This window comes from Pseudoxanthomonas sp. SGNA-20 (assembly GCF_003931635.1).
In the GTDB taxonomy this organism is placed as follows: Bacteria; Pseudomonadota; Gammaproteobacteria; order Xanthomonadales; family Xanthomonadaceae; genus Pseudoxanthomonas.
Map to the genome: position 1 here is coordinate 107,906 of NZ_RRYK01000004.1, position 109,747 is coordinate 217,652.

Below are 109,747 nucleotides of genomic sequence, written 5' to 3' on the forward strand. Positions count from 1 at the left end.
GGCAAGGTCGGCGGCCTGTGCCGGGACATCGCCCTGCGCCACGGCCTGATCCTGCGCGCCACCCACGACTCCATGCTGCTGTCGCCGCCCCTGGTCCTGGACCGCGGGCAGGTCGACGAGCTGTTCGACAAGGCCTGGAAGGCCCTGGACGAGACCGCCGAGGCGATCGGCCGCTGAAAAGGGATGGGCAAAGCCCCCCGCCAGCGCTAACCTGAACCACCTGAACTCCCCTTCCTCCGAGGAACCTGCGATGAAGCTCCGCCTGCTCTCCCTGGGCATTGCCGCCACCCTGCTTGCCGCCTGTGGCGGCAAGGACGATGCCGCGCAGGGGCCGGGCGATGGCGGCGAGGAGAAGGTCCTCAACGTCTACAACTACTCCGACTACATCGCCGAGGAGACCATCCCCGGCTTCCAGGAGCAGACCGGCATCCGCGTCACCTACGACGTCTACGACAGCGACGAGGTGCTGGAGACCAAGCTGCTGGCCGGTTCCAGCGGCTACGACGTGGTGGTCCCGACCCTGAACTTCTTCGGCCGCCAGATCCAGGCCGGCGTGTTCATGAAGCTCGACAAGGGCAAGATCCCGAACCTGGCCAACATCGACCCGAAGATCCTGGAGCGCATCGCCGGCCAGGATCCGGGCAACGAGTACGGCGTGCCCTACATGATGGGCACCACCGGCATCGGCTACAACGTGGACAAGATCACCGAGATCTTCGGTTCCACCGAGGTCGCCAACAGCTGGGACATCGTGTTCAAGCCGGAGAACATCAGCAAGCTGAAGGACTGCGGCGTGACCCTGCTGGATACCCCGGCGGACATGCTCCCGATCGCGCTGCACTACCTGGGCGAGGACCCGCACAGCGGCGACCCGGAGAAGCTGCAGAAGGCGGCCGACCTGATCAAGTCGATCCGCCCGTACGTGCAGAACTTCCATTCCAGCCAGTACGTCAGCGCCCTGGCCAACGGCAGCATCTGCCTGGCGGTGGGCTGGTCGGGCGACATCATCCAGGCCCGCGACCGCGCCGAGGAGGCCGAGAACGGCGTCAACGTCGCCTACTCGATCCCGAAGGAAGGCGCCCCGCAGTGGTTCGACATGCTGGCCATCCCGGCCGATGCGAAGCACCCGCAGAACGCGCACGCGTTCATCAACTACCTGCTCGACCCGCAGGTGGCCGCCAACAACACCAATTACATCCATTACGCCAACCCGGTGAGCGCCGCGACCCCGCTGGTGGACGAGGAGATCCGCAACGATCCCACGATCTACCCGCCGGAGGAGGTGGCCGCGAAGATGTTCACCTACGCGATCAACTCGCCGGAGACGGACAGGCTGTACACGCGGCTCTGGACGGAGATCAAGCAGGGCAAGTAAGCCCTGCGGCCGGCGCCGCCCGCGGGGTGGCGCCCGGCCCGCGCATCCGTCGGAGGCCGCGGCCCTGGCCGGGCGGCAGCCGGAGCAATCCGGCCGCCGTCCGCCGCCATGGAGTCGGGGATCACCACAGGCCCTGCGGGGCAAAGGGGATGCGATGGGTACGTGCAAGTCTGGATTGCTGGGCTGTCTGGTAGTGGTGCTCGGGCTGGCCGGATGCGGCGGGTCCGGGGAGGAAGCCGGCGGGGACGGGGCCAGGCCCGCCGCGGCCGGGGTGGTGCACGTCTACAACTGGTCCGACTACATCGCCGAGGACACCATCCCCGGCTTCGAGCGCGAGACCGGGATCAAGGTCACCTACGGGATGTTCGACAGCAACGAGCTGCTGGAGGCCAAGCTGCTGGCCGGCGGCTCGGGCTTCGACGTGGTCGTGCCCTCGCTGCAGTTCCTCGGCCGGCAGATCCAGGCCGGGGTGTTCCAGCCGCTGGACAAGTCGCGGCTGGAGAACTACTCCGGGCTGGACCCGGCGCTGATGGAGCGCATCGCGATCCAGGACCCCGGCAACCAGTACGCCGTGCCCTACCTGTGGGGCACCACCGGCATCGGCTACAACGTCGACAAGGTGGTGGAGGCCTTCGGCAGCGCCGAGGTGGCCGACAGCTGGAGCCTGCTGTTCGACCCGGACAAGGTCTCGAAGCTGGCGCACTGCGGGGTGATGCTGCTGGACACGCCGAGCGAGGCGATCCCGGCGGCGCTGGCCTACCTGGGCGAGGACCCGAACAGCCACGACCCGGAGGTGATCCGCAAGGGCGCGGCGCTGCTGGCGAAGATCCGGCCCTACATCCGCACCTTCCACTCCAGCCAGTACATCGACGCCCTGGCCAACGGCAGCGCCTGCCTGGTGATGGGCTGGTCCGGCGACGTGCTGCAGGCCCGCGACCGCGCCGAGGAGGCCGGCAACGGGGTCAAGGTGGCCTACGCGATCCCGAAGGAGGGCGCGCCGCTGTTCTTCGACATGCTGGCCATCCCCAGGGACGCGAAGAACATCGACCAGGCCTACGCCTTCATCGACTACCTGCTGCGCCCGGACGTGGCCGCCAGCAACACCAACTACGTCAGCTTTCCCAACCCGGTGCCGGCCTCGCTGGAGCAGGTGGACGAGGAAATCCGCAACGACCCGACCATCTACCCGCCGCCGGAAGTGGCCGGGAAGCTGTTCATGCTGGCGGTGGTGCCGCCGGAAGTGGACCGCCTGTACACCCGGATCTGGACCGAACTGAAGAGCGGCCGCTAGGCTGCACGCAACCGCAGGTGCGGGCCGCCGCGGCGGCCCGCCCCCATGCCTGCCAATGGAGTAAACATGGCGTCAAGCCCCGAACGCGCTAACCCGACTCCCGCCCCCGGTGGCGACCCGGCCGGGTACCTGCGCATCGAGAACGTGCGCAAGGAATTCGACGGCTTCGTCGCCGTGGACGACGTCAGCCTGGAGATCCGCAAGGGCGAGATCTTCGCCCTGCTGGGCGGCTCGGGCAGCGGCAAGTCCACCCTGCTGCGCTGCCTGGCCGGGTTCGAGCGGCCGACCCGCGGCCGCATCGTGCTGGACGGGGAGGTCATGAACGACCTGCCGCCGTACGAGCGGCCGATCAACATGATGTTCCAGTCCTACGCCCTGTTCCCGCACATGACCGTGGAGCAGAACATCGCCTTCGGCCTCAAGCAGGACGGCCTGTCGCGCGACGCCATCCGCAAGCGGGTGGGGGAGATGCTGGAGCTGGTGCAGCTGGGCAAGCTGGCCAAGCGCAAGCCGCACCAGCTGTCCGGCGGCCAGCAGCAGCGCGTGGCCCTGGCCCGCTCGCTGGCCAAGGGGCCGAAGCTGCTGCTGCTGGACGAGCCGATGGGCGCGCTGGACAAGAAGCTGCGCTCGCGCATGCAGCTGGAGCTGGTCAACATCATCGAGTCCTCCGGGGTGACCTGCGTGATGGTCACCCACGACCAGGAGGAGGCGATGACCATGGCCAGCCGCATCGCGCTGATGGACCAGGGCTGGATCCAGCAGGTCGGCAAGCCGGACGAGATCTACGAGCAGCCGGCCAACCGCTTCGCCGCCGAATTCATCGGCTCGGTCAACCTGGTGGACGCGGTGATCGACGACGACCAGCCGGACTACGTCACCCTGCGCACCCCGGCGTTCGATGCCCCGATCTACATCGGCCACGGCATCACCGGCTTCGAGGGCCAGCCGGTGTCGTTCGCGCTGCGCCCGGAGAAGCTGGGCATCGGCAAGTCCGAGCCGGACCAGCAGTACAACAAGGCCCGCGGCATCATCGAGGACATCGCCTACTTCGGCAGCCACTCGGTGTTCCACGTGCGCCTGCCCAGCGGCTCCAAGCTGCTGGTCAACTTCGCCAACCAGCAGCGCTGGGCCAGCGACGACCTGACCTGGAACGACGAGGTCTGGGTGTGGTGGCGCGACAGCGACGGCGTGGTGCTGCTGTCATGAACATGCGCGCGCTGGCCAGGTACCTGCCCTCGGGGCGGTGGGCGGTGATCGCCATCCCCTTCCTGTGGCTGCTGTTCTTCTTCGCGATCCCGTTCCTGATCGTGCTGAAGATCTCCTTCTCGCGGCTGGCCATCGCCATGCCGCCGTACACGCCCATCGTGGAGGTGGTGGACAAGGCGCTGCACCTGCGCCTGAACCTGGGCAACTACGCGGCGCTGTTCACCGACCCGCAGTACGGCCTGGCCTACCTCAGCTCGATCAGGATTGCGGTGGTCTCCACCGTGCTGTGCCTGCTGATCGGCTACCCGATGGCCTACTTCATCGCGCGGATGAAGCCGGCCACCCGCAACATCGCGCTGATGGCGGTGGTGCTGCCGTCGTGGACCTCGTTCCTGATCCGGGTCTACGCCTGGATCGGCATCCTCGACGCCAACGGCATCCTCAACCGCTTCCTGCTGTGGACCGGGCTGGTCGACGCGCCGCTGCGCATCCTCTACACCCCGCTGGCGGCCTACATCGGCATCGTCTACTGCTACCTGCCGTTCATGATCCTGCCGCTGTACGCCAACCTGGTGAAGCTCGACCACCGCCTGCTGGAGGCCGCCTACGACCTCGGTGCGCGGCCGTGGAAGGCGTTCGTGCGCATCACCCTGCCGCTGTCGCGCTCGGGCATCATCGCCGGCTGCATGCTGGTGATGATCCCGACCGTGGGCGAGTTCGTGATCCCGGAGATGCTCGGCGGCCCGGACACGCTGATGATCGGCCGGGTGCTGTGGGGCGAGTTCTTCAACAACCGCGACTGGCCGGCGGCCTCGGCGGTGGCGATCGTGATGCTGCTCCTGCTGCTGGTGCCGATCCTGGTCTTCAACCGCTCCCAGCAGCGCACCCTGGAGGGCCGGCTGGCATGAACGACTCCCTGGGCCTGCGCATGCTGCGCTGGGCGGTGCTCGTGCTGGGCTTCGCCTTCCTGTACCTGCCGATCGTGCTGCTGGTGGTGTACTCCTTCAATTCCTCGCGCCTGGCCACGGTCTGGGCCGGGTTCTCGGTGAAGTGGTACGGCGAGCTGATGCGCGACCGGCAGATGCTGGACGCGGCCTGGGTCAGCCTGCGCATCGCGTTCTGGACCGCGACCGCGGCCACCGTGATCGGCACCCTCGGCGCGATGGTGATGACCCGGTTCCGCCGCTTCCCCGGCAAGACCCTGTTCGGCGCCCTGGTCACCGCGCCGCTGGTGATGCCGGAGGTGATCATCGGCCTGTCGATCCTGCTGATGCTGGTCTCGGTGGGCGGTGCGCTGGGCCTGCCGTCCAAGGGCATGGTCGCGATCTGGATCGCGCACGTGACCCTGACCGTGTCCTTCGTGACCGTGGTGGTGTCCTCGCGCCTGCAGGAGCTGGACCGCTCGCTGGAGGAGGCGGCCATGGACCTGGGCGCCAACCGGCTGAAGGTGTTCTTCCTGATCACCCTGCCGATCATCGCCCCGGCCCTGGTCTCCGGCTGGCTGCTGGCCTTCACCCTGTCGCTGGACGACGTGGTGATCGCCAGCTTCGTCTCCGGCCCGGAATCGACCACCCTGCCGATCAAGATCTTCTCCTCGGTGCGGCTGGGCGTGAGTCCCAAGATCAACGCCCTGGCCACCCTGCTGATGATGGCCGTGTCGCTGGCGGCGGTGGTCGGCTGGTGGCTGATGTACCGCGAGGACAAGCGGCGCCAGCGCGACATGCAGCTGGCGCTGCAGGACAATGGCTGAAACGACGGCGGGTCTTTTTCTGTAATCGTTCCACTTTCGCAACGGTTCTTCGCCGCAGGCCCGGTTTCGGGCCGCGGCCGCGGGCCCCATGCTCCCGTGCAATCCAACCCGGAGAACACCATGAGCATCCATCCGCAGGTCGAATCCGTCCGCGTGCTGCGCAAGGTCCGTGGCCTGCCTACTTCCGACGGTGCCGGCGTGCGCCTGACCCGCGTCATCGGCGGCCCGGAGCTGCCGGACCTGGACCCGTTCCTGCTGCTGGACGAGTTCGGCACCGACCGGGCCGAGGACTACATCGCCGGCTTCCCGGACCATCCGCACCGCGGCTTCGAGACCGTCACCTACATGCTTGACGGGCGCATGCGCCACCGTGACAACCACGGCAACCAAGGCCTGCTGACCTCCGGCGGCGTGCAGTGGATGACCGCCGGCCGCGGCCTGGTGCATTCGGAGATGCCCGAGCAGGAGTCCGGGCGCATGCGCGGCTTCCAGCTGTGGGTGAACCTGCCGGCGCGCGAGAAGATGACCGATCCGCGCTACCAGGAATTCGGCGCCGAGCGCATTCCGGTGGCGCATCCGGCCGCGGGCGTGGAGGTCAGGGTGATCGCCGGCCGGGCCGGCGGCGTCGAAGGCCCGATCCGGCAGCCGGCCACCGATCCCCTGTACCTGGACATCATCCTGGCTGCCGGCAGCGCGTGGGAATGCGAACTGGCCGCGGGCCATAACGCCTTCGCCTACGTGTTCGAAGGACAGGCCACGGTGGGCGAGGGCGGGGACGCACGCCTGCTGGAAACCAGCGAGCTGGGCGTGCTCGGCGGCGGCACCCGCCTGGTGCTGCGCGCCGGCGCGACGCCGGCGCGGCTGATCCTGGTCGCCGGCCGCCCGCTGCGCGAACCGGTGGCCCGCTACGGCCCGTTCGTGATGAACACCCGCCAGGAGCTGATGCAGGCCTTCGTCGACTTCCAGGAAGGGCGCTTCTAGCCGCGGGTGCAGGCCTGGCGCCGGCCGCGGCCGGCGCCAGGGACGGCTCAGTGCAGGTAAAGCTGCTGCGCCAGGTTCATCGCCCGCCGCAGCTGGTCCGGGTCGTTGGCGTCCAGCCAGATCTGGGCGTAGCGGTCCTCATCCAGCTCGACCACGGTGATCCGCTTCTCGGCCGCGCCGGCCTCGGCGATCTCGGGGCGGTACCACACCACCACGTGCTGGCCGACCCAGCCTTCCTCGACCCGGTTGCGGCGGCGCAGCTTCAGCGGCTCGCTGTCGGTGAACATCACCCCCAGCAGCTGGGTGCCGTCCTGGTCGATGGCGCGGCAGACCTTGTAGCTCTTCCCCGCGGTTTCCTCCCACTGCACGCCGGCGCCTTGCGGCAGCGTCGGGCAATCGGCTGCGACGGCGTTGGAGGCGAAGGCCAGGCCCAGCAGCAGGCCGGGCAGAATCAACGTCTTTTGCATTGAAAGCGTCCCCAAGGTGGCCGCAGGCGCGGCCCATGATCCCCAACCGGCCGCACGGGCACGCCGGACGGCGGCCCGCTGGCGCGAAGGCGCCATGCGGCCAGCAACTTGTTCCCCCCCTTGTCGCCGCGGGCGGATGCCGCGCCGACGCTCCCGCTGCCGACCTTAACGTGCAGCAGCGAGGCGATGCAAACGCACTAGAAGTTGCGCTGGAAATCGAAACGGTGGCGCCGCCCGCCGGCCAGTACCTCGACGTCGACGCGGACCACGTCGTGTGCGGCGATGTCGACCAGGCCGATGTGGTCGACGTAGCCGCCGCTGCGCAGTTCGCGCATCGCCACCTGCTGCACGCGGCCGGACAGGTCGCGCGCCTGCGCGCGCACCTGGCCGGCGGCCGGGCGTTCGTCGCCGTCGCCATCGTCGTGGCGCAGGGCCACCAGCAGCAGCGCCTTGCCCGGCGTGCGTTCGATGCCGTAGCCGCGCGCCATGGCCGGGTCCAGCGCCAGGGTTGGCAGCAGGGTGTAGCGGGCCAGCAGCGGTCCATCCAGCTCCGCCACCGCCGGCGCCGGCGGCACGAACTGCGCCGGCTGCGGCGCCTCGCCGCCGCAGCCGGCCAGCAGCGGCAGCAGGGCGGCGAGCAGCCAGCTCTTCCTCGCGCGTGCGTGCATCTCAGCCTCCCGCCAGTTCCGCGCCGCGCACCCGCGCCGCATGGATCGCGCGCGCGACCAGGGCCTCGAAGCCGTCGGCCTGGAAGCGTTCGATCGCCGCCTGGGTGGTGCCGCCGGGCGAGGTCACGCGCCGGCGCAGTTCATCGGCAGGCTCGCCGGTCTCGGCCAGCATGCGCGCCGCGCCGAGCAGGGTGTGCACGACCAGGGTGCGCGCCTGCTCCGGGTCCAGGCCCTCGCCGCGCGCCGCCGCCTGCATCGCCTCGGCCAGCAGGAACACGTAGGCCGGGCCGCTGCCGGACACCGCGGTCACCGCGTCCATCAGCGTTTCCTCGCCGATCCACACCGTGGCGCCGGCGGCGGCCAGCACCGCCTCGGCCTGCGCGCGCCGGCGCGCGTCCACGCCGGGGCCGGCGTACAGGCCGGTGACACCGGCGCCAAGCAGGGCAGGGGTGTTGGGCATGCAGCGCACGACCGCGGCATCGCCGCCGAGCCATTCGCGCAGCCGGTCCACGGTGATGCCCGCGGCGATGGAGACCACCAGCGGGCTGGCCGCGGCCGCGGTCGCGGCCAGCGGTGCGCATGCCGCGCGCATGACCTGCGGCTTGACCGCCAGCAGCCACAGCCCGGCGCCTTGCACCGCCGCGGACGCCTCGGCGAACGCCTGCACCCCGAAGTCCGCGGCCAGCGCCTCGCGCAGGGCCGGCACCGGCTCGGCCACGCGGATCCGCGCCGGATCGGCGCCGCGCGCGACCAGGCCGCCGATCAGGCTGCGGGCCATGTTGCCGCCGCCGATGAAGGCGATGGTGGGAAGCTCGGTCGGATCGGGGATGGAGGACATCGACGCCACCTGCGATGGGAAAAGCCGCAGTCTAGCGCCAGCGCGCGGCGCCTCAGCGCGGCGGGCGCGGCCCGAACAGGGCGGTGCCGATGCGCACCAGGGTGGCGCCCTCGGCGATGGCCACGGCGAAGTCGTCGCTCATGCCCATCGACAGCGTGTCCACGGCCGGGTGGCGCGCGGCCAGCTCGTCGAACAGCTGCTTCATCGCGCGGAAGGCGGGGCGGCGGTCCTCAGGGTCCGGGTGCGGCACCGGGATCGCCATCAGTCCGCGCAGTGCCAGGCGCGGCTGCGCGGCCACCGCCGCGGCCAGCGCCGCCACCTCGTCCGGGCGGCAGCCGGCCTTGCCGGCCTCGCCTTCGACGTTGACCTGCAGCAGCACGTTCAGCGGCGGCGCGTCCGGGTTGCGCCTGGCGGCCAGGGCGTCGACCACGCTGCGGCGGTCGATGCTGTGCACCCAGTGGAAGGTGCGCGCGGCCAGCGCCGCCTTGTTCGACTGCAGGTGCCCGATCAGGTGCCACTCCAGGGGGGCGTCCAGCGCCGGATCCAGGGCCTGGCGCTTGGCCGCGCCCTCCTGCACGTAGTTCTCGCCGAACGCCAGCTGCCCGGCAGCGGCCAGGGCGGCGACCGCCTCGGCCGGTTGCAGCTTGGACACCGCCAGCAGGCGCGGCCGCGGGCGGCCGGCGGCCCGGGCCGCGGCGTCGATGCGCGCGAGGACCTGCTGCAGGCGTTCGGAAGGGGCGGGCTGGGACACGGTCGGCAACGGGATTGGCAGGGGGGAATGGGGCGCTATACTGCCGCCAAGGGGACATCGCACGCCAGCCCGCCAAGGGGCCGGGCGGCCGGGGAATTCTGGGGAAAACTCACGCAATGGATATCGCCGAACTGCTGGCCTTCTCGGTCAAGAACAAGGCTTCGGACCTGCACCTGTCCGCCGGCCTGCCGCCGATGATCCGCGTGGATGGCGACGTCCGCCGGATCAACATTCCCGCCCTGGACCACAAGCAGGTCCACGCGCTGGTGTACGACATCATGTCGGACAAGCAGCGCCGGGACTACGAGGAGTTCCTCGAGGTCGACTTCTCGTTCGAGATCCCGTCGCTGGCCCGCTTCCGCGTCAACGCGTTCAACCAGAACCGCGGCGCCGGCGCGGTGTTCCGCACCATTCCCTCCGAGGTCCTGACCCTGGAGGACCTGGGCTGCCCGCCGGTGTTCCGCCAGCTGATCAACCAGCCGCAGGGCCTGATCCTGGTCACCGGCCCGACCGGCTCGGGCAAGTCGACCACGCTGGCGGCGATGATCGACCACATCAACAAGAACGAGTACGGGCACATCCTCACCGTCGAGGATCCGATCGAGTTCGTCCACACCTCGCAGAAGTGCCTGATCAACCAGCGCGAGGTGCACCGCGACACCCACGGCTTCAACGAGGCCCTGCGCTCGGCGCTGCGCGAGGACCCGGACTACATCCTGGTCGGCGAAATGCGCGACCTGGAGACCATCCGCCTGGCGCTGACCGCCGCGGAGACCGGCCACCTGGTGTTCGGCACCCTGCACACCAGCTCGGCGGCCAAGACCATCGACCGCATCATCGACGTGTTCCCCGCCGGCGAGAAGCCGATGGTGCGTTCGATGCTGTCCGAGTCGCTGCGCGCGGTGATCTCGCAGGCGCTGCTGAAGAAGGTCGGCGGCGGCCGCACCGCGGCCTGGGAGATCATGGTCGGCACCCCGGCCATCCGCAACCTGATCCGCGAGGACAAGGTCGCGCAGATGTACTCGGCGATCCAGACCGGCCAGCAGTACGGAATGATGACCCTCGACCAGCACCTGCAGGACCTGGTCAAGCGGGGCCTGGTCACCCGCCAGCAGGCGCGCGAGTACGCCAAGGACAAGCGGCTGTTCGAGTGACCGGAAAGGCGCGCGATTGGCGATTTGTAATTCGTGATTCGACAAGGCCGGGGGTCGTGACGCGGGATCGGTGAGTTGGGGCGCAGCCGCGCTTTTTCGAACCACCAATCACCAATCACGAATCCCGGCTCCGCAGGAGCCATCGATGAGCACCATGGATTTCACCTCGTTCCTCAAGCTGATGGCGCACCAGAAGGCGTCGGACCTGTTCATCACCGCGGGCATGCCGCCGGCGATGAAGGTGCACGGCAAGATCACGCCGATCACGCAGACGCCGCTGACCCCGCAGCAGAGCCGCGACATGGTCCTCAACGTGATGACCCCGGCGCAGCGCGAGGAGTTCGAGAAGACCCACGAGTGCAACTTCGCCATCGGCGTGGCCGGCGTCGGCCGCTTCCGCGTCTCCTGCTTCTACCAGCGCAACCAGGTGGGCATGGTGCTGCGCCGGATCGAGACCCGGATCCCGACGGTGGAGGAGCTGAACCTGCCGCCGATCATCAAGACCTTGGCGATGACCAAGCGCGGCATCATCATCTTCGTCGGCGCCACCGGCACCGGCAAGTCGACCTCGCTGGCGGCGATGATCGGCTACCGCAACCAGAACTCGACCGGGCACATCATCACCATCGAGGACCCGATCGAGTTCGTGCACAAGCACGAGGGCTGCATCGTCACCCAGCGCGAGGTCGGCATCGACACCGACAGCTGGGAGGCCGCGCTGAAGAACACCCTGCGCCAGGCGCCGGACGTGATCATGATCGGCGAGGTGCGCACCCGCGAGGGCATGGACCACGCCATCGCCTTCGCCGAGACCGGCCACCTGGTGCTGTGCACGCTGCACGCGAACAACGCCAACCAGGCGATGGACCGCATCATCAACTTCTTCCCCGAGGACCGGCGCAACCAGCTGCTGATGGACCTGTCGCTGAACCTCAAGGCGGTGGTCGCGCAGCAGCTGATCCCGACCCCGGACGGCAAGGGCCGCCGGGTGGCGATGGAGATCCTGCTGGGCACGCCGCTGGTCCAGGACTACATCCGCGAAGGCGAGATCCACAAGCTCAAGGAGGTCATGAAGGAATCGACCAACCTGGGCATGAAGACCTTCGACCAGAGCCTGTTCGAGCTGTACCAGGCCGGCGAGATCTCCTACGAGGACGCCCTGCGCTACGCCGACTCGCAGAACGAGGTGCGCCTGCGCATCAAGCTCTCCCAGGGCGGCGACGCCCGCACCCTGTCCCAGGGCCTGGACGGCGTGGAGATCGCCGAGGTGCGCTGAGGCGGGCGCTTCCGGCGGCCGCGGGCGGCCGGCCGGCATGGGCCCGGCGCGGGCTGCTGCTGTAGTGAAGCCAGCCCCCCGGCCCGGCCCCACGCCCGGCCGGGCATCAGGTTTCAGATGAAACCTGCGCGGCCCTGGTGTCTAATACGCGCCCCCCACGCGGCGCTCTTCCCGTGAGCTTCCCCGATTCCGACCTCCGGCCCGGCCAGGACGCGCTGCCCGACGACGGGGCGGTGGTCACCGCCGGCCCGCTGACCCCGCCGCCCGACTCGGCGGGCACCCCCGCCGACGACAAGGCCTTCCACCACAGCGTGGCCGAGGACGTGCAGGGCATGGTCCTGGCCAGCCTGGTGGCGGCGCTGGGCATGTCATTGTTCGCGCAGGGCGGGGTGATGATCGGCGGCATGGCCGGGGTCTCCCTGCTGCTGCACTACGCGCTGGGCTGGAACTTCGGCCTGGTGTTCGTGCTCTCCAACCTGCCGTTCTACTGGATCGCGGTGCGGCGCATGGGCTGGGAGTTCACCCTCAAGACCTTCGTCGCGGTCGGCGCCACCGGCCTGCTGACCGACCTGCTGCCGCGCTGGATCCGCTACGCCCACGTGGATACCTGGTTCTCGGCGCTGGTTGGCGGGGCGCTGTGCGGGCTCGGCATCCTGTTCTTCATCCGCCACCGCGCCAGCCTCGGCGGCCTCGGCATCCTGGCCGTGTACCTGCAGCGCGAGCGCGGCTGGAGCGCGGGCAAGGTGCAGCTGGCGTTCGACGCGGTGCTGATGGCGGTGGCGCTGGCGGTACTGTCTCCGGCCAAGGTCGCGTACTCGGCGCTGGGTGCGGTGGTGCTGAGCCTGGTGCTGACGTTCAACCACCGGCCCAACCGCTACATGGGCGTGTAGGCCTCAGCGCGCCAGGCGCGCGTACAGCGCCTGGGCGTCGAACGGGGCATGGACCTTGGCATCGTTGTCGAAGTAGCAGTACACGTCGCGCCGCTTCGCCGCCGGCGCGGGCGCGTCCAGGAAGCGGCGCGCGTCCCGTGGCTCGCCGCCGTCGGCCCAGCGCCGGAGGCGCGCGGCCCAGCGATCCAGCGCCGCGTCGCCGTAGCCGCTGCGGTACAGCTCGGTGTCGCCGTGCAGGCGCAGGTACATGAAGCCGGCGGTGACGTCCTCCGCGTAGGGAAAGCGGCCGGGCGTGTCCGAGACCACCAGCGCGACCCGGTGGCGCCGCAGCAGGCGCACGAAGCCCGGGTCGTCGAAGCTGTCGTGGCGGATCTCCAGGGCATGGCGCAGGCGCCGGTTCGGGCCGGCCGGGAGGGCAGTGCGGCCGCGCATACGCGCCGGTTCGTGGCGGCGGGCCAGGGCCAAAGCGGCCCTGGTATCGCGTGGCAGCAGGCCGAGGAAGGCATCCAGCACCTGGCGGTCGTAGGCCATGGACGGCGGCAGCTGCCACAGCAATGGCCCGAGGTGGCGGCCCAGCTGCAGCACCCCGGAGGCGAAGAAGTTCGCCAATGCCGTCTCCGCCCCGCGCAGGCGCAGCATGTGGGTCACGTAGCGCGGGCCCTTCACCGCGAACACGAAGTCGCGCGGTACCTGCTCGGCCCACGCCGCCCAGCTTTCCGGCGATTGCAGCGAATAGAACGAGCCGTTGAGCTCGACGCTGGCGAAGCTGCGCGCGGCGTATTCCAGTTCCCGCCGCTGCGGCAGTCCGGCCGGGTAGAACACGCCACGCCAGGGCTTGTAGCGCCAGCCGGAAATGCCGATGCGGATGGCCATGGGCCGATCATCGCCCGCGCCGTCGGCACGGCCGGGTGAAGGCTCAGCCGGCGGCCGCCATCCAGGGCGGGACCTGGGTCGCCAGCAGGCGCTGGTGTGCGGGGCAGTCCGGGCGGTGGGCGCCGGGCAGGTAGCCCAGCGAGACCAGGAACGAACCGGTGATCTCGCCGCCGGTGAAGCGGAAGGTGCGCTTGAACAGCTTCACCCAGCCGGCCTTGTCCAGCGGATGGTGGGCGTCCAGCCAGGCGGCGAAGCCACCGTGGCTGTCGCGCATGCGCAGGATCACCCCGGCGTTGTGGATCGCCGCCCCGATCTTGAGCCGGTTGCGCACGATGCCCGGATCGGCCAGCAGGCGGGCCCGGTCGGCCGCGCCGTAGGCGGCGACCTTTTCCACGTCGAAGCCGTCGTAGGCGCGGCGGAAGCCCTCGCGCTTGCGCAGCATGGTCTCCCAGCTCAGTCCGGCCTGGTTGATCTCCAGCAGCAGGCGCTCGAACAGCACCGCCTCCGCGCGTTGCGGCACGCCGTACTCGTGGTCGTGGTAGGGGCCGTGCAGGGGATGGCCGCGGGCGAAGTCGCAGTAGCCGGACATGGGCGGGGAACCTCCTGTCGATGCCGCCGATTGTGGCAGGGAAGCGCCGGCGGATGCGCGCCGGCGGCTAGAATGGGCGCATGTCCGCCCCCCAAGACAACCTGGCCAACCACCTGCTGGTCGCGCTGCCCGCGCTGGCCGACCCGAACTTCTCCCGCACCGTCGCGCTGGTCTGCCAGCACGACGACGACGGGGCCATGGGCGTGGTGGTCAACCGGCCCTCCGAGTACACCCTGGGCCAGGTCCTGGCGCAGATGGGCATCGACAGCGCCGACGCCGCGCTGTGTGCCCGCCCGGTGCTGCACGGCGGGCCGGTGCACCAGGAGCGCGGGTTCGTGATCCACGACGGCGACCGCGGCTGGGACTCCAGCCTCAAGGTCGGCGAAGGCCTGTACCTGACCACCTCGCGCGACGTGCTGGAGGCGATGGCCGCCGGCGAAGGCCCGGCCAACGCCGTGCTCGCCCTCGGCTGCGCCGGCTGGGGCGCCGGCCAGCTGGAGCACGAGCTGGCCGAGAACACCTGGCTGACCGTGCCGGCGGACAAGGAACTGCTGTTCGGCCTCCCACTGGACAGCCGCTGGCAGACCGCCGCCCACCGCATCGGCGTGGACCTGTTCCGGCTGGCCGGCTACAGCGGGCATGCCTGAGGCGAGCGTGCCCGCGTTGCCACCGCCCGACGCCATCGTGCTCGGGTTCGACGTCGGTTCGCGCCGGATCGGCGTGGCCGTGGGCAGCGCCTTCGGCGGCGCGCGCGCGGTGGCGGTGGTCGACGTGCACGCCTCCGGCCCGGACTGGGCCGCGCTGGACCGGCTGCGCCGCCAGTGGGGACCGGGCGGCCTGGTCGTCGGCGATCCGCTGACCCTGGACGGCCAGGACCAGCCGGCGCGGCGCCGCGCCCGTGCCTTTGCCCATGCCCTGCGCCAGCGTTGGGGGCTGCCGGTGGCGATGGTCGACGAGCGCTCCAGTTCGGTCGAGGCTGCGCACCGCTTCGCCCGGGCCCGCGCCGCCGGCGCCCGCCGCCGGCGCGACGCCGAGGCCCTGGACGCCGAGGCCGCCGCGGTGATCGTCGAACGCTGGCTGGCCGCCCCCGGGGAAGCCTCCCCGCCGTAGCCGCACCCTTTCCCATGTCGCACGCCGCCGGCGCAGCCGGCCCCACAGGACCACGACCGATGACGCCCCAACTCGATTCCGAAGGACGCCTGCGCCACCTGCTGACCCTGGAAGGACTGCCGCGCTCGACCCTGCTGCAGCTGCTGGACCGCGCCGGCCAGATCCGCGACGCGGCCGTGGGCCGGGTCGGCAAGCGCGCGGTGCTGGCCGGCACCGCGGTGTGCACCCTGTTCTTCGAGCCCTCGACCCGCACCCGCAGCTCGTTCCAGCTGGCGGCGCAGCGGCTGGGCGCGGACGTGCTCAACTTCGACGCATCCACCTCGTCCACCCGCAAGGGCGAGACCGCGCGCGACACCCTGCGCAACCTGGAGGCGATGGGCGTGCGCGGCTTCGTCGTGCGCCACCCCGACGACGGCGCGGTGCAGGCCCTGGCCGACGCCGCCGGCGAGGGCACCGCGGTGGTCAACGCCGGCGACGGCCGCAACGCCCACCCGACCCAGGGCCTGCTGGACATGCTGACCCTGCGCCAGGCCAAGGGCAGCGACTTCTCCAGGCTGAAGGTGCTGATCGTCGGCGACGTGAAGCATTCGCGCGTGGCCCGCTCGGACCTGCACGCGCTGCGCACCCTGGGCGCGGGCGAGATCCGCGTCTGCGGCCCGGCGGCGCTGCTGCCGGAAGCCGAGGTCACCTCCGGCTGCATCGTGGGCGAGGACTTCGACGCGATGCTCGAGGGTGTCGACGCGGTGATGATGTTGCGCCTGCAGCGCGAGCGCATGGAGGAAGGCCTGGTGCCCTCGCTGGACCAGTACCGCGCCCGGTACGGCCTGACCGCGCAGCGCCTGCGCCGCGCCGCGCCGGACGCGGCGGTGCTGCACCCGGGCCCGATCAACCGCGGCGTGGAGATCACCGACGAGGTGGCCGACGGCCCGCAGTCCTGGGTGCTGCGCCAGGTCGGCAACGGCGTGGCCGTGCGCATGGCGGTACTGGAGCACCTGCTGGGCTGACGGGTATTCCTCCCGATGGGAGGGTGACGGGCCCGCGTTCGCCGGATAGCCAAGCGCATCCGGAACGGGACACCGTGCCGCTGGATCCTGCGTGCTTGCATGGCCGGCGGCTTCCCGGACGCGGCCTGCGGGCCTTGCCCGGGCGGCGCGTCGGGCCCCTCTCCGGCGGGAGAGGGGCGTGCCGGCGCTTTATTCCGCGGAGCCGCCGTTGCCGGTTTGCGGCGTGGTGACGTCGCGCGCCACATCGACCAGGCGCAGGAACTCGTGGCGCAGGCCGAAGCGGTCCTCGCCCAGCGCGCCGCGCGCGGTGGCGGCGATGTCGTCCCAGGTCCACTGGTCCACGTAGCGGCCGCCGCGCAGCAGGTCGGCATAGCCGGCCACCGCGGCGGCGAAGCGCAGGGACTCGCTCGCCTGCGCCCGCAGCGCCGAGCGCAGCACTGGGGTCTCGAGCAGCCGGCTCTCGTCCTGCCCGGGCAGCTTGTAGCGCAGGCGCAGGTGGGCCAGTTCGGCGGAGGCGGCGGCCGCGGCCGGGACCGGATCGGCGTAGCGCAGCGGCGGCAGCCGCTCGGCGCCGGAACCGACCAGGGTCAGCTCGTACATCGCGGTCACCTCGTGGCCGGCGCCGATGTCGCCGGCGTCCACCCGGTCGTTGGCGAAGTCCTCCTCGCGCAACAGCCGGTTCTCGTAGCCCACCAGGCGGTACTCGGCGACCACCGCCGGGTTGAACTCGACCTGCACCTTCACGTCCCTGGCGATGGTCAGCAGGGTGGCCTGCATCTGCTGCACCAGCACCCGCCGGGCTTCCTCCAGGGTGTCGATGTAGGCGTGCTGGCCGTCGCCTGCATCGGCCAGGCGCTCGGCCATGGCGTCGTTGTAGTTGCCCATGCCGAAGCCGAGCGTGGACAGGGCGATGCCGGCGCGGCGCTGGTCGGCGACCAGGGTCAGCAGCGCGCCGCGGTCGGTGATGCCGGCGTTGAAGTCGCCGTCGGTGGCCAGCAGGATCCGGTTCACCCCGCCCTCGATGTAGGCCTGGCGCGCCATCGCGTAGGCCATGCGCAGGCCTTCGTCGCCGTTGGTGCTGCCGTAGGCGCGCAGCCCTTCCAGCGCGGCCAGGATCTCGCCGTGGCGGTCGCCGGGCGTGGGCGGCAGGACCAGGCCGGCGGTGCCGGCGTAGGCCACGATCGAGACCCGGTCCTGCGCGCGCAGCTGCGGCACCAGCTGGGCGAAGGCGCGCTTGAGCAGCGGCAGCCTGTCCGGGTAGTCCATCGAGCCGGAGGTGTCGACCAGCAGCACCAGGTTGGCCGGCGGCAGCTCGCGCTTGTCCACGTCGTAGCCCTTGATCCCGACCATCAGCAGCTGCCGCCGCGGGTTCCACGGCGCCGGCGCCAGCTCGGTGGTCACCCGGAACGGCACCTCGCGCGAGGCCGGGGCGGGGTGGCCGTAGTCGAAGTAGTTGAGCATTTCCTCCACCCGCACCGCGTCGGCCGGCGGGCGGTAGCCATCGCGCAGCATGCGGCGGACGTTGGCATAGCTGCCGGTGTCCACGTCGATCGAGAAGGTGGACACCGGGGCTTCGCGGGTGCGGCGCACCGGGTTGTCCTCGCGGGTGTCGTAATGCTCGGTGTTTTCCGCCGGCCGCGGCAGCGGGCGCTGCGGCATCGGCATGGGCATGGGCGCATGGGCCAGCGACGCTACCGGTGCAGGGGCGAAGGGCGGGGCCGGGTGCCTGGTCGCGGCCTCCCTGGCGCGCGACCGTTCGGCCGCGGCCCGCGCGGCCTGCATGGCCTGGGTGCGTGCCTCCGCCTCGGCGGCCGCAGGCGGGGATTTGGACGGAGTGGTGCAGGCTGCGAGCAGGACGGCCAGGAGGGCTGCGCAGGCGGAGGTCTTGCGGATCGCGGATGGTGCGGGCATGGGCGGATCTCGGGTGGGTCCGGACATGCAAACGGACGGCGCGCCCCCGATGGGGTTGTACGGGTTCCCGGCGGGTGCCGGGCCGCCGCGCCGGCGTTCAGGCCAGCGCGTGCTCGAACTCGATGCCCAGGCCCGCCATGCCCTTCTTCTCGTCGGCCAGGTCGGCACGCAGCAGCGCCCGGTCCTCGACCCAGGCCTGGGGCAGGACGAGGCGCAGCGACGCCGGGCCCGCCTCCAGCTGCAGCGGTGGCAGTTCGTCGCTCTCGTGGGAGCGGTGCAGCAGCACCGCCAGGCGCAGCAGTGCCGCCTTGCGCCGCGCAGACAGCAGCAGGCGGTCGGGCAGGGCGTCGAAGGCCGACTTCGGGACGCCGCGGCGGTGGGTGCGCACCAGCGCCGCCAGCACCTGCTGCTCCTGGCGGGAGAAGCCGGAGATGTCCGAATGCTCGAGGATGTACGCGCCGTGCAGGTGGTACTGGGTGTGTGCGATCGCCATGCCCAGTTCGTGCACGCTGGCGGCCCAGCCGAGCATGCGCGCGTCGTCCTCGTCCAGGGCCCAGGCCTCGGCCACCAGGCCGAACAGCTGCAGGGCCGTGTCCCGCACGCGCCCGGCCTGTTCCTGGTCGATGCCGTAGCGCTGGATCAGCGCCTGCACCGAGATGTCGCGCGGATCGTTCTCGCCGCCGCGGCCGAGCATGTCGTAGAGGATGCCCTCGCGCATGGCGGCCTTGCTGACCAGCAGCTTTTCCAGGCCCAGCGACTGGAAGGCCGCCTCCAGCACCAGGATGCCGCCGGCGATGATCGGCCGGCGCTCGGACGACAGGCCGGGCAGGTCGATCTCGTCGATGCTGCGCGCCTGCAGCAGGCGTTCGCGCACCTGGGGCAAGGCCTGCGCGGTAATTGCGCCCTTGGTCAGGCCCATCGCCACGCAGATCTCGCTGATCGACTTGTGCGTGCCGGACGACCCCAGCGCCTCGTCCCAGCCGCGCGCGCGGTAAAGGCTGGCGAACTGGCGGAACTCGCCGGTGATGACCGCCAGTGCTTCCTTCCAGCGCTTCTTCGACAGCTTGCCGCCGGGAAAGAAACGGCGGGTCGATGCGATGCAGCCTGCCTGCCGGCTTTCGCGCTCGATCGGCTCGAAGCCGCGGCCGATGATGAACTCGGTCGAGCCGCCGCCGATGTCGATCACTAGCCGCTGCTGGCCGGGCTTGGGCGGCTGGGCGTGGGCCACGCCCAGGTAGATCAGGCGCGCCTCCTCGCGGCCGGACACCACTTCCACCGGGAAGCCCAGGGTGGCCTCTGCCTCGGCCAGGAACGGCTGCGGATCGCGCAGCCGGCGCACGGTGTTGGTGGCCAGCGCGCGCACGTGCAGCCGCTCCACCCCGCGCAGGCGCTGGCCGAAGCGGGCCAGGCAGTCCAGCGCGCGCGCGCGCGACTGCGGTGCCAGGCCGCCGTCGGCGTCCAGGCCGTCGGCCATGCGCACGGTCTCGCGCAGGCGGTCGATCACCCGCAGCTCGCCCAGCGAATAGCGGGCGAGCACCATGTGGAAACTGTTGGAACCAAGATCGATCGCGGCCAGCGCATCGCCATCCTGGACCTGCGGGCGGGATTGGGAGGAATGGGGCATCGGCGAATCTTAGCGGATGCCGTCCCGCGGCCCGTAACCGGGGAGGCTAGAGCGCGTCCAGCAGCGCCTGCTGCGCCGAGTGCGGCGCCTCGCCCTCGGCGGGCACGCATTTGCGGTACGTGCCGTCCGGGCCCAGCTCCCAAGCATTGAGGTTGTCGGCCAGGCAGTTCTGCAGCACCTCGCGCTCGATCCGCTCGGCCAGCGCCGGGTCCAGGATCGGGAAGCAGATCTCCACCCGCCGCAGCAGGTTGCGCTCCAGCCAGTCGGCGCTGGCGCAGTACATCTCCGGGCGGCCGTCGTTGCCGAACCAGTACACCCGGCTGTGCTCGAGGAAGCGGCCGACGATCGAGCGCACGCGGATGTTGTCGGACACGCCCGGCACGCCCGGGCGCAGGGTGCAGGCGCCGCGCACGATCAGGTCGATCTGCACCCCGGCCTGCGAGGCCTGGTACAGCGCGCGCACCACCTGCGGCTCGTTGAGCGCGTTCATCTTGGCCACGATCCGCCCGGGGCGCCCGGAGGCGGCCAGCTGCGCCTCGCGCGCGATCCGGCTCAGCAGCCCCTGGTGCAGGGTGAACGGCGATTGCAACAGGCGCCGCAGGCGGATCGACGGCGCCAGCCCGGACAGCTGCTGGAACAGCAGGTGCACGTCGTTGCCGATCTCCGGGTCGGCGGTGATCAGGCCCAGGTCGGTGTAGCTGCGCGCGGTGCCGCTGTGGTAGTTGCCGGTGCCCAGGTGCACGTAGCGGCGCAGGCGCCGGCCCTCGCGGCGCACGATCAGCAGCATCTTGGCGTGGGTCTTGTAGCCGACCACGCCGTACACCACCTGCACGCCAGCTTCCTGCAGGCGGTCGGCCACGCCGAGGTTGGCGTCCTCGTCGAAGCGCGCGCGCAGCTCCACCACGACGGTGACGTCCTTGCCGTTGCGCGCGGCCTGTACCAGCGCGTCGACGATCGCCGAGTCCTTGCCGGTACGGTACAGGGTCTGCTTGATCGCCAGCACGTCCGGATCGACCGCGGCCTGCTTGAGCAGCTCCAGCACGGCGCTGAAGGAGTCGAACGGGTGGTGCAGCAGCACGTCGCCGCGCGCCACCGCCTCGAACACGCTGCCTTCCTCGAAGCGGTTGCGCGGGGTGAACGCGGGGTACTTCAGTTCGGGGCGCTGGACCAGCTCGTGGACCTGGATGACGCGGTTGAGGTTGACCGGGCCGTCGATGTAGTAGACCGCGTTCTCCGGCAGCTCGAAGTTCTGCAGCAGGGAGCGCACGATCGGGCGCGGGCAGTCGTGGGCGATCTCCAGCCGCACCGCCGGGCGGTAGCCTCGGCCGGCCAGTTCGGTGCGCAGGGCCGAGGCGAGGTTGTCGACCTCGTCCTCGTCGACCACCAGCTCCGAGTTGCGGGTGACGCGGAACTGGTATGCGCCCTTGACCGTCATGCCGGGGAACAGCTCGTCGACGAAGGCGGCGAGCATCGAGGACAGCAGCACGAAGGCCTGCTCGTCTCTGCCGCGCAGCTGGCGCGGCAGCTCGACGATGCGGTTGAGCGAGCGCGGCGCGCGCACGATCGCCAGGTGTCCCGGTCGCCCGAACGCATCCATGCCCTCGAGCATCACGACGACGTTGAGCGACTTGTTGAGGATGCGCGGGAACGGGTGCGACGGATCCAGCCCCAGCGGCGACAGCACCGGCATGACCTTGTTGCGGAAGTAGGCGCGCAGCCAGCGGCGCTGGCGCGGGCTCCAGGCCTGGCGCGGCAGGATGCGCACGCCGGCCTCGGCCAGCGCCGGGCGCAGCACCTGGTTCCAGCAGCGGTACTGGGCCTCGACCAGCTCGGTGGCGCGCGCATGGATCGATTCCAGCAGCTGCGCCGGGGCCATCCCGTCGGACGCCGGCGGCAGGCCGAGCTGTGCGGCGTGGCGCACGGTGGCGGTGCGGATCTCGAAGAACTCGTCGAGGTTGGTGCAGGAGATGCAGAGGAAGCGCAGCCGTTCCAGCAGCGGCACCTGCGGGTCCAGGGCCTGGGCCAGCACCCGGAAGTTGAAGTCCAGCTGGGAAAGCTCGCGGTTGAGGTACAGCGCCGGGTCGCGCAGCGGGTCGGCCGGCTCGTGGCCGGTGGGCAGGGGCACCAGCTGCGGTGCCTCGGTGCCTGTGCGCGTGTCGGTGGTCGGACGGTTCATGGCAGCACCCCCTGCAGCTGCTGATCATGCCTCGGACGGACGCGTTCGGGGCCGAAGTGGCAGGCGAAGGTGCTGCCCTGGCCCACGTTGCTGTCGATCGACAGCCGGGCCTGGTGCAGGCCCAGCACGTGCTTGACGATGGAAAGGCCCAGCCCGGTGCCGCCGCTCTCGCGCGAGCGGCTGCTGGACACGCGGTAGAAGCGTTCGGTCAGCCGCGGGATGTGCTCGGCGGGGATGCCGTAGCCGGTGTCGTGTACCGCCAGCACCACGCCGCCGTCGGCGCTGCGGGAGAACTCGATGGTGATGGTCCCGCCGCTGGGCGTATAGCGCACCGCGTTGGTGACCAGGTTGGAGAAGGCGCTGTGCAGCTCGCGGGTGGAGCCCAGCAGGTCGCAGCCGGCGAGGTCGCGGACCTCGATCACGTGGCGGCCCTGGCTGAAGGCCTCGGCCTCGCGCCTGAGGGTCGCCAGCACCGGCGCCATCGCCACCGTTTCTTCCGGCAGGCTCTCGCGCGACTCCAGGCGGGAGAGGGTCAGCAGGTCCTCCACCAGCTGGGTCATGCGCTGCGACTGCTTTTGCATCTCCGCCAACATCGGTGCCCACTCGGGCATTTCCTCGCCGTCGAGCATGTCCAGGTACCCGTGGACCACGGTCAGCGGCGTGCGCAGCTCGTGCGAGACGTTGGCGACGAAGTCCCGCCGCATCTGCTCTAGGTGCAGCAGCTTGCTGACGTCGCGCGCCACCAGCAGCCAGTAGTCCTCCGAATAGGGGATCAGGCGCAGGGTCAGGCGCAGGCGCTCGTCGGCCGGGGCGGGGGCGTCGAGGATCGGCTCGGCGTTGCGGCCCGATGCCATCCACTGCGCCATCGGCAGCGGCTGCAGGCGTTCGGCCACCGGGGCGCCCACGTCGCGCGGATGCTGCAGGCCCAGCAGGTCGGTGGCGGCGCGGTTGAACCAGAGGATGCGCTGGGTGTTGCGGTCCACCACCACCACTGCGTCCGGGAGCGCGGCGGCCGCGGCGCGGTAGGCGCGCAGCATGTCCAGCAGGCGGCGCTTGCGCGTCCGCATCTCCGACTGGCTGCGGTGCAGCAGGCGGTCAAGCGCGTTCCAGGCGCCGTGGCCGCGGGCCGGTTCCCAGCGGCGCCGGGCGGTCAGGCCCAGCAGCACCCGGCGCAGGCGCCAGTAGTGCCAGGCCAGCACGCCGATGGCGGCCGCGGCCAGCACCGCACCGACCTGGTCGATGGCGATGCCCACCAGGGTGGCCGCCGCCAGCAGCAGGAACAGCGCCGAGAGCGTGCGCCACCAGGCCGAGCGCAGGTGCGGCGGCATGCGCACGGGCACCGGCCGCTCGTCGCGGTCGGGGGTGCGCGGGGGACGGGGACGGGACTCCATTCCTTTCTTCGGGCGGCCGCCCCGGCCTCAGGCCGCGGCCGAGAAGCGGTAGCCGGCGCCGCGCACCGTCTGCACCATGCCATCGACCCCGAACGGCTCCAGGGTCCGCCGCAGGCGGCGGATATGCACGTCGATCGTGCGTTCCTCCACGTACACGCTGCCGCCCCAGACGTGGTCCAGCAGCTGGGCACGGCTGTACACCCGGTCCGGGTGGGTCATGAAGAAGTGCAGCAGGCGGTACTCGGTGGGGCCGATCGGCACCGGGGCTTCGCCGGCGAACACGCGGTGGGCCGCGCCGTCGATGCGCAGGACGCCGGCCGAGACGCTGCCGTCCTCGTCGTCCTCGCGCGCGCGCCGCAGCACCGCCCGCACCCGCGCCAGCAGCTCGCGCGAGGAGAACGGCTTGACCACGTAGTCGTCCACCCCGGCCTCCAGGCCGCCGACCCGGTCGTTCTCCTCGCCGCGGGCGGTGAGCATGATGATCGGGACCTCGCGGGTCAGCGCCTCGCGGCGCCAGCGCCGGGCCAGTTCCAGGCCGCTGGTGCCGGGCAGCATCCAGTCCAGCAGGATCATGTCGGGAACGCGGTCGGCGATCGCGGCCTGGGCCTCGCGCGCGTCGCCCGCATGCACCGGCACGTATTCGCCCTTGCGCAGGGCGAACGCCACCATGTCGCGGATTGCGGGTTCGTCGTCGACGATGAGGATCTGCTTCTGCACGCCGGCTCCTCCGGTATCGCCAGTCATTAGACTACCGTTGCATGACAGTTCCATGACAACGGCCGGCGGCGGCGTTCAACGCCGCTGCATGTCCGGATCGCGCACGCCCTGGCGGCGCAGTTCCAGCACCGTGGGGGTGATCGCGGCGATCCGCGCGTCGATCCGCGCGCGCGCCACGTAGTCCAGGTCGCCGCGCTTCTTCAGCGTCTCCAGCTGGATCAGCGCCTGCTCCGGCCGCCCGTTGAGGAAGGCGGCCTCGGCATAAGCCTCGCCGGCGCGCGCGCTGTCGCCGGCCAGCTCGCAGGCACGGGCGAAGGTGCGCTGGAACACCGGGTCGTTGCCGGAGCGCGCCAGCAGTGGCCGCAGCACTTCCTGGGCACGCTTGCCGGCGGCTTCGTTGCCCTGGGCGACCAGCACCCTGGCATAGGTCAGCACCACCGCGCGGTGGCCAGGGTGGCGCTGCAGCAGCTGGTCCAGGCGGGCATTGGCTTCGGCCGTGCGCCCGGCCTGCGCCTCGGCCTCGGCCAGGGCCAGGGCCACCCACAGGTTCTGCGGGTCCTCCTCCAACAGCTGGCGCAGCTCGCCCGCCACCGCCGCCGGTTCGCTGGACAGGCGCACCACGGCCAGGCCATAGCGCTGCGCCGGGCTCAGCCCGGAGGGGCTGGCGCGGCGCAGGGCCTCGTACTCGCGCACCGCCGCGTCGGTGGTGGTGGCGCTGAGCGCGCGCAGGCGCTCGCGCGCCCACTCGAAGTGGCCGGTGGCCCCGGAGGGCCGCGCGCTGCCGCCCAGCGAGGCCAGTTCCAGCCCGGCCGGGAGCAGGGGATTGCCGCGCCCGGCCAGCAGCGGCGGCAACTGCGGCTGCGCCGGGGGCTCGGCGACCACCCGCTCCACCCGCGAGACGGTTTCCCCGTCCACCTCGCCCACGGTGGTGGTGGCGGTGACGCTGCGCCCGCGCATCTGGTCGGCGCGCTGCTTGGCCTCGGCGATGCGGGTGGTGTTGACCGGGTGGGTGCGCAGGTACTCGGGCACGCTGTAGCCGCCGGAGTTGCCGCGGGTGGCGAACGACATGCGCGCGAAGAAGTCGGCCATCGCGTCCACGTCGTAGCCGCTGCGGGCCAGGGCGCGGATGCCGAGGCGGTCGGCCTCGTGCTCGTTGGCGCGGGTGTAGTTGATCTGGTTCTGCTGCATCAGGCCCATGGCGCTGATGATGGCCGCCTGCGAGGCGTCGCCGGAGGACGAGCCGCCGGCGGCCTGGGCCGCGACCACCGCCGCCAGCATGCCCAGCAGGATCGGGATCTGGTCGCGCTGGGCGCGCTCGACCCCGCGCAGCACGTGCTGCTGGGTGACGTGGGCCATCTCGTGCGCCAGCACCGCCGCCACCTCGTCCTCGCGCTCGGCGGTCAGTACCAGGCCGGCATTGACACCGATGTAGCCGCCGAGGGTAGCGAAGGCGTTGATCTGGCGGTCGCGCAGCATGAACAGCGTGTAGCGCTGTTCGGGCCGGTCGCTGTAGGCGCCCAGGCGGTCGCCCAGCGCCTGCAGCCAGTCGTCGATCAGCGGGTCGTCCAGCAGGTAGCCGTAGTTGCGCAGCTCGCGCAGCATCATCCCGCCGTACTCCTCCTGCCTGGCGGGGGTGAGCAGTTCGCCGGCCGAGGACCCGATGTCCGGCAGGCGCAGGCTGTCCTGCGCCGGAGCCGGCCCGGCCGGGGCCAGCATCAGCGTCAGCAGCAGGGCGGCGGCGAGGGGGCGGGGAGCGGGCAAGCGCGTTACTCCGTGGTTCGGCCCAGCATTGCGCGCGCGCCGGGCCGACGGGTGAATCCAAAGTTAATCCGGTGGCGGGACGGAGCGTTACGCGCGCGATCTCCGCAGCCCGATACCATAGCCGCTTCGACCCCGTAATACCGCTGGAGTTTCCCGTGTCCGAAGCGACCCCCGCCATCCGCATCTATTCCACCGCCATCTGCCCGTACTGCGTGGCGGCCAAGAACTTCCTCAAGAGCCAGGGCCGGGAGTGGACCGAAATCCGGGTCGACCTGGACCCGGCCGAGCGCGAGAAGATGGTCAACCTGACCCGCCGCACCAGCGTCCCGCAGATCTTCATCGGCGAGGTCCACGTCGGTGGCTACGACGACATGATGGCCCTGCACCGGGCCGGCAAGCTGCTGCCGCTGCTGGAAGGCCAGGCGCCGGAGGGTTCGGCATGAGCGGCGGCGACCGCGTCCGCGAGTTCACCGAGTTCCGCCAGCGCATGAACCAGCGGATCCTGGCCGAGCCCAACCAGGTCGTGCGCCGGTTCTTCGCCCTGGACACCCAGGCCTACCAGGCCGGCGCCCTGGACGTGAAGACCAAGGAGCTGCTGGGCCTGGTGGCCTCGCTGGTGCTGCGCTGCGACGACTGCATCAGCTACCACGTGGCCCAGTGCCGGCAGGCCGGGGTCAGCCGCGAGGAGTTCTTCGAGGCGTTCTCGGTCGGCCTGGTGGTGGGCGGCTCGATCGTCATCCCCCACCTGCGCCGGGCCGTGGACTTCCTCGACAGCCTGGAGGCGGGGGAGGCCGGCCAGCCCCCGGTCCACGAGCACGGTTGAGCCCGGGCCCGGCGAGGGCGGCCGGGCATGCTCCCATGGTCGGAACCTGTATTCAGCCGGGATGGGGCATAATTTCAGCACCAACTTTCCCCTCCCTGCGCAGCCGGACCCGCTCCCGGGACCTGCCGCGCCTGTCCGGAACTATTCCTCATGACCCAGAAGATCACGGTCATCCGCGGCGACGGCATCGGCCCGGAGATCATGGATGCAACCCTGCACGTCCTCGACCAGCTTGGCGCGGGCCTGGAGTACGAGTTCGCCGACGCCGGCGTCGTGGCGCTGGAGAAGCACGGCGACCTGATGCCGAAGGAGACCCTGGCCTCGATCGAGCGCAACAAGGTCGCCCTGAAGAGCCCGCTGACCACCCCGGTGGGCGGCGGCTTCACCTCGATCAACGTCAGCCTGCGCCGCCACTTCGACCTGTACGCCAACGTACGCCCGGCGATCTCGTTCCCGAACACCAAGTCGCGGTACGAGAACATCGACATGATCACGGTGCGCGAGAACACCGAGGGCGCCTACCTGTCCGAGGGCCAGGAAGTCTCCCCGGACGGCGAGGTCGCCGTCTCCAGCACCCGCGTCACCCGCAAGGGCTCCGAGCGCATCGTCCGCTACGCCTTCGAGCTGGCCCGCAGCACCGGCCGCAAGAAGGTCACCGCGGTGCACAAGGCCAACATCATCAAGTCGACCTCGGGCCTGTTCCTGAACGTCGCCCGCGAGGTGGCCGCGCAGTACCCGGACATCGAGTTCCAGGAAATGATCGTGGACAACGCCTGCATGCAGCTGGTGATGCGCCCCGAGCAGTTCGACATCCTGGTCACCACCAACCTGTTCGGCGACATCATCTCCGACCTGTGCGCCGGCCTGGTCGGCGGCCTGGGCCTGGCCCCGGGCGCCAACATCGGCGAGAAGGCGGCGATCTTCGAGGCCGTCCACGGCACCGCCCCGGACATCGCCGGCAAGGGCATCGCCAACCCCTGCGCGCTGCTGCTGGCGGCGGCGCAGATGCTGGACCACATCGGCCAGGGCGCCAACGCCGAGCGCCTGCGCAAGGCGATCGTCGCCACCCTGGAGGCCAAGGACGCGCTGACCGGCGACCTGGGCGGCACCGGCACCACCATGGGCTTCGCCAAGGCCATCGCCAGCCGCCTCTGAGCGGCCGCGCGGCAGCCACGCAGTACATGGACGGGGCGCTTCGGCGCCCCGTTCTTTTTTGCGCCGGTGGCAGCGGCGGGGAGCGCGCAAACGCAAACGGGCGCCCGAAGGCGCCCGTCCGCGGGTCCCGCCGGGGCGGGAGGTCAGTCGCGCGACTGCAGCTTGGACAGCAGGCGCAGGATTTCCAGGTACAGCCACACCAGGGTGACCATCAGGCCGAAGGCGCCGTACCACTCCATGTACCTGGGCGCACCCTGCTCGACGCCGGTCTCGATGAAGTCGAAGTCCAGCACCAGGTTCAGCGCCGCGATCACCACCACGAACAGGCTGAAGCCGATGCCGATGATCCCGGACTCGTGGATGAAGGGGATCCGGATGTCGAAGAAGCCCAGCACGATCGAGGCCAGGTACACCAGGGCGATGCCGCCGGTGGCCGCGACCACGCCCAGCTTGAAGTTCTCGGTGGCCCGGATCAGGCCGCTGCGGTAGGCGAACAGCAGGGCGAACAGGGTGCCGAAGGTCAGCATCACCGCCTGCATCACGATGCCCGGGAAGCGGGCCTCGAACACCGAGGAGATGGCGCCCAGGAACAGGCCTTCGGCCAGCGCGTACAGCGGCGCGGTGACCGGCGACCACTCCTTCTTGAAGATGGTGGCCAGGGCCAGGACGAAGCCCGCGATCATGCCGCCCCAGACATAGCCCATGCCGGTCACGCCGTATTCGGTGACCTGCACCTGCGACCAGGCGAAGGCGCCGGTCAGCACGGCCAGCAGCAACAGCAGGCCGGTCTTGTTGACGGTGCCGTTGAGGGTCATTGCCCCGGCATCGCGCGACACGACGGTGCCGCTGCCGAGGTCGAGGAAGGTGGATTCCCTGAGGGCGGGATTTCCGCTGCGCATGGTTCGCTCCGTCGAATCAGGATGGACTGGCCGGAAGCATACAGGCAGCCACCGGAGCGGGGCATGACCGGCCGACCGGCGGCGGCCTGCGGACGACTGCAGGGACGATGCGCGTTTGCCGGCGGTTCCGCCGGGAATGGTGCGAAAGGCGGGACTCGAACCCGCACGGGGGTTACCCGCTGGAACCTAAATCCAGTGCGTCTACCAGTTCCGCCACTTTCGCGCGTGCCGGCGCATTCTAGCGCGCCGCAAATCCGGGTTGCCCAACGAAAAACGCCCGGCATTGCCGGGCGCTTCCTACAGGGTGGTGGGCCGTCAAGGATTCGAACCTTGGACCTACTGATTAAGAGTCAGCTGCTCTACCAACTGAGCTAACGGCCCCTGAAACCTGAGCCGCTCAGTGTAATGACACCTCGCGACTTGTGCAAGCCCCCTTTGCAGGAAATTTGCACCGAAGGGTGGGGTGGCTGATGGGATTCGAACCCACGACCACTGGAATCACAATCCAGTACTCTAACCAACTGAGCTACAGCCACCACATTTGAAGCAACTTCCGGCCAGTGCCCGTAATGGCGCGCCTGGCAGGAATCGAACCTGCAACCGCCGGCTTAGAAGGCCGGTGCTCTATCCGGTTGAGCTACAGGCGCACAACACGGTTTCGCATCGCCCTGCTGCCGACAGCAGGATGGTCGGGGTAGAGGGATTCGAACCCCCGACATCCTGCTCCCAAAGCAGGCGCGCTACCAGACTGCGCTATACCCCGGCGTTCTGGCTCCGGCTCCGGCAGGCCGGAAACCGGCTCCCGGAGCGTCCGCGCTCCGTAAGGTCGGCTATTGTCGTGAATGCGCCGAGCGCCTGTCAATGGCATCGTGACAAATACTGGCGCGGCCGCCGGGGATCGGCCAAACTAGCGCGTTTCCCGCGCACGCCGGCAGGATGTCGGCGCTGTCCGTCCACCCAAACCGATCGACCCGCGGCCAGCCGCCGCGGCGCAGGAGCCAAGACCACATGCAAGTTTCCGTCGAATCCACGGGCAACCTCGAGCGCCGCCTGAACTTCAGCCTGCCGGCGGAGCAGCTGGAAGCCGGCGTCAGCGGCCGCCTGCGCGAGATCGCCCGCACCGCCCGCATCAAGGGCTTCCGCCCGGGCAAGGTTCCGGCCAAGGTGATCGAGCAGCGCTTCGGCGACCAGGTCCGCGCCGAGGTCCTGGGCGCGCTGGTGCGCCAGACCTTCGACGCCGCGGTGCGCGAGCACGAGCTGCGCCTGGCCGGCGCCCCGCGCATCGACCGCGCCGCCGAGGACAGCCTGGACTTCGTCGCCACCTTCGAGGTGGTGCCGGACTTCGGCGAGATCGACGTGACCAAGCTCCAGGTGATCCGCCACACCGCCGAGGTAACCGAGGCCGACATCGACCAGATGATCGAGAACCTGCGCCTGCAGCGCCGCACCTGGAGCAAGGTCGAGCGCGCCGCGGCCAAGGGCGACCTGGTGGTCGGCACCCTGTGGACCGAGGCCGGCGACTTCCGCCAGCCGGCCGAGGGCGAGGAGCGCTTCTCCACCATCATCGGCTCGGCCCAGCTGCTGCCGGCGCTGGAAGACGCCCTGGCCGGCCTGGAGCAGGGCACCGAGCACGTGCTCGACGTGGCCTTCCCGGAGGCCTGGCGCCAGGCCGAACTGGCCGGCAAGACCGCCCAGGTCCACGTGGTCCTGCAGCAGGTCTCCGAGCCGGTGCTGCCGGAGGTCGATGCCGCGTTCATCAAGAGCTTCGGCGTCAAGAGCGGACAGATGGACAAGTTCCGCGAGGACATCCGCACCAACCTGGAGCGCGAGCTCAAGGGCGCGCTGATGAACCGCCTGCGCCGCGAGGTCGGCGAGCAGCTGGTCGCCGCCTACGCCCACGTCGAGCTGCCGCCGCGCACGGTCGAGAACGAAGCCCGCGGCATGCTGTTCCAGCAGCTGGAGCAGGTCCGCCGCAGTGGCCGCGACCCGGGCCAGGTCCCGGCCGACGCCTGGCAGCAGTTCCTGGAGCCGGCGCGCAAGCGCGTCCTGGCCGGCCTGCTGGTGGGCGAGATCGCCCGTCGCAACGACCTGCGCCTGGATCCCAAGCGCCTGAACGAAACCCTGCGTCTCATCGCCTCGACCTACGAGGAGCCGGAGCAGGTCATTGAGATGTACCGCAACGACCCCCAGCTGATGCAGGGACTGCAGGCCCGGGTGATGGAAGAGCAGGTGATCGACTGGATCGCCGAGCGCGCCCAGCACACCGAGCAGGCGCTGTCGTTCCAGGAAGCGATCCGGGCATGATGGCGCCGTGGCGGCGGGCCGAACCGCCCGCCGCCGCAGCCGGCCGGTCCGTCCGGCCAAGCACCCCCGACTACCCGCAAGAGGCGCCCGCAGCATGAGCATGATTCCGACCAAAGCCCTGAACCTGGTCCCGATGGTGGTCGAGCAGACCAGCCGCGGTGAGCGCGCCTACGATATCTACTCGCGCCTGCTGAAGGAACGGGTGATCTTCCTGGTCGGCCCGGTCGAGGACCACGTGGCCAACGTGATCATCGCCCAGATGCTGTTCCTGGAGGCCGAGAACCCCGAGAAGGACATCAGCCTGTACATCAACTCGCCCGGCGGCCTGGTGACCGCGGGCATGGCGATCTACGACACCATGCAGTACATCAAGCCGGACGTGAGCACCATCTGCGTCGGCCAGGCCGCCTCCATGGGCGCGGTGCTGCTGGCGGCCGGCGCCCCGGGCAAGCGCTACGCGCTGCCCAACTCGCGGGTGATGATCCACCAGCCCCTGGGCGGCTTCCAGGGCCAGGCCACGGACATCGACATCCACGCGCGCGAGATCCTGAGCATGCGCGCCAGGCTGAACGAGATCCTCGCCCACCACACCGGCCAGAGCATCGAGACCATCGCCCGCGACACCGAGCGCGACAACTTCAAGGGCGCCGCCGAGGCCAAGGCCTACGGCCTGGTCGACGAGGTCCTGGAGCGCCGCCCCGAGGACTCCATCCAGGCCGGCTGACCGGCCCCGGGCCCCGGGCGCGTCCCCCGACGCCCCCGGGCTCCCCCCGAGACCCCAGGTCCGGCGCGCTTCTGGCGCGGTTCCGGCCCTGTGCTATTCTCGCCCCCAACCCGCCCCGGCGGGACGCAATACTGGAAAAGCACAAGCATGAGCGAAGACCGGCAAGGCCGTACCGGCGATGGCAACAAGATCCTCTACTGCTCTTTCTGCGGGAAGAGCCAGCACGAGGTGCGCAAGCTGATCGCCGGCCCCAGCGTGTTCATCTGCGATGAATGCGTGGAGCTCTGCAACGACATCATCCGCGAGGAACTCGAGGAGAAGGCGCAGTCGGCGCGCAGCTCGCTGCCCAAGCCGCGCGAGATCCTCGAGGTGCTGGACCAGTACGTGATCGGCCAGCATCGGGCGAAGAAGACCCTCGCGGTGGCCGTCTACAACCACTACAAGCGCATCGAGAGCCGCCAGCGCAACGAGGACGTCGAGCTGGCCAAGTCGAACATCCTGCTGGTCGGCCCGACCGGTTCGGGCAAGACCCTGCTGGCCGAGACCCTGGCGCGGCTGCTCAACGTGCCGTTCACGATCGCCGACGCGACCACGCTCACCGAGGCCGGCTACGTCGGCGAGGACGTGGAGAACATCATCCAGAAGCTGCTGCAGAAGTGCGACTACGACGTCGAGAAGGCGCAGCAGGGCATCGTCTACATCGACGAGATCGACAAGATCTCGCGCAAGAGCGAGAACCCGTCGATCACCCGCGACGTGTCCGGCGAAGGCGTGCAGCAGGCGCTGCTGAAGCTGATCGAGGGCACCGTGGCCTCGGTCCCGCCGCAGGGCGGGCGCAAGCACCCGCAGCAGGAATTCCTGCAGGTCGATACCAAGAACATCCTGTTCATCGTCGGCGGCGCGTTCGCCGGCCTGGACAAGATCATCCAGCAGCGCAGCAGCGAGGCTGGCGGCATCGGCTTCGGCGCCAAGGTCAAGAGCACCAAGGTCAAGGCCGACACCGGCAAGCTGCTGGCCGAGGTCGAGCCGGAGGACCTGATCAAGTTCGGCCTGATCCCCGAGTTCGTCGGCCGCCTGCCGGTGGTGGCGACCCTGGAGGAGCTGGACGAGGCCGCCCTGGTCAAGATCCTGACCGAGCCGAAGAACGCCATCACCAAGCAGTTCAAGAAGCTGTTCGAGATGGAAGGCGTGGAGCTGGAGTTCCGCCCGGACGCCCTGACCGCGATCGCGCGCAAGGCGCTCAAGCGCAAGACCGGCGCCCGTGGCCTGCGCACCATCGTCGAGTCGGTGCTGCTGGACACCATGTACGAGCTGCCGTCCATGGAGAACGTCAGCAAGGTGGTGGTGGACGAGTCGGTGATCGAGCACAAGACCGAGCCGTACCTGATCTACCAGACCCCGCCGGCGGCCTCGCCGAAGGTGGCCTCGGCCGACTGACGGCCGGCCTCCAGCGCCCGCGGCAACCCGGCCCCCGCCACCCCGTGGCGGGGGCTTTGTTTTCCCAAGTGCTTGATCCGGAAGGCGATCTTGCGTGCATCTTGCATCGCTTCCGGCCTGCCCCCATAACGGGGGCAGGCGGCCCGCCGGCCGCCGCCAATGTTTCCCGGAGCTTCCATGTCCCGCACCCGATCCGACGCCCTCGAACTGCCCGTCCTGCCGCTGCGCGACGTGGTGGTGTTCCCGCACATGGTCATCCCGCTGTTCGTGGGCCGGGACAAGTCCATGCGCGCCCTTGAGCAGGCGATGGAAGGCGACAAGCAGATCCTGCTGGTCGCGCAGAAGTCGGCCGAGACCGACGACCCGCAGGCGGCCGACCTCTACACCGTCGGCACCCTGGCCACCGTGCTGCAGCTGCTGAAGCTTCCCGACGGCACCATCAAGGTCCTGGTCGAGGGCACCGCGCGCGTGCAGGTGGGCGACATCGCCGAGCGCGACGGCGCCCTGCACGGGCGCGGCACCGTGGTCGAGCCGGGCACCAGCCGCGACCCGCGCGAGATCGAGGCGGTGGCGCGCACCCTGACCAGCCTGTTCGAGCAGTACGTCAAGACCAACCGCAAGCTGCCGCCGGAGCTGCTGCAGACCCTGTCCGGGATCGAGGAGCCCGGCCGCCTGGCCGACACCATCTCGGCCCACATCGGCGTGCGCCTGGCCGACAAGCAGCGCCTGCTGGAGACCTTCGACACCGGCGACCGCCTGGAGCTGCTGGTCGGCCTGGTCGAGGGCGAGATCGACGTGCAGCAGATGGAGAAGCGCATCCGCGGCCGGGTGAAGTCGCAGATGGAGCGCAGCCAGCGCGAGTACTACCTCAACGAGCAGATGAAGGCGATCCAGAAGGAGCTGGGCGACCTGGACGACTCGCCGGGGGAGATGGAGGAGCTGGCGCGCAAGATCGCCGAGGCCGGCATGCCCAAGGCCATCGAGGCCAAGGCCAAGAGCGAGCTGAACAAGCTCAAGCAGATGTCGCCGATGTCGGCCGAGGCCGCGGTGGTGCGCAACTACCTCGACTGGCTGCTGGGCGTGCCGTGGAAGAAGCGCAGCAAGGTGCGCAAGGACCTCAAGGCCGCGCAGGACACCCTGGACGCCGACCACTACGGTCTGGAGAAGGTCAAGGAGCGGATCCTGGAGTACCTGGCGGTGCAGTCGCGGGTCAAGCAGATGAAGGGCCCGATCCTGTGCCTGGTCGGCCCGCCGGGCGTGGGCAAGACCTCGCTGGGCCAGTCCATCGCCAAGGCCACCAACCGCAAGTTCGTGCGCATGAGCCTGGGCGGCGTGCGCGACGAGGCCGAGATCCGCGGCCACCGCCGCACCTACGTCGGTTCGATGCCGGGCCGCATCGTGCAGAACCTCAACAAGGTCGGCACCAAGAATCCGCTGTTCGTGCTCGACGAGATCGACAAGATGTCGATGGACTTCCGCGGCGACCCGTCGTCGGCGCTGCTGGAGGTGCTGGACCCGGAGCAGAACCACAGCTTCAACGACCACTACCTGGAGGTCGACCTGGACCTGTCCGAGGTGATGTTCGTGGCGACCTCCAATTCGCTGAACATCCCCGGCCCGCTGCTCGACCGCATGGAGGTCATCCGCATCCCGGGCTACACCGAGGACGAGAAGCTGAGCATCGCCACCCGCTACCTGGTGCCGAAGCAGCAGAAGGCCAACGGCCTCAAGCCCGAGGAGCTGTCGATCGCCGAGGACGCGATCCGCGACATCGTGCGCTACTACACGCGCGAGTCCGGCGTGCGCAACCTGGAGCGCGAGATCGCCAAGATCTGCCGCAAGGTGGTCAAGGAGATCGCGCTCAAGGGCCCGGAGCCGGCGAAGAAGAAGCCCGCGCGCAAGGCCGCCGGCAAGCGCAAGGGCGCGCTGGTGCAGGTCACCGCGGCCAACCTGGACAAGTACCTGGGCGTGCGCCGCTTCGACTTCGGCCGCGCCGAGGAGCAGAACGAGATCGGCCTGGTCACCGGCCTGGCCTGGACCGAGGTCGGCGGCGACCTGCTGCAGATCGAGGCCACCCTGGTCCCGGGCAAGGGCCAGCTGATCCTCACCGGCCAGCTGGGCGACGTCATGAAGGAATCCGCCTCGGCGGCCCTGTCGGTGGTGCGCGCGCGCGCCGAGCGGCTGGGCATCGAGGTCGACTTCCTGCAGAAGCACGACGTGCACCTGCACGTGCCCGACGGCGCCACCCCGAAGGACGGCCCCAGCGCCGGCATCGCCATGGTCACCGCGCTGGTATCGACCCTGACCAAGGTGCCGGTGCGCGCGGACATCGCCATGACCGGCGAGATCACCCTGCGCGGCAAGGTCACCGCGATCGGCGGCCTGAAGGAGAAGCTGCTGGCCGCGCTGCGCGGCGGCATCCGCACGGTGATCATCCCCGAGGAGAACCGCAAGGACCTGGCCGACATCCCGGCCAACGTCACCGAGGGGCTGAAGATCGTGCCGGTGAAGTGGATCGACGAGGTCCTGGACCTGGCCCTGGAGCGGCCGCTGGCCCCGGCCGGCGCGAAGGTGGCCGTGCGCGGCGGCGGCCGCAGCGGTGGCCGCCGGCAGCGCCCGGTGGCCGACCGGACCGACGTAAAGCACTGAAAAGTCCGCGGCCGCGCGCCGCGCGAATCCGACAGGCGGGCATGAAAAGCCCGCCAGTGCTGCATTTCCGGCTTGCGGCCCTTGGGGGCGCCCTGTATAACGGGCGCACCCGCACTGGCCACGCCCAGTCCGCGGAACCAGACCTGCCGGCACGCTCCACGGACGCGACCCGGTCACACATCTCGCGGCAAGACCGCACAGGGAGTAAATACGAATGAACAAAACCGATCTGATCGACGCCGTCGCCAGCGAAGCCGAAATCACCAAGGCCGAGGCCGCGCGCGCGGTCGACGCGGTGATCAACTCGGTCACCAAGGCGCTGAAGAAGGGCGACGCCGTCACCCTGGTCGGCTTCGGCACCTTCCAGGTGCGCAAGCGCGCTGCCCGCACCGGTCGCAACCCGAAGACCGGCGAGACCATCAAGATCAAGGCCTCGAAGAATCCGGCGTTCAAGGCTGGCAAGGCGCTGAAGGACGCTGTAAACTAACCGGCCCGCTTCCGAAGCGGGCTTGCCTGACCCGGGTGCTTAGCTCAGCGGTAGAGCGTCGCCCTTACAAGGCGAGGGTCGGGGGTTCGAAACCCTCAGCACCCACCAGCTTCGGAATGCAAAAAAATTTGTAAGACGGTCTTCTCAAACCTGAAAACTTGTCTTAGAATGACTGTCTCAGCGCGGAGTGGTAGTTCAGTCGGTTAGAATGCTGGCCTGTCACGCCGGAGGTCGCGGGTTCGAGTCCCGTCCACTCCGCCACTTATCTGGAAAGCCCCCGGGAAACCGGGGGCTTTCTTTTTGTCCGCGCCTCGCGCGGCAAATGCGCATGCGTAGCGGCCTTGCCTGCTCCACGGCAGGCTTCCCGCGCAGGCGCCGGACCGGGCGTGCGCCACACGGCCATGCCCGGAAACGCGCCGGCCGGGGAGCGCAAAAAGCCTGGTTGCGGGGGAGCCGGCGGGCAGTCCGCGCGGCGCCGGCCCGGGTTACACTGCACGGCTTACATTCGCCGCTTACCTACACCGGGCTAACAATGCTGCAGAAACTCCGCGATCGGTCATCGGGCTGGGTTGCCACGGTCATCATCGCCCTGCTGATGATTCCGTTCCTCTTCGTCGTCGACCAGAGCTACCTCGGTGGCATGGGCGCCAACAACGTGGCCCAGGTCAAGGCGCCGCCGTCGTGGTGGAAGGGCGCGCCCGGCTTCTGGCCGGTCTCGCTGCTGTGGGAGCACCAGGAGGTCAGCGGCGAGGAGTTCCGCCAGCGCTTCGAGCAGGCCCGGATGCTGGCCCGCCAGCAACAGGGCGAGGCGTTCGACCCGCGCCAGTTCGAGAGCATCGAGAACAAGCGCCGCGTGCTGGACGAGCTGATCGACGAGAAGGCGCTGCTGCTGGCCGCCAGCCGCGAGGGCGTGGTCGTCTCCGACGCCGCGGTGCGCGAATACATCGCCTCGATCCCGGCATTCCAGGTGGACGGCAAGTTCAACATGGACGCCTACCGCATGGCGCTGTCCTCGCAGTACCCGCCGCGCACCCCGAGCCAGTTCGACGAGCTGGTACGGCAGTCGCTGCGGCAGTCGCTGGTGCCGATGGCGGTGGGCAACTCGGCCTTCGTCACCGACGCCGAGCTGGACCGCCTGCTGCGCCTGTCCGGCGAGACCCGCGACGTCGAACTGGTGGTGCTGCCGTCGGCGCCGGAGGACACCGCAGCGGTGACCGACGACGACGCCAAGGCCTGGTACGAGGCGCACACCGCCGACTTCATGCGCCCGGAACGGGTGGGCATCGAGTACGTGGAAGTGACCGCGCAGCAGGTGCCGGAGCCGGCGCCGGCCGACGAGGCCACCCTGCGCCAGCGCTACGAGGAAGAGAAGCTGCGCTTCGGCGAGCCGGAGCGCCGCCTGGCCTCGCACATCCTGGTGCGCGTGCCGGAGGGTGGCGACGCCGCCGCGGCCGAGCGCAAGGCCGCCGAGCTGGCCAGGCAGGCCGCCGCGCCAGGTGCCGATTTCGCCGCGCTGGCGCGCGAGCATTCCGAGGACCCGGGTTCGCGCGATGCCGGCGGCGACCTGGGCTGGGTCGAGCGCGGCACCATGGTGGCGCCGTTCGAGGAAGCGCTGTTCGCGATGCAGGCTGGCGAGGTGCGCGGCCCGGTGAAGACCGACTTCGGCTGGCACGTGCTGCAGCTGCGCGAGGTCAAGGAAGGCGCCGCGCGCCCGTTCGAGGAAGTGCGCGACGAGCTGGCGCGCGAGCTGGCGCAGGCCGAGCGCGAGCGCGCCTTCAGCGAACTGGTTGGCCGCCTGACCGACCTGGCCTACGAGAACCCGTCCTCGCTGGAACCGGCCGCGCGCGAGCTGAAGCTGGAAGTGCGCAAGCTCGGTCCGTTCAGCCGCGACGACACGGTCGGCATTGCCGCGGCGCCCGAGGTCAAGCGTGCCGCGTTCTCCGAGGCCCTGATCGAGGACGGCACCGCCAGCGACCCGATCCAGATCGGTCCGCAGCACAGCGTCCTGATCCGGGTGGTGGAGCACGAGCCGGCCGAGGCCATGCCGCTGGCCGAGGTGCGTGGGCAGGTCGAGGCCGCGGTGCGTGCCGACCGCCGCAACAAGGCCGCGGTGGCCGCCGCCGAGGCCGCGCTGGAGCGCCTGCGCAAGGGCGAGGCGCTGGCCGCGCTGGCCACTGCCGAGGACGGCGTCATGCCGCTGCCGGGCCTGCCGCGTGGCGCGCCGGTGCCTTCGCGCGAGGCCAACCGCGCCATCTTCGCCGTGGCCGCGCCGGAAGAGGGCAAGGCCGCGTTCGGCCGCTTCGCCCTGCCGGATGGCCGCCAGGCGGTGTTCGCGGTCAATGCCGTGCATCCGGGCAAGCCGGAGGAACTGCAGCAGGAGCAGCGCGCCCTGCTGCGCCAGCAGTTCGCCCAGATCGACGGCGCCGCCGCGGCCGAGGACTACATCCGCCGCATCCGCAGCCAGTTCAAGGTCCGCATCGACGAAACCCAGCTTTGACGGGAGCGGCGATTGGGGCCAAAAGAACGGGGGCGCCTCCTGGCGCCCCCTTTTTTTTGCTTGTTTGATGGGTGGCCCGGCCCACTCACTCCACGCGCAACTGCATCCCCGGCCGCAGCACGCTGTTGGCGTTGAGGTTGTTGAGTTCCAGCAGCTGGCGCACGGCCACGCCATAGCGCCTGGCGATCACCCAGGCCGACTCGCCGCGGCGCACGGTGTGCACCCGGGTGGTCGCCACCGCGGGTGCTTCCTCCACCTCCGCGGTGGCACGCACCGGCGCCAGCGCCACCGGCGCCGGCGGTGCGATGGCCTGCACCAGGGCCAGCGGCGGGCTGGTCCAGCGCTGGCCCAGGGCAGGGTTGAGGCGGCGCAGCACCGTTGGATCCTGGCCGTTGCCCAGGGCCCAGGCCTCCAGTCCGCCGGCGCCTTCCAGCGGGCGCGCCTCCAGGTGCAGCACCGGACGGTCCAGCCGCGCCATCCATTCCGCTTCCTCGCCGGCGCGGGTCAGCACGCAGGCCAGGGCGTGGAGCTTGTCGACATAGGCATAGGTGACGCCGGACAGGCCCTGCAGCGAGCCTGGCGTGGCCTCCAGCGCCTGCTCGCCGCTATGGCGCAGCGCCCGCAGCACGCGCGACTCGCCGGCGTTGTAGGCCATCGCGGTCAGGCGCCAGTTGCCGCCGAGCATGCCGTTGAGCTTGCGCAGGTACTGCACCGCTGCGCGGGTGGACTCGGCCGGCGACAGGCGGCCGTCGTAATGCTTGGTGACCGGCACCCCGTGGTGGCGCGCGGTATGGGTGACGAACTGCCACAGCCCCGCCGGGCCGCCGCCGTTGCGCGCGCCGGGGGCGTAACCGCTTTCCACGAACGGAATCAGGGCGTATTCGGTCGGCAGGTGCGCCGCGCGCAGGGCGTCGACCACGTGGCCGAACAGGGGCAGGGCGTCGCTGTCCGGATCGGCCAGGCGCGCCGGCGCATGGCGGAAGTGTTGCTCGTAGCGGGTCGCGCCCGCGTCGCAGCCAGGCTCGGCCAGGCCATCCAGGAACGCCTGGTAGATCTCGCGCCCGCTGCGCATGCCCTCCGGCAGCTCGGGGGAGGCGTCAGCGGCCGGCGCGTCCGCATCCGGCGCCGCCGGCTCGCTGGCCGGCGCGGGTGGCTCGGTGGCCGCCGGGTCGGGGCGGGGCTCCTGGGCGAAGGCCGCACAGGAGCACACCACCAGCACGGCGGGCCAGGCGCGCCTCATGCGCCGAACCCGTCCTTCCAGGCGCGCAGGGCGCCGAAACACTCCGCGTCGCTGCGCGGGGCATGGCCCAGGCGGTGCGCAGCCGCCTCGCGCACGGCCGGTTCGGCGCAGCGCAGGAACGGGTTGGTGTCGCGCTCGGTGGCCAGGGTGACCGGCACGGTGGGCTGGCCGGCCTCGCGCTGGGCGCGGGCCTCGGCGTGGCGCCGGACCAGGGCCGGATTGCCCGGCTCAACCGCCAGGGCGAAGGCGGCATTGGCCAGGGTGTATTCATGCCCGCAGCACACCAGGGTCTGGTCGGGCAGGGCGGCCAGGCGCTGCAGGGAGTCATGCATCTGCTCGGCATCGCCCTCGAACAGGCGCCCACAGCCCAGGCTGAACAGGGTATCGCCGCAGAACAGCACGCCTTCGACCAGATAGGCCACATGGCTGCGGGTATGCCCCGGCACGGCGATCACCCGGATCTCGCGCCCGGCCAGCTGCAGCCGCGCGCCGTCGGTGGCGCGCTCGGTGGCGTGCGGGATGCGCGGGTCCTCCGGCGCGACCACCGGCAATCCCGGCCAGCGCTCGAGCAGCTCCGGCACCCCGGCGCAGTGGTCGGCGTGGTGGTGGGTCAGCAGGATCGCGGCGGGCACCATCCCGCGCCCGGCGGCGGCCAGCACCGGCTCGGCGGACCCGGGGTCCACCACCAGCGCCCTGCCTGCACCCATGGCCCAGACATAGTTGTCCTGCAATGCCGGCAGCGGGGTCGGTCGCATAGAATCGGGACCATGCCTGCGCCCGCCACCCGCCGTCAACCCGGTGCCCCGGCCTGGTTCAGCGCCCCGCAGGGCCGGATCCTGCTGGCGGCGGAGCGCCAATGGGTGCTGCGGCGCCTGACTGAACGGCCGGTGCAGCCGTGGCTGTGGCTGTGCCCGGAGGCCCCGGAGGACTGGGTCCCGCCGCCCGCACGGGGCCTGCTGCTGCACCATGGCGGCGGCGCCGGCGGCTACCAGGGCAGCGTGCGCTGCGACCTGCCCCTGCCGGTGGCCAGCGGCTGCATCGCCCACGTGGTGGTGCAGCACGCCCCGTCGCGGGGACTGCAGACCCTGCTGGAGGAGTGCGAGCGGGTGCTGCTGGACGGCGGCCGGCTGTGGCTTTGCACCTTCAACCCGTACAGCCCGTACCGCCTGCGTGCCGGCCTGGCCGGGGTCGCGGCGCGCCCGCTGGGCGCCTGGATCCAGCGCCTGCACGCCCTCGGCCTGGTGGCGGTGGCGCCGCCGCGCTGCGTCGGGCCGCGCTGGCGTCCGCGCGAAAGTGCTGGCAATCCCGGCGGGGGCGCGGCATCGTTGCGCGCCGGGTGCGTGCTGGAGTTCGAAAAGCGCGCGCTCGCGCCGGTGGGACCGGTGCCGGCAGGCTGGCGGCGACCCGGGGCCGCGCCGGCGGCCTGAACACGGAAACCTGATGAAGAAGATCGAGATCCACACCGATGGCGCCTGCTCCGGCAACCCCGGGCCGGGCGGCTGGGGCGCGCTGCTGCGCTACAAGGCCCACGAACGCGAGCTGTCCGGCGGCGAGCCGGTCACCACCAACAACCGCATGGAGCTGATGGCTGCCATCAGCGCCCTGGAGGCGCTGACCGAGCCCTGCGAGGTGGTACTGTTCACCGACTCGCAGTACGTGCGCCAGGGCATCACCGAATGGATGCCCGGCTGGGTGCGCCGCGGCTGGAAGACCGCCGGCGGCGACCCGGTCAAGAACCGCGACCTGTGGGAGCGCCTGCACGCGGCCTGCCAGCGCCACAGCATCGAGTGGCGCTGGGTCAAGGGCCACAACGGCGACCCGGACAACGAGCGCGTGGACGCGATCGCCCGCGCTGCGTCCCAGCAGGCCCGGGCCGCGGCGCGGTAAACTTGCGCCGATGCGCCAGATCATCCTCGATACCGAAACCACCGGCCTGGAGTGGAAGAAGGGCAACCGCGTGGTCGAGATCGGCTGCGTGGAGCTGCTGGAGCGGCGCCCGAGCGGGCGCAACTTCCACCGCTACCTCAAGCCCGACTGCGAGTTCGAGGCCGGCGCCCAGGAAGTCACCGGCCTGACCCTGGAGTTCCTGGCCGACAAGCCGTCGTTCGAGGAGATCGTCGACGAATTCCTCGAATACATCGACGGCGCCGAGCTGATCATCCACAACGCCGCGTTCGACCTCGGCTTCCTCGACTACGAGCTGTCGCGTTGCGGCGAGCACTACGGCCGCATCGCCGACCGCTGCACCGTGGTCGACACCCTGCTGCTGGCGCGCGAGCGCTTCCCCGGCCAGCGCAATTCGCTGGACGCGCTGTGCAAGCGCCTGGGCGTGGACAACTCGCACCGCCAGCTGCACGGCGCGCTGCTGGACGCGCAGATCCTGGCCGACGTCTACATCGCCCTGACCTCCGGCCAGGAGGAGATCGGCTTCGCCGAGGTCGAGGCGCCGTCCACCGGCCCGGCGGTGGCCACGGTCAGCTTCGCCCCGGTGGCCGGCGAGCGCCCGCGCATCGCGGCCGCGCCGGAGGAGCTGGAAGCGCATGCGCGCCGCCTGGCACACCTGCGCAAGAAGGCCGGGCGCGCGCTTTGGGACCAGTACGAGCCGCTGCCGGAACCGGAAGCCGAGCTGCAACCGGCCTGAGCCGGTGCCTCAGTGGCAGCGCACCAGCACCGCGGTGACGTTGTCCGAACCGCCGCCGTCCAGCGCCGCCGCGACCAGGATGTCCACGCATTCCTGCGCGCTGCAGTCCTGCCAGGACAGCACCTCGGCGATACGCGCGTCGTCCACTTCCTCGGTCAGCCCGTCGCTGCACAGCAGCAGCTGCATGCCCGGGCGCAGTTCGCCGGACATGGTCGCCACCTTCAGGTGCGCCGGATCGGTCACGCCCAGGGCCTGGGTGACCGCGCTGCGCTGCGGGTGGGTGCGCGCCTCCTCGGGCGTGAGGCTGCCTTGGGCGATCAGTTCCTGCACGTAGCTGTGGTCCTGGCTGAGCTGGGCCAGGCGGCCGTCGCGCCACAGGTAGGCGCGGCTGTCGCCGATCCAGGCCACCTCGAAGCGCTCGCCCTGGACCCGCAGGACCACGGCCGTGGTGCCCATGGGCAGGGCGTCGTTGCGGCGGCGCGAGGCACGGATGATCTCCTCGTCGGCCACCCGCAGCGCCTGTGCCAGCGGCGTGCCCTGGCGCACCTCGCGCACGATCGCCTCGCGCGCCAGCGCGCTGGCGACCTCGCCGCAGGCGTGCCCGCCCATGCCATCGGCCACCAGCCACAGCCCCAGCTCGCTGTCGCCGTAGTACGTGTCCTCGTTCAGCGCCCGGCGCAGGCCGGGGTGGGTGAGGTGTCCGAATTCGATCATGAAGGCCCGGGGCGAGGCTGCGCTGGAGTAGCGTGCAATCATCCGGGCCGGCCGTGCCGCGGGCAAGGTTTGCTTGCGGGGGCGGCCCGCCGGCACGCTTGGCTTGTCCGCGCGCGCCGCGCCACGTATCATTCCCGCCCCGGCTGCGGCCGGGCCACCGGAGAGGTGGCAGAGTGGTTGAATGTACCTGACTCGAAATCAGGCAGGCGTTTATAGCGCCTCGGGGGTTCGAATCCCCCCCTCTCCGCCAGATGCAAATAAAAAGGCCCCCTCGCGGGGCCTTTTTATTTGCATCCGGTGAGGGGGGGCCTGGTTCGAACCCCTTGGTTCGACCACCCGCGAAGCGGGTGGCGCGAGGCGCGCAGCGCCTCGTCACAAACCGCGCAGCGGTTTGCACGGCGAAGCCGCCCGAAGGGCGGGCCCGCAGGCCGAGTGAATCCCCGGGCTCAGCGTGGCATGCCCGGCGAAGCCCCCGCAGGCCCCCGACGGACTCCGCTCCACGCCCGGGAGGGGCGCTGCCGGCCCGCCGGAGAAGGCTGCGGGGGAATGCCTTTCAGCCTCGGTCTCGCCGCAGGCGCTAGACTTGCGCCTTTCCAATCCCCTGGCTGTTCCCCATGTCCGAAATCCTCGTCCCCGTGTCCTTTGGCGAACTGCTGGACAAGATCGCGATCCTGCAGATCAAGTCCGAGCGCATGACTGACGAGGCCAAGCTGGCCAACGTGCGCAAGGAGCTGTCGGCGCTGGAGCAGACCTGGATGGCGCATCCGGCGGCCAACCGCGACATCGCCCAGCTGCGTGCCCGCCTGAAGGCGGTCAACGAGCGGCTGTGGGACATCGAGGACGAGATCCGGCTCAAGGAACGTGCGCAGGAGTTCGACGAGGAGTTCGTGCGCCTGGCCCGCAGCGTGTACTTCGAGAACGACGAGCGCGCGCGGGTGAAGAAGGAGATCAACCTCGCGCTGGGCTCCGCCTACGTCGAGGAGAAGTCCTACCAGGACTACCGCACCGGCGCTACGCCCTGAGCCGCGTCGCCGGCCGCTGTCCCGGCCGCGGCCAGCTCCAGGCCGCGTACCCGGACCAGGTGCCGGACCATGCGCAGGCGCTCGCCATGGGGCAGGGCCACGCCGTAGCCCCGGTGCAGGCGCTCGACCTCCTCCGCGCGGCCTGAACCCAGCGCGCCCAGTTGGGCCAGCACCAGCGCTTGTTCCTGCAGTTCCAGCGGATAGGCCTCCGGCCGCTGCAGCAGCGCCTCGCCGGTGCGCAGCATGGCTTCGGCATCGCGCGCGGCCGCGGTGGCGTACAGGTCCAGCACCGCGCGCACGGCCGCCGGCTGGACGTCGCGCTGGATCCACGCCGGCGCGATCCAGACCCGTTCCAGGTCCTGCGGCGGCAGGTGGCCCAGGGTGGCCGCCGCCACCGCGGCCGCGGCGCGGGTCCAGGTGGCCAGGTCGGCGACCGGACCCTGCGACAGCCCCAGCAGCGCCTGCAGCTCGTGTTCGGCCTCGGCCAGTTCGTGCTGGCGTGCCGGCAGGGGCGTGGCGCGCGGCTGCCCGGACAGCGCCGCGGCCAGCGCGATCGCGCGCTGCCGCGCCTGCAGCACGCTGTGCCCGGGCAGGGCGGCGACGGCCTCGCTGGCCGGCGGCAGGATCCGTCCCTCCATCAGGTCCAGCACCGGCAGGCCGTTGTCGGCAAGGCGCTGCAGGGTGTCGGCACGGTCGGCGCGGAAGCGCGTCCGCGGGCCCTGCAGCGAGACCTGCGGATGGAAATCGCTGTGCGGGGCGGCGCCCAGGGCGCGGACGTAGGTTTGCAGCAGGGCGCGGCCGCCCAGTTCGCGCACGGCCAGGGCGGCATCGCCATCCAGCCCGACCCGCGCGGTCTCCCGGGCCAGTTCGCCGGTGACCCGCAGGCGCGCCGCGTCGGCCGCCGGGCAGGTGCTGCGGCAGGCGACCACCACCAGGTCGTTGTCCTGGGCCAGGTACAGGCGCGCGTCGGCGAAGTTCTCCAGCAGCGCGGCCAGGATCGAAGCCAGCAGCGCATCGTCGATTTCGTAGCTCTGCAGCCACTGCACCAGCAACCCGTCCTCGGCCAGGTGGCCGTGCAGGAAGCGGTAGAACTCGGTGGTGAAAAGGCCGGCCACGCCGCTGACCCAGGGGTTTGAGGGCTCGGACACGATCACGTCGTAGCGGCGCCGGCCGCTGGCGTAGAACCGGCGTGCGTCGTCGAAATGCACCTGCGAACGCGGATCCTGCAGCGCCCGCGCGATCCGCCGCGCGAACAGCTGCGCGCCGGCGCGGTGCACCAGTGGCTCGATCTCCACCGTCTCCACCCGCTGCACCCGGTCGCTGCCCAGCAGGGTATGCGTGGACAGGCCCAGGCCCCAGCCGATCACCCCGACCTGGCGCGGCTGCGGATGCAGCGCCAGCGGCAGCGCGCCCAGGCTCACCATGGTCAGCTCGTCGCCGCCGGGCGGGCGCTCCAGGTCCTGTGCCATGGCACCGTCGGACTTGCCATTGGTCAGCAGCGAGAGGGTCCCGTACGTGCCGGAGCGGACCACGCCGATGGTGGCGGTCTTGCCGTCGCGCAGGAACGGCACCTCCAGCGAAGCGTCCAGCCGCGCGTGGCCGGTGCGGAACGCGCCGGAGAGCTGGGTGCGTGGATCCGCCCGGCCCCACACCAGGGCCAGCAGCAGCGCCGCCACGGCGCTTCCCGACAGCGCGGCCAGCCGCGCCGGCTGCAGTTCGCCGCGCGCATGCGCCAGCAGCCAGAAACCGATGGCGATGTCGCCCACCGCGGCCAGCACCAGGCCCAGGCGCACGCCCAGCAATGGCACCAGCACGTGGGTCATCAGCAGCACGCCGGCAATCGCGCCGACGGTATTGGCCGCGTACAACCGTCCGATCGATGCCTCGCCACCGCCGGCGCGCAGCAGGCCCAGGGTGAACAGCGGCAGGGTGGTGCCGGCGAAGAACGCGGCCGGCAGCATCACCGCCATCGCCACCCCGGCGCTGCCGAGCAGGAACAGGCGGTAGCCGCCGTCGGTGCGCGATAGCGATTGCACCAGCGCCGCGGCCCAGTCGAAGGACTGCGCGAACGCCAGCAACGACAGCAACGCCGCCACGCCCATCGCGACCTGGGCGATCGCCGCGGTGCGCAGCGGATCGTCCAGGCGGCCGCCGCGACGGTGGACCCAGGCGCCACCGCCGGCCAGGCCCAGCAGGAACGCGGCCAGCATCAGCTCGAAGCTGTGCACGGTGGTGCCCAGGGCCTGGTTGAGCAGGCGGATCCAGCCGATCTCGTAGACGAACGAGCAGGCACCCGACAGCAGCCCGGCCCACAGCACCGCGCGCAGCAGCGGGCTGTGCCGCGCGGACGCGCCATCGGGCGCTGAGGCCGCCGTTGCCCGCGTTGCAGCCACGCCGTCGCCGCGTGCCAGCCACGCCGCCACCGCCGCGACCAGCAGGTTGGCAAGGCCGGCCGCCGCCAGCGCCCCGGGCATGCCCAGCCGTGGCAGCAGCAGGAAGGTCGCGGCCAGCGCACCGGCGGCCGCGCCCAGGCTGTTGGCGAAGTACAGCCCGCCCAGCACGCGCGCGTCCTGGCCCTGGCGGGCGCGGATCCAGCCGGCGCTCAGCAGCGGGAAGGTCGCCCCCAGCAGGATGCAGGCCGGCAGGATCAACAGGGCCGCGCTAAGCCACGGATACAGCTGTGCGGCCAGGCCGTCGCCCAGGGCGGCGAGCACGCCCTCCGACAGCCGGGTATAGCCAACGAACACCGGGTGGAAGGCCAGCCCCAGCACGCCGATCGCGGCCTCGGCCGCCGCATAGGCCAGCACCAGCCGGCGCCAGCGCAGGCCCAGCCGCGCCGCGCCCCAGGCGCCCAGGGCCATGCCGCCCATGAAGATCGCCAGCACCAGGCTTTGCGCGTACGCCGCATGTCCCAGCACCAGGCCCAGGTAATGCGACCACAGCGACTGGTAGACCAGCCCGGCGAAGCCGGAAACCACGAACAGGCCCAGCACCGCGGCGGCGGGCAGGACGGGGGCCGGCAACCTTGCGTCGTCGGCCCGGCGCATCAGGTCCGGATCTGGGCGTCAGCGGCCATGGTCGGCACGGTAGCGCTCGAAGGCCTCGATGGCATCCTGCACGGTGACCAGTTCCATCACGCCTTCGTGCTCGATCTTGGTGCCCCATTTGAGGGCCGCGGCGGGCTTGCCGAGGTACTTGCGCGCCGCGTCGTCGTAACGGTCCACGCAGTAGCGGCGGTCCGAGTAGGGGCCACTGCGCGCCGGGTTGCTGGCCGCATGCAGGCCCAGCACCTTCGTGCCCATGGCGTTGGCGATGTGCATCGGCCCGGAGTCCGGTGTGACCAGCAGGTCGGCGCGCGCCAGCAGGGCCGGCAGCTGCTTGAGGGTGTCCTTGCCGACCAGGTCCAGCACCGGGGCGCGCATGGCCGCGACGATGGCATCGGCGGTGCTGCGCTCCAGCCCGCTGCGGCCGCCGCACAGCACCACCCGCCAGCCGCGCGCGGCGGCGTGGTCGGCCAGGGCGGCGTAGCGGTCCGGGTACCAGTTGCGGCGCTGGTGGCTGGAGCAGGGCGAGATCATCAGCACCGGGGCGCCATCGTCCGGCCATTGCGCCGCGGCCCATTCATGCGCCTCGGCCGGCACCGGCAGGTTCCACTCGACCTTGTCCTGGACCAGGCCCAGCGGCTCGCAGAAGCTGCCGATGGCGTCCAGCACGTGGATGCCCGGGCGGTCCGGGATGCGCTCGTTGATGAACAGGCCGTGCAGGTCCTTGGAGCGGGAACGGTCGTAGCCGACCCGGCGCCGCGCCGGCACGAAGGCCGACAGCACGTTGGCGCGCGCCGCCACCTGCAGCTGCAGCAACACGTCGAACCGCTCCGCCGGCAGCTGCCGGCGCAAGGCGCGCATCCCGGCCAGGCCGCTGCGCTTGTCGTAGACGTGGAAGGTGACGTCCTCCAGCCCTTCCAGCAGGCGCCGGCCGCCCGGATCGATGATCCAGTGCAGGTGGAGGCCCGGCCAGGCGCGCTGCAGCGTCCGTACCAGCGGGACCACGTGGGTGACGTCGCCCAGGGCGGACAGGCGCAGCAGGCAGATCGAGGGGCGCATCGGTCTCGGGGTGTTGTTAGACTCGCGAGGATGGTCGCGTTCGACGCAAACGAAGCCTTGTCGCCCTACCGCGCCGGCAGCGGTTACGGCGCCATTCTGTTCGACCGCGAACGGCTGCGGCAAGCCGGGCCGGAACTGTTCTCGCCCGCGGCCTGGGGCGAACGCGCGCGTCCGGTGGGTTCCGGCGGCCGCGGCGGCGCCTGGTTCGTGGACGCGCCGTTCGGCCCGTCGGTGCTGCGCCACTACCTGCGCGGCGGCCTGGCCGCCGCGGTCAGCCGCGACCGCTACGTGTGGCGCGGCGCCGCCCGTACCCGCAGCTTCGCCGAGTTCCGGTTGATGCGCGAACTGCTCAAGCGCGGCCTGCCGGTGCCGCGCCCGCTGGCCGCCTCGTACCTGCGCCAGGGGGCGTTCTACCGCGCCGCGATCCTGCTGGAGCGGCTGGAGGGCGTGCGCTCGCTGGCCGACCGCGCCCAGGTGGCCGGCAGCGGCGCGCCGTGGGAGGAGACCGGGCGCCTGATCGCGCGCTTCCACCGCGAGGGCCTGGAGCACGCCGACCTCAACGCGCACAACATCCTTTTCGACGGCAACGGCCGCGGCTGGTTGATCGACTTCGACCGCGGGCGCATGCGCATCCCCGCCACCGGCTGGCGCGAGGCCAACCTGCGCCGGCTGCTGCGCTCGCTGCTGAAGCTGCGCGGCCAGCGCAGCGTGGAGGAGGTGGAGAAGGACTTCTCGCGCCTGCGCCGCGCCTACGAGCTGTCCTGGAACCGGGGCTGCTGAGATGGCCGCCTGGGCGCTGCGGCTGCACGGCGTGGGCAATGCCTCGGCGGTGGCGCTGGGCTCGCCCATGGCCACGCTCGAGCGCGACGGCCGTCCCTGGCTGACCATCGATTGCGGCGCCGAGGGCCTGACCGCGTTCGAGCAGCACTACGGCGGCCATCCGGACGCGTTGTTCGTCACCCACGTCCACCTGGACCACGTGGCCGGCTTCGAGCGCCTGTTCGTTTCCGCCTATTTCGATCCGGCGCGGCGCGGCCGCATCCGCGTGTACGTGCCGGCGCCGGTGGTGCCGCTGCTGCACCGGCGCATCGGCGACTACCCCAACGTCCTGGCCGAGGGCGGCGCCAACTTCTGGGATGCGTTCCAGCTGGTGCCGGTGGGCGATGCCTTCTGGCACGAGGGCGTGCGCCTGGAGGTGTTCCCGGTGCGCCACCACTGGCCCGAGACCGCCTTCGGCCTGCGCCTGCGCGGCAGCCTGGTGTGGAGCGGCGATACCCGTCCGATCCCGGAGACGCTGGCGCGCTACGCCGATGCCGGCGAGCTGGTGGCCCATGACTGCGGCCTGGTCGGCAATCCCTCGCACACCGGGATCGAGGACCTGGAACGCGAGTATCCGGCCGAGCTGCGCCAGCGCATGGTGCTTTACCACTACGCCAGCCCCGCCGACGGCGAGGCGCTGGCCGCCCGCGGCTATGCCGTGGGCCGCCCCGGCCAGGTGCTGGCCCTGGCCGAGCCCACCGCGCCGGTGGCGGAGGCCTCATGAGCGCGGTGCAGGCCCGCGCGCCGCTGCCCCGGGACCGGCTCGGGCGGCCGTTGCGCGACCTGCGCCTGTCGGTGATCGACGCCTGCAACTTCCGCTGCGGCTACTGCATGCCGGCCGAGCGCGTGCCCGACGACCACGGCACCCATGCCGCCGACCGGCTGTCCTTCGACCAGATCGAGACCCTGGTGCGCGGCTTCGTCCAGGTGGGCGTGCGCAAGCTGCGCCTGACCGGGGGCGAGCCGCTGCTGCGCCGGAACCTGCCCGGGCTGGTCGCGCGCCTGGCGCGCATCCCCGGGATCGAGGACCTGGCCCTGACCACCAATGGCGCGCTGCTGGCGGCGCAGGCGCGCGCGCTGCGCGAGGCGGGCCTGCGCCGGCTGACGGTGAGCCTGGATGCGCTGGATCCGGACGTGTTCCGGGCCATGTCCGGGCAACGCGGCGAGGTCGGCGCGGTGCTGGAAGGCATCGCCGCCGCCGAAGCGGCCGGGTTCGACCGGATCAAGCTCAACTGCGTGGTCCTGCGCGGGGTCAACGAGGACCAGGTGCTGCCGCTGCTGGAGCGCTTCCGCGGCAGCGGCCACGTGGTGCGCTTCATCGAGTACATGGACGTGGGCACCTGCAACGGCTGGGACCCGGCCCAGGTGGTGCGCGCCGAGGAACTGCGCGCGCGCATCGCCGCGCGCTGGCCGCTGCGCCCGCTGGCCGCCAGCTACGCCGGCGAGGTGGCGCAGCGCTACGCCTTCGCCGACGGTGGTGGCGAGGTCGGCTTCATCAGCTCGGTCAGCGCGCCGTTCTGCGGCGACTGCCACCGCGCCCGCGTTTCCGCCGATGGCCACCTCTACACCTGCCTGTTCGCAGACCGCGGCCACGACCTCAGGCCGGCGCTGGCCGGCGGCGGGCAGGGCGTGGCCGAAGCGGTGGCGCGGCTGTGGTCGGCGCGCGAGGACCGCTACAGCGAAATCCGCGGCCAGGCGCCGGCGCGCCGGCCCATCGAGATGTACCTGATCGGAGGTTGAGTGGCCACACGCACGTCTTCCCGCCGCGCGCCCGCCGCGCTGACCCATGTCGATGCCGAAGGCCGACCGGCCATGGTCGACGTATCCGCCAAGGACGTGACCGCGCGCAGCGCCACCGCGCAGTGCAGGGTCGCGTTCCCGGCGACGGTGGCGGCGCAGCTGCGCGCCAGCGGCATGCGCTCCAGCAAGGGCGGGATCGTCGACACCGCGGTGATCGCCGGCACCATGGCCGCCAAGCGCACCCACGAGCTGATCCCGTTCTGCCATGCACTGCCGCTGGAAGGCGTGCGCATCGCCATCGACTGGCACGGCGAACGCGAGCTGCGGATCGAGTGCACCGCGCGCACGACCGCGCGCACCGGGGTGGAGATGGAGGCGCTGACCGGCGCCACCGTGGCCGCGCTGACGGTCTACGACATGACCAAGGCGTTGTCGCATGCCATCGTGCTGGGCCCGGCGAAGCTGCTGGGCAAGCGCGGCGGCAAGCGCGACTTCGGGCAGGTGGGATGATGGCGAGGGTGGCGCTGCTGTACTTCGCCTCGCTGCGCGACGCGGCTGGCTGCGAGCGCGAGGAAGTCGAGACCGCCGCGGCGGACCTGGCGGCGCTGTACGCCGAGGTCGCGGCCCGCCACGGCCTGCGCTGGCCGCGCGAACGCCTGCGGGTGGCGATGGACGGCTCGTTCGCCGCCTGGTCCGATCCGCCGCGCGAGGGCAGCGAGGTGGTGTTCATCCCGCCGGTATCGGGAGGCTGAGATGGGCGATCCGCGTACCCCGCTGGCCCGCTTCGAACTGGCCGATGCCCCGTTCGACATCGCCCCGCTGCGCGAGGGCCTGCTGCGCGACGAGGCCGGCGCCTATGCCAGCTTCGAGGGCTGGATCCGCAACCACAACGACGGCCGCCCGGTCGGCGGCCTGTACTACGAGGCCTACGCCGCGCTGGCGCTGGAGGAGGGGCGGCGCATCGTCGAGGAGGCCGTGGCGCGCTTCGCCGTCGCCGGCGTGCACTGCGTGCACCGGGTCGGCGAGCTGCCGGTGGGCGGGCTGGCGGTGTGGGTGGGGGCCAGCGCCGCGCACCGCGACGCCGCCTTCGATGCCTGCCGCTACGTCATCGACCAGGTCAAGGCGCGGGTGCCGATCTGGAAACACGAGCGCTATACCGACGGCCCGGCACAATGGCTGCACCCGGACGGACCCGGCAGCCCGCCGCAGCCGTCCTGACGGGCAACCGGAGACCTTCCCATGGCGATCGCATTCCCCCTGCGCCTGGCCGCCCCCCTGTTCGCCATCGCCGCCGTCGCCGGCAGCGCCGCCGCCGGCACCCCGGAACTGCCGGCGCCGCCTGGCACCCTGCTGGTCGGCAACAAGGCCGCCAACACCCTGTGGCGGCTGTCGCTGGCCGACGGCCAGCGCCTGGGCGAGGCCCCGACCGCGCCGGCGCCGCACGAGATCGTGGTCAGCCGCGACGGCCGCATCGCCGTGGTCAGCGAGTACGGCCACCGCGAGCCTGGCCATACCCTGGGCGTGTACGACGCCCACGCCGGCCAGCTGCTGCGCCGGATCGACCTGGGGGCCAACACCCGCCCGCACGGGATGCGCTTCACCCACGACGGCGGGCACCTGCTGGTCACCACCGAGGGCAGCGACGCACTGCTGCAGGTCCGCCTGGACGGCCGCATCGAGCGCGTGTTCGACATCGGCCCCGGCAAGGGACACATGCTGGCGCTGTCGCCGGACGGCCGCCACGCCTATGTCGCCAAGGTCGAGGCCGGGACCGTGGCCCGGGTCGAGCTGGCCACCGGCGAAGTGCTGGAGAAGCCGGCCGGCGATGGCGCCGAAGGCATCGCCGTGGCCCGCGACGGTTCGGTGTGGGTGAGCAACCGCGAGGCCGATACCGTCACCGTGCACGATCCGGAAACGCTGGACGTGATCGCCACCCTGGACAGCCCCGGCTTCCCGATCCGGGTCGGCTTCAGCGCCGACGGCCAGCATGCGCTGGTGACCAACGCCCGCGCCGCGACCCTGGGCGTGTTCTCGGTGTTGCAGCGCCGGCCGCTGGCGGTGGTGGCGCTGGCCGAGCCGGGCGCCGAGTACCGCCAGACCATGCTTGGCCGCGCGGCCCTGCCGATTGGCGCCGTCGCCGACCCGGATGGCCGCCGCGTCTACGTCGCCATCAGCGGCGGCAACCAGGTCGCGGTGGTCGATACCGCGCGCTGGAAGGTGGTGGAGCGCTGGTCCACCGGCGACGAGCCGGATGCCTTGGCCATCGTGCCGCCGGCGCCGGCCGCCGCACCCGCGCACGCGGCGCCCTGAGCCGCGCCCCGCGCCAGGCCCTTGCGTTCGCGCGGCGTCCCCCGCGAACGCCGGGACCATGGCCCGCGCGTTCCTGAACCGCCATTGGCGCCGCGCCGCGACGATGGGCTAGAATGCGCGCCTCACCGGGCCGCGCGCTGCGCGGCCCGCGTCTATGGTGGCCCCGTCGGCCCCTCGCGACGCTAGGTCGAAAACCCCGCCAGGGCCGGAAGGCAGCAACGGTATCGATCGACGCGGGCGCCGAGGCAAGCCGGCGGGGCCGCCACCCTTCCGGGGCCCTGGAAAGCTGCGAAACGGCCCCTGGCATCGCGCGCGGTGGCGAGCGTCCTGGCCGCCTCGGCCACGGGATCGCACCGGGGCGCGCGCCTCAGTGCTCCACCACCCGGCACTGCCCGTAGGCGTTGAACTCCAGCCGCGCGCCGCCTTCGAGCACGAAGGTGTCGTCGGTGATGCGGCGGTGGTAGGCGCCGGTACGCGGATCCAGGGTCTCCACGCGGCGGTAGACGCCATGGCTCTGGCGGTCGACCGAGGCGTACTCGAGCGTCCACGCATGCGGCTGCCATCGGCAGCTCCAGGCCACGCGCTGGCGGCGGTCGCCGGCGCGACGCCCGCACAGCGGCGGCGAGAATGCGGTGCCATCCCACTCCTGCCAGACCCCGTCGCCGACGCGCATGCGCTCCGGCGGCTCGCCTTCGACCACGCATTCGAGCACCTGCGCCGCTGTGGCTGCCGGCACCTGCACCGCGGGCACCAGGGCGATGCCGGCGGCCATTGCGCGGCAGGCCTGGCGGGCAAGCCGGGCCATGCGCCCGCGGGTGCCTCGCGTTCCCTGGCGGCTGGTGGTCATTCCGGGCTCCGTGGCGGTCGCGGGAAGGCCACAGCATAGGGCCGCAGCGGTGGCGGAAGAGGGCGGCCAGCCAATGGCGGGGCGGCCGGTTGGAACCGGGGGGCGCTGGGTGACGCGCTACTCCGCCACCTTCACCACCAGCTTGCCGAGGTTGCGTCCCTGCAGCAGGCCCGCCAGCGCCGCCGGGGCTTGCTCCAGGCCGTCGACCACGTCCTCCACCAGCACGATGCGGCCCTCGCCGACCCACGGCTCCATGTCGCGCCGGAACGCGGCGAAGCGGCTGGCGTAGTGGTCGAGGATGATGAAACCCTGCATGCGCACGCGCTTGGACAGCAGGGTGGCCAGCAGGGCGGGGCGCCGGTCGCGTCCGGCCGCAGGGCCATCCTGGTTGTAGTGGGCGATGAAGCCGCAAAGCGGGATGCGCGCATGCGGGTTCAGCAGCGGCAGCACCGCATCCAGCACGGCGCCGCCGACGTTCTCGAAGTACACGTCGATGCCGTCCGCGCAGGCGGCCGCCAGGCGGGTGCGGAAGTCCGGTGCGCGATGGTCGATGCACGCGTCGAAGCCGAGCACCTCCACCGCATGCCGGCACTTGTCCGCGCCGCCGGCGATGCCGACCACGCGCGCGCCATGCAGGCGCGCCAGCTGCCCGGCCACCGCGCCGACCGCACCGGTGGCCGCGGCCACGACCACGGTTTCGCCGGCCTGCGGCTGGCCGATGTCGAGCAGCCCCACGTAGGCGGTGAATCCCGGCATGCCCAGGCCGCCCAGCGCCAGCGAAGGGGCGCGCCAGACCATCCACCGGGACCAGGTCGCTGCCGTCGGACAGCGCGTAGTCCTGCCAGCCGGCGTTGGCCTGCACCAGCGCACCGGACTGGAAACCCGGGTGGCGCGAGGCCACCACCCGGCTGATCGTGCCGCCGGGCATGGTGCCGCCCAGCGGCACCGGTGGCGCATAGCCGGGGCCCGCCTGGTCCATCAGGTTGCGCATGTAGGGATCGATCGACAGGAACAGCGTGCGCAGCAGCACCTGGCCCTCGCCGGGTCCGGGAACGGGCGCGGTTTCCAGGCGGAAGTCGTCCTCGGTTGGCAGGCCGCGCGGATGGGCGGCCAGGACGAGGCGGCGATTGCGGAGGGGAGCTTCCACGGTTGGCCTCCTCAGTGTCCGGGCGCGACCGCGACCGGCGAACCGCCGCGCGGCCCGAACTTCAGCGTGAGCGCCGCGCCCAGCGACATCGCCACCAGCGCGAACAGCGGCCCGCCCAGCGCGCCGATGCTGTCGACCAGGACGCCGCCACCGATGGCGCCGCTGGCGATGGCGACCTGGAACGCGGCCACCACCAGGCCGTTGGCGGCCTCGGCCTGGTCCGGCGCGGCACGCATGATCCAGACCTGGAACGCGACCGGGAACGCGGCGAACGCGAAGCCCCACAGGACGATCGCCACCGAAGTCAGCGCGGCCCAGTGTCCGGCCACCAGCATCGCCGCCGCCAGCACCGCGATCGAGGCGCTGCCCAGGACCACCGCCATGCGCTCGCTGCGCCCGGCCACGTGGCCGCCGGCGAGGGTGCCGAAGAAGCCCGCGATGCCGTAACCCAGCAGCACCGCGCGCACCGGCGGGCGCCCGAGCAGCCGGACCAGGGTGTGCAGGTCGGCGGTACCGCGCGCCGGCAGCTCCGGCAGGGTGAGCCACTGCGGGGCCAGGGTCACCAGGCCGAGCACGCCGGCGGCGATGAACGCGCTGCGCCAGCCCCAGGTATCGCCCATCCACGCGCCAACCGGCGCGGCGCACACGGTGGCCAGCGACACGCCCGACAGCACCAGCGCCATCGCCCGCGCGAACCACGCCTCCGGGACCAGGCGCATGGCCGGTGGCCCGGCCATCGACCAGAAGCCGCCGAGGGCCACGCCCAGGACCACCCGCGCCGCCAGCAGGGTCCACAGGTCGCTGGCCCACACCGCCATGGCATTGGAGAGCACCAGCAGTACGGTCAGCCCCAGCATCACCAGGCGCCGGTCGATCCGCCCGGTCAGCACCGACAGCGAAGGGCCGGCGATCGCCGCCACCACCGCGGTGGCGGTGACGGTCTGCCCGGCGGCGCCTTCGCTGACGCCGAGGTCGGCGGCCATCGCGGTCAGCAGGCTGGGCGGCAGGAACTCGGCGGTGACCAGGCCGAACACGCCAAGGGTCAGGGAGAACACCGCCGGCCAGCGCGCCGCCGGCCCGGCATTGGCCACCAGGGTGGTGGCATCGCAAACGGAACACTCGGTTCGGGACATGACAGCCAGCCAAGTGGGGGAGGGCGGCCACGTTAGGCGTGGGCTGTGGGCGTTTGAATGATGGAAAGTCCCTTATGCTTGACGATTCCTCCCGCCTGCATCGGCCGCTCGAACCGCACGCCGGCGATCTGCTGACCCGCGTCCTGCTCGACATGCGCCTGGAAGGGGTGGAATACGGCCGCTGCGAGATGCGCGAGCCGTGGGCGCTGGCGTTCCCCGCCCAGCGCGATGCGCGCTTCCACTTCGTCGCCCGCGGCGAGGCCTGGCTGTGGACGCCGCACATGGAATGGAAGCACCTGCGGGCCGGGGACGCGGTGCTGCTGCCGCGCGGAAGCATGCACGTGCTGGCCAGCGCGCCGGACGTCCCGGCCATCGATATCCATGCGCTGGCGCGCCAGCCGGTCGCCGACAACCTCTACCTGCTGGGCAACGGCAGCGCCGCGGCGGCCGTGTCGGGCGCCGGCGCGCAGGCCGCGCCGGAGTGCGTGATGTTCTGCGGTGCGATGCGCTTCAACCTCGACCCGCTGCATCCGCTGCTGGCGATGATGCCGGAGGTGATGCATGCCGGCGCCCTGGTCAGCCGCGATCCGGCCGTGCCGGTGCTGCTGGAGGCCATGGAGCGCGAGGCCGAGGCGGACCGCATCGGCAGCTGCGGCATCCTTGCACGCCTGGCCGACGTGCTGGCCGCCAGCATCATCCGTGCCTGGGTCGAATGCGGCTGCAGTGACTCCACCGGCTGGATCGCCGCGGTACGGTGCCCGAAGCTGGGCAAGGTCATCGCCGCCATCCACGCCGATCCCGGGCGCAACTGGGACGTGCCCTCGCTGGCGGCAATCATGGGGGCCTCGCGCTCGCGTTTCGCCGGGTCCTTCACCCGCATCGTCGGCGAGACCCCGGCACGCTACGTGGCCAAGGTGAAGATGTTCCAGGCCCGCCGCTGGATCCAGCGTGAAGGCATGCGCGTGGCGGTCGCGGCCGAGCGCCTGGGCTACGACTCAGAGGCGTCCTTCAGCCGCGCGTTCAAGCGGATCATGGGCGTGCCGCCGAGCGCGCTGCGGGCCGGGAACGCCTGAGCGCCGCAGGCCCGGCGGGTGCGGCTGGCCTGCCGGAACCGCAGGCGCGCACCGCCGCGGCAGGCCGCACGCAGCCTAGGCGTGGCAGGAGGAACGTTCGGCGGCTTCGGCCCGGACGACGGCCGGCGCGGGCTGGCGGTTGGCCAGCCAGACTCCGGCCACCGCCAGCAGGCCGCCGACGGCCATCGACCAGTGCAGGTGGTCGCCCAGCGCCAGCACGCCCACCAGCACCGCCACCACCGGCACGAAGTTGGTGAACACCGAGGCACGCGTCGGGCCCACCGCGCGCACGCCGTCGGCAAACCAGATGAAGGCCAGCGCGGTCGCCAGCCAGGCCATGTGCAGTACCGACAGCCACACCCCGGCCGGGTAGTGCAGCACGCGCTGGGGATTGCCGCCCAGCGCCAGTGGCACCGCCAGCAGCGCCGCACCCGCCAGCACCGACCAGGCGGTGGCCACCAGCGCGCTCAGGCCCACCGTGGCGATCCGCCGGCTCATGAACACATGCGCCGACCAGGCCAGCATGCAGCCCAGCGCGAACAGCTCGCCGCGGCCGACGGTGGTGGCCACGTCCTGCAGGTTGCCGCGGGTGAGGACCACCGCCGTGCCCAGCAGCGCAGCACGATCCCGGTCCAGCGCGAGGCGCTGGCGGCGGTGCCGAGCAGCACGATCGACGCCAGTTCCACCATCACCGGGCTGCCGGCGGTGATCAGCGCCGCGCGGGTGCCGGAAATGCTCTGCACGCTGGCCAGGAAGAACAGGGTGTAGGCGACCACGCCGGGGATGGCCAAGGCCAGGACCAGCGGCAGCTGCGCCCGGGTGATCCGCAGCGACTGCCCGCGCAGCACCGCGATCCCGGCCAGGGTCAGGCCGGCGAACAGGAAGCGCAGGAAGGCCACGCCCAGCGGATCGGCGTGCTGGGCGGTGTAGTGGCCGACATGGAAGGTCACCGCCCAGATCGCGGTGGCGCCCAGCATGCGCAGGTAGGTGCCGGCCAGGCTCCGGCCCGGCGGCGGGGTGGGCAGCGCGTTCATGCCGCCTTCCCTCCCGCGGCCCGGGTGATGTCCTGGGCCACGACCACCGGGACGACGTGGCCGTGCGCGGCGTCCATGGCGGCGATGATGTTGGCCAGGCTGCGGCGGCGGTCGGGAAACCCGATGGGCAGCTGGCCGTCGAAATACGCGTTCTGCACGTCGATCACGGGCAGGGCGCGGCGGATGGAATGCATGGCGGACCTCGCAGGGGGAAGCAGGGGAGGCATCTTCCTGTCCGCCCGGGAAGCCCGACATTGGCCTTTGCGACAGCGGGCAATGGAATCGGGCCAATCTCCGCAAGCCGGCGGTATGGCGTGCCGGCGGGCTGCGCCCGGCGCGGCCCGCGCACGATGGCAGCGATGTGCCGCGTCAGGCCGCGCGCCCGGCCGATTGCCGGAATGCCCGCCGGTACGCCGAGGGCGACATGCCCACGTCCTCGGCAAAGCGCTGGCGCAGCGACAGCGAGGTGCCGAAGCCGGCGGCCTCGGCGACCTGGTCGATGGCCAGGTCGGTGGTTTCCAGCAGGCGCTGCGCCAGGCGCAGGCGTTCGGTCGCGATCCAGCGCTGGGCCGAAGTACCCACCGCCTCGCGGAAGCGGCGGGTGAAGTTGCGCCGGCTCATCAGCGCCATGCCGGCAAGGGTGTCGATCGACAGCGGCTGGTCCAGGTGGCCGCGCGCCCATTCGACCACCGTGGCGAGGCGGTCGTCGGACACGCGCTCGGGCACCGGCTGCTCGATGTACTGCGCCTGCCCGCCGTCGCGGTGCGGCGGCGTGACCAGCCGGCGCGCCACCCGGTTGGCTACCTCCGCGCCGTAGCGCCGGCGCACCAGGTGCAGGCAGCAGTCGATCGCGGCGACGGTGCCGGCCGAGGTGACGACGCGGCCGGTATCCACGTACAGCACGTCGGGCCGGAAGCAGGAGGTGGGGAAGCGCTGGCCGCAGCGCTCGCGCCAGGCCCAGTGGGTGGTGGCCGGCAGCCCGTCCAGCAGGCCCGCATCACCCAGCACGAACGCGCCCACGCAGAAACCGACGATGGTCGCCCCGCGCGCATGCGCGGCCGCCAGCGCCGAGGTGACCGCCTCCGGCGCCGGGACCTCAGGCGTGCCCCAGGAGGGGACGATGACGATGTCGGCGGTTTCCAGCGCCTCCAGCCCGTGCGCCACCTCGACGGGCAGGCCATCGGCCGTGGCCACCGGACCGGGCTGTTGCGCGCAGACCACCACCTCGTGGCGCGGCAGGCCGGCATCGCGGCGGTCGCGCCCGAACACCAGGCTGGGCACGGACAGGTGGAAGAGGCTGATGCCTTCGGAGGCAAGGACGGCGATGCGCGGCATGGGGAGGCGGCCTGGTTGGCCCGATCGATGCTGTGGCCGGGCATCCGGGCCAACAAGCGCCGGCCGGGCCACGCGGCGCTGGAAACGGGCCAGGACCGTGCCGCCCGGCCGCATCATCGCCGGCACCGCCGCCGGTCGATATCCGGTCCGCTGGCTCGTCGTGCGGGCAGTCCCATGGAGGCAACGCGATGAAATACCTTGGCCTGGCCTATTACTCCCCCGAAGCCTTCGCCGCGATGGCGCCGGAGGCCGTCGCCGCACTCGTCGGCCAATGCCCGGAGCTGGACCGGAAGATGCAGGCCACCGGCAGGATGCGCCTTTCGGCCTCGCTGGCCGAGCCGCCGGCGCGCAAGACCCTGCGCCCGCGCGGCGGCAGGACGAGCATCAGCGACGGCCCGTACGCCGAGTCCAAGGAAGTGGTGGGCGGCCTGTTCGTGATCGAGGCCGACAGCGAGGAGGAGGCGCTGCGGATCGCCGCGATGCACCCGGCCGCGGTGCTGGGCGAAGAAGCCGGGTGGGCGGTGGAGCTGGTGCCGCTGGAGTTCTGCCAGGCCAGCTGAGCAGGAGAAGCTCGCATCGCCGTGGGCAAGGCGCTGGCGCGTAGCCCGGCTGAGCGAAGCGCACCCGGGGAGCAGGCGCGTTGGCGGCACCCCGTACTTGTCGCCGTGGCGCGACCCAGGTCATGCCACTACCGGCGTGGGCGACGGAAGTGTTCCGAAGGCGTTCTCGCCGCGTCTGCGCAGTTCGCTCCATGCCTGGGAGGCTTCGGTGACGGGGAATGGGGGCAATCGGCCTGTGCGGCCTCGCCGCCTGGTGATGGCTTCGCCGGTGCTCCATCCGTGCGAGCAGGAGCCTGCCGATCCTTCAGGTTTTCCGGTGTCCCGGTGCCTCGGGTGGTTCGAGTCAGGATCCCTCTCTCCGCCAGCGCGAGGAGGGATTGCGAGCCGCTGCGCGCCTCGCGCCACCTGCTACGCGGGTGGTCGAACCGTGAGGGGTTTGAACCAGCCCCTCTCTCCGCCAGACACGAAAAAGGCCCCCTTGCGGGGGCCTTCGCTTTTCGTATCTGGCGGAGAGAGGGGGATTCGAACCCCCGAGGCGGTGTTTAGCCGCCTACACACTTTCCAGGCGTGCTCCTTCAACCACTCGGACACCTCTCCGGAACCTGCCGGGCCGTCGCAACGGCCAGCAGGGCCGGGGATTCTAGCGCCCGCGCGGCCTTGCCACAAGCGCGGGGCGGCCGGCGCGGCGGGCATGGCACAATGCCGGTCCTGCCGGAAACCCGGCCGAACGTGGTCTGCCGATGTCCTACCTGGTCCTCGCCCGCAAGTGGCGCCCGAAGCGGTTCTCCGAGCTGGTCGGGCAGGAACACGTCGTCCGCGCCCTGGGCAACGCCCTGGACAGCGGGCGGGTGCACCATGCCTTCCTGTTCACCGGCACCCGCGGCGTGGGCAAGACCACCATCGCCCGCATCTTCGCCAAGTCGCTCAACTGCGAGAAGGGCACCAGCGCCGAGCCCTGCGGCCAGTGCGCCGCCTGCCAGGACATCGACGCCGGGCGCTACATCGACCTGCTGGAGATCGACGCGGCCTCCAACACCGGCGTGGACGACGTCCGCGAGGTGATCGAGAACGCGCAGTACATGCCCTCGCGCGGGCAGTACAAGGTGTACCTGATCGACGAGGTGCACATGCTCTCCAAGGCGGCGTTCAACGCGCTGCTGAAGACCCTGGAGGAGCCGCCGGGGCACGTGAAGTTCCTGCTGGCCACCACCGACCCGCAGAAGCTGCCGGTCACGGTGCTGTCGCGTTGCCTGCAGTTCAACCTCAAGCGGCTGGACGAGGGCCAGATCGAAGGCCAGATGACGAAGATCCTGGCCGCCGAGGGCATCGAGGCCGACGCCGGGGCGATCCGCCAGCTGGCGCGCGCGGCCGACGGCAGCCTGCGCGACGGCCTGTCGCTGCTGGACCAGGCCATCGCCTACGCCGGCGGCGCGCTGCGCGAGGATGCAGTGCGGGCCATGCTCGGCAGCGTCGACCGCACCCAGGTGGCGGCGCTGCTGGATGCGCTGGCCGACGGCAACGGAGAGGCCCTGCTGGCCACGGTCGAGCGCCTGGCCGGGTTCGCCCCTGACTGGGGCAACGTGCTGGAGGCGCTGGCCGAGGCGCTGCACCGGATCCAGGTGCGGCAGCTGGTGCCGGGCGCGCGGCGCGAGGACGAGGGCATCGACGTGGACGCCTACGCCGGCCGGGTGCGGCCGGAGGTGGTGCAGATCTGGTACCAGATGGCGATCAACGGCCGCCGCGACCTGGACCTGGCCCCGGCGCCGCGGGTCGGCTTCGAGATGAGCGTGCTGCGCATGCTGGCGTTCCGGCCCGAGGCCGATGCCGGGGCGCCGCCGCCGGGCGCCGGCGCGGACAGCGGGGCCGCCGCTTCCGGTGGCGGCCAGCGCGTGCCGGCGGCGGGTGCCGCCGCGGCGGCTCCGGCCGCGCCGGCGCCGGAAGCGGCCACGGCCGTGGCCGCGTCGCCGGTGCGGGCCGCGCCACGGGCCGAGCCCGTGTCAGCGCCGTCCGCGGATCCTTCCGACACGCCGCCGTGGGAGGTGCCCGCGGCGGCCGCGCCGCCGCGTCCGCAGCCGCCGGCGCGCGAAGTGCCGCCGATGGCGCCGCCATCCTGGCCCGCCGCGCAGGACGAAGCCCCGGCCATGCCGGCGCGCGCGCCCACCGGCAGTGCGCCTCCGGCCGCGGCCGAAGCGCTGCAGCCGGGCATCGTGATGAAGCCGGGTGCGCCGGTGCCGCAGCGCGAGCCGACGCCGGAGCCGGTCGTGCCCGCTGCTCCCGCCACCGCGGCCACGGCGCCCGCCGCTACCGATGGCGCGGTGATCGCCGATGCCGAGGACTGGCTGCAGCGGGTCGCCAGCTGCAAGCTCGGCGGCCTCAGCGGCCCGGCGCTGCAGCTGGCCACCAATACCGCCTTCGTCAGCCACGCCAATGGCGTGCTGACCCTGGCCCTGGACCCGGGCTTCGAATACCTGCGCAGCGAGCGTTCGGTGAACGCGCTGGCCGAGGCCCTGGCCGGGCAGCTGGGCGGGGCGCCGAAGATCGTGATCCAGACCGGTCCGGCCCCGGCCGAGACCCTGCACCAGCGGCTGGACCGCGAGCGCGGCTCGCGCCAGGCCGCGGCCGAGGAGACCTTCCTCAACGACCCGACGGTACGCCGCCTGGTCGAACAGCACGGCGCCCGCGTGGTGCCGGACTCCATCCGACCCGTAGACGAGAATTGAACCGATGCGCGGCAATATCGCCCAGCTGATGCAACAGGCGCAGAAGATGCAGGAGAACCTGCAGCGCGCCCAGGAAGAACTGGCCAAGCTCGAGGTCACCGGCAGCGCCGGCGGCGGCATGGTCAGCGTGACCCTCACCGGCGTGAAGGAATGCCGCAAGGTGCGGATCGACCCCAGCCTGATGTCCGACCCGGAGATGGTCGAGGACCTGGTGGCCGCCGCCTTCAACGACGCCTCCAACAAGGTCGACGCCGAGTCCAAGGCGAAGATGGCCGCCGCCTCGGCGGGGCTGCCGTTGCCGCCGGGGATGAAGCTGCCGTTCTGAAGAGCGTGATTCGTTATGGTCATTCGTGATTCGCAAGAGCCAACGGCAACTGCAGTGCTCGCTTGATGTCACAGGCCGCCGGCGCCGCGTCCCGGAGCGCAGCGGGACCTTCGAATCCCCAATCACGAATTACTGATCACATGCTTCTAGAGGAACTCATCGAAGCCTTCCGCGTGCTGCCGGGCGTCGGCCGCAAGAGCGCCCAGCGCATGGCCTACCACGTGCTCGAGCGCGGGCGCGAGGGCGGGAAGCGGCTGGCGGCGGTGCTGGCCGAGGCGGTGGAGCGGATCGGCCATTGCACGCAGTGCCGGGACTTCAGCGAGGACGAGCTGTGCCCGGTGTGCGCCAGCAGCGCGCGCGACCGGCAGCAGCTGTGCGTGGTCGAGACCCCGGCCGACCGCATGGCGATCGAGACCGCCACCGGCTACCGCGGGCTTTATTTCGTGCTGCAGGGGCGGCTGTCGCCGCTGGACGGGATCGGCCCGCGCGAGCTGGGGCTGGACACGCTGGCCACGCGCCTGGCCGGCGGCGAGGTGGCGGAGATGATCATCGCCACCAGCGCCACGGTCGAGGGCGAGGCCACCGCGCATTACCTGGCGCAGCTGGCGCGCCAGCACGGCGTGCGCCCCAGCCGCCTAGCCCAGGGCCTGCCGCTGGGCGGCGAGCTGGAATACGTGGACCGCGGCACGCTCTCGCACGCCTTTGGCAGCCGCTCGGAAATGCCCTGAAGCCGCAGCGGCCCCTCCCGGGCGGACAGGGACCCCGGCTGCGGTAAGCTGCCTCGCCAGGCCCAACCGCATACGGACCATGAGCGACACCATCTTCGGCAAGATCATCCGCCGCGAAATCCCGGCGACCATCGTCTACGAGGACGAGGACATCCTCGGCTTCAAGGACATCGCGCCGCAGGCGCCGGTGCACGTGCTGTTCATCCCCAAGCACGAGGCGATCCCGACCTTGGACGACGCCCGTCCCGAGCACGCCCAGCTGCTGGGCAGGCTGATGCTGGCCGCGGCCGAGTACGCGCGCCGCGAGGGCCTGGCCCGGGATGGCTACCGGGTGGTGATGAACTGCCGCGAGCACGCGGGGCAGACCGTGTTCCACGTCCACCTGCACCTGCTGGCGGGCGCGCCGCTGGGCCGCTTCGGCAGCTGAGCGGCGGCAGACTTCCGCCGCGCATGCCACAAACGAAGACGCCGCCCATCGGGCGGCGTCTTCGCATTGGCCCGGGGAAGGCCGGCGCGGCTTACCACCACCAGCCCCAGGGGCCGCGGCGGTACGGGCCCCAGTACGGCCCCCAGTACGGTCCCGGCGGCGGGACCACCACCTCGACCTCGCGCACTTCCGGCCACAGGTAGACCACGTCGGCGGCCAGCCTGGGCAGCTTGTAGTCGTACTCGCCGATGCGCACGGTATCGGTGCCCTCGACCTGGCCGACGAAGGTCACCTCGCGGCCCGGGGTGAACACGGCCGGATCGTAGAAGCCGGCGCGGCAGGCGACGAAGCGGCCCTGGGTGGCGTCGCTGGCGTTGCGCTGCGGGCGGCCGCTGCTGTTGAGCGGCATGGCCACCATCTGGAAGCAGGTGCGGTCCTGCTTGGGCTGGGTCTCGACGATGCGCCCGCCCCAGCGCACCGGGCTGGCGGCGGGCACGCTGCCGGCGGCCTGTTGCGGGGTGAGCTGCGGGAAGCTGCCCTGCAGCGGCTTGGGCGCGGTGGTGCACGCGGCCAGCAGCGACAGGCTGGCGGCCGCGGCAAGGATTCGGATGGTGTTGCGCAAGGTCATCTCAACCTCCGGAAGGATCAGGGGCGATGCCTCCGCAGGTCGCGGACCAGCTGGTGCATTTCCCCGTTGGGCACCGGAGCGTAGCGCGAATCGGCGAAACGTTGGCTGAGTGCAACCAGTTCCGCGCCCGATTGCGGCCGCGCCGCGGCCACCCGCTGCGCCCAGGCCAGGGCCGGTTCGTGCGTGGCGCGGCCCAGCCCCAGGCGCGCATAGCGCCGGCCCAGGCGGTGCCAGGCGCGCAGCAGCGGGTCGCGCTCGCGTTCGGCGCGCGCCAGCCACCAGGCCATCGCCGCCAGCGCCAGCGCGGCCAGCGCGGCGAACGCCAGCAGCAGCTGCGCCGGTTCCAGCCGCTGCAGGCCCAGCGGCCGCAGCAGGGCCTGCTGGCGCTGGGCATTGAAGCCCAGGACCAGGTCGTTCCAGCCGCGCCGCAGCCAGTCGGTGAGGTGGCCGACGTTGTGCAGGCGCAGCGCGCGCAGGCCGGCGCCGGCGTCCTGCATCGCGCGGCGCTGCTCCAGGGTGTCGTAGACCCGCTCGGGGGCGACCGCGGCGGTGGGGTCGACGCGGGTCCAGCCGCGGCCTTCCAGCCATACTTCGACCCAGGCGTGGGCGTCCATGCGCCGCACGATCCAGTAGTCCGCGAACGGGTTGCGGTAGCCGCCGGCGTAGCCGATCACCACCCGGGCCGGCACGCCGGCGGCGCGCATCAGGATGGCGAAGGAGGAACTGAACTGTTCGCAATAGCCCTGGCGCAGTTCGAACAGGAACTGGTCGGCGGCGTCGCGTGCCGGCAGCGGCACCTCCAGGGTGTAGCCGAATTCGGCGCGGATCCAGTCCAGGGCGCGTTGCACGATCGCCACATCGTCGTCGCCGGCTTCCGCGCGCCAGTGCCGGGCCAGTTCGCGGGTGCGCGGGTCGCGCCCGGGCGGCAGCGCCAGGGCCAGGGCGCGCACGCGCGGATGCAGCTGCAGGTCGCGCTGGCGCGCCGGCGCCGAGCGCAGGTGCCAGCGGCTCAGCGACGCCAGCGGGCGGTCGCTGGCCAGGGTGTGGTCGAAGCCCAGCTGCGCGCCGTCCGGGGCATGCAGCGGCAGGTCCAGCGCCACCAGCTGGCGGCGGTCGGTGGGTTCCATCTCCAGCTCGTACGCCCACGTATCGCCTCCGGCCGGCTGCAGCGCGGGCGGTGGCAGCAGGTCCAGGCCCGGCTCGCGGGTCCAGGCGCGGCCGTCGTAGTTCCACAGCACCGTGCCGCGCCAGTACAGCTGCTCCGGCGCCGGCGGCAGGGTGTCGAAGCGCACCCGCAGCGCCGGGGTGTCATCGGCCATGAAGTCGATCCAGGTGCCCGGCTCCATGCGATCGGCCAGGCCGGGGCGGGCGACCGCGCGCTCGGGCACGCCCCACAGCGGCGTGGCCAGGCGCGGGAACAGCCAGAACGCGGCCAGCGCCAGGGGCAGGCCGATGGCGACCAGCCGCCCCATCACCCGCAAGCGCTCGCGCAGGGGCAGCGGGGTGGCCTGGTTCTCCACGTCGGCCAGGCGCTGCAGCGCCAGCAGCGCGCTGAGCACCGCGGCCAGGCCCAGCAGCATCGACAGCGGGCCCTGGTCGAGCAGGAACGCGGCGAACGGGGCGAACAGCGAGAAGCCCAGCAGGCTGCGCGCGTCGCGCAGGTGGTGGGACTCGCCCGGCTTGATCGCCAGCATCGCCGCCAGCAGGGCGCAGCCGGTGTCGCGGCCCAGGCGTGGACCCATCATCGCCAGCACCAGGGCAAGCATGGCCAGGGCCAGCAGCAGGCGCAGCCACGCCGGCAGGGGACGGGCCCAGGAGGCATAGGTCACCACCGCTGCGGCGCCGGCGAACCCCACCGCCAGGCCCGGCGGCAGGAGCAGCAGCAGCGGCAGCAGGGCCAGGCCGGCGGTGGCCACCGTCCAGGCGCGGGTGGAGGAGGGCAGCAGCGGGGCGTCGGCGCGGCTCATGCGGCGCCGTCCGGCAGCAGGGCCAGCGCCCGCAGGCAGGCGTGGCGGTGTTCGGGGCCCTGGCCGGGGCCGATGTCGTCCTGCGCCGGCAGGCGCAGGCGGTAGCGACGGCCTTCGCGTTCGGCCTGGTCGACCCAGGCGGCCAGGCGGCTGATCCGCGCCTCCACCGCCAGCGCCGGCAGGTCGCGCCAGTCCAGCACCAGCTCGCGGCCTTCGGCGCGTTCGAACTCGCGCACCACCAGGGCATCGCGGCGCGCGCTGTGCTTCCAGGCGATGGTGCGCGGCGGGTCGCCGGGGCGGTAGGCGCGCAGCTGGTGCGGTTCCTCGCCCAGCGGGTCGGGGCGGCCGCGGCCGAGGCTGCCGGCGCTGTCCGGCAGCGGCGGCGGGCTCGGTTCCGGGCGCGGGTAGACCAGCAGCGGCTGGCGTGGCCAGACCCGCGACCACGCCCGCACCAGGCCCAGTGGCTGGGTGGTCGACAGGCGGATGCGGCCCGGCGCCAGCCAGCCCCGGCGCCGGGTGGGCAGGGGCAGTACCAGTTCGGCCGAGCCGTTGGCCGGCACCGCGGCCCAGGCCTGGGCACCGTCGAGGTCGGCGCGCAGGCCGCGCCGCGCACGCCCGTCGCGGCTGGCCAGGGACAGGCGCAGGGCCAGCGGCTGGCCGGCCTGCACCGGTTCGGCGGAGGCCGCCTCCACCCGCAGCCCGGACAGCTGCAGATGGGTGGCGATCAGGCTGGCCAGCCCGGAGGCGCCCAGCAGCAGCGCCAGCAGCAGGGCCGGGTTGTTGTTGTAGTTGAGTGCGCCCACCAGCATCACCAGGACCAGGGCGGCGTAGAACAGGCCGAAGCCGGTGGGCAGCACGTAGACCCGGCGGCGGTCGATCAGCGCCGGCAGCGGCTCCGGCGCGCGCGGACGCTCCAGCGCGGCGGCCAGCGCCCGCATGCGCGCGCCCCAGCCCCGCAGGCGTTCCATCAGTCCACCGGCACCGCGTGCAGCACCGCCTTGGCCAGGGCCGCGCCCTGGTCGGCCTCGGCCTCGGGCACCAGGCGGTGGCCGGCGACCGGGATGAAGAGTGCCTGCACGTCCTCCGGCAACACGTGGCCGCGCCCCAGCAGCAGGGCCCAGGCGCGCGCGGCGCGCAGCAGGGCCAGGCCGGCGCGCGGGGACAGGCCGACGCGCACGCCGGGGTGGCGGCGGCTGCGCGCCAGCAGGGCCTGGACGTAGTCGACCAGGGCCTCGCTGGCATGCACCCGGGCCGCGGCCTCGCGCAGCGCCGGGACCTCGCCTTCGCCCAGCACCGGCGCGGCCTGGGCGATCAGCTCGCGGCGGTCGGCGCCGGTGAGCAGGGCGCGCTCGGCCTCGGCGCCGGGATAGCCCAGCGAGAAGCGCAGCAGGAAACGATCCAGCTGCGAGTCGGGCAGGGGGAAGGTGCCGGACAGGTCGACCGGGTTCTGGGTGGCGATCACGAAGAACGGGTCGGGCAGGCGGTGGGTGGTGCCGTCCAGGGTGACCTGCTGCTCGGCCATCGCCTCCAGCAGCGCGCTCTGGGTGCGCGGCGGGGCGCGGTTGATCTCGTCGGCCAGCAGCACCTGGGTGAACACCGGGCCGGGATGGAACTGGAACTGGCGCGCACTGGCGTCGTATACCGATACGCCCAGCACGTCCGCCGGCAGCAGGTCGGAGGTGAACTGCACGCGCTGGAACGACAGGCCCACGGTGGCCGCCAGCGCATGCGCCAGGGTGGTCTTGCCCAGGCCCGGCAGGTCCTCGATCAGGACGTGGCCGCCGGCCAGCAGCGCCACCAGGGCCAGGCGTACCTCGTGCGCCTTGCCGAGGACCATGGCATTGACCTGTTCCTGCGCACGGGCGAGGGCGTCGGCCAGCGGGTCGGGTAGGATCAGTGACTGTCTTTCCCTGGAGTTCGCCATCGCATGCCTGCGTTACCGGATCGGCCTGGAGTGTACCGGGTATGCAGGACGGGCTAGGCGCGCGGCGCGCCTTCGTCCTGCTGTGGGCGGCGGCGTGCGTGCTGAAGCTGGTGGTGGCCGCAAGGCTGCCGCTGTTCGTGGACGAGGCCTTCTACTGGCAGGAAGGCCGCCACCTGGCCCCGGCCTATTCCGACCTGCCGGGCATGACCGCGTGGCTGGCCCGGCTCGGCACCGAGTTCGGCGGCGACCACCTACTGGCGCTGCGCATGCCGTTCCTGCTGGTGGGCGCGTTCGTGCCGTGGTGGGTGGCGCGGATCGGCCGGCGCTGGTTCGGCGACCGCCTGGGCTGGCATGCCGGCAGCCTGGCGGTGCTGATGCCGCTGTCCGGCACGCTCGGGCTGCTGGCCCTGCCGGACGTGCCGCTGGCCCTGGCCACGGTGCTGTGCCTGCACGCCGGCACCCACCTCACCCGCCAGGTGAGCGCGCTGGCGGTGCTGGAACTGGGCATCGGCCTGGCCCTGGGCGCGCTGAGCCATTACCGCTTCGCCGGGGTGATGGTGGCCGGCGCGGCGGCCATGCTGGTCCTGCCGCAGGGCCGGCGCCTGCTGGAGGATCCGCGGGTGCTGCTGGCCCTGGCGGTGGGCCTGCTGGCGTGGGCGCCGCTGCTGATGTGGAACCTGGACCACGGCGATGCCGGCGTGCGCTTCCAGTTCGTGGACCGGCACCCGTGGGCGCTGCATGCCGGCGGCCTGGCGTTCCTGCCGGTGCAGGCGGCGATGGTCACCCCGCTGCTGCTGGCGGCGATGCTGCGCGGCGCATGGCATTGCGCGCGGCCGCTGCGCGCGCTGCGGCCGCCGTGGCGCTTCCTCGGCCTGTTCGGCGGGCTGGTGGCCGGCGGCTTCTTCCTGCTGGGGTTCTTCACCGATGCCGAGCGGGTCAGCTTCCACTGGCCGCTGCCGGCCTGGCTGGCATTGTTGCCGCTGGCGGCGCTGCTGCTGCAGGGCTGGCCGCGGCACTGGCGCCGCGCGGCCTGGGCCACGACCGCGGCCGGCGCGGTGCTGGCGTTCGCCTGGCTGCTGGCGGTTTCGATCCCGGCGGTGCGCGCGGAACTGGCCGGCAGCAAGCACTATCCGCGCAACTTCGCCGGCTGGGACGCGCTGGCGGCGGAAGTGCGCGGCGCGCTGGCCGACATGCCCGACGGCACGGTGCTGGTGGGCGACAGCTTCAAGGTCGGCGCGCAGCTGGGCTTCGCCATGGGCGATCCGGACATCCGCGTGCTGCCGCACCCGCTCAACGCCCACCACGGCCGCTCGCCGCAGCTGGCGCTGTGGGGCCTGCTGGTGGACCAGCCGCTGGACTCGGACGTGCTGCTGGTGGCCGCCGCCAGCGACGTGCCGTTCAAGAACACGCTGCAGTACTACCAGTCGCTGTGCGACTGGCTGGGGCCGCTGCCGCCGCCGCAGGTGCTGGCGGTCGACAACCTCGCCCAGCGCTTCCTGCTGTTCCGGCTGCCGCCCGGCCGCGCCGAGGGCCAGTGCACCTTGCCGGCGCTGGCCTGGATGGACGCGCCGGCGGCTGGCGCGGTCCTGGACTGCGCGTACGAGGCCAGCGGCTGGGCGTTCAAGGACGGGGTCGGCGTGGAGGCGGTGGAACTGCTGCTGGACGGGCGCGTGCTGGCGCGCGCCGACTATGGCCGACCGGCGCCGCAGGTGGCCGAGTACTGGCGCAACAGCACCGATCCCACCCATCCGGACGTGGGCTTCGTCGCCCGCGGCCGGCTGCCGGACTGGGTGCGCCCCGGGCGCCATCGCCTGGCGCTGCGCGTGCACGGTCGCGACGGCAGCGTCGAGGACGGCTGGATGCAACTCGTGCGCACGCCGCGCTGCGCGGCCGGCGGCTGAGCGGGCTTCAGGGCAGGGCGTAGCCGGCCTGGCGCAGCAGGCCGGACAGGGCGATCAGCGGCAGGCCGACGAGGCCGGTGGGGTCGGTCGATTCGATCGCCTCGAACAGGGTGATGCCCAGGCCTTCGCACTTGAAGCTGCCGGCGCAGTCGAACGGCTGCTCGGCGTCGACGTAGCGCTCGATCTCCGCGCGCCCAAGCGGGCGGAAATGGACCCGGGTCAGGTCGGTGGCGGCGAAGCTGCCACCCGGGCCCTGCACGCACACCGCGGTGTGGAAGCGCACCACGCGTCCGCCCATCGCCGCCAGCTGCGCAATCGCGGCCTCGCGACCGCCGGGCTTGCCGAGGATGCGGCCGTCCAGCTCGGCGGCCTGGTCCGAGCCGACCACCCAGTCGCCCGGGCGCGCGGCCGCCACCGCGCCGGCCTTGGCGGTCGCCAGCCGGCGCACCAGCGGCGCCACTTCCTCGCCCGGCAGCGGGGTCTCGTCGACCTCCGGGCGCGCGCATTCGAAGGGCAGGCGCAGGCGTTGCAGCAGTTCGCGGCGGTAGGGGGAGGTCGAGGCGAGGACGAGCATGGCCGGTTCGTGGGAAAATGGCGCGCCAGTCTCCCGCGTCGCGCGCCCACCGGCAAACGTTCATGGCGCGGGTTTGACAGGGGGCGGGGCGGTCCTTAACATTCAGCGGCTTATGTCCGCTGGTGTGCCCGCAGTGCAGGTCCCCGAAACGCTGGACGCCTGGAGGATGGTCGCCACGCGGCGGCAGTTCGAGGGGCGGGTGGCGCTTTCGGCGCTGCCGCGCCTGCAGGGCAGCCTCGCCGACACCGAGGGCGAATGCAGCTTCACGCTGGAGTTCGGCCAGGACGCGTTGCAGGTGCCGTTCATCGAGCTGGCGCTGGAGGCCGGCCTGCCGCTGGTATGCCAGCGCAGCCTGGAGCGCTTCGTGTTCCCGGTGAAGGCGGTGCAGCGCCTGGGGCTGATCCGCGACGAGGCCCAGGAGGCGGCGTTGCCGCCGGGGTACGAGCCGCTGCTGGTGCCGGAGGACGGCATCCTGCGGCCGCTGGACCTGGTGGAGGACGAACTGGTGCTGGCGCTGCCGGTGGTCCCGGTCTCGCCGGACAGCGAGCCGGTCGACCGGACCTGGTCGGCCAGCGAGGAAGAACAGCAGGCGGCCAGCCCGTTCGCGGCGCTGGCGGCCCTGAAAAAGAAGTAGTACGGCCGCGCCGCCGCGCAAAGGCGCCCTGGAACGGCACCGGCGGGTGGCTTCGAGGCTTTACAGAACACGCAATTCAACCGAGTTTGGAGCAATCCCATGGCTGTGCAGAAATCCCGTGTCACCCCGTCCCGCCGTGGCCAGCGTCGTTCGCATGACGCGCTGACCGCCAAGCAGCTGTCGACCGACCCGACCACCGGCGAGATCCACCTGCGCCACCACGTGACCGCCGACGGCTACTACCGCGGCAAGAAGGTCATCGCCACCAAGAACGTGGTCGAGGAAGACTGAGACCCCCATTCGGGCGGACGCGTCGCGCCCGCCCGGTTTGCGGCCAATCTCCGGCTCCCGCGGGAGCCTTCCCTGCGGGAGTACGCATGAGCGAGCGGATCTATTCGCGCATCGCCGGAACCGGCAGCTACCTGCCGGAGAAGGTGGTTACCAATGACGACCTGGCCAAGGTGGTCGACACCAGCGACGAGTGGATCCGTACGCGGACCGGCATCCGCGAGCGCCGGGTGGCGGCCGAGGGCCAGACCACCAGCGACATGGCCTACCAGGCCGCGCTGAAGGCGATCGAGGCCGCCGGCATGGAGGCCTCCGAGATCGACCTGATCGTGGTCGGCACCACCACGCCGGACGTGATCTTCCCGTCCACCGCGTGCCTGGTGCAGCAGAAGCTGGGCATCGCCGGTTGCCCGGCGTTCGACGTCAATGCCGCCTGCTCGGGCTTCGTGTTCGCCCTGAGCGTGGCCGACAAGTTCATCCGTTCCGGCGCGGCGCGCACCGCGCTGGTGATCGGTGCAGAGACCCTTACCCGCATCGTCGACTGGACCGACCGCACCACCTGCGTGCTGTTCGGCGACGGTGCCGGCGCGGTCGTGCTCAAGGCCGACAGCGAGACCGGCATCCTCTCCACCCACCTGCACGCCGACGGCAGCAAGCGCGAGCTGCTGCACTGCCCGGCGGGCGTGTCCAGTGGCTTCGACGCCGGCGCCACCAATGCCGGCGTGCGCATCCTCATGGCCGGCAACGAGGTGTTCAAGCACGCGGTCAAGGCGCTGGACGGCGTGGTCGACGAGACCCTGGAGGCCAACGGCCTGGGCCGCGGCGACCTGGACTGGCTGATCCCGCACCAGGCCAACCTGCGCATCATCGAGGCCACCGCCAAGCGCCTGGAGATGCCGATGGACCGCGTGGTCGTCACCGTCGACCGCCACGGCAATACCTCCGCCGGCTCGGTGCCGCTGGCGCTGGACGAGGCGGTGCGCTCCGGCCGGGTGCAGCGCGGCCAGCTGCTGCTGCTGGAAGCGTTCGGCGGCGGTTTCACCTGGGGCTCGGCGCTGCTGCGCTACTGAGCCTGGCACCACGTCCAGCGAACCGGAAAGGCCGCCACCGTGCGGCCTTTCCGCGTTTCCGGGCAGTCCCGGGCGCGTTCGCCGCGGCCTGCACATACGCGGTCGTACAGACAAACGGCGCGTTGCGCCCGTATCATCGCCGTCCTTCTTCGAACTGCGACAGCACGTGACCCAAGCGACGCTTGCCTTTGTCTTCCCCGGCCAGGGTTCCCAGTCCGTCGGCATGCTCGCCGAACTGGCGGCGGCGCACCCGCAGGTGCGCGAGGCCTTCGCCGAGGCCTCCGAAGGCGCCGGCGTCGACCTGTGGAAGCTCTCGCAGGAGGGCCCGGAAGAGCAGCTCAACCGCACCGAGTTCACCCAGCCGGCGCTGCTGGCCGCGGGCGTGGCGGCTTGGCGCGCGTGGCAGGCCCAGGGCGGCGCACAGCCGGCGCTGCTGGCCGGCCACAGCCTCGGCGAGTACACCGCGCTGGTGGCCGCCGGGGCGCTGTCGCTGCACGACGGCGCGCGCCTGGTGCGCCTGCGTGGCCAGCTGATGCAGGAGGCCGCGCCCGCCGGCAGCGGTGCGATGGCCGCGGTGCTGGGCGCCGAGGACGCGGTGGTGGAGGAGGTCTGCACCCAGGCCTCGTCCAGCGGGATCGTGGTCCCGGCCAACTACAACTCGCCCGGCCAGATCGTGATCGGCGGCGACGCGGCCGCGGTCGACGCGGCGCTGGCGCTGCTGGCCGAGCGCGGCGTGCGCAAGGCGGTCAAGCTGGCGGTGAGCGTGCCCTCGCATACCCCGCTGATGCGCCAGGCGGCCGACCGCCTTGGCGAGGCGATGGCGCAGTTGCAGTGGCAGGCACCGGCCCTGCCGGTGGTGCAGAACGTGGACGCGCAGGTGCACGAGGGCGTGGACGCGATCCGCGACGCCCTGGTGCGCCAGCTCTACCTGCCGGTACGCTGGACCGGCTGCGTGCAGGCGCTGGCTTCGCGTGGCGCCACCCGCATCGCCGAGTGCGGCCCGGGCAAGGTCCTGGCCGGCCTGGTGAAGCGCATCGACAAGTCGCTGGACGCGCGCGCCATCGGCGCGGCGGCCGACTTCGACGCGGCGCTGGCCGACTGGCGCTGACATCCACGCGGCCGCGCCGCGGCCGTCCTAGCTGAAGATTCAAGAGGTCGACATGAGCAACCTGCCCCTGAGCGGCGAGATCGCCCTGGTTACCGGCGCCAGCCGCGGCATCGGCGCGGCCATCGCCGACGAGCTGGCCGCGCGCGGTGCCACCGTGGTCGGCACCGCCACCAGCGATGCCGGCGCGCAGGCGATCGGCGAGCGCCTGGCGGGCAAGGGCGGCCACGGCCGCCGGCTCGACGTCACCGAGCCCGGCGCCATCGAGGCGCTGGTCGACGCGATCGCCAAGGAGTTCGGCCCGGTCTCGATCCTGGTCAACAACGCCGGCATCACCCGCGACAACCTGCTCATGCGGATGAAGGACGAGGACTGGCAGGCCATCCTCGACACCAACCTCACCAGCGTCTACCGCAGCTGCAAGGCGGTGATGCGCGGGATGATGAAGGCGCGCAAGGGCCGCATCGTCAACATCGCCTCGGTGATCGGCGCCACCGGCAACGCCGGCCAGGCCAACTACGCCGCGGCCAAGGCCGGCATCATCGCCTTCAGCAAGTCGCTGGCCAAGGAGATCGGCAGCCGCGGCGTGACCGTGAACGTGGTTGCCCCGGGCTTCATCGACACCGACATGACCCGCGACCTGCCGGCGGACGCCAAGGAGGCGATGCTCGGCCAGATCGCGCTGGGCCGCCTCGGCGAACCGGCGGACATCGCCCGCGCCGTGGCCTTCCTCGCCGGCCCGGACGCCGGCTACATCACCGGCGAGACCCTGCACGTGAACGGCGGCATGTACATGGCCTGACACCGGCCCGCAGCTGCCAAACAAGACCCCAAAAGCCGCGCAAGCTTCTGAATGGCCTGCATTTTCCCGCGGGTGCCAGTGGCCCCGGCTTTTGACTACACTATCCGCCTTGTGGATCAGTGAAACCCGGGCCGCGCATCCTCGCGCCGGTTCGACCAACAACCACTCCGCCTGGAGCAGCAAACCCATGAGCACCATCGAAGAGCGCGTCAAGAAAATCGTCGTCGAACAGCTCGGCGTCAAGGAAGAGGAAGTGACCAACAGCGCATCGTTCGTCGACGACCTGGGCGCCGACTCGCTCGACACCGTCGAGCTGGTGATGGCCCTGGAAGAGGAGTTCGAGTGCGAGATCCCGGACGAAGAGGCCGAGAAGATCACCTCCGTCCAGCAGGCGATCGATTACATCAAGGCCCACGTCAAGAGCTGACGCGCGCCGTGCCCGCGGACCCGCGTGGTCCGCGGCGACCACATTCCGACGGGGCCGCTGCATGCGGCCCCGTGCATGTCCGGCGGAAACCCGCCGGCATGCGCAATCCCGCACCGAGAAGCAGCAGGAGCCGCCAATGAGTCAGCGTCGCGTCGTCGTCACCGGCATGGGCATGGTCTCGCCGCTGGGCAACGACCTGGCCAGCAGCTGGGATGGCATCGTCAACGGCCGGTCGGGCATCGGCCCGGTCACGCATTTCGATGCGAGCGCCTACGCCACCCGCATCGCCGGCGAGATCCGCGATTTCGATCCCACCGCGTTCCTGCCGCCGAAGGACGCCAAGAAGATGGAGCCGTTCATCCATTACGGACTGGCGGCTGCGTTCATGGCCCTGGACGACTCCGGCCTGGAGATCACCGAGGCCAACGCCGAGCGCGTGGGCGCGATCATCGGTTCGGGCATCGGCGGCATCCTCGGCATCGAGGAGCAGACCGCCAAGTACCTCGAGGGCGGCCCGCGCAAGATCTCGCCGTTCTACGTGCCCAGCACCATCATCAACATGCTGCCGGGCCAGCTGAGCATCATCCGCGGGCTGAAGGGGCCGAACTTCTCGGCCGTCTCCGCCTGCGCCACTTCCAACCATTCCATCGGCACGGCGATGCGCCTGATCCAGCACGGCGACGCCGACGTGATGGTGGCTGGCGGCGCCGAGCGCGGCTCCTCGCCGACCTCGATGGGCGGCTTCTGCTCGATGAAGGCCATGTCCACCCGCAACGACGAGCCCGAGCGCGCCTCGCGCCCGTGGGACGCCGAGCGCGACGGCTTCGTCCTGGGCGACGGCGCCGGCATCCTGGTGCTGGAGGAGTACGAGCACGCCAAGGCACGCGGCGCGCGCATCTACGCCGAGCTGCTGGGCTTCGGCGCCAGTGCCGACGCCAACCACATGACCGCCCCCAGTGAGGACGGCGACGGCGCCGCGCGCTGCATGCTGGCCGCGCTGCGCGACGCGAAGATCGATCCGGCGAAGGTCGACTACCTCAACGCGCACGGCACCTCGACCCCGCTGGGCGACCTGGCCGAGACCCTGGCGATCAAGCGCGCCTTTGGCGACCACGCCTACAAGATGATGGTCAGCTCGACCAAGTCGATGACCGGCCACCTGCTGGGCGCCGCCGGCGGCGTGGAGGCGATCTTCTCGGTGCTGGCCATCCACCACGGCATCGTGCCGCCGACCATCAACCTGGAGAACCCGGGCGAGGGCTGCGACCTGGACTACGTGCCCAACGTGGCGCGCCAGGCCAGGGTCGACGTGGCCGTGTCCAACGGCTTCGGTTTCGGCGGCACCAACGGCACCCTGGTCTTCGGCCGCATCTGATGGCTACGGCGCCGGCCGCGGCCGGCGCCCGCCACTGCAACGGCATCCGCCGCCGGGGCCGCCCATCCCATGCTCCAGCCCTTCGCGCTTCCGGCGTCGGTCGACCTGCTGGCCCTGCACCGGCAGACGCCGTCGCGCTATCCGCTGCTGCTCGAGTCCGTCGCCTCCGGCACCGCCCAGGGGCGCTGGGACCTGCTGCTGGTGGCCGACGGCCGCGGCCTGCGCCTGGATGCCGACGGCATCACCCGCGATCTCGACGGTGCGGAGCACGCCGGCACCTTCCTGCAGGCGCTCGATGCATGGTGGCGGCGCGAGCATGCCGGCATCGCCGATCCGCGCTGGCCGTTCGCAGGCGGCTGGGCCCTGCTGCTGGACTACGAACTGGCCGCCCAGGTCGAACCGGTGTTGCAGCTGCCGCAGCGCCAGGACGGGCGCCCGCCGGCGCTGGCCCTGCGCTGTCCGGCCGCGGTGCTGCGCGACCGCGCCAGCGGGCAGTGCGTGGCCATCGCCGAGCCGGGGCAGGGGCACCTGCTCGGGGTGCTGCGCGCCGACCTGGAGGCCAGCGCCGCGCTGCCGCCGCTGCCGGCGTGGCAGCCGCCGGCGGAAATCGGCGAGGACGAACCGCAGCGCTTCCTCGACGGCGTGGCGTGCGTGCTCGACTACCTGCGCGCCGGCGACGTGTTCCAGGTCAACCTCTCGCGCGGCTGGCAGGCGCGCTTCGACGCGCCGCTGGATCCGGCCGCGCTGTACGCACGCCTGCGCCAGGCCAACCCGGCGCCGTTCGCCGGCCTGTTCGCCGGAGAGGGCTGGGCGGTGGCCAGCTCCTCGCCGGAGCGGCTGGTGGCGGTGCACGGGCGCACGGTGCAGACCCGGCCGATCGCCGGCACCCGCCCGCGCTTTCCTGGCGACGACGATGCCGCGCGCATCCGCGAGCTGGTCGGCCATCCCAAGGAGCGCGCCGAGCACGTGATGCTGATCGACCTGGAGCGCAACGACCTCGGTCGCGTGTGCACGCCCGGCAGCGTCGAGGTCGACGAACTGATGACGGTGGAGAGCTACGCCCACGTCCACCACATCGTCAGCAACGTGCGCGGCCAGCTGCGCCCCGGCGCCACCCCGGGCGAGGTGATCGCCGCGGTGTTCCCCGGCGGCACCATCACCGGCTGCCCCAAGGTGCGCTGCATGCAGATCATCGCCGAGCTGGAGCAGGTACCGCGCGGTGCCTATACCGGCGCCTTCGGCTGGCTGGGCCGCAACGGCGACATGGACCTCAACATCCTGATCCGCAGCGCGGAAGTGCGGGGCGACACCGCCAGCTTCCGCACCGGCGCGGGCATCGTGGTCGACTCGGTTCCCGGCCGCGAGCTGGACGAGACCCGGGCCAAGGCGCGCGGCCTGCTGCGCGCGCTGGTGCCGGAGGCGTGAACCGCGCGCGGGGGCGGCGGGCGGCACGTGCGGCGCGGTATCCTGAGCGACCTTCCTGGGAACGAGGTGGTCGTGGCCGGCGGATGTAGGCGTGCAATCGGGATTTCGCTGGGCGTGCTGTTGGCCGTGCTGCTGCTGGCCGGCGGCGTGGCGGCCTGGGGCTGGAACCACTACCAGCGCTTCGCCGACGCTCCGGCCTGGACCGGCGAACCGGCCAGCGTGCGCATCGAGCGCGGCGACGGCCTGCGCACGGTGCTGGCGCGCCTGCGCCAGGCCGGCGTGGTGGCCGGGCACGACCTGGAGTGGCGCCTGCTGGCCCGGGAACTGGACGCCGCCGGCCGGCTGAAGGTCGGCGAGTACGCGCTGGAGCCGGGCATCACCCCGCGCGAGCTGCTGCGGCGGATGCGCGATGGCCGCGTCATCCACTACCGCGTCACCATCGTCGAGGGCTGGAACTTCCGCCAGCTGCGCGCCGCGCTGGCCGCGGCCGAGCCGCTGCTGCACGAGGCCACCGACCTGGACGACGCCGCGCTGATGGCGGCGCTGGGCCATCCCGGCCAGCACCCGGAAGGGCGTTTCCTGCCGGAGACCTACCTGTACCAGCGCGGCGACAGCGACCTGGACATCCTGCGCCGTGCCTACGCGGCGATGGAGCAGGCCCTGGCCGAGGCCTGGGCGAACCGCGCGCCGGACACGCCGCTGCGTTCGCCGGAGGAGGCCCTGATCCTGGCCTCGATCGTGGAGAAGGAAACCGGCCAGGCGCACGAGCGCCCGCAGATCGCCGGCGTGTTCTCGCGCCGGCTGCAGAAGGGCATGCTGCTGCAGACCGACCCGACCGTGATCTACGGCATGGGCAGCGCCTACGACGGCAACATCCGCAAGCGCGACCTGGCCACCGACACCCCGTACAACACCTATACCCGCCCGGGCCTGCCGCCGACCCCGATCGCCATGCCCGGCCGCGCCGCGCTCCACGCGGCGGTGAACCCGGCGCCCGGCGACGCGCTGTACTTCGTCTCGCGCAACGACGGCTCGCACGTGTTCTCGGCCACCTACGCCGAGCACAACCGCGCGGTGGATTGCTACCAGCGCCGGCGCAACTGCCCGCCGCGCGCCGAAGCGGAGCCGCAGCAGTGAGCCAGGCATTGCCCATGCATCCGCGCCTGGTCAGCCTCGAGGGCGGCGAGGGCGCCGGCAAGAGCACCGCGCTGGCGGCGGTGCGCGACCTGCTGCTGTCGCGCGGCCACGAGGTGGTGCTGACCCGCGAGCCGGGCGGCACGCCGCTGGCCGAGCGCATCCGCGAGCTGCTGCTGGCGCGCTCGGCGCCCGGCCAGGACGTGGCCGAGCCGCTGCACCCGCAGACCGAGCTGCTGCTGATGTTCGCCGCCCGTGCCCAGCACGTGGCCGAGGTGGTGCGTCCGGCACTGGAGCGCGGTGCGTTCGTGGTCAGCGACCGCTTCACCGATTCCAGCTACGCCTACCAGGGCGCCGGCCGCGGCCTGGACCCGGCCTGGATCGGCGACCTGGAACGGCGCACCGTCGGCCTGCGCCCCGGCCTGACCCTGCTGCTGGACCTGGACGTGCGCGAGGGCCGCGCCCGCACCAGCGGCCGCGACCTGTGGCCGGACCGGATCGAGAGCGAGCAGGACGAATTCTTCGAGCGCGTGCGCCGCGGCTTCCGCCAGCGCGCAGGGGCCGAGCCGGAGCGCTTCGCCCTGATCGACGCGGCGCAGCCGCCGCAGGCGGTGGGCCGCGACGTCGCTGCGGCGGTGGCGGCGTGGCTGGACCGGCGGGAGGGCGCATGAGCCCGGACGGTTTCGCGCCCTGGCAGCAGCGCCTGTACGAGCAGGCGGCCGCGGCGGTGGACGCCGGGCGCCTGGGCCACGCACTGCTGCTGTGTGGCCCGGCCGGGCTGGGCAAGCGCGCGGTGATCGAGGCGCTGGCGCAGTACGTGCTGTGTGAGGCGCGCGCCGACGGCCGGGCCTGCGGCCGCTGCCGCAGCTGCGAGCTGTTCGCCACCCGTACCCAGCGCGATCCGGTGGAAACCCGCCCGGACGGTTCCCTGGCCCAGCCCGACGGCCACAGCGCGCACCCGGACCTGATCTTCGTCGGCTACGAGTGGCGGCTGAAGCCGTCGCCGCCGCGCATGCGCACCGAGATCGTGATCGAGCAGATGCGCCAGCTGTCCGAGCGGCTGGAGGTCTCGGCCACGTTCAGTTCGCGGGTGGCGGTGGTCGAGCCGGCCGACGCGGTCAACTACAGCGCCTGGAACGCGATCCTCAAGACCCTCGAGGAGCCGCTGCCGGGGCGCTACCTATGGCTGGTCACGGCCAGTCCGGCGCGCCTGCCGGCCACCATCCGCAGCCGCTGCCAGCGCCTGGAGATGCGCCTGCCGCCGCGTGCCGAGGCGCTGGCCTGGCTGCAGGCGCGCGGCCACGCCCAGGCGGCCGCGGGCGAGGCGCTGGACGCCGCGCGCGGCCACCCGGGGCTGGCGGCCAGCTGGCTGGAAGGCGATGGCCTGGCCCTGCGCAAGGAAGTCGCGGCCGACCTGGCCGCGATCGGCGGCGGCCGCGCCGATCCGCTGGAGGTGGCGCAGCGCTGGGGCGCGGACGAGCGTGGCGAGGAACGCCTGCGCCACGCCGCCGAACACGCGGTGGGCGAGGCCGCTTCCGGCTTGACCGATCCAGCCCGATTGCACAAGCTGGCGGAGTGGTTCGACCGCGCCAACCGTGCCCGCGAACTGCTGCGCAGCACGGTGCGGGCGGACCTGGTGATGGCGGACCTGCTGCTCGGCTGGCGCGACCTGGCACGCAGCACGAAGACCTAGCCGGCGCGAGTAAAGGGGAATGATCCAATGAGTGCTGCAAGCGGACGCCAGGGCATCCTGTCGCTGGCGGTCAAGGACAAGGCCGGCCTGTACGGGGCGTACATGCCCTACGTGCGCAACGGCGGCATCTTCGTGCCCACGCCCAAGCGCTACTTCCTCGGCGACGAGGTGTTCCTGCTGCTGACCCTGCCCGATTCCAGCGAGCGCCTGCCGATCGCCGGCAAGGTGGTCTGGGTCACGCCGGCCGGCGCCCAGGGCAACCGCGTCGCCGGCATCGGCGTGCAGTTCCCGGAAGGCACCGACGGGGAGGCGGTCAAGAACCGGATCGAGACCCTGCTCGCCGGCACCCTCAACGGCGACAAGCCCACCCACACCATGTGACCTGCCCGGCGGGGGCGTCCCCCGCTGCATGCGGACGCGGGCAGGCCGGACAACCCCAGGGGGTACATATGCCCGAAACCCGACTCCACGTGCGCAAGTCCCTCCTGGCCGCGCTGCTGGGCGCGGCCTCGCTGGCCGCGGTCGCGGCCGAGCCGCCGGTGCCGTTGCGCATGCGCCTGCAGGGCCCCGCGCTGCAGATGGACGTATCGCCGCGGCTGGGCGGGCGCATCCTGCACCTGTCGCTGCCCGGCGCGCCCAACCTGCTGCTGGAGGGCCCGGCGGTGCAGGCCGAGCCGGACCCGCAGGTGCGCGCCGACGGCGACAACATCCCCTACCTGGGCCACGAGGTCTGGGTCGGGCCGCAGTCGGAGTGGTGGACGCACCAGGCCCTCAACCCGGCGCGGCGCAAGGCCGGCGCGATCTGGCCGCCGGATCCGTGGCTGGCGCATGCCCCGGCGAAGGTGCTGGAGCAGGGCGATGCCCGCCTGGTGGTGGAGGGCGCGGCCAGCCCGGTCAGCGGCGTGCAGCTGACCCAGTCGTTCAACCTCGCCCACGACCGCGCCGAGCTGGTGGTGGACATGCGCAACATCCGCAAGGAACCGGTGGCGCGCGACATCTGGTTCAACTCGCGGGTGCCGCCGCAGACGCGGGTGTACGTGCCGGTGGCCGCCGATGGCAGCGGCGTGCGCGTGCGCTCGGATACCGACGGCGGCTACGACGCCTTGGTGAGCCGCAGCGACGACGGCCTGTTCTCGCTGGAGCTGCTGCCGCCGGGCGAGGGCCTGCTGGGCCGCCGCGGCAAGGTGTTCATCCAGCCGCAGGCCGGCTGGATCGCCGGCTTCAACGCCGGGCAGGCCTTCGTGATCCATTTCGAGAAACAGCCGCTGGAACGGATCCACCCCGAGCAGGGCCAGGTCGAGCTGTACCTGGACTGGCGCCCGGACCCGGCCTATCCGAGCCTGATGGAGCTGGAGGTGCACGCGCCCTACGTGGCCCTGGAGCCGGGGCAATCCACCAGCGCGCGGCAGTGGTGGATCGTGCGCCGTTACGACGGGCCGGACCGCCGCGACGCCCAGGTCGCGTTCCTGCGGCGGATGCTGGACGAAGCCGGGATCGAATAGGCCGCCCGGAGCGGTGCCGGGCATGGAAACGGGGACGGGGCGGCCATGGGCCGCCCCGTCCTGTCTTCCAGGGGCCGGCCACGCCGGTGCGCGGGCGCCGGCGCGGCAGGGCCGCCGCTTATGCCGGCGGCTGGCGCAGCAGCGGGCTGTCCCAGCCCGGGCGCGGGGCGAAGCGCTCGCCGTGGCGTGCCTGCAGGGCCTTGAGCTTCTCCAGCAGGACGTCGGCGCCGGTGGCGCGGATGTGCTGGATCGGGCCGCCGCGGAACGGCGCGAAGCCGGTGCCGAAGATCACGCCGGCATCCAGCAGGTCGGCATCGTCGACCACGCCGTCGTGCAGGCAGGCCACCGCCTCGTTGAGCAGCGGCAGGACCAGGCGGTCCTCCAGGTCGTCCGGGGCCTTGTAGCCCTGCGGCACTTCCGGCTTGACCGGCTTGCTGCCCTTCTCGGTCTTCTCCCACTTGTACAGGCCCTGGCCGTCCTTCTTGCCGCGCTTGCCCGGCTCGACCGTGGACAGCGCCTCCGGCAGCGACAGGCCGAGGAACGGCGACAGCTCGGCGCCCACGCCCTGGGCCACGTCCAGGCCGACGGTGTCGATCAGCTCGATCGGGCCCATCGGCATGCCGAACTTCACCGCGGCCTTGTCGATCACCGCGCCGGGGATGCCCTCGGCGTAGGCGTGCGCGGCCTCGAGCATGTACGGGAACAGCACGCGGTTGACCAGGAAGCCCGGGGTGCCGGCCACCGGCACCGGGAACTTGTCCAGCGCCTTGCAGAACGCCGCCAGGCGCTGCTCGGTGGCCGGATCCAGCGCGGCATGGCGGACGATCTCGACCAGCGGCATCTGCGCCACCGGGTTGAAGTAGTGCAGGCCGGCGAACTGCGCCGGGCGCGCGATGTGGCCGCGCAGCTCGTCCAGCGGGATCGAGGAGGTGTTGGTCACCAGCAGCGCGTCCGGCTTCATCCGCGGCTCCAGCGACTGGTACAGCTCGCGCTTGGCGTCGGGGTTCTCGATGATCGCCTCGATCACCAGGTCGGCCTTCGCCACGCCGTCGCCGGCCAGGTTGCCCTGCAGGCGCGCGGCGACCTCGGCGCGCCTGGCCGCGTCCTTGACCCGCTTGCCGAACAGCTCCTGCGCGCGGGACAGGGCACCGTCGATGAAGCGCTGCTCGCGGTCCTGCAGGGTGACGCTGAAGCCCTTGTAGGCCGCCCAGGCGGCGATGTCGCCACCCATCACGCCGGCGCCGACCACGTGCACGTGGGCGATGCCATGCTCCTTGCCGCCCAGGCCCTTGAGCCGCTCGCTGAGGAAGAAGATCCGGATCAGGTTGCGCGCGGTCGGGCTGGCGGCCAGCTTGACCACGGCCTTGCGTTCGGCGTCCAGGCGGGCCTGGATGCCGGCGCCGCCGCTGCGCTCCCAGGTGCTGATCAGGGCGTAAGGGGCCGGGTAGTGCTCCTTGCGCGCCTTGCGCGCGACCTGCTTGGCCATCTGCGGGGCCAGGATCTTGCGCGCCAGCCAGGTATTGGTGGCCCAGCCCTTGAAGCGCTGGCCGAACGGACGCTCCAGGCCCTTGAGCGCCAGCGCGGCGGCCACGTCCTCCAGCACCGCCGGCTCGGCCAGCTTGTCGACCAGGCCGATGTTGCGCGCGGCCTTGGCGGCCAGGCGGCGGCCGGTGAGCATCATGTCCATCGCCGCCGGGGCGCCGACCAGGCGCGGCAGGCGGGCGCTGCCGCCCCAGCCCGGGAAGATGCCCAGCTGGGTTTCCGGCAGGCCGATGCGGGTGGACGGATCATTGCTGGCCACGCGGTAGTCGCAGGCCAGCGCCAGTTCGGTGCCGCCGCCCATGCAGAAGCCGTGGATCGCGGCCACGGTCGGGCAGGGCAGTTCGGCGATCTTCTGGAACACGGCCTGGCCGCGGCGGATCGCGTCGTTGACCGTGCCCTTGCGGTCGAATTCCTGGAACTCCTTCAGGTCGGCGCCGGCGATGAAGCCGTTGGCCTTGCCCGAACGGAACACCACGCCCCTGGGCGGGTCGATCGCCAGGCGCTCGACGATGTCGCCCAGTTCGATCAGGACGTCCTGCGAGAGCGCGTTGACCGCCGCGTCGGCCCGGTCCAGCGCCAGTACCACGACTCCGTCGTCGCGCCTGGCGGCTTGCCAGTGGCTGAATCGGAGTCCGTCGAGGCCTGGGAGCATGGGTGCACCATCCGGTTGTGTATGGAAGGGGCGGCTATCATCCCGAGGTTGTTTCCGCCGCGTCAAATCCCATAACAGGAGAAGGCGCGCGCGGCCGGCGGGCGGCCTGCGCGACGGTAAGCGGCGGGCGGTTAAGTTCCTGCATGGGCGGACGGCAGCACGTCACAATGTGGAGATCCGGAAGCGGTCCGCGCCAGGCCGCTGAACTTTTCCCGGCAACGGCGGTCACAGGGCACGGCTCGGCCGCGCCGACAGGAGTACGGCCCGGCATGGCCGAAGGAACGCAAAAGGATTCACCCCAGGACCTGGACCTCGAACTGGTCCGTCGCGTGCAGCGTGGCGAGACGGCCGCGTTCGACCTGCTGGTGCGCAAGTACCAGCACCGGATCGTCGCCCTGATCGGCCGCTACGTGCCGGACTGGAGCGAGTGCCAGGACGTCGCCCAGGACACCTTCGTCCGCGCCTTCCGCGCGATCGGGAACTTCCGCGGCGACGCCCAGTTCTATACGTGGCTGCACCGGATCGCAGTGAACACCGCCAAGAACCACCTGGTCGCCCACAACCGGCGCCCGCCGACGGACGACATCGACGCCAGCGACGCCGAGCAGTACGACGTCGGCACCCGCCTGCGCGACACCGACACCCCCGAGCGCGAGGCCATGCGCGAGGAGCTGGAGCGCACGGTGATGAAGGCGGTGGACGCGCTGCCGGAGGAACTGCGGACCGCCATCACCCTGCGCGAGGTGGACGGCCTGAGCTACGAGGAGATCGCGCAGAAGATGGGTTGCCCGATCGGCACGGTCCGCTCGCGCATCTTCCGTGCCCGGGAAGCGATCGATGCCGAACTTCGGCCGCTGCTCGAGGTCCAAAGCGCTACCCGCGAACGAAACAGAACATGAGCCAGGACATCCGCCCCCGCAACGACGCTCCCGGCGTGGACCGGCTTGAACTCCACTATCGCCAGCAGCTTTCAGCGCTGGTCGACGGCGCGCTGGCCCCGGACGAGGCCCGCTTCCTGCTGCGCCGGCTGGAGCACGACCGCGAACTGGCCGGCAGCTACGAACGCTGGCAGCTGTACGGGCAGGTGATGCGCGGCCGGCTCGGGCGCATGGCTGCCCCCGGCTTCGCCGAGGCGGTGGCCCTGGCCGTGCGCGAGGACGCGGCGGCGGTGGCCGCCACCGGCACCCGCGGCGGCGCGCGCCACGGCTGGATGCGCTGGGGCGGCGGCGCCGCGGCGCTGGCGGCCTCGGTCGCGGTGGTGGCCCTGTTCATGGGCCAGGCCCGCGATCCGGGCGCGCTGCCGGCGGCGTCCGCGCCGACCGTGGCCAGCACGCCGGAACTGCCGGCAGCGCCGGTAGTCGCCGAGGCGGCCCCGGCCGCCCGGGATGCCACTCCGGAGGATGCGCCGGCGACCCACCTGGCCGCCGCCGAGCCGGCGGCCGTGGCCGCGGTCGCCGCCGCGGCCGCCTCGCGCCGTCCGGCGCGGGTGCAGCCGGTGGTGCGCGAGCCGCTGCCGCTGGCCGAGCCGGCGCGCGAGGTCCTGGCGCCGGCGGACGCCATGACCGTGGTGGCCGCGGAACTGCCGGCCGCGCCGTTCGCCGGCCAGGCCGCGAACGAGGATCCCTTTGCCTCCGCGGTGGCGCCGCATGCGCGGCCGTGGCCGCGGGCGGTGCTGCCGCAGCCGGCGACCGGCGCCTTCACCGCCAGCTTCGGCAACGCGGGGGCACAATCGGCCGGTCGCGCCTTCTATCCGTTCGAGCCGGCCCTGCCGGCGCCCGCGGGCGGGGACGCCAGGCCGGATCTGGCCGAGCCGCCGGCCGCAAGCGAAGACGCGCCGCGCTGAGCGGCTTCCCGGGCCTTCCTGCCGTGACCGCGGGCTGCCCCTTGCCGGGGCGGCGCCGGCGGGGCGTGCCGGCCCATTCCCCATGCAAGCGATGAGGTCCATTACATGACTGCACGTGTGCGCAAACCCCTGCTGGCCGCGCTGGCGCTGAGCATCCCGCTGGTCGCGTGCGCCCGGGAGCCGTCGCCGGCCCCGGCCGCGCCGGCCGCCGTCGCTGCCACCGCCGCCCCGGCCGCACCCGCCGCGCCGCTGGTGACGGGCCTGCCGGATTTCACCCGGCTGGTGGAGCAGGTGACCCCGGGCGTGGTCAACATCGAGGCGCGGATCGGCGCGCGCACCGCCGCCCGCGGCATGCCGGACGACGAGGAGATCCCGGAGATCTTCCGCCGCTTCTTCGGCCCCGGCTTCGGCATGCCTTCTCCGAACGCCGCCCCGGGCCGCTCGGTCGGCTCCGGCTTCCTGATCGGCGACGGCTACATCCTCACCAACCACCACGTGGTCGACGGCGCCGAGTCGATCACCGTGCGCCTGTCCGACCGCCGCGAGTTCCAGGCCAAGCTGGTCGGCAGCGACGAGGGCTACGACGTGGCCCTGCTCAAGCTGGAGGGCAAGGAGGCCGCGGGCCTGCCGGCCCTGCGCCTGGGCAATTCCTCCTCGCTGCGCCCGGGCCAGTGGGTGGTGGCGATCGGCTCGCCGCTGGGCCTGGAGCAGTCGGTCACCGCCGGCATCGTCAGCGCGCTGGGCCGCAGCGGCGGCCGCGGCCAGCAGTACGTGCCGTTCATCCAGACCGACGTGGCGATCAACCGCGGCAACTCCGGCGGCCCGCTGCTCAACACCTCCGGCGAGGTGGTGGGCATCAACTCGCAGATCCTCAGCAATTCCGGCGGCTACATGGGCGTGAGCTTCGCCATCCCGATCGACCTGGCGATGAACGCGGCCGAGCAGATCAAGAAGACAGGCAAGGTCAGCCGCGGCATGCTGGGCGTGGTGGTGCAGGAGATCGATTCGGCCCGGGCCAAGGCGCTGGGCCTGTCCAGCAGCGCCGGCGCGCTGGTCAACAGCGTCGAGCCGGGCAGCGCCGCGGAGAAGGGCGGAGTGGAGATCGGCGACGTGATCACCGCGGTCAACGGCCAGCCGGTCAACAGCAGCGCCGACCTGCCGCCGATCATCGGCATGCTCCCGCCGGGCTCGAAGGCGCGGCTGGAGATCGTGCGCGACGGCCGCAAGCGCGAGCTGAACGTGACCCTGGGCGAGCTGACCAGCGACGCCCAGCGGCCGGGCCTGCGCGACGGTTCCGGCAGCAGCTCCGGCGCGGCGGTGTCGCCGGCGGCCCGGATCGGCCTGCGCGTGGCCGACCTGGACGCCGCCACCCGCCGCCAGCTGGGCCTGGGCAACAACGAGGGCGTGCGCATCACCGGCGTGCTGAGCCCGGAGGCGCGCGAGGCCGGATTGTCGCCCGGCATGGTGATCCTGCGGGTGGGCCGCACCCCGGTGGGCAGCGTGGCCGCGCTGGAGCGCGAGCTGAAGTCGGCCTCGGCCGGCGACGCGGTGATGCTGCTGGTGCGCACCCCGGCCGGCGCCACCAGCTTCGTCGCCCTCACCGTGCAGGAAGACTGATCCGGCGCGGCGCCCGGCCCGTGCGGCCGGGCGCCGGCGCATGCCCGCGGGCGCGGGGCGGCGGGGACATCCGTGGATGCCCCCGCGGCGTGCGATAATCCGCCGCTACCCGACGACGGCCGAGACCGCCGCCCCTCATGTCTGCAGATTCCATGCGGTTCATCCGCAACTTCTCCATCATTGCCCACGTCGACCACGGCAAGTCGACCCTCGCCGACCGCATCATCCAGCTGTGCGGCGGCCTGGAAGCGCGCGAGATGGAAGCCCAGGTGCTCGATTCCAACCCGATCGAGCGCGAGCGCGGCATCACCATCAAGGCGCAGTCCGTGTCCCTGCCGTACAAGGCCAAGGACGGGAACACCTACTACCTGAACTTCATCGATACCCCGGGCCACGTCGACTTCTCCTACGAAGTCAGCCGCTCGCTGGCCGCCTGCGAAGGCGCGCTGCTGGTGGTCGACGCCGCCCAGGGCGTGGAGGCGCAGTCGGTGGCCAACTGCTACACCGCGGTGGAGCAGGGCCTGGAGGTGGTGCCGGTCCTCAACAAGATCGACCTGCCGACCGCCGACATCGAGCGCGCCAAGGCCGAGATCGAGGCGGTGATCGGCATCGATGCCTCCGAGGCGGTCGCGGTCAGCGCCAAGACCGGCCTGAACGTGGACCAGGTGCTGGAGGCCATCGTCCACCGCATCCCGCCGCCGAAGCCGCGCGACACCGACAAGCTGCAGGCGCTGATCATCGACTCCTGGTTCGACAACTACCTGGGCGTGGTCTCGCTGGTGCGGGTGATGCAGGGCGAGATCCGGCCCAGGAGCAAGATCCTGGTGATGTCCACCGGCCGTACCCACGAGGTGGACAAGGTCGGCGTGTTCACCCCCAAGCGCAAGGAACTGCCGGTGCTCAAGGCCGGCGAGGTGGGCTGGATCACCGCCTCGATCAAGGACGTGCACGGCGCCCCGGTGGGCGACACCCTGACCCTGGCGGCCGACCCGGCCCCGGCGCCGCTGCCGGGCTTCCAGGAGATGCAGCCGCGCGTGTTCGCCGGCCTGTTCCCGGTCAACGCCGAGGACTACCCGGACCTGCGCGAGGCGCTGGAGAAGCTGCGCCTGAACGACGCCGCGCTGCGCTTCGAGCCGGAGAGCTCGGAGGCGATGGGCTTCGGCTTCCGCTGCGGCTTCCTCGGCATGCTGCACATGGAGATCGTGCAGGAGCGCCTGGAGCGCGAGTACGACCTGGACCTGATCACCACCGCGCCGACCGTGGTGTACGAGGTGCTGAAGACCGACGGCACGGTGGTGCCGCTGGACAACCCGGCCAAGCTGCCACAGGCCAACCTGATCCAGGAGGTCCGCGAGCCGATCATCCGCGCCAACATCCTCACCCCCGAGGAGTACATCGGCAACGTCATCAAGCTGTGCGAGGAAAAGCGCGGCGTGCAGATCGGCATCACCTACATGGCCAGCCAGGTGCAGATCAGCTACGAACTGCCGATGGCCGAGGTGGTGCTGGACTTCTTCGACAAGCTCAAGTCGGTCAGCCGCGGCTACGCCTCGCTGGACTACCACTTCCTGCGCTTCGACGCCGGTCCGTTCGTGCGCGTGGACACCCTGATCAACGGCGACCGGGTGGATGCGCTGTCGATCATCGTCCACCGCACCCACGCCGACCGCCGTGGCCGCGAGCTGTGCGAGAAGATGAAGGACCTGATCCCGCGCCAGCAGTTCGACGTGGCGATCCAGGCCGCCATCGGCTCGCAGATCATCGCCCGCACCACGGTCAAGGCGCTGCGCAAGAACGTGCTGGCCAAGTGCTACGGCGGTGACATCACCCGCAAGAAGAAGCTGCTGGAGAAGCAGAAGGAAGGCAAGAAGCGCATGAAGCAGGTCGGCCGCGTGGAGATCCCGCAGGAGGCCTTCCTGGCCGTGCTGCAGGTGGACAGCAAGTGATGCCCCGAGCGCCGCTCCCGCGCGCCGCGGTCCCGGTTTCCCTCGCCAAGGAACGAGCATGAAATGGTTTGAGATCGGCCTGGTGGTCCTGACCTTCGCCACCGGCCTGGTGTGGCTGCTGGACCGCCTGTTCTTCGCCCGGCGCCGCGCCGCCCGCGCCGGCCTGCTGGACGAGGAGCCGGCGGTGGTGGACTACTCGCGCGCGTTCTTCCCGGTGCTGGCCGCGGTGCTGGTCCTGCGCAGCTTCGTCGCCGAGCCGTACAAGATCCCGTCCAGCTCGATGATGCCGAACCTGCTGATCGGCGATTTCATCCTGGTCAACAAGTTCTCCTACGGCCTGCGCCTGCCGGTGACCAACCGCAAGTTCGTGCCGCTGGGCGAGCCGGAACGCGGCGACGTGGTGGTGTTCAAGCCGCCGCACGACCCGGACCAGAACTGGATCAAGCGCGTGGTCGGCCTGCCGGGCGACCGCATCGCCTTCCACGGCGACACCCTGTACATCAACGGCGAGGCGGTGCGCTACACCCCGATCGGCCAGTACGTGGGCAAGGGCCGCGGCGCGGAGATGGACGGCGCGACCCTGCTGACCGAGCACCTGCCCGGGCGCGACCACCGCGTGCTGGAGTGGATCGACCGCGCCGCGCCCGCTGGCCAGGGCGAGTGGACCGTGCCGGAAGGCCACTATTTCGTGATGGGCGACAATCGTGATAATAGCGAGGACAGCCGGTTCTGGACCCAGACGTCGTTCCTGCCGGAGGAGAACCTCCGCGGCAAGGCGTTCCTGATCTGGCTGAACTGCGAGGGCTGGTTCTGTACGGGGAGTTTCGATCCGGGACGGATCGGGACGAGGATCAAGTAAGGCGCAAGGCGCCGGTTGGGGGAATGGCAATGAAGCGCAAGCAAGGCGGTCTGAGCCTGGTCGGGTTCCTGATGGCGCTGGCGGTGCTGGGGTTCGCCGCCTACGTCGGCATGAAGCTGTTCCCGATGTACCAGGAGTACTATGCGGTGCGGTCGGCGATGAAGGGCCTGTCCAACGAGCCGGGCGTGGCCGACATGAGCCCGCAGCGGATCCAGGAGCTGTTCTTCCGCCGCCTGTACATCAACTATTCCGAGAACGTGAAGCCGCAGAACGTGAAGTTCGAGCGCGCCAACGGCGGCTGGGTGATGCGCGTCACCTACGAGGTGCGCCGGCCCCTGATCTACAACCTGGACGTGGTGGGCAACTTCGATACCCGCCAGGCCCTTACGCGGCGCGGTAGTGGCGAGGAATGACCGCAAGCTGGTGCGCGACCGGATCGGCCATGCGTTCGCCGATCCGTCGCTGCTGCAGCAGGCGCTGACCCACCGCAGCGCCGGTTCGCCGCACAACGAGCGGCTGGAATTCCTCGGCGACGCGGTGGTCAACCTGATTGCCGCCGAGGCCCTGTACCAGCGCTGGCCCAAGGCCGACGAGGGCGTGCTGACCCGGGCCCGCGCCGAGCTGGTGCGCGAGGCCTCGCTGGCGGTGATCGCCCGCCAGCTGGAGCTGGGCGAGCGCCTGACCCTGGGGCCGGGCGAGCTGAAGTCCGGCGGCTTCCGCCGCGATTCGATCCTGGCCGACGCGGTCGAGGCCGTGGTCGCCGCGATCTACCTGGACGCCGGCTACGAGGCCTGCCGCGCGGTCGTGCTGCCCTGGTTCGAACAGGCGCTGGCGGCGCTGCCGGTCGGCAAGCCGGAAAAGGACGCCAAGACCCGCCTGCAGGAATGGCTGCAGGCGCGGCAGAAGCCGCTGCCGGCCTACGAGCTGGTCTCCGAAAGCGGCGAGGAACACGCCAAGGTGTTCCTCGCCCGGTGTACCCTGAGCGAGCCTCCGGCCAGCGCCGAAGGGCAGGGCACCTCGCGGCGCCTGGCCGAACAGGCCGCGGCCGCGGCGGTGCTGGAACGGCTGGAGCCCCCGCTCCGGCAGCCATAGACGGTCCGACAAGTGAATCCCGGAAACAACGAAGCCCCCCACCGCTGCGGCAGCGTCGCCGTCGTCGGCCGCCCGAACGTCGGCAAGTCCACCCTGGTCAACGCCCTGGTCGGGGCCAAGGTCAGCATCGTCTCCAACCGCCCGCAGACCACGCGCCACCGCCTGCTGGGCATCGCCACGGTGCCGGGCGGGCAGATGCTGCTGGTCGACACCCCCGGGCTGCACCGCGAGCAGGGCCGGTTCAAGGCCTCGGCGATGAGCCGGGTGATGAACCGCACCGCGCGCGGCGCGGTGGAGGACGTGGACGCGGCGGTGCTGGTGGTCGAGGCCGGGCGCTGGGACGAGGAGGACACGCTGGCGTTCAACGTGCTCCACGACGCCGGCGTGCCGGTGGTGCTGGTGGTCAACAAGGTCGACCGGCTCAAGGACAAGACCACCCTGCTGCCGTTCCTGGCCGAGGTGGCGAAGGACCGGGATTTCGCGGCCGTGCATCCGATCTCCGCGCTCAAGCGCAAGGGCCTGGACGACCTGGTCGCCGACATCCTGGCGCAGCTGCCGGAGGCACCGCCGGTTTACGACGAGGACGAGATCACCGACCGCAGCCAGCGCTTCCTGGCCGGCGAACTGGTGCGCGAGCAGCTGATGCGCCAGCTCGGCGACGAGCTGCCGTACGCCACCACCGTGGAGATCGAGCGCTTCGCCGAGGATGGCGCGCTGCTGCGCATCGGCGCGGTGATCTGGGTCGAGCGCGAGGGCCAGAAGCCGATCGTGATTGGCAAGGGCGGCGCGCGCCTGCGCGAGATCGGCAGCAAGGCGCGGCAGCAGATGGAGCGGCTGTTCGGGCGCAAGGTGTTCCTGGAGACCTGGGTGCGCGTGCGCGAGGGCTGGTCCGACGACGAGGCCGCGCTGAAGGCCTTCGGCTACGGCCAGGAGTAAGCCGCGCATGGCCGGCGGGGACTGACATGCGCATCGAGGGCGACAGCGCCTTCGTCCTGCATGCCCGCCCGTGGCGCGAGACCAGCCTGCTGGTCGAGGTCCTCAGCGCCACCCACGGCCGCCTGGGGCTGGTCGCGCGCGGGGTGAACTCGCCGAAGCGGCAGGTGCTGCGCGCCGCGCTGCAGCCGCTGCAGCACATCCGCTACGACGCGGTGCTGGCCGGCGAACTGGCCCAGCTGCGCGGCGCCGAGGCCCTGGACGCCGCGCCGCGGCTGGGCGGGCAGGTGCAGCTGGCCGCGTTCTACCTCAACGAGCTGGTGCTTCGCCTGGCGCCGCGCCAGGATCCGCTGCCGGAACTGTTCGGGGCCTACGCCCGCACCCGCGCCGCGCTGGCCGACGCCGGCTCCCTGGCCTGGACCCTGCGCCGCTTCGAGCGCGACCTGCTCGGCGCCCTCGGCGTGGGTTTCGAGCTGGACGTGGACGGCGACGGCCAGCCGCTGGACCCGGCCGCGCGCTACCGGCTCGATCCGGAACACGGCCCGCGAAGGTTGCTCAGCGACCGCGGCCACGGCGAGCGCAACGCCGCCGCCACCGGCGCCGCGCTGCTGGCGCTGGCCGCCGACGTGCAGCCGGGTCCGGAGGACCTGGCCAGCCTGCGCCTGCCGCTGCGCGCGGTGCTCGCCCACCACCTCGGGCCGCGGCCGCTGGCCTCGTGGGAAATGGCCGCGCAGCTGCAGCGCCTGGGGCGCGGCGCCGACTGAAGGCGCCGCGCGCAGGCGCGTAGAATCCGCGCATGCCATCCAAGCCCCGGATCCGCACCGTCCACGGTGCCGACATCGAACCCTGGCTCGACGAGGTCGCCCGCCTGCGGGTGGCCGTATTCCGCGACTGGCCGTACCTGTACGACGGCGACAGTTCCAGCGACTACGAGCGCCAGTACCTGCAACCCTACGTCGCCTCGCGCGAAAGCGTGCTGGTGCTGGCCCTGGACGGCGACCGCGTGGTCGGCGCCTCCACCGGGCTGCCGCTGCTGGACGATGCCGAGGCCTTCGCCGCGCCGCTGCAGCAGGCCGGCCTGCCGGCCGCGGACGTGTTCTATTTCGGCGAGTCGGTGCTGTTGCCCGCCTACCGTGGACTGGGCGTGGGCCATGCCTTCTTCGACGAACGCGAGGCCCATGCACGCAGGCTTGGCCGCTTCCGCTTCACCGCGTTCTGCGCGGTGGACCGCGATCCGGATGATCCGCGCCGCCCGCCCGGGTACCGGCCCAACGATGCGTTCTGGCACGGCCGCGGCTATGCGCGCCTGCCGGGACTGGCCGTCCGCCTGGCGTGGGAGGAGATCGGCAGGGGCGAAATCGAACATGCGCTGACCTTCTGGTCGCGCGACTGGAAGGAGAAACCATGAAAGTTGCCGCCTGCCGCTACGAAGTCGGCAAGCCCGCGGATTTCGAGGCGTTTGCCGCGCGCCAGCGCGCTTTGCTGGAACAGGCCGCGGCGCAGGGCGTGCGCGTCGCGGTGCTGCCGGAATACCTGTCGCTGGAGCTGGCGGCCATCCACGGGCCGCAGGTCTACGCCGACCTGCACGCCTCGCTGCAGGCGATCCAGCAGCATCGCCAGGCCTGGCTGGCGCTGTTTTCCGGCCTCGCCCGAGAGCTGGGCATGTACATCGTCGCCGGCAGCTTCCTGCTGGACATCGGCGCCGGCCGCCATCGCAACCGCGCTGACCTGTTCGCGCCCGATGGCGGCCACCAGTGGCAGGACAAGCTGCAGCTGACCGGCTTCGAGAAGCGGACCGGGGTGATCGTGCCCGGCGAGGCGCTGAAGGTGGTGGATGTGGCCGGCGTGCGCGCGGGCATCAGCATCTGCTACGACAGCGAGTTCCCGCTGCCGGTGCGCGCCCAGTACGAGGCCGGCGCGCGCCTGCTGCTGGTGCCCAGCTGCACCGACACCGCCGCCGGAGCCACCCGGGTGCGCGTGGGCTGCCTGGCGCGCGCGCTGGAGAACCGCTTCTTCGTCGCCCAGGCCGTCACCGCCGGCGACGCGCCCTGGAGCCCGGCGCTGGATACGAACACCGGCGACGCGGCGATCTACGCGCCGATGGACGTGGGCTTCCCGGCCGACGGCATCCTGGCCAGCGCCGGTGCCGGCCAGGAATGGGCGATCGCCGAGCTCGACTTCGCGCGGCTGGAAGACACGCGCCTCACCGCCCAGGTCGCCAACGACCGCGACTGGCCGGCGCAGCTCGCACCGGCAATCGTGCGCGCGCGGGTGGAAGGCTTCGATGCGCTGCCTGGCGCGTCCGGCTAGGCAACGCCCGCCAGCCAGAGCGAACCGCCGCCCAGCGCAAGGCCCATGGCGATGGCGGCCAGGACGTCGCTGGGATAATGCAGCCCCAGCACCACCCGCGAGGCCGCGACCGAGGCGCTGAACGGCAGCAGCAGCGGCGCCAGCACCGGATAATGGGCCAGGGCCACCACGCTGAAGGCCACGGCGTGCAGGGTGTGCCCGGAGGGGAAGCTGAACTCGTCCAGCGGCGCGACCCATGCGCGGATGCGCAGGTCGGCGGCAAATGGGCGCGGTCGCCTGGTCCATCGCTTGAGGCCACGGTACAACGCCAGCGAGGCCAGGCCCACGGCAGCCATGTGCAGGGCCGTCAGGCGGCCGCCCTCGCCGCCCAGCACCGCCAGTGAGGCGATCAGCGCGTACCAGGCGAAGCCGTCGCCCAGGCGGCTGACGCAGGCGAAATAGCCGCGCACCGACCTGCGCATGCACATGCGGTTGGCCAGCAGGCACCAGCGCTGCTCGCGTGCATGCAGGCGTGCACCGGGGCCGGCGCGCGCCGGCAGCTCGGCGGGGAGCGGATCAGGCGGCGAGAGGTGCATCGAGGGCTCTACGGCGGGCCAGCGTCGCCAGTAGGGCATCGAAGTCGGCCGCGACCTGTTCCGGGCGCAGCCCCAGCACCGCGGTGCGCGCCGCCACGCCCATCTCGCGGCGCAGGGTGGCATCGCCCGCCAGGGCGACGGCGGCGGCGATGAAGCCGGCGTCGTCATGCGCCAGCAGCCCGTGTACGCCGGTATGCAGGTGTTCGCGGGCGGCGCCGGTGTCGAAGGCCACGGTCGGCACGCCGCTGGCCATCGCTTCGAGGACGACGTTGCCGAAGGTCTCGCTGAGGCTGGGGAACAGGAACAGGTCGCCGCTGGCGAAGTGCCGCGCCAATGCCTCCCCGCGCTGCATCCCGCAGAACACGAAGTCGGGATTCCCGCGCGCCAGCGCCTCGCGCAGGGGGCCGTCGCCGATCCACACGAAGCGCGCATCCGCGCGCTGCCGCTGCAGGGCGCGGAACGCCCGGACTGCCAGGTCCAGGTTCTTCTCCGCTGCGATCCGCCCCACGTACACCACCACCGGCGTGGCGGCATCGGCGCCCCAGTCGCGGCGCAGGTGCGTGTCGCGACGGAACGGCGTGAACTGCGTGGTGTCCACCGCCCGCGCCAGCCGCACCACGCGCGAGAAACCCTGCGTGCGCAGCGCCTGCTCCAGCTCCATGGTCGGCACCAGGGTGGCGTCGGCGCGATTGTGGAAACGGCGCATCAGGCGCAATGCCCCCGGCTGCAGCCAGGCCAGGCCGTAGTCGCGCATGTAGTGGTCGAAGCGGGTATGGAAGCCACTGGCGACCGGAATGCCGAGGCGCCTGGCGGTGCGGAGTGCCGACCACCCCAGCGGGCCTTCGGTGGCGATGTACACCGTGTCCGGTCGCGTGCGGCGCCACTGCCGGTGCAGCGCGCCGGATGCGGGCAGTCCGATGCGCAGGCCGGGGTAATGCGGCAGCGCCGCGCCGGGGAGGAGCAGGGTTTCCAGGCCTTCGTCCGGGCCAGCACCGGGCTGGCGCGGACGGGCGACCTCGACCGCATGGCCGCGCCCGCGCAGGCCAAAGGCCAGTGACTGCACGGTCAGTGCGACCCCGTTGACCTCGGGTGGCCAGGTTTCGGTGACGAGGGCGTAGCGCATGGGCCGTCTCCGGTTGCGCTTCCAGCCTGCCTGCGGTCGATGCCGGGGCGATTACCGCCGGATGACGGCCTGGTGACAGACGCCGCGCGGATGCGCCCGCTCACGGCCGTGACGGCGGATCCGGTGTGACCGACCCGACCGTCAGCGCCACGGTGCCGTCGCGCAGGCGGGCCTGCACGCGGTCGCCCGGCGCGACCTGGGCGACCGAGTGCACCAGGGCGCCATCGTCGCCGCGGGTGACGATCGAATAGCCGCGCGCCACCGTGGCCAGCGGGCTGCACGCTTCCAGCGAGCGCGCCAGGGCGCGCAGCTTGAGCGCATCGCGCTGCAGGATCCGGGCGATCGCGGCCTGCGGGCGCGACTGCAGGCGCAGCAGGCGTTCGCGCAGCTGCGCGACGCGTCGCTGCGGATGGTGGGCGCGCAGTACCGCGCCGGCGTGGCGCAGGCGTGCGTGCTGGTGCTGCAGCTGTTCGCGCCAGCGTGCTTCCAGCCGGCGTCGCAGGGCTTCCTGGCGTTGGCCGAGCAGGCGCAGCCGGTTCTGCGGCGACTGTGCCTGCAGGCGCAGCGCGGCGCGGTCGGCACGCTGCATGGCCTGGCGCAGGCGATGGCCCTGGATCGCGCGCAGGCGGCCGTGCAGCACGCCGATGCGCGCCAGCAGGTCGCGCCGGTCCGGTACCAGCAGCTCGGCGGCCACCGACGGCGTGGGCGCACGCACGTCGGCGGCGAAGTCGGCCAGGGTGAAGTCGGTTTCGTGCCCGACCGCGGAGACGACCGGCACCGGCGATGCGGCGATCGCACGCGCCAGGCGCTCGTCGTTGAACGCCCACAGGTCTTCCAGCGAGCCGCCGCCGCGGGCCAGCAGGATCGCGTCGTAGCGGCCGCTGGCGCCGGCGCGCTGCAGCAGCGAGGTGATCTGCGCCGCGGCGGTCTCGCCCTGGACCAGGCTGGGGAGGATTTCCACGTCCAGCAGCGGGCAGCGGCGGCCGAGCACGCTCAGCACGTCGCGCACCGCCGCGCCGGTGGGCGAGGTGATCACGGCCAGGCGCCGCACCCAGCGCGGCAGGGGGCGCTTGCGTGCGGGGTCGAACAGGCCCTCGGCCTCCAGCTTCGCCTTCAACGCCTCGTAGGCGCGGCGCAGGGCGCCTTCGCCGGCTTCCTCCAGGTGGTCCAGCACCAGCTGGTAGTCGCCGCGTGCCTCGTACAGGGTGAGCCGGCCGCGGGCCAGCACCTTCATGCCCTCGCGCGGCACGAACTTCAGCCACTGGCTCTTGGGCCGGAACATGGCGCAGCGCACCTGGGCGCGCGCGTCCTTGAGGTTGAAGTACAGGTGCCCGGAGGCCGGACGGGTGACGTTGCCCAGCTCGCCCTCGACCCAGACCAGCGGGAAGGCACTCTCCAGCAGGTCGCGCGCCAGCGTGTTGAGCTGGGCGGGGGTGAGGACGGGGTTCTGCTCGGACATCGGCGCGTACGGCTCGGCGGGACAGGATAGCGCGGCAGCGTGCGTGGTGCCGGAGGCGCTCCGGGCGGCCAGCCCAGAGCGAGCCGTCGCGGCGCCCGGCAGCGCCCCCCAAATCACCAATCACCAATCACGCCCCTCGATGCCGCTCCAGCGCCCAGGCCACATGCTCCCGTACCAGCTGCGAAGGGTGCTCGCGGCGCGATTCCAGCGCGGCGACGACTTCCGGCGTGGTCGGAGCGTTGCCCAGGGCCACGGCGATGTTGCGCAGCCAGCGCTCGTGGCCGCTGCGGCGGATCGCGCTGCCCTCGGTGCGGCGCAGGAACTCCTCCTCTTCCCAGGCGAACAGCTCGGCGAGGGTGGCCTGGTCGAGGTTGTTGCGGGCGCGGAAGTCCGGCTCGTCGGTGCGCCGCGCGAACTTGTTCCAGGGACACACCAGCTGGCAGTCGTCGCAGCCGAAGATGCGGTTGCCGATCGCAGGGCGCAGCTCCTCCGGGATCGGGCCGTCGTGCTCGATGGTCAGGTAGGAGATGCAACGCCGCGCATCCAGCCGGTAGGGCGCGGTGATCGCCCCGGTCGGGCAGGCGGGGATGCAGCGGCTGCAGGTGCCGCAATGCGCGCTGGCCGGCGGATCCACCGGCAGCGGCAGGTCCAGGTAAATCTCGCCGAGGAAGAACCAGGAGCCGCCGTCCTTGTCGATCAGGCAGGTGTGCTTGCCGATCCAGCCCAGCCCGGCGTTGCGCCCCAGTGCGCGCTCCAGCACCGGCGCCGAGTCCACGAACACGCGGTAGCCGAAGGCGCCGAATTCCCGTTGCAAGCGTTCGGCCAGCTTCTGCAGCCGGTTGCGCATCAGCTTGTGGTAGTCGCGGCCCAGGGCGTAGCGGGCCACGTAGGCGCGGCGGCCATCGGCCAGCGTGGCCCAGGCCTGGTCCCCGTCCTGGCCGTAGTCCAGGCCCACCGAGACCACCCGCACCGTTCCCGGCACCAGTTCACGCGGACGGCTGCGCGCGGTGCCATGGCGCGCCATCCAGTCCATGGTTCCGTACAGGCCCTGGGCCAGCCAGTCGCGCAGGTGGGCCTCGTCCTCGGCCAGGTCCACGCCGCTGATGCCGCAGCGCTGGAAGCCGTGCTCGCGCGCCAGCTCGCGCACTCGCCGTGCGGCAGCGACGAGGTCGATCGCCGCGGGCTGGGCCGGGCTTGCGGGCGGGGTGGGGGACATGCGCCGATTATAGGAGCCGCCGCAACGCCGGCCCCGGCGCCCGCGGCTTAGAATTGCGCCATGCCTGCCTCCGCCACCCTGCTGTTCGACAGCCGCGCCGCCCGCCGGATCGACCAGGAGGCGACCGCCGCGCTCGGCGGCGACGGCTACGTGCTGATGACACGCGCCGGCGAAGCTGCCTGGCGGGTGCTGCGCGAACGCTGGCCGCATGCGCGCCGGATCGTGGTGGCCTGCGGCAGTGGCAACAACGGAGGCGACGGCTACGTGCTGGCGCGGCTGGCCTTGCAGGCCGGCCTGGACGTGCGCGTGGTGCTGCCGGCCGGCGTGCAGCCGCGCACGCCGCTGGCGCAACGTGCCGCGGCCGATTACGCCAGCATCGGCGGCACCCTGGAACACTTCCCCTGCGCGCTGGACGATGCCGAGCTGCTGGTCGACGCGCTGCTGGGCATCGGCCTGGAGGCGGCGCCGCGCGAACCAGTGGCCGCTCTGGTCGCGGCGCTGGACGCGGCGCAGGCGCCGGTATTCGCGCTCGACGTCCCTTCAGGCATCGACGCCGACCGCGGCAGCGCGCCGGGCGCCGCCCTGCGCGCCGACTGCACCCTGCAGTTCATCGTCGAACACAGCGGCCTGCGCACCGGCATGGCCTTGGACCACACCGGCGAACTGCTGCTGGACACCCTGCAGGTGGACGCCGCGGCGTACGCGGCGGTGGCGCCGCCATGCGCGCGCCTGCTGGATGCATCCGCGCTGGCGCAATGGCTGCCGCCGCGGCCGCGCGACAGCCACAAGGGCCGCGCCGGCCACGTGCTGTGCGTGGGCGGCGACCACGGCAGCGGCGGCGCGGTGCTGCTGGCGGTGGAAGCCTCGCTGCGCAGCGGTGCCGGCCTGGCCAGCGTGGCCACGCGCGAGGCGCACGTGCCGGCGCTGCTGGCGCGGCGCCCGGAAGCGATGGTGCACGCCGTCGAGGACGCCGAGGCGCTGGCGCCGCTGCTGGCGCGCGCCAGCGTCGTCGCCTGCGGACCGGGCCTGGGGCGCAGCTCGTGGTGGGGCGGTGCGCTGTTCCGCAAGGTGCTGGAGAGCGACCTGCCGCACGTGCTCGATGCCGATGCCCTGAACCTGCTGGCCGAAGCGCCCATGCCACTGGGCGACGCGATCCTCACCCCGCATCCGGGTGAGGCCGCGCGCCTGCTGGGCAGCAGCACCGCCGCGGTGCAGGCGGACCGCTACGCCGCCGCGGCCGCGCTGGCGCAGCGCTACGGCTGCGTGGTGGTGCTCAAGGGCGCCGGGAGCATCATCGCCGCGCCGGGCGAACTGCCCTGCGTGCTCGACGCCGGCAATCCCGGCATGGCCACCGGCGGCATGGGTGACCTGCTGACCGGCACCATCGCCGCCATGCGCGCCCAGGGGCTGGACGCGTTCCAGGCCGCCTGTGCCGGCGCCCTGCTGCACAGTGCCGCCGGTGACGCCGCGGCAGCCGACGGCGGCCAGCGTGGCCTGTTGCCCTCGGACCTGCTGCCGTGGCTGCGGCGGCTGGCCAATCCCCCTTCTTTGCAGGCAGTTTCCCGATGCTGATCGAGCTTCCCGGTCCCGAGGCCACCGACGAACTGGGCCGCGCCCTGGCCGCGAGCCGGCCGCAGCCGGCCGTGGTCCACCTGCACGGCGACCTGGGCGCCGGCAAGTCCAGCCTGGCACGCGCGCTGCTGCGCGCGCTGGGGGTGCAGGGGCCGGTGCGCAGTCCCACCTACACCCTGGTCGAGCGCTACCCGGTGCCCGGCGGCGAGGCTTGGCACCTGGACCTTTACCGCATCGCCGATGCCGGCGAGCTGGACTTCCTCGGCCTGGACGGCGACGAGGCCACGCTGTGGCTGGTGGAGTGGCCCGAGCGCGGCCAAGGCGCGCTGCCGGCGCCGGACCTGGAAGTGCACTTGGCGGTCGCTGGAGCCGGGCGCCGCGCCCGCCTGGAAGCCCGCTCCGCGGCGGGCCAGGCCTGGCTGTCAGCCCTCGACCTGAACGGGCGCTTGCAGGGCGTTCCTGCCGGGTGATCGCAAGAAGATCCCCCAGGTGGCGGATTCTTAAAGGATTTTCACTTGCAATGCACGCCGGCTGGTGATTGAATCCGGCCCATGTGCCACCTCCTCGCCCGGTTTGGCGTGCTGGCGGCGGGCCTCGTGCTCGCCGTGATCGGCTGCGTGGGCGATGCCCTGGCCGGCGAGGTGAAGGGCCTGAGCCTGCAGCAGGGGCCCACCGGAACCCGCGCCGAGGTGCAGCTGCACGGCGCCGGGCAGTTCAAGACCCTGAGCCTCAGCGGGCCGCACCGGCTGGTGCTGGACCTGCCCGAATCGCACGCCGCCGCGGGCCTGAAGCTGCCGGCCCCTGCCGGCCTGGTGACCAACGTGCGCACCGGGCAGCCGGTGCCCGGCACCTACCGCATCGTGTTCGAACTGGCCGCGCCGGTGGCCAGCCTGCCGGTGCGCGCCGAGCCCACGCCGGAAGGCGCGCGCCTGGTGATCGAATGGCCCGGCGACGGTCCGGTGACCCCGGCTACCGCTGCCAGCCCATCCGGGCCGGGGCCGGCCACGGTCGCCGCGGCTCCAGCCGCCACCGCTTCCGGTTCCGGCGACACGCCCGCGCCGGCCAGCGATGCGGCCGCGCGCGCCGAGGCCGCGCGTGCCACCGCGCTGCTGACCGCGCAGGTGGTGCAGGCCGGCCGCGCCAGCGAGCCGGCGCCGCAGCCGGCGCAGCCGGCACCGGCGGCGGTCTCGCCGCAGGCCATCCTCGAGGGCCGCGCCGGTGCGCTGGCCGGCACCCCGGCGCCTGCGACCACCACGCCGGCCACGCCCGCTACCGACAATGCCCCGCCGCCGGCCGCCACCCCGGCGCCCGCGCCGGTGCGCCCGGCGGTCAATGCCGCCGCCGCGCGTCCGCTGATCGTGGCCATCGACGCCGGCCACGGCGGCCAGGACCCGGGCGCGATCGGCCCCACCGGCAAGCGCGAGAAGGACGTGACCCTGGCCATGGCGCGCGAGCTGGCGCGCCAGATCGATGCCACCCCGGGCCTGAAGTCCTTCCTGGTGCGCGACAGCGACGTGTTCATCCCGCTGCCGATGCGCGCCCAGCGCGCGCGCGCGGCCAAGGCCGACATCTTCATCTCGATCCACGCCGACGCGGCCGAGAACCGCAACGCGCGCGGCTCCTCGGTCTACGTGCTGTCGACCAAGGGCGCTTCCTCGCAGCGCGCGCGCTGGCTGGCGGACAAGGAAAACGCCGCCGACCTGGTCGGCGGCGTGCGCCTGCAGCAGACCGAGGCGGTGCTGGCCAACGTGCTGCTGGACCTGGCCCAGAGCGGGCACATGCGCGCCTCCGAGGACGCGGCCCTGCACGTGCTCGGCGGCCTCAAGCGCGTGGGCAACAACCACAAGCCCAACATTGAGCGCGCCAACTTCGCCGTGCTGCGCACCTCGGACATGCCGGCGATGCTGGTGGAGACGGCCTTCATCTCCAATCCGGACGAGGAGAAGCGCCTCACCGACCCGGCGTTCCAGCGCAAGGTCGCCGGCGCGGTGCTGGAAGGCATCACCACCTATTTCAGCCGGCAGCCGCCGCCGGGCACGCTGTTCGCGATGCGCGCCGAGGCCGACCTGGCCGCGGCCGGCGGCGCGGGCGGCACGCCCTGATCCAAGCGCGGGCCGGCGCGCCGGCGGCGCGGCGGCTATCATCACGCCTGATCCTCCTGACGGCCTGCGCGCCGCCGTGATGCCGTGCCGATCCGACAGCTTCCCGACACCCTGATCAACCAGATTGCCGCCGGCGAGGTGGTCGAACGCCCGGCCTCGGTGGTCAAGGAACTGGTCGAGAACGCCCTCGACGCCGGCGCCACGCGCGTGGACATCGACCTGGAGGAGGGTGGCATCCGCCTGATCCGGATCCGCGACGACGGCGGTGGCATCCCGCCCGGGGAACTGCCGCTGGCGGTCAGCCGCCACGCCACCAGCAAGATCGCCTCGCTCGACGACCTGGAAGCGGTGGCCACCCTCGGCTTCCGCGGCGAGGCCCTGCCCTCGATCGCCTCGGTCAGCCGCTTCATGCTCGCCTCGCGCACCCGCGACGCCGAGCACGGCGCGGCGCTGCACGTGGACGGCGGCCAGATCGGCGAGGTGGTGCCCAAGGCGCACGCGCCGGGCACCACGGTGGAAGTGCGCGACCTGTTCTACAACGTGCCGGCGCGGCGCAAGTTCCTGCGCGCCGAGCGCACCGAGCTGGGCCACATCGAGGAATGGCTGCGCTCGCTGGCGCTGGCGCGCCCGGACGTGGAGCTGCGGGTGAGCCACAACGGCAAGCCCTCGCGCCGCTACCGCGCCGGCGACCTGGACGCGGCCGCGCGCCTGGGCGAGACCCTCGGCGACGACTTCGCGCGCAGCGCGCTGCGCATCGACCACAGCGGCGCCGGCCTGCGCCTGCACGGCTGGATCGCGCAGCCGCACTATTCGCGTGCCAGCGCCGACCAGCAGTACCTGTACGTCAACGGCCGCGCGGTGCGCGACCGCAACGTCGCCCACGCGGTGAAGCTGGCCTACCAGGACGTGCTCTACCACGGCCGCCAGCCGGCCTACGTGCTGTTCCTGGAGCTGGATCCGACCCGGGTGGACGTCAACGTGCACCCGGCCAAGCACGAGGTGCGCTTCCGCGACGCCCGCCTGATCCACGACTTCGTGTTCCGCACCCTGCAGGAGGCGCTGGCGCAGACCCGCGCCGGCATGGAGGCCGGCGCCGCCGCCGCCATGCCCGCCGGCCAGCCGGCCGCGGCCTGGGGCGGCGCCGCGCCCGCTGCCGCACCGGCCGTGAGCGATGGCGGTGCCCGCCCGTTCGTGCCGTGGACGCCGGCGCCACAGCCGCTGGGCCTGCGCGTGGACGAGGCGGTGGGCGCGTACGCGGCGCTGTACGGACAGGCGGACGGGGCCACGCCGGCCGCGCCACCGCTGCCACGCCAGGACCAGGCCCTGCCCGAGGGCAGCGGCGAGATCCCGCCGCTGGGCTACGCGATCGCGCAGCTGCACGGCATCTACATCCTGGCCGAGAACGCCGACGGCCTGGTGGTGGTGGACATGCACGCCGCCCACGAACGCATCGGCTACGAGCGCCTGAAGGCCGCGCACGACGGCATGGGTCTGCGCGCGCAGCCACTGCTGGTGCCGCTGTCGCTGGCGGTGGGCGAGCGCGACGCCGACGTCGCCGAGCGCGAGGCGCAGACCCTGGCCGAGCTGGGCTTCGAGGTCACCCGCAGCGGCCCGCAGACCCTGGCCGTGCGCAGCGTGCCGGCGCTGCTTGCGCATGCCGATCCGGAAGCGCTGCTGCGCGACGTCCTGGCCGACCTGCGCGAGCACGGTGCCACCCGCCGCGTGGCCGCCGCGCGCGACGAGCTGCTTTCGACCATGGCTTGCCATGGCGCGGTGCGCGCCAACCGGCGCCTGACCATTCCGGAAATGAACGCCCTGCTGCGCGACATGGAAGCCACCGAGCGCTCCGGGCAGTGCAACCACGGGCGCCCGACCTGGGCGCGATTCACGCTGGGGGAAATCGATCGATGGTTCCTGAGGGGAAGATGAGGGCCCTGCGCGCCATGGGGATGGCGGCGCTGCTGGCGGCGCTGGCCGGCTGCGGCGGCGAGGCGGGCAGCGACGATATCTCCGCCGAGGCCGAGCGCGCGGCCGCCGCGGCGGTGTTCCAGGCCGGGCAGGAGGCCTGGCGCCGGGAGCGCGAGCAGGAGCTTCTGCGGCCGGACGGCTGGACCAGCCTGGTCGGCCTGCACTGGCTGGAGCTGAAGGCGCACTACATCGGCAGCGGCGAACGCATCGCCAGCAACATGCGCCTGGCCTTCGGCCCGGAGCGCATGGGCCTGGTCACCCGCGACGACGACGGCCGCTACTGGTTCACCCCGGAGCAGGGCGTGGAGCTGACCCTCAACGGCGAGCCGCTGCGGGGCAAGGTGCGGCTTTACAGCGACCATGACCCGGAGAAGGCGGTGATCGGCTTCGACGGCGACAAGGGCAGGCTGACCCTGGTCCAGCGCGGCAACCGCCATGCCCTGCGCGTGCGCCACGCCGACGCGCCCACCCGGGTGGGCTTTGCCGGGCTGCAGTACTGGCCGGCCGATCCGGCCTGGCGGATCGAGGCGCGCTTCGTGCCGCATCCGCCGGGCAAGACCCTGCCGATCGCCGACATCGTCGGCACCCGCAACGACTCGCCCAATCCCGGCTACGTCGAGTTCGAGCGCGACGGCCGCAGCTTCCGCCTGGAGGCGCTGGGCGGGCCGGAGGAAGGCCTGTTCTTCGTGCTGGCCGACCGCACCAGCGGCCACGGCAGCTATCCGGCCGGACGCTTCCTCGACGCCGACTGGCCGGGCGAGGACGGCAAGGTGGTGCTGGACTTCAACCGCGCCTACAACCCGCCGTGCGCGTTCACCCTGTTTGCGACCTGCCCGCTGCCACCGCCAGAGAACCGCCTGGACCTGGCGATCACCGCCGGCGAGAAGAACTACACCGGGAACGTGCACTGACCCCGGGAGCGCCGATGCACGCCCTGTTTCCCCGCGCCTGCGGCCCGTCCCGTCGCTTCGCCCGCCTGGCGGTACTGCTGCTGGGGCTGCTGCTGACGCTGCCGGTGCTGGCCGCGCCGCCGGTGCCGCTGCTGTGGAAGGTCTCCGACGCGGACAATTCCGTGTACCTGCTGGGCTCGTTCCACATGCTGCGCCCCGGCGACGAGGTGCTGGCCGCCGAGGTCGAGGACGCCTTCGCCGCCGCCGACGCACTGGTGTTCGAACTGGCGCCGGACGAGGCGACCTCGCCCACGCTTGCGGCCGCCATGCTGCGGGCCGCGCTGCGCAAGCGCCCGGGCACGCTGCAGGACGACCTGGGGCCGGCGCTGTGGGCGCGGATGCAGGCGCACGCCGCCGCCACCGGCCTGCCGCTGGCGCAGCTGTCCGGGGTCGAGCCGTGGTTCCTGGGGCTCACCCTGGCGATCGGGCAGCTGCAGCGGATGGGCTTCGACCCGGCGCTGGGCCTGGACCGGCAGCTGATGCAGGCCGCCGCCAGTGCCGGCAAGCCGGCGTCCGGGCTGGAGCGGGCGGCCGACCAGATCGCGGTGCTGGCCGGGATGCCGTTGGCCACCCAGGTGCAGATGCTGGACCAGTCCCTGGCGCAGGCCGAGGCCGGGGACGAGGCCATCGAGGCCATGTACCGCACCTGGCGCCGCGGCGATGCCGAGGGCCTGTGGCGGCTGCTGGGCGAGGACCTGCGGCGCCAGTACCCGGAGCTGTACCGGCACATGAACGTGGCCCGCAACGAGGCCTGGCTGCCGCAGATCCGGCAACGCCTGGAGCGGGGCCAGGGCGACGTGCTGGTGGTGGTCGGCGCGCTGCACCTGCTGGGCAGCGACGGCCTGGTCGAGCGCCTGCGCGCGCAGGGGTACCGGGTCGAGCGCGTGTGCCGCGCCTGCGCCGGCCGCTAGCGTTCCGCGCCGGCCTCAGGCGGCCGGCGCCGGCTCCATCACGATGCAGTCCACCGGGCAGGCGGGCACGCACAGCTCGCAGCCGGTGCACAGTGGATCCAGCACCACGTGCATCAGCTTCGGGCCGCCGATGATGGCGTCCACCGGGCAGGCCTGGATGCACTTGGTGCAACCGATGCAGTCCGCCTCCACCACCACCGCCACCGCCGGCGGCTTGCACTGGCCGCGGCTGCGGTCGTAGGGCACGGGCGGCACGCCCAGCACCCGCGCCAGCGCACGCGCGCCCTCGTCGCCGCCGGGCGGGCAATGGTCCGGTCCGGCCTGGCCGGTGGCCATGGCCTCGGCGTACGGGCGGCAGCCGGGATAGCCGCACTGGCCGCACTGGGTCTGCGGCAGCAGGCGGTCGAGGCGTTCGACCAGGGGCGGAAGCGGAGCGGACATGCGCGGGCGATGCGGCGGGCCGGCCATTATCGCCGCTGCGCCGCCTGTACACACGCGCCGCGGCGCCGCATGCTGCGTGCACGAGAGGAGGGCAACCGATGTCCTGGAAACGGATCTGGCCGGTGGCGGCGCTGCTGGCGGCCGCGCCGCTGGCCGCACAGCCGCCGGCCCACGCGGCGCACGCGGTGGCGGTGCAGGCCTACACGGCGCCGGTGGCGCCGGACATCCAGGCGCCGGAGCTGCGCGAACTGGAACCGGTGCTGCGCGAGGCCCTGGCCGGCGCGCCGGACTTCGCCGGCGGCCAGGTGCTGGTGCAATGGGGTTGCGGCACCGACTGCCTGCGGCTGCTGGCCGCCGACCGCGGCAGCGGGCGGCTGGTGCAGTTGCCGGGCGCGGCCTGCTGCTGGGCGGGCGAGGGCGAGATGCTGGACTACCGCGCCGACAGCCGCCTGCTGGTGGTCAGCGGCCGGCTCGGGGACGGCCCTGGCCATGGCCGCCACTACTTCGTGTTCGAACACGGGCGCTTCGTGCCGGTGTTCTTCGAGCCTGTGCCGGCCGACTGATCCGGCGCCTCAGGCGATGCGCCGGCCACGCCACCAGCGTTCGTGCGCCAGCGCCAGCATCGCCTGGTCCTCGCGGCTGTCGCCGTAGGCGTGGATGCGCGCGTAGCGCGACAGGTCGTAGCGGGCGCGGATGTCGACTGCCTTGTGCGCGCCGCGGTCGCCGCCGGCGTAGCGGCCGGTCAGGCGGCCATCGACGCTTTCCAGGCGGTTGCAGACCAGCTCCAGCCCGTGCCGTCGGCACCACGGCGCCAGGTAGGCGTCGAGCGAGCCGGAGACGATCACCACGGTATGCCCGCGGGCGCGGTGCGCGGCGATGCGTTGCATCATCTCCGGCCGCAGCAGGCCCGGCAGTTCGCGCTCGGCGTAGTCGGCGCCGGCGGCGCGGACCCAGGTCGCGTCGCGCCCGGCGAATGCCTTGCGGGTGGCCCGCACGCGCAGCGCCGAGGCCGACACCAGGCCCAGCCGGTAGCCGGCCACCCAGGGGCCGATGGTCCAGCGCGCCCGTGCCAGCTGCCCTGGCGTGGCCAGGCGGCGCAGGAAGCGGCCGTAGGTATCGCAGGTGGTGACGGTGTGGTCGAAGTCGACCAGGGCCAGTTCCATCGGCCTCCCTCGCGTCCCTTGCATGGGGCGGCGCGGGCCGCCGTTGCGGGTGCCGCCGTTGCCGCGCCCGCGGATGGGCCTGCGCCACCGGGCGGCGCAGGCCGCAGTGCGGATCAGCGCACCGGCATGCCGGCCTGGGCGCCTTCGTCGGCGTCCAGCAGGGCCAGCGCACCGCCGTCGAAGCCGGCCGACAGGATCATGCCCTCGCTGATGCCGAAGCGCATCTTGCGCGGGGCCAGGTTGGCGATGAACACGACGTTGCGGCCGACCAGCTTCTCCGGTTCGCCGTAGCTGGCGCGGATGCCGGAGAAGATCTGGCGCTGGCCCA

Annotated in this window: 108 protein-coding genes, 9 tRNA genes, 1 other RNA gene and 1 pseudogene (2 of these 119 cut by a window edge); 75 read left to right on the plus strand and 44 right to left on the minus strand. The window is 72.1% G+C overall.

The window, feature by feature from the left end; genetic code table 11:
- The 7 genes from EIM48_RS09265 to EIM48_RS09295 form a co-directional block, all read left to right on the plus strand.
- Positions 1-177, plus strand: the end of a protein-coding gene (locus EIM48_RS09265) for an aspartate aminotransferase family protein (RefSeq protein ID WP_125111517.1). It extends 1,188 nt beyond the left edge of the window; only the last 177 of its 1,365 coding nucleotides appear in the window; its start codon lies off the left edge, out of view; its stop codon occupies positions 175-177.
- Between the two features lie 73 nt (positions 178-250).
- Positions 251-1,375 carry a polyamine ABC transporter substrate-binding protein gene (locus EIM48_RS09270; RefSeq protein WP_028914842.1) on the plus strand — a complete coding sequence of 375 codons (1,125 nt, stop codon included), beginning with the start codon at positions 251-253 and terminating at the stop codon, positions 1,373-1,375.
- A gap of 154 nt (positions 1,376-1,529) precedes the next feature.
- Positions 1,530-2,666 carry a polyamine ABC transporter substrate-binding protein gene (locus EIM48_RS09275; RefSeq protein ID WP_037034499.1) on the plus strand — a complete coding sequence of 379 codons (1,137 nt, stop codon included), beginning with the start codon at positions 1,530-1,532 and terminating at the stop codon, positions 2,664-2,666.
- Between the two features lie 66 nt (positions 2,667-2,732).
- Positions 2,733-3,872, plus strand: a complete 1,140-nt coding sequence (gene potA, locus EIM48_RS09280; RefSeq protein ID WP_026010722.1) for a polyamine ABC transporter ATP-binding protein — start codon at positions 2,733-2,735, stop codon at positions 3,870-3,872.
- Between the two features lie 2 nt (positions 3,873-3,874).
- Complete coding sequence (locus tag EIM48_RS09285; protein ID WP_125076327.1) at positions 3,875-4,780, plus strand: ABC transporter permease subunit; 906 nt, start codon at positions 3,875-3,877, stop codon at positions 4,778-4,780.
- Positions 4,777-5,622 carry an ABC transporter permease subunit gene (locus EIM48_RS09290; RefSeq protein WP_125111518.1) on the plus strand — a complete coding sequence of 282 codons (846 nt, stop codon included), beginning with the start codon at positions 4,777-4,779 and terminating at the stop codon, positions 5,620-5,622. Before EIM48_RS09285 ends, EIM48_RS09290 begins: the two co-directional genes overlap by 4 nt.
- A 120-nt stretch (positions 5,623-5,742) precedes the next feature.
- Entirely contained in the window at positions 5,743-6,603 is an 861-nt protein-coding gene (locus EIM48_RS09295; protein WP_125111519.1) for a pirin family protein, read from the plus strand.
- Between the two features lie 47 nt (positions 6,604-6,650).
- Here the strand turns inward: EIM48_RS09295 and EIM48_RS09300 are convergent, their stop codons facing one another.
- The 4 genes from EIM48_RS09300 to EIM48_RS09315 form a co-directional block, all read right to left on the minus strand.
- Complete coding sequence (locus tag EIM48_RS09300; RefSeq protein ID WP_125111520.1) at positions 6,651-7,058, minus strand: hypothetical protein; 408 nt, start codon at positions 7,056-7,058, stop codon at positions 6,651-6,653.
- Positions 7,059-7,267: 209 nt separating this feature from the next.
- Positions 7,268-7,738: a DUF4426 domain-containing protein gene (locus EIM48_RS09305; RefSeq protein WP_233581666.1), complete on the minus strand. Its 471-nt coding sequence runs from the start codon at positions 7,736-7,738 to the stop codon at positions 7,268-7,270.
- 1 nt (position 7,739) lies between these two features.
- Positions 7,740-8,576, minus strand: coding sequence for a pyrroline-5-carboxylate reductase (gene proC / locus EIM48_RS09310; protein ID WP_028914836.1), 837 nt, complete (start codon positions 8,574-8,576; stop codon positions 7,740-7,742).
- 52 nt (positions 8,577-8,628) lie between these two features.
- A complete protein-coding gene (locus EIM48_RS09315) occupies positions 8,629-9,336 on the minus strand; it encodes a YggS family pyridoxal phosphate-dependent enzyme (RefSeq protein ID WP_084220805.1) in 708 nt (235 codons plus the stop codon).
- A 107-nt stretch (positions 9,337-9,443) separates the two neighbouring features.
- Between EIM48_RS09315 and EIM48_RS09320 the strand changes: the two genes are divergently transcribed.
- From EIM48_RS09320 to EIM48_RS09330, 3 genes are all read left to right on the plus strand, one after another.
- Entirely contained in the window at positions 9,444-10,481 is a 1,038-nt protein-coding gene (locus EIM48_RS09320; protein WP_019399613.1) for a type IV pilus twitching motility protein PilT, read from the plus strand.
- Positions 10,482-10,626: 145 nt separating this feature from the next.
- The gene (locus EIM48_RS09325; RefSeq protein WP_026010724.1) at positions 10,627-11,757 is read left to right on the plus strand and encodes a PilT/PilU family type 4a pilus ATPase; all 1,131 of its coding nucleotides are present in this window, start codon (positions 10,627-10,629) and stop codon (positions 11,755-11,757) included.
- 215 nt (positions 11,758-11,972) lie between these two features.
- Positions 11,973-12,647 (plus strand): YitT family protein, encoded by a 675-nt coding sequence (locus EIM48_RS09330; RefSeq protein ID WP_026010725.1) that lies wholly within the window; start codon positions 11,973-11,975, stop codon positions 12,645-12,647.
- 3 nt (positions 12,648-12,650) lie between these two features.
- Here the strand turns inward: EIM48_RS09330 and EIM48_RS09335 are convergent, their stop codons facing one another.
- Both EIM48_RS09335 and EIM48_RS09340 read right to left on the minus strand, forming a co-directional pair.
- Positions 12,651-13,520, minus strand: coding sequence for a DUF72 domain-containing protein (locus EIM48_RS09335; protein WP_125111521.1), 870 nt, complete (start codon positions 13,518-13,520; stop codon positions 12,651-12,653).
- A gap of 43 nt (positions 13,521-13,563) precedes the next feature.
- A complete protein-coding gene (locus EIM48_RS09340; protein WP_125111522.1) occupies positions 13,564-14,109 on the minus strand; it encodes a DNA-3-methyladenine glycosylase I in 546 nt (181 codons plus the stop codon).
- Between the two features lie 80 nt (positions 14,110-14,189).
- Here EIM48_RS09340 and EIM48_RS09345 point away from each other — a divergent pair, with 80 nt between their 5' ends.
- From EIM48_RS09345 to EIM48_RS09355, 3 genes are read left to right on the plus strand one after another with little or no spacing between them, the layout of a single operon-like run.
- Positions 14,190-14,756, plus strand: coding sequence for a YqgE/AlgH family protein (locus EIM48_RS09345; RefSeq protein ID WP_028914832.1), 567 nt, complete (start codon positions 14,190-14,192; stop codon positions 14,754-14,756).
- Entirely contained in the window at positions 14,749-15,219 is a 471-nt protein-coding gene (gene ruvX / locus EIM48_RS09350) for a Holliday junction resolvase RuvX (protein ID WP_125111523.1), read from the plus strand. The genes EIM48_RS09345 and ruvX overlap by 8 nt, the downstream gene beginning before the upstream one ends.
- Before the next feature lie 59 nt (positions 15,220-15,278).
- Positions 15,279-16,223 (plus strand): aspartate carbamoyltransferase catalytic subunit, encoded by a 945-nt coding sequence (locus EIM48_RS09355; RefSeq protein WP_125111524.1) that lies wholly within the window; start codon positions 15,279-15,281, stop codon positions 16,221-16,223.
- Between the two features lie 189 nt (positions 16,224-16,412).
- On the opposite strand, the gene EIM48_RS09360 is transcribed toward EIM48_RS09355, so the two are convergent.
- The 6 genes from EIM48_RS09360 to EIM48_RS09385 form a co-directional block, all read right to left on the minus strand.
- Positions 16,413-17,894 carry a VWA domain-containing protein gene (locus EIM48_RS09360; RefSeq protein ID WP_233581667.1) on the minus strand — a complete coding sequence of 494 codons (1,482 nt, stop codon included), beginning with the start codon at positions 17,892-17,894 and terminating at the stop codon, positions 16,413-16,415.
- Positions 17,895-18,231: 337 nt separating this feature from the next.
- Complete coding sequence (gene ppx / locus EIM48_RS09365; RefSeq protein ID WP_125111525.1) at positions 18,232-19,758, minus strand: exopolyphosphatase; 1,527 nt, start codon at positions 19,756-19,758, stop codon at positions 18,232-18,234.
- A gap of 46 nt (positions 19,759-19,804) precedes the next feature.
- On the minus strand, positions 19,805-21,934 hold the full coding sequence (gene ppk1 / locus EIM48_RS09370; RefSeq protein ID WP_233581668.1) for a polyphosphate kinase 1: 2,130 nt from the start codon (positions 21,932-21,934) through the stop codon (positions 19,805-19,807).
- Complete coding sequence (phoR, locus tag EIM48_RS09375; RefSeq protein WP_125111574.1) at positions 21,931-23,262, minus strand: phosphate regulon sensor histidine kinase PhoR; 1,332 nt, start codon at positions 23,260-23,262, stop codon at positions 21,931-21,933. The genes ppk1 and phoR overlap by 4 nt, the downstream gene beginning before the upstream one ends.
- 90 nt (positions 23,263-23,352) lie before the next feature.
- The gene (gene phoB, locus EIM48_RS09380; RefSeq protein WP_125111526.1) at positions 23,353-24,042 is read right to left on the minus strand and encodes a phosphate regulon transcriptional regulator PhoB; all 690 of its coding nucleotides are present in this window, start codon (positions 24,040-24,042) and stop codon (positions 23,353-23,355) included.
- Positions 24,043-24,117: 75 nt separating this feature from the next.
- Positions 24,118-25,758 carry a M48 family metalloprotease gene (locus EIM48_RS09385; RefSeq protein WP_050992233.1) on the minus strand — a complete coding sequence of 547 codons (1,641 nt, stop codon included), beginning with the start codon at positions 25,756-25,758 and terminating at the stop codon, positions 24,118-24,120.
- A 200-nt stretch (positions 25,759-25,958) separates the two neighbouring features.
- On the opposite strand from EIM48_RS09385, the gene grxC reads away from it, so the two are divergent.
- The 3 genes from grxC (at position 25,959) to EIM48_RS09400 (ending at position 27,781) form a co-directional block, all read left to right on the plus strand.
- Complete coding sequence (gene grxC, locus EIM48_RS09390) at positions 25,959-26,246, plus strand: glutaredoxin 3 (RefSeq protein ID WP_019399628.1); 288 nt, start codon at positions 25,959-25,961, stop codon at positions 26,244-26,246.
- Positions 26,243-26,626: a carboxymuconolactone decarboxylase family protein gene (locus EIM48_RS09395; RefSeq protein WP_125076141.1), complete on the plus strand. Its 384-nt coding sequence runs from the start codon at positions 26,243-26,245 to the stop codon at positions 26,624-26,626. Before grxC ends, EIM48_RS09395 begins: the two co-directional genes overlap by 4 nt.
- 150 nt (positions 26,627-26,776) lie before the next feature.
- On the plus strand, positions 26,777-27,781 hold the full coding sequence (locus EIM48_RS09400; RefSeq protein WP_019399630.1) for an isocitrate dehydrogenase: 1,005 nt from the start codon (positions 26,777-26,779) through the stop codon (positions 27,779-27,781).
- Positions 27,782-27,924: 143 nt separating this feature from the next.
- Here the strand turns inward: EIM48_RS09400 and EIM48_RS09405 are convergent, their stop codons facing one another.
- From EIM48_RS09405 to EIM48_RS09430, 6 genes are all read right to left on the minus strand, one after another.
- Positions 27,925-28,680 (minus strand): Bax inhibitor-1/YccA family protein, encoded by a 756-nt coding sequence (locus tag EIM48_RS09405; RefSeq protein WP_019399631.1) that lies wholly within the window; start codon positions 28,678-28,680, stop codon positions 27,925-27,927.
- A gap of 137 nt (positions 28,681-28,817) precedes the next feature.
- Positions 28,818-28,903: transfer RNA gene (locus tag EIM48_RS09410), tRNA-Leu, on the minus strand.
- An 82-nt stretch (positions 28,904-28,985) separates the two neighbouring features.
- Positions 28,986-29,061: transfer RNA gene (locus EIM48_RS09415), tRNA-Lys, on the minus strand.
- Positions 29,062-29,139: 78 nt separating this feature from the next.
- Positions 29,140-29,216 (minus strand) — tRNA-His (locus EIM48_RS09420).
- 34 nt (positions 29,217-29,250) lie between these two features.
- Positions 29,251-29,327, minus strand: a tRNA-Arg gene (locus EIM48_RS09425).
- A gap of 39 nt (positions 29,328-29,366) precedes the next feature.
- Positions 29,367-29,443 (minus strand) — tRNA-Pro (locus EIM48_RS09430).
- Between the two features lie 245 nt (positions 29,444-29,688).
- On the opposite strand from EIM48_RS09430, the gene tig reads away from it, so the two are divergent.
- From tig to EIM48_RS09470, 8 genes are all read left to right on the plus strand, one after another.
- Positions 29,689-30,984: a trigger factor gene (tig, locus tag EIM48_RS09435; protein ID WP_019399632.1), complete on the plus strand. Its 1,296-nt coding sequence runs from the start codon at positions 29,689-29,691 to the stop codon at positions 30,982-30,984.
- 94 nt (positions 30,985-31,078) lie between these two features.
- Positions 31,079-31,708, plus strand: coding sequence for an ATP-dependent Clp endopeptidase proteolytic subunit ClpP (clpP, locus tag EIM48_RS09440; RefSeq protein WP_026010345.1), 630 nt, complete (start codon positions 31,079-31,081; stop codon positions 31,706-31,708).
- 147 nt (positions 31,709-31,855) lie between these two features.
- A complete protein-coding gene (gene clpX, locus EIM48_RS09445; RefSeq protein WP_019397796.1) occupies positions 31,856-33,145 on the plus strand; it encodes an ATP-dependent Clp protease ATP-binding subunit ClpX in 1,290 nt (429 codons plus the stop codon).
- A gap of 177 nt (positions 33,146-33,322) precedes the next feature.
- A complete protein-coding gene (gene lon, locus EIM48_RS09450) occupies positions 33,323-35,794 on the plus strand; it encodes an endopeptidase La (protein WP_125076142.1) in 2,472 nt (823 codons plus the stop codon).
- Positions 35,795-36,008: 214 nt separating this feature from the next.
- Positions 36,009-36,281 (plus strand): HU family DNA-binding protein, encoded by a 273-nt coding sequence (locus EIM48_RS09455; protein ID WP_019397794.1) that lies wholly within the window; start codon positions 36,009-36,011, stop codon positions 36,279-36,281.
- A 33-nt stretch (positions 36,282-36,314) separates the two neighbouring features.
- Positions 36,315-36,389 (plus strand) — tRNA-Val (locus EIM48_RS09460).
- A 76-nt stretch (positions 36,390-36,465) separates the two neighbouring features.
- Positions 36,466-36,542, plus strand: a tRNA-Asp gene (locus EIM48_RS09465).
- 271 nt (positions 36,543-36,813) lie between these two features.
- On the plus strand, positions 36,814-38,778 hold the full coding sequence (locus tag EIM48_RS09470; RefSeq protein ID WP_158675203.1) for a peptidyl-prolyl cis-trans isomerase: 1,965 nt from the start codon (positions 36,814-36,816) through the stop codon (positions 38,776-38,778).
- 85 nt (positions 38,779-38,863) lie between these two features.
- On the opposite strand, the gene EIM48_RS09475 is transcribed toward EIM48_RS09470, so the two are convergent.
- Positions 38,864-40,018: a lytic transglycosylase domain-containing protein gene (locus EIM48_RS09475; RefSeq protein WP_125076144.1), complete on the minus strand. Its 1,155-nt coding sequence runs from the start codon at positions 40,016-40,018 to the stop codon at positions 38,864-38,866.
- Positions 40,015-40,773 carry a hydroxyacylglutathione hydrolase gene (gene gloB, locus EIM48_RS09480; RefSeq protein WP_026010625.1) on the minus strand — a complete coding sequence of 253 codons (759 nt, stop codon included), beginning with the start codon at positions 40,771-40,773 and terminating at the stop codon, positions 40,015-40,017. The genes EIM48_RS09475 and gloB overlap by 4 nt, the downstream gene beginning before the upstream one ends.
- 12 nt (positions 40,774-40,785) lie before the next feature.
- Here gloB and EIM48_RS09485 point away from each other — a divergent pair, with 12 nt between their 5' ends.
- From EIM48_RS09485 to dnaQ, 3 genes are read left to right on the plus strand one after another with little or no spacing between them, the layout of a single operon-like run.
- Positions 40,786-41,445 (plus strand): hypothetical protein, encoded by a 660-nt coding sequence (locus EIM48_RS09485; protein ID WP_125111528.1) that lies wholly within the window; start codon positions 40,786-40,788, stop codon positions 41,443-41,445.
- Between the two features lie 13 nt (positions 41,446-41,458).
- Entirely contained in the window at positions 41,459-41,905 is a 447-nt protein-coding gene (gene rnhA, locus EIM48_RS09490) for a ribonuclease HI (protein WP_019399114.1), read from the plus strand.
- A gap of 10 nt (positions 41,906-41,915) precedes the next feature.
- Complete coding sequence (dnaQ, locus tag EIM48_RS09495) at positions 41,916-42,659, plus strand: DNA polymerase III subunit epsilon (RefSeq protein WP_019399115.1); 744 nt, start codon at positions 41,916-41,918, stop codon at positions 42,657-42,659.
- A 9-nt stretch (positions 42,660-42,668) separates the two neighbouring features.
- Here dnaQ and EIM48_RS09500 read toward each other — a convergent pair whose 3' ends face one another.
- Positions 42,669-43,373, minus strand: a complete 705-nt coding sequence (locus tag EIM48_RS09500; protein ID WP_019399116.1) for a protein phosphatase 2C domain-containing protein — start codon at positions 43,371-43,373, stop codon at positions 42,669-42,671.
- A gap of 159 nt (positions 43,374-43,532) precedes the next feature.
- On the opposite strand from EIM48_RS09500, the gene EIM48_RS09505 reads away from it, so the two are divergent.
- Together EIM48_RS09505 and EIM48_RS09510 are read left to right on the plus strand one after the other, a co-directional pair.
- Positions 43,533-43,623 (plus strand) — tRNA-Ser (locus EIM48_RS09505).
- A gap of 364 nt (positions 43,624-43,987) precedes the next feature.
- Positions 43,988-44,395 carry a DUF6165 family protein gene (locus tag EIM48_RS09510; protein ID WP_019399117.1) on the plus strand — a complete coding sequence of 136 codons (408 nt, stop codon included), beginning with the start codon at positions 43,988-43,990 and terminating at the stop codon, positions 44,393-44,395.
- Here the strand turns inward: EIM48_RS09510 and EIM48_RS09515 are convergent.
- Together EIM48_RS09515 and EIM48_RS09520 are read right to left on the minus strand one after the other, a co-directional pair.
- Complete coding sequence (locus EIM48_RS09515; protein ID WP_028914818.1) at positions 44,371-47,418, minus strand: spermine synthase; 3,048 nt, start codon at positions 47,416-47,418, stop codon at positions 44,371-44,373. The genes EIM48_RS09510 and EIM48_RS09515 overlap by 25 nt on opposite strands.
- Positions 47,419-47,460: 42 nt before the next feature.
- Positions 47,461-48,498, minus strand: coding sequence for a glycosyltransferase family 9 protein (locus EIM48_RS09520; protein ID WP_019399119.1), 1,038 nt, complete (start codon positions 48,496-48,498; stop codon positions 47,461-47,463).
- 30 nt (positions 48,499-48,528) lie between these two features.
- Here EIM48_RS09520 and EIM48_RS09525 point away from each other — a divergent pair, with 30 nt between their 5' ends.
- The 8 genes from EIM48_RS09525 to ffs all read left to right on the plus strand — a co-directional run bounded on the left by EIM48_RS09525 (position 48,529) and on the right by ffs (position 53,621).
- Entirely contained in the window at positions 48,529-49,278 is a 750-nt protein-coding gene (locus EIM48_RS09525) for a 3-deoxy-D-manno-octulosonic acid kinase (RefSeq protein WP_028914817.1), read from the plus strand.
- Between the two features lies 1 nt (position 49,279).
- On the plus strand, positions 49,280-50,041 hold the full coding sequence (locus EIM48_RS09530; RefSeq protein WP_019399121.1) for an MBL fold metallo-hydrolase: 762 nt from the start codon (positions 49,280-49,282) through the stop codon (positions 50,039-50,041).
- Positions 50,038-51,057 carry a GTP 3',8-cyclase MoaA gene (gene moaA / locus EIM48_RS09535; RefSeq protein ID WP_019399122.1) on the plus strand — a complete coding sequence of 340 codons (1,020 nt, stop codon included), beginning with the start codon at positions 50,038-50,040 and terminating at the stop codon, positions 51,055-51,057. Before EIM48_RS09530 ends, moaA begins: the two co-directional genes overlap by 4 nt.
- Positions 51,058-51,567 (plus strand): cyclic pyranopterin monophosphate synthase MoaC, encoded by a 510-nt coding sequence (gene moaC / locus EIM48_RS09540; protein ID WP_125111529.1) that lies wholly within the window; start codon positions 51,058-51,060, stop codon positions 51,565-51,567. It begins immediately after the preceding gene.
- Complete coding sequence (locus EIM48_RS09545; protein WP_028914816.1) at positions 51,564-51,809, plus strand: MoaD/ThiS family protein; 246 nt, start codon at positions 51,564-51,566, stop codon at positions 51,807-51,809. Before moaC ends, EIM48_RS09545 begins: the two co-directional genes overlap by 4 nt.
- Before the next feature lies 1 nt (position 51,810).
- Complete coding sequence (locus EIM48_RS09550; RefSeq protein WP_125076152.1) at positions 51,811-52,275, plus strand: molybdenum cofactor biosynthesis protein MoaE; 465 nt, start codon at positions 51,811-51,813, stop codon at positions 52,273-52,275.
- 21 nt (positions 52,276-52,296) lie between these two features.
- Positions 52,297-53,367: a beta-propeller fold lactonase family protein gene (locus EIM48_RS09555; protein WP_028914814.1), complete on the plus strand. Its 1,071-nt coding sequence runs from the start codon at positions 52,297-52,299 to the stop codon at positions 53,365-53,367.
- Positions 53,368-53,530: 163 nt separating this feature from the next.
- An RNA gene (gene ffs / locus EIM48_RS09560) (signal recognition particle sRNA small type) lies at positions 53,531-53,621 on the plus strand.
- Between the two features lie 113 nt (positions 53,622-53,734).
- Here ffs and EIM48_RS09565 read toward each other — a convergent pair.
- The 3 genes and pseudogenes from EIM48_RS09565 to EIM48_RS09575 all read right to left on the minus strand — a co-directional run bounded on the left by EIM48_RS09565 (position 53,735) and on the right by EIM48_RS09575 (position 56,494).
- The gene (locus tag EIM48_RS09565; RefSeq protein WP_125111530.1) at positions 53,735-54,214 is read right to left on the minus strand and encodes a hypothetical protein; all 480 of its coding nucleotides are present in this window, start codon (positions 54,212-54,214) and stop codon (positions 53,735-53,737) included.
- 117 nt (positions 54,215-54,331) lie between these two features.
- Positions 54,332-55,361 (minus strand): annotated as a pseudogene (locus EIM48_RS09570) (NADP-dependent oxidoreductase).
- Between the two features lie 11 nt (positions 55,362-55,372).
- On the minus strand, positions 55,373-56,494 hold the full coding sequence (locus EIM48_RS09575; protein ID WP_233581670.1) for an MFS transporter: 1,122 nt from the start codon (positions 56,492-56,494) through the stop codon (positions 55,373-55,375).
- Positions 56,495-56,568: 74 nt separating this feature from the next.
- Between EIM48_RS09575 and EIM48_RS09580 the strand changes: the two genes are divergently transcribed.
- On the plus strand, positions 56,569-57,567 hold the full coding sequence (locus tag EIM48_RS09580) for an AraC family transcriptional regulator (RefSeq protein ID WP_125111531.1): 999 nt from the start codon (positions 56,569-56,571) through the stop codon (positions 57,565-57,567).
- Positions 57,568-57,642: 75 nt separating this feature from the next.
- Here EIM48_RS09580 and EIM48_RS09585 read toward each other — a convergent pair whose 3' ends face one another.
- From EIM48_RS09585 to EIM48_RS09600, 4 genes are all read right to left on the minus strand, one after another.
- Complete coding sequence (locus EIM48_RS09585; protein WP_051403651.1) at positions 57,643-58,137, minus strand: EamA family transporter; 495 nt, start codon at positions 58,135-58,137, stop codon at positions 57,643-57,645.
- Positions 58,062-58,601 (minus strand): DMT family transporter, encoded by a 540-nt coding sequence (locus EIM48_RS09590; RefSeq protein WP_125111532.1) that lies wholly within the window; start codon positions 58,599-58,601, stop codon positions 58,062-58,064. Before EIM48_RS09590 ends, EIM48_RS09585 begins: the two co-directional genes overlap by 76 nt.
- Positions 58,598-58,795 carry a hypothetical protein gene (locus tag EIM48_RS09595; protein ID WP_125076160.1) on the minus strand — a complete coding sequence of 66 codons (198 nt, stop codon included), beginning with the start codon at positions 58,793-58,795 and terminating at the stop codon, positions 58,598-58,600. The genes EIM48_RS09590 and EIM48_RS09595 overlap by 4 nt, the downstream gene beginning before the upstream one ends.
- Before the next feature lie 175 nt (positions 58,796-58,970).
- Positions 58,971-59,936, minus strand: coding sequence for a helix-turn-helix domain-containing protein (locus tag EIM48_RS09600; protein ID WP_125111533.1), 966 nt, complete (start codon positions 59,934-59,936; stop codon positions 58,971-58,973).
- A gap of 188 nt (positions 59,937-60,124) precedes the next feature.
- Between EIM48_RS09600 and EIM48_RS09605 the strand changes: the two genes are divergently transcribed.
- Positions 60,125-60,496: a YciI family protein gene (locus tag EIM48_RS09605; RefSeq protein WP_019399133.1), complete on the plus strand. Its 372-nt coding sequence runs from the start codon at positions 60,125-60,127 to the stop codon at positions 60,494-60,496.
- Positions 60,497-61,000: 504 nt separating this feature from the next.
- On the opposite strand, the gene EIM48_RS09610 is transcribed toward EIM48_RS09605, so the two are convergent.
- Positions 61,001-61,093, minus strand: a tRNA-Ser gene (locus EIM48_RS09610).
- Positions 61,094-61,236: 143 nt separating this feature from the next.
- Here EIM48_RS09610 and dnaX point away from each other — a divergent pair.
- The 4 genes from dnaX (at position 61,237) to EIM48_RS09630 (ending at position 64,696) form a co-directional block, all read left to right on the plus strand.
- Positions 61,237-63,216 (plus strand): DNA polymerase III subunit gamma/tau, encoded by a 1,980-nt coding sequence (dnaX, locus tag EIM48_RS09615; RefSeq protein ID WP_125076163.1) that lies wholly within the window; start codon positions 61,237-61,239, stop codon positions 63,214-63,216.
- A 4-nt stretch (positions 63,217-63,220) separates the two neighbouring features.
- Positions 63,221-63,541 (plus strand): YbaB/EbfC family nucleoid-associated protein, encoded by a 321-nt coding sequence (locus EIM48_RS09620; protein WP_019397650.1) that lies wholly within the window; start codon positions 63,221-63,223, stop codon positions 63,539-63,541.
- 140 nt (positions 63,542-63,681) lie between these two features.
- The gene (gene recR, locus EIM48_RS09625) at positions 63,682-64,269 is read left to right on the plus strand and encodes a recombination mediator RecR (protein ID WP_019397649.1); all 588 of its coding nucleotides are present in this window, start codon (positions 63,682-63,684) and stop codon (positions 64,267-64,269) included.
- 79 nt (positions 64,270-64,348) lie between these two features.
- Positions 64,349-64,696, plus strand: a complete 348-nt coding sequence (locus EIM48_RS09630) for a histidine triad nucleotide-binding protein (protein WP_028914807.1) — start codon at positions 64,349-64,351, stop codon at positions 64,694-64,696.
- A 91-nt stretch (positions 64,697-64,787) separates the two neighbouring features.
- On the opposite strand, the gene EIM48_RS09635 is transcribed toward EIM48_RS09630, so the two are convergent.
- From EIM48_RS09635 to EIM48_RS09650, 4 genes are read right to left on the minus strand one after another with little or no spacing between them, the layout of a single operon-like run.
- Positions 64,788-65,324, minus strand: a complete 537-nt coding sequence (locus EIM48_RS09635; RefSeq protein WP_125111534.1) for a Slp family lipoprotein — start codon at positions 65,322-65,324, stop codon at positions 64,788-64,790.
- Between the two features lie 17 nt (positions 65,325-65,341).
- On the minus strand, positions 65,342-67,291 hold the full coding sequence (locus EIM48_RS09640) for a DUF3488 and transglutaminase-like domain-containing protein (RefSeq protein WP_125111535.1): 1,950 nt from the start codon (positions 67,289-67,291) through the stop codon (positions 65,342-65,344).
- The gene (locus tag EIM48_RS09645) at positions 67,288-68,259 is read right to left on the minus strand and encodes a DUF58 domain-containing protein (RefSeq protein WP_125076165.1); all 972 of its coding nucleotides are present in this window, start codon (positions 68,257-68,259) and stop codon (positions 67,288-67,290) included. The genes EIM48_RS09640 and EIM48_RS09645 overlap by 4 nt, the downstream gene beginning before the upstream one ends.
- Positions 68,259-69,215, minus strand: a complete 957-nt coding sequence (locus tag EIM48_RS09650; RefSeq protein WP_039730808.1) for an AAA family ATPase — start codon at positions 69,213-69,215, stop codon at positions 68,259-68,261. Before EIM48_RS09650 ends, EIM48_RS09645 begins: the two co-directional genes overlap by 1 nt.
- Positions 69,216-69,256: 41 nt before the next feature.
- Between EIM48_RS09650 and EIM48_RS09655 the strand changes: the two genes are divergently transcribed.
- On the plus strand, positions 69,257-71,116 hold the full coding sequence (locus EIM48_RS09655) for a glycosyltransferase family 39 protein (protein WP_019397643.1): 1,860 nt from the start codon (positions 69,257-69,259) through the stop codon (positions 71,114-71,116).
- A 7-nt stretch (positions 71,117-71,123) separates the two neighbouring features.
- On the opposite strand, the gene EIM48_RS09660 is transcribed toward EIM48_RS09655, so the two are convergent.
- A complete protein-coding gene (locus EIM48_RS09660; RefSeq protein WP_125111536.1) occupies positions 71,124-71,690 on the minus strand; it encodes a Maf family nucleotide pyrophosphatase in 567 nt (188 codons plus the stop codon).
- A 112-nt stretch (positions 71,691-71,802) separates the two neighbouring features.
- Here EIM48_RS09660 and EIM48_RS09665 point away from each other — a divergent pair, with 112 nt between their 5' ends.
- The 13 genes from EIM48_RS09665 (at position 71,803) to EIM48_RS09725 (ending at position 83,145) form a co-directional block, all read left to right on the plus strand.
- Entirely contained in the window at positions 71,803-72,324 is a 522-nt protein-coding gene (locus EIM48_RS09665) for a YceD family protein (protein ID WP_039730807.1), read from the plus strand.
- 99 nt (positions 72,325-72,423) lie between these two features.
- Positions 72,424-72,615: a 50S ribosomal protein L32 gene (rpmF, locus tag EIM48_RS09670; RefSeq protein ID WP_019397640.1), complete on the plus strand. Its 192-nt coding sequence runs from the start codon at positions 72,424-72,426 to the stop codon at positions 72,613-72,615.
- Between the two features lie 86 nt (positions 72,616-72,701).
- Positions 72,702-73,682 carry a beta-ketoacyl-ACP synthase III gene (locus EIM48_RS09675; RefSeq protein ID WP_019397639.1) on the plus strand — a complete coding sequence of 327 codons (981 nt, stop codon included), beginning with the start codon at positions 72,702-72,704 and terminating at the stop codon, positions 73,680-73,682.
- A 166-nt stretch (positions 73,683-73,848) separates the two neighbouring features.
- Positions 73,849-74,790 carry an ACP S-malonyltransferase gene (gene fabD / locus EIM48_RS09680; protein WP_028914801.1) on the plus strand — a complete coding sequence of 314 codons (942 nt, stop codon included), beginning with the start codon at positions 73,849-73,851 and terminating at the stop codon, positions 74,788-74,790.
- A gap of 52 nt (positions 74,791-74,842) precedes the next feature.
- On the plus strand, positions 74,843-75,589 hold the full coding sequence (fabG, locus tag EIM48_RS09685) for a 3-oxoacyl-ACP reductase FabG (protein WP_019397637.1): 747 nt from the start codon (positions 74,843-74,845) through the stop codon (positions 75,587-75,589).
- Between the two features lie 187 nt (positions 75,590-75,776).
- A complete protein-coding gene (acpP, locus tag EIM48_RS09690; RefSeq protein ID WP_013535667.1) occupies positions 75,777-76,016 on the plus strand; it encodes an acyl carrier protein in 240 nt (79 codons plus the stop codon).
- A gap of 136 nt (positions 76,017-76,152) precedes the next feature.
- On the plus strand, positions 76,153-77,391 hold the full coding sequence (fabF, locus tag EIM48_RS09695; protein ID WP_083852382.1) for a beta-ketoacyl-ACP synthase II: 1,239 nt from the start codon (positions 76,153-76,155) through the stop codon (positions 77,389-77,391).
- 69 nt (positions 77,392-77,460) lie between these two features.
- Positions 77,461-78,816, plus strand: coding sequence for an aminodeoxychorismate synthase component I (locus EIM48_RS09700; RefSeq protein WP_125111537.1), 1,356 nt, complete (start codon positions 77,461-77,463; stop codon positions 78,814-78,816).
- A gap of 114 nt (positions 78,817-78,930) precedes the next feature.
- Positions 78,931-79,953, plus strand: a complete 1,023-nt coding sequence (gene mltG / locus EIM48_RS09705; RefSeq protein ID WP_233581671.1) for an endolytic transglycosylase MltG — start codon at positions 78,931-78,933, stop codon at positions 79,951-79,953.
- Positions 79,950-80,621, plus strand: a complete 672-nt coding sequence (gene tmk / locus EIM48_RS09710; protein ID WP_028914798.1) for a dTMP kinase — start codon at positions 79,950-79,952, stop codon at positions 80,619-80,621. Before mltG ends, tmk begins: the two co-directional genes overlap by 4 nt.
- A complete protein-coding gene (locus tag EIM48_RS09715) occupies positions 80,618-81,643 on the plus strand; it encodes a DNA polymerase III subunit delta' (protein ID WP_125111538.1) in 1,026 nt (341 codons plus the stop codon). The genes tmk and EIM48_RS09715 overlap by 4 nt, the downstream gene beginning before the upstream one ends.
- 27 nt (positions 81,644-81,670) lie before the next feature.
- A complete protein-coding gene (locus EIM48_RS09720) occupies positions 81,671-82,024 on the plus strand; it encodes a PilZ domain-containing protein (RefSeq protein ID WP_019397631.1) in 354 nt (117 codons plus the stop codon).
- An 89-nt stretch (positions 82,025-82,113) separates the two neighbouring features.
- Positions 82,114-83,145, plus strand: coding sequence for a DUF4380 domain-containing protein (locus EIM48_RS09725; RefSeq protein WP_084220800.1), 1,032 nt, complete (start codon positions 82,114-82,116; stop codon positions 83,143-83,145).
- Positions 83,146-83,263: 118 nt separating this feature from the next.
- Here EIM48_RS09725 and EIM48_RS09730 read toward each other — a convergent pair whose 3' ends face one another.
- The gene (locus tag EIM48_RS09730) at positions 83,264-85,339 is read right to left on the minus strand and encodes a 3-hydroxyacyl-CoA dehydrogenase NAD-binding domain-containing protein (RefSeq protein WP_125111539.1); all 2,076 of its coding nucleotides are present in this window, start codon (positions 85,337-85,339) and stop codon (positions 83,264-83,266) included.
- A 269-nt stretch (positions 85,340-85,608) separates the two neighbouring features.
- On the opposite strand from EIM48_RS09730, the gene rpoE reads away from it, so the two are divergent.
- The 11 genes from rpoE to EIM48_RS09785 all read left to right on the plus strand — a co-directional run bounded on the left by rpoE (position 85,609) and on the right by EIM48_RS09785 (position 95,939).
- Positions 85,609-86,238 carry an RNA polymerase sigma factor RpoE gene (rpoE, locus tag EIM48_RS09735; RefSeq protein WP_026010294.1) on the plus strand — a complete coding sequence of 210 codons (630 nt, stop codon included), beginning with the start codon at positions 85,609-85,611 and terminating at the stop codon, positions 86,236-86,238.
- Complete coding sequence (locus EIM48_RS09740) at positions 86,235-87,182, plus strand: sigma-E factor negative regulatory protein (protein WP_051403649.1); 948 nt, start codon at positions 86,235-86,237, stop codon at positions 87,180-87,182. The genes rpoE and EIM48_RS09740 overlap by 4 nt, the downstream gene beginning before the upstream one ends.
- Positions 87,183-87,287: 105 nt before the next feature.
- Positions 87,288-88,799 carry a DegQ family serine endoprotease gene (locus tag EIM48_RS09745; protein WP_028914794.1) on the plus strand — a complete coding sequence of 504 codons (1,512 nt, stop codon included), beginning with the start codon at positions 87,288-87,290 and terminating at the stop codon, positions 88,797-88,799.
- A gap of 152 nt (positions 88,800-88,951) precedes the next feature.
- Positions 88,952-90,745, plus strand: coding sequence for a translation elongation factor 4 (lepA, locus tag EIM48_RS09750; protein WP_019399688.1), 1,794 nt, complete (start codon positions 88,952-88,954; stop codon positions 90,743-90,745).
- Positions 90,746-90,803: 58 nt separating this feature from the next.
- The gene (gene lepB, locus EIM48_RS09755) at positions 90,804-91,604 is read left to right on the plus strand and encodes a signal peptidase I (RefSeq protein ID WP_019399687.1); all 801 of its coding nucleotides are present in this window, start codon (positions 90,804-90,806) and stop codon (positions 91,602-91,604) included.
- 29 nt (positions 91,605-91,633) lie between these two features.
- On the plus strand, positions 91,634-92,017 hold the full coding sequence (locus EIM48_RS09760; RefSeq protein WP_125111540.1) for a DUF4845 domain-containing protein: 384 nt from the start codon (positions 91,634-91,636) through the stop codon (positions 92,015-92,017).
- On the plus strand, positions 92,004-92,696 hold the full coding sequence (gene rnc, locus EIM48_RS09765; protein WP_019399685.1) for a ribonuclease III: 693 nt from the start codon (positions 92,004-92,006) through the stop codon (positions 92,694-92,696). Before EIM48_RS09760 ends, rnc begins: the two co-directional genes overlap by 14 nt.
- Positions 92,697-92,708: 12 nt before the next feature.
- A complete protein-coding gene (gene era / locus EIM48_RS09770; RefSeq protein WP_019399684.1) occupies positions 92,709-93,632 on the plus strand; it encodes a GTPase Era in 924 nt (307 codons plus the stop codon).
- 26 nt (positions 93,633-93,658) lie between these two features.
- Complete coding sequence (gene recO / locus EIM48_RS09775) at positions 93,659-94,393, plus strand: DNA repair protein RecO (RefSeq protein ID WP_125109057.1); 735 nt, start codon at positions 93,659-93,661, stop codon at positions 94,391-94,393.
- 32 nt (positions 94,394-94,425) lie between these two features.
- Entirely contained in the window at positions 94,426-95,037 is a 612-nt protein-coding gene (locus tag EIM48_RS09780; protein ID WP_125111541.1) for a GNAT family N-acetyltransferase, read from the plus strand.
- Positions 95,034-95,939, plus strand: coding sequence for a carbon-nitrogen hydrolase family protein (locus tag EIM48_RS09785; RefSeq protein WP_125076173.1), 906 nt, complete (start codon positions 95,034-95,036; stop codon positions 95,937-95,939). Before EIM48_RS09780 ends, EIM48_RS09785 begins: the two co-directional genes overlap by 4 nt.
- On the opposite strand, the gene EIM48_RS09790 is transcribed toward EIM48_RS09785, so the two are convergent.
- The 4 genes from EIM48_RS09790 to queG form a co-directional block, all read right to left on the minus strand.
- Entirely contained in the window at positions 95,936-96,406 is a 471-nt protein-coding gene (locus tag EIM48_RS09790; protein ID WP_232210981.1) for a phosphatase PAP2 family protein, read from the minus strand. The genes EIM48_RS09785 and EIM48_RS09790 overlap by 4 nt on opposite strands.
- A gap of 88 nt (positions 96,407-96,494) precedes the next feature.
- The gene (locus EIM48_RS09795; RefSeq protein ID WP_125111542.1) at positions 96,495-97,637 is read right to left on the minus strand and encodes a glycosyltransferase family 1 protein; all 1,143 of its coding nucleotides are present in this window, start codon (positions 97,635-97,637) and stop codon (positions 96,495-96,497) included.
- A gap of 100 nt (positions 97,638-97,737) precedes the next feature.
- Positions 97,738-99,096 carry an exodeoxyribonuclease VII large subunit gene (gene xseA / locus EIM48_RS09800; protein WP_125111543.1) on the minus strand — a complete coding sequence of 453 codons (1,359 nt, stop codon included), beginning with the start codon at positions 99,094-99,096 and terminating at the stop codon, positions 97,738-97,740.
- Between the two features lie 127 nt (positions 99,097-99,223).
- Complete coding sequence (queG, locus tag EIM48_RS09805) at positions 99,224-100,312, minus strand: tRNA epoxyqueuosine(34) reductase QueG (RefSeq protein WP_028914787.1); 1,089 nt, start codon at positions 100,310-100,312, stop codon at positions 99,224-99,226.
- A 60-nt stretch (positions 100,313-100,372) separates the two neighbouring features.
- Between queG and EIM48_RS09810 the strand changes: the two genes are divergently transcribed.
- The 6 genes from EIM48_RS09810 to EIM48_RS09835 all read left to right on the plus strand — a co-directional run bounded on the left by EIM48_RS09810 (position 100,373) and on the right by EIM48_RS09835 (position 107,815).
- A complete protein-coding gene (locus EIM48_RS09810; RefSeq protein WP_125111544.1) occupies positions 100,373-101,884 on the plus strand; it encodes an NAD(P)H-hydrate dehydratase in 1,512 nt (503 codons plus the stop codon).
- Entirely contained in the window at positions 101,878-102,354 is a 477-nt protein-coding gene (gene tsaE, locus EIM48_RS09815) for a tRNA (adenosine(37)-N6)-threonylcarbamoyltransferase complex ATPase subunit type 1 TsaE (RefSeq protein ID WP_019399675.1), read from the plus strand. Before EIM48_RS09810 ends, tsaE begins: the two co-directional genes overlap by 7 nt.
- Positions 102,355-102,435: 81 nt before the next feature.
- A complete protein-coding gene (locus EIM48_RS09820) occupies positions 102,436-103,986 on the plus strand; it encodes an N-acetylmuramoyl-L-alanine amidase (RefSeq protein ID WP_125109060.1) in 1,551 nt (516 codons plus the stop codon).
- A gap of 84 nt (positions 103,987-104,070) precedes the next feature.
- Positions 104,071-105,915, plus strand: coding sequence for a DNA mismatch repair endonuclease MutL (mutL, locus tag EIM48_RS09825; RefSeq protein ID WP_125111545.1), 1,845 nt, complete (start codon positions 104,071-104,073; stop codon positions 105,913-105,915).
- Positions 105,912-106,865, plus strand: coding sequence for a DUF1684 domain-containing protein (locus EIM48_RS09830; RefSeq protein ID WP_051403648.1), 954 nt, complete (start codon positions 105,912-105,914; stop codon positions 106,863-106,865). The genes mutL and EIM48_RS09830 overlap by 4 nt, the downstream gene beginning before the upstream one ends.
- A 14-nt stretch (positions 106,866-106,879) precedes the next feature.
- Positions 106,880-107,815, plus strand: a complete 936-nt coding sequence (locus tag EIM48_RS09835) for a TraB/GumN family protein (RefSeq protein ID WP_125111546.1) — start codon at positions 106,880-106,882, stop codon at positions 107,813-107,815.
- A gap of 15 nt (positions 107,816-107,830) precedes the next feature.
- Here the strand turns inward: EIM48_RS09835 and rnfB are convergent, their stop codons facing one another.
- Positions 107,831-108,256 carry an Rnf electron transport complex subunit RnfB gene (gene rnfB / locus EIM48_RS09840; RefSeq protein WP_125076180.1) on the minus strand — a complete coding sequence of 142 codons (426 nt, stop codon included), beginning with the start codon at positions 108,254-108,256 and terminating at the stop codon, positions 107,831-107,833.
- Between the two features lie 98 nt (positions 108,257-108,354).
- Between rnfB and EIM48_RS09845 the strand changes: the two genes are divergently transcribed.
- Positions 108,355-108,819 (plus strand): hypothetical protein, encoded by a 465-nt coding sequence (locus EIM48_RS09845; protein WP_125076181.1) that lies wholly within the window; start codon positions 108,355-108,357, stop codon positions 108,817-108,819.
- A 9-nt stretch (positions 108,820-108,828) separates the two neighbouring features.
- Here the strand turns inward: EIM48_RS09845 and EIM48_RS09850 are convergent, their stop codons facing one another.
- Positions 108,829-109,419, minus strand: coding sequence for an HAD family hydrolase (locus tag EIM48_RS09850; RefSeq protein ID WP_125111547.1), 591 nt, complete (start codon positions 109,417-109,419; stop codon positions 108,829-108,831).
- Between the two features lie 113 nt (positions 109,420-109,532).
- Positions 109,533-109,747: the end of a methionine--tRNA ligase gene (gene metG, locus EIM48_RS09855; protein ID WP_125111548.1), read on the minus strand. 1,906 nt of this gene lie beyond the right edge of the window; the window shows 215 of its 2,121 coding nt (coding positions 1,907-2,121); its start codon lies beyond the right edge, outside the window — the gene reads right to left on this strand; the stop codon is at positions 109,533-109,535.

Bases quoted from the DNA above. Each gene is read 5' to 3' on its own strand.
- EIM48_RS09660 (WP_125111536.1), bottom strand. From the start codon at position 71,690: ATGCTCGTCCTCGCCTCGACCTCCCCCTACCGCCGCGAACTGCTGCAA.
- EIM48_RS09630 (WP_028914807.1), top strand. From the start codon at position 64,349: ATGAGCGACACCATCTTCGGCAAGATCATCCGCCGCGAAATCCCGGCG.
- EIM48_RS09600 (WP_125111533.1), bottom strand. From the start codon at position 59,936: ATGCCGCGCATCGCCGTCCTTGCCTCCGAAGGCATCAGCCTCTTCCAC.
- EIM48_RS09655 (WP_019397643.1), top strand. From the start codon at position 69,257: ATGCAGGACGGGCTAGGCGCGCGGCGCGCCTTCGTCCTGCTGTGGGCG.
- tsaE (WP_019399675.1), top strand. From the start codon at position 101,878: ATGCTGATCGAGCTTCCCGGTCCCGAGGCCACCGACGAACTGGGCCGC.
- EIM48_RS09575 (WP_233581670.1), bottom strand. From the start codon at position 56,494: ATGTCCCGAACCGAGTGTTCCGTTTGCGATGCCACCACCCTGGTGGCC.
- rpmF (WP_019397640.1), top strand. From the start codon at position 72,424: ATGGCTGTGCAGAAATCCCGTGTCACCCCGTCCCGCCGTGGCCAGCGT.
- EIM48_RS09340 (WP_125111522.1), bottom strand. From the start codon at position 14,109: ATGTCCGGCTACTGCGACTTCGCCCGCGGCCATCCCCTGCACGGCCCC.
- EIM48_RS09675 (WP_019397639.1), top strand. From the start codon at position 72,702: ATGAGCGAGCGGATCTATTCGCGCATCGCCGGAACCGGCAGCTACCTG.
- EIM48_RS09780 (WP_125111541.1), top strand. From the start codon at position 94,426: ATGCCATCCAAGCCCCGGATCCGCACCGTCCACGGTGCCGACATCGAA.
- EIM48_RS09335 (WP_125111521.1), bottom strand. From the start codon at position 13,520: ATGGCCATCCGCATCGGCATTTCCGGCTGGCGCTACAAGCCCTGGCGT.
- EIM48_RS09590 (WP_125111532.1), bottom strand. From the start codon at position 58,601: ATGAACGCGCTGCCCACCCCGCCGCCGGGCCGGAGCCTGGCCGGCACC.
- moaA (WP_019399122.1), top strand. From the start codon at position 50,038: ATGAGCGCGGTGCAGGCCCGCGCGCCGCTGCCCCGGGACCGGCTCGGG.
- EIM48_RS09645 (WP_125076165.1), bottom strand. From the start codon at position 68,259: ATGGAACGCCTGCGGGGCTGGGGCGCGCGCATGCGGGCGCTGGCCGCC.
- EIM48_RS09295 (WP_125111519.1), top strand. From the start codon at position 5,743: ATGAGCATCCATCCGCAGGTCGAATCCGTCCGCGTGCTGCGCAAGGTC.
- EIM48_RS09520 (WP_019399119.1), bottom strand. From the start codon at position 48,498: ATGCGCCCCTCGATCTGCCTGCTGCGCCTGTCCGCCCTGGGCGACGTC.
- EIM48_RS09810 (WP_125111544.1), top strand. From the start codon at position 100,373: ATGCCTGCCTCCGCCACCCTGCTGTTCGACAGCCGCGCCGCCCGCCGG.
- acpP (WP_013535667.1), top strand. From the start codon at position 75,777: ATGAGCACCATCGAAGAGCGCGTCAAGAAAATCGTCGTCGAACAGCTC.
- EIM48_RS09510 (WP_019399117.1), top strand. From the start codon at position 43,988: ATGTCCGAAATCCTCGTCCCCGTGTCCTTTGGCGAACTGCTGGACAAG.
- EIM48_RS09595 (WP_125076160.1), bottom strand. From the start codon at position 58,795: ATGCATTCCATCCGCCGCGCCCTGCCCGTGATCGACGTGCAGAACGCG.
- xseA (WP_125111543.1), bottom strand. From the start codon at position 99,096: ATGTCCGAGCAGAACCCCGTCCTCACCCCCGCCCAGCTCAACACGCTG.
- EIM48_RS09640 (WP_125111535.1), bottom strand. From the start codon at position 67,291: ATGAGCCGCGCCGACGCCCCGCTGCTGCCCTCCTCCACCCGCGCCTGG.
- EIM48_RS09740 (WP_051403649.1), top strand. From the start codon at position 86,235: ATGAGCCAGGACATCCGCCCCCGCAACGACGCTCCCGGCGTGGACCGG.
- EIM48_RS09555 (WP_028914814.1), top strand. From the start codon at position 52,297: ATGGCGATCGCATTCCCCCTGCGCCTGGCCGCCCCCCTGTTCGCCATC.
- dnaQ (WP_019399115.1), top strand. From the start codon at position 41,916: ATGCGCCAGATCATCCTCGATACCGAAACCACCGGCCTGGAGTGGAAG.
- clpX (WP_019397796.1), top strand. From the start codon at position 31,856: ATGAGCGAAGACCGGCAAGGCCGTACCGGCGATGGCAACAAGATCCTC.
- EIM48_RS09580 (WP_125111531.1), top strand. From the start codon at position 56,569: ATGCTTGACGATTCCTCCCGCCTGCATCGGCCGCTCGAACCGCACGCC.
- EIM48_RS09525 (WP_028914817.1), top strand. From the start codon at position 48,529: ATGGTCGCGTTCGACGCAAACGAAGCCTTGTCGCCCTACCGCGCCGGC.
- EIM48_RS09400 (WP_019399630.1), top strand. From the start codon at position 26,777: ATGACCCAGAAGATCACGGTCATCCGCGGCGACGGCATCGGCCCGGAG.
- recO (WP_125109057.1), top strand. From the start codon at position 93,659: ATGCGCATCGAGGGCGACAGCGCCTTCGTCCTGCATGCCCGCCCGTGG.
- EIM48_RS09305 (WP_233581666.1), bottom strand. From the start codon at position 7,738: ATGCACGCACGCGCGAGGAAGAGCTGGCTGCTCGCCGCCCTGCTGCCG.
- rnhA (WP_019399114.1), top strand. From the start codon at position 41,459: ATGAAGAAGATCGAGATCCACACCGATGGCGCCTGCTCCGGCAACCCC.
- EIM48_RS09790 (WP_232210981.1), bottom strand. From the start codon at position 96,406: ATGTGCATGCGCAGGTCGGTGCGCGGCTATTTCGCCTGCGTCAGCCGC.
- lepB (WP_019399687.1), top strand. From the start codon at position 90,804: ATGAAATGGTTTGAGATCGGCCTGGTGGTCCTGACCTTCGCCACCGGC.
- EIM48_RS09820 (WP_125109060.1), top strand. From the start codon at position 102,436: ATGTGCCACCTCCTCGCCCGGTTTGGCGTGCTGGCGGCGGGCCTCGTG.
- EIM48_RS09550 (WP_125076152.1), top strand. From the start codon at position 51,811: ATGGGCGATCCGCGTACCCCGCTGGCCCGCTTCGAACTGGCCGATGCC.
- EIM48_RS09650 (WP_039730808.1), bottom strand. From the start codon at position 69,215: ATGGCGAACTCCAGGGAAAGACAGTCACTGATCCTACCCGACCCGCTG.
- EIM48_RS09830 (WP_051403648.1), top strand. From the start codon at position 105,912: ATGAGGGCCCTGCGCGCCATGGGGATGGCGGCGCTGCTGGCGGCGCTG.
- EIM48_RS09760 (WP_125111540.1), top strand. From the start codon at position 91,634: ATGAAGCGCAAGCAAGGCGGTCTGAGCCTGGTCGGGTTCCTGATGGCG.
- rnfB (WP_125076180.1), bottom strand. From the start codon at position 108,256: ATGTCCGCTCCGCTTCCGCCCCTGGTCGAACGCCTCGACCGCCTGCTG.
- EIM48_RS09405 (WP_019399631.1), bottom strand. From the start codon at position 28,680: ATGCGCAGCGGAAATCCCGCCCTCAGGGAATCCACCTTCCTCGACCTC.
- EIM48_RS09290 (WP_125111518.1), top strand. From the start codon at position 4,777: ATGAACGACTCCCTGGGCCTGCGCATGCTGCGCTGGGCGGTGCTCGTG.
- EIM48_RS09475 (WP_125076144.1), bottom strand. From the start codon at position 40,018: ATGAGGCGCGCCTGGCCCGCCGTGCTGGTGGTGTGCTCCTGTGCGGCC.
- EIM48_RS09745 (WP_028914794.1), top strand. From the start codon at position 87,288: ATGACTGCACGTGTGCGCAAACCCCTGCTGGCCGCGCTGGCGCTGAGC.
- EIM48_RS09385 (WP_050992233.1), bottom strand. From the start codon at position 25,758: ATGCTGGCCCCGGCCGGGCCGGCTCCGGCGCAGGACAGCCTGCGCCTG.
- EIM48_RS09850 (WP_125111547.1), bottom strand. From the start codon at position 109,419: ATGGAACTGGCCCTGGTCGACTTCGACCACACCGTCACCACCTGCGAT.
- EIM48_RS09785 (WP_125076173.1), top strand. From the start codon at position 95,034: ATGAAAGTTGCCGCCTGCCGCTACGAAGTCGGCAAGCCCGCGGATTTC.
- EIM48_RS09715 (WP_125111538.1), top strand. From the start codon at position 80,618: ATGAGCCCGGACGGTTTCGCGCCCTGGCAGCAGCGCCTGTACGAGCAG.
- ppk1 (WP_233581668.1), bottom strand. From the start codon at position 21,934: ATGAACCGTCCGACCACCGACACGCGCACAGGCACCGAGGCACCGCAG.
- EIM48_RS09530 (WP_019399121.1), top strand. From the start codon at position 49,280: ATGGCCGCCTGGGCGCTGCGGCTGCACGGCGTGGGCAATGCCTCGGCG.
- ppx (WP_125111525.1), bottom strand. From the start codon at position 19,758: ATGCCCCATTCCTCCCAATCCCGCCCGCAGGTCCAGGATGGCGATGCG.
- recR (WP_019397649.1), top strand. From the start codon at position 63,682: ATGCTTCTAGAGGAACTCATCGAAGCCTTCCGCGTGCTGCCGGGCGTC.
- phoR (WP_125111574.1), bottom strand. From the start codon at position 23,262: ATGCCGCCGCACCTGCGCTCGGCCTGGTGGCGCACGCTCTCGGCGCTG.
- proC (WP_028914836.1), bottom strand. From the start codon at position 8,576: ATGTCCTCCATCCCCGATCCGACCGAGCTTCCCACCATCGCCTTCATC.
- fabG (WP_019397637.1), top strand. From the start codon at position 74,843: ATGAGCAACCTGCCCCTGAGCGGCGAGATCGCCCTGGTTACCGGCGCC.
- EIM48_RS09345 (WP_028914832.1), top strand. From the start codon at position 14,190: ATGTCCGCCCCCCAAGACAACCTGGCCAACCACCTGCTGGTCGCGCTG.
- lepA (WP_019399688.1), top strand. From the start codon at position 88,952: ATGCGGTTCATCCGCAACTTCTCCATCATTGCCCACGTCGACCACGGC.
- EIM48_RS09485 (WP_125111528.1), top strand. From the start codon at position 40,786: ATGCCTGCGCCCGCCACCCGCCGTCAACCCGGTGCCCCGGCCTGGTTC.
- EIM48_RS09270 (WP_028914842.1), top strand. From the start codon at position 251: ATGAAGCTCCGCCTGCTCTCCCTGGGCATTGCCGCCACCCTGCTTGCC.
- EIM48_RS09275 (WP_037034499.1), top strand. From the start codon at position 1,530: ATGGGTACGTGCAAGTCTGGATTGCTGGGCTGTCTGGTAGTGGTGCTC.
- EIM48_RS09545 (WP_028914816.1), top strand. From the start codon at position 51,564: ATGATGGCGAGGGTGGCGCTGCTGTACTTCGCCTCGCTGCGCGACGCG.
- EIM48_RS09835 (WP_125111546.1), top strand. From the start codon at position 106,880: ATGCACGCCCTGTTTCCCCGCGCCTGCGGCCCGTCCCGTCGCTTCGCC.
- queG (WP_028914787.1), bottom strand. From the start codon at position 100,312: ATGTCCCCCACCCCGCCCGCAAGCCCGGCCCAGCCCGCGGCGATCGAC.
- EIM48_RS09455 (WP_019397794.1), top strand. From the start codon at position 36,009: ATGAACAAAACCGATCTGATCGACGCCGTCGCCAGCGAAGCCGAAATC.
- clpP (WP_026010345.1), top strand. From the start codon at position 31,079: ATGAGCATGATTCCGACCAAAGCCCTGAACCTGGTCCCGATGGTGGTC.
- EIM48_RS09360 (WP_233581667.1), bottom strand. From the start codon at position 17,894: ATGCCCATGCCGATGCCGCAGCGCCCGCTGCCGCGGCCGGCGGAAAAC.
- EIM48_RS09635 (WP_125111534.1), bottom strand. From the start codon at position 65,324: ATGACCTTGCGCAACACCATCCGAATCCTTGCCGCGGCCGCCAGCCTG.
- EIM48_RS09665 (WP_039730807.1), top strand. From the start codon at position 71,803: ATGTCCGCTGGTGTGCCCGCAGTGCAGGTCCCCGAAACGCTGGACGCC.
- EIM48_RS09845 (WP_125076181.1), top strand. From the start codon at position 108,355: ATGTCCTGGAAACGGATCTGGCCGGTGGCGGCGCTGCTGGCGGCCGCG.
- EIM48_RS09470 (WP_158675203.1), top strand. From the start codon at position 36,814: ATGCTGCAGAAACTCCGCGATCGGTCATCGGGCTGGGTTGCCACGGTC.
- dnaX (WP_125076163.1), top strand. From the start codon at position 61,237: ATGTCCTACCTGGTCCTCGCCCGCAAGTGGCGCCCGAAGCGGTTCTCC.
- EIM48_RS09320 (WP_019399613.1), top strand. From the start codon at position 9,444: ATGGATATCGCCGAACTGCTGGCCTTCTCGGTCAAGAACAAGGCTTCG.
- potA (WP_026010722.1), top strand. From the start codon at position 2,733: ATGGCGTCAAGCCCCGAACGCGCTAACCCGACTCCCGCCCCCGGTGGC.
- EIM48_RS09795 (WP_125111542.1), bottom strand. From the start codon at position 97,637: ATGCGCTACGCCCTCGTCACCGAAACCTGGCCACCCGAGGTCAACGGG.
- EIM48_RS09325 (WP_026010724.1), top strand. From the start codon at position 10,627: ATGAGCACCATGGATTTCACCTCGTTCCTCAAGCTGATGGCGCACCAG.
- EIM48_RS09700 (WP_125111537.1), top strand. From the start codon at position 77,461: ATGCTCCAGCCCTTCGCGCTTCCGGCGTCGGTCGACCTGCTGGCCCTG.
- EIM48_RS09730 (WP_125111539.1), bottom strand. From the start codon at position 85,339: ATGCTCCCAGGCCTCGACGGACTCCGATTCAGCCACTGGCAAGCCGCC.
- EIM48_RS09605 (WP_019399133.1), top strand. From the start codon at position 60,125: ATGAAATACCTTGGCCTGGCCTATTACTCCCCCGAAGCCTTCGCCGCG.
- lon (WP_125076142.1), top strand. From the start codon at position 33,323: ATGTCCCGCACCCGATCCGACGCCCTCGAACTGCCCGTCCTGCCGCTG.
- EIM48_RS09565 (WP_125111530.1), bottom strand. From the start codon at position 54,214: ATGACCACCAGCCGCCAGGGAACGCGAGGCACCCGCGGGCGCATGGCC.
- EIM48_RS09500 (WP_019399116.1), bottom strand. From the start codon at position 43,373: ATGATCGAATTCGGACACCTCACCCACCCCGGCCTGCGCCGGGCGCTG.
- EIM48_RS09355 (WP_125111524.1), top strand. From the start codon at position 15,279: ATGACGCCCCAACTCGATTCCGAAGGACGCCTGCGCCACCTGCTGACC.
- rpoE (WP_026010294.1), top strand. From the start codon at position 85,609: ATGGCCGAAGGAACGCAAAAGGATTCACCCCAGGACCTGGACCTCGAA.
- gloB (WP_026010625.1), bottom strand. From the start codon at position 40,773: ATGCGACCGACCCCGCTGCCGGCATTGCAGGACAACTATGTCTGGGCC.
- EIM48_RS09285 (WP_125076327.1), top strand. From the start codon at position 3,875: ATGCGCGCGCTGGCCAGGTACCTGCCCTCGGGGCGGTGGGCGGTGATC.
- EIM48_RS09620 (WP_019397650.1), top strand. From the start codon at position 63,221: ATGCGCGGCAATATCGCCCAGCTGATGCAACAGGCGCAGAAGATGCAG.
- ruvX (WP_125111523.1), top strand. From the start codon at position 14,749: ATGCCTGAGGCGAGCGTGCCCGCGTTGCCACCGCCCGACGCCATCGTG.
- EIM48_RS09720 (WP_019397631.1), top strand. From the start codon at position 81,671: ATGAGTGCTGCAAGCGGACGCCAGGGCATCCTGTCGCTGGCGGTCAAG.
- fabF (WP_083852382.1), top strand. From the start codon at position 76,153: ATGAGTCAGCGTCGCGTCGTCGTCACCGGCATGGGCATGGTCTCGCCG.
- EIM48_RS09395 (WP_125076141.1), top strand. From the start codon at position 26,243: ATGAGCGGCGGCGACCGCGTCCGCGAGTTCACCGAGTTCCGCCAGCGC.
- tig (WP_019399632.1), top strand. From the start codon at position 29,689: ATGCAAGTTTCCGTCGAATCCACGGGCAACCTCGAGCGCCGCCTGAAC.